The organism is Streptomyces sp. NPDC048604 (assembly GCF_043199435.1).
GTDB lineage: Bacteria > Actinomycetota > Actinomycetes > Streptomycetales > Streptomycetaceae > Streptomyces.
In genome coordinates, this window is record NZ_JBICVX010000005.1 from 126,470 (window position 1) to 238,710 (window position 112,241).

Genomic DNA, 112,241 nt, shown 5'->3' on the forward strand with positions numbered 1-112,241 from the left:
CCCACGCCGCGTACGAGAGCACCTTCGGCCACGCCTTCGTGATCAGCCTGGACGGCGTGCACCCGGCCGAGCGACTTGACGGAGTCCTGGCCGGCATCCGGTCACGACTCGGCAACGAAAAGGAGGAGGAGCGGGTGGTGGCGGCCGACGAGCTGCGCCGGCTGGCCCGCTCCCGGCTCACCCGTTCGGTCGCCTGACCGTGAGTTCGTCCGGAATGCGGGCGTTCCAGGGCGTGGTGATAGGCCGTACGTGCCTGTTTGATCACACCGACGGACCCCGCGCGGAGGAACCGACACCACGTCGCTACGATGACCGGGGCCGGTGGACCGTACCCGGCCGGGCCAGACCGACAGAGAAGCCGGCCGGGCCCTGATCCCCGCTCCCGGAGGGTTTTTCCGTGCCGGCTGGAACGCTGTACCGCGGCCGGGAAGGAATGTGGTCCTGGGTGGCTCATCGAGTCACCGGCGTCCTCATCTTCTTCTTCCTGTTCGTACACGTGCTGGACACCGCGCTCGTCCGCGTCTCCCCCGAGGCGTACGACGAGGTCGTCGCGACCTACAAGACGCCGATCGTCGCTCTGCTGGAGTACGGCCTCGTCGCCGCCATCCTCTTCCACGCGCTCAACGGCCTGCGTGTCATCGCCGTGGACTTCTGGTCCAAGGGCCCGCGCTACCAGAAGCAGATGCTCTGGACCGTCGTGGGCATCTGGGTCGTGCTGATGGCGGGCTCGCTGTACCCCGTCCTCGGCCACGCCGCACGTGAACTGTTCGGGAGCTGACGCCAGAAATGTCTGCTGACACCACCTCCGCGATCGGTCCCGTCGAGGGCGCAGCCCAGTACGACGTGGACAACCCGGCCCCGTACATCGAGGCCCCCCGCAAGCGCACCGGCAAGACCCCGCGCGTGACCCGCGGCAACTTCGAGATGGCCGCATGGCTCTTCATGCGTCTGTCCGGCGTGGTCCTCGTCGTCCTGGTCCTCGGCCACCTGCTGATCCAGCTCTTCCTGGACGGCGGCGTCTCCAAGATCGGCTTCGCCTTCGTGGCCGGCCGCTGGGCGTCCCCGTTCTGGCAGACCTGGGACCTGCTGATGCTCTGGCTCGCCATGCTGCACGGCTGCAACGGCCTCCGCACCGTCATCAACGACTACGCGGAGCGGGCCAACACGCGCCTGTGGCTCAAGGGCCTGCTGTACACCGCCACGGTGTTCACCATCCTTCTGGGCACGCTGGTGATCTTCACCTTCGACCCGAACATCCGCTAGGCACGGGGCTGAGGTAACCACGTCATGAAGTTCCACAAGTACGACACCGTCATCGTCGGCGCCGGCGGCGCCGGCATGCGCGCCGCCATCGAGGCGACGAAGCGCAGCCGCACCGCCGTGCTGACCAAGCTGTACCCGACCCGCTCCCACACGGGCGCCGCGCAGGGCGGCATGGCCGCCGCGCTGGCCAACGTGGAGGAGGACAACTGGGAGTGGCACACCTTCGACACGGTCAAGGGCGGTGACTACCTGGTCGACCAGGACGCCGCCGAGATCCTGGCGAAGGAGGCCATCGACGCCGTCCTCGACCTGGAGAAGATGGGTCTGCCGTTCAACCGGACCCCGAACGGCACCATCGACCAGCGCCGCTTCGGCGGCCACTCGCGCAACCACGGCGAGGCCCCGGTCCGCCGGTCCTGCTACGCCGCGGACCGCACCGGCCACATGATCCTCCAGACGCTGTACCAGAACTGCGTCAAGGAGGGCGTGGAGTTCTTCAACGAGTTCTACGTCCTGGACCAGCTGATCACCGAGGTCGACGGGGTCAAGCACTCCGCCGGCGTCGTCGCCTACGAGCTGGCCACCGGCGAGATCCACGTCTTCCAGGCGAAGGCCGTGATCTACGCGTCCGGCGGCACCGGCAAGTTCTTCAAGGTGACCTCCAACGCGCACACCCTGACCGGTGACGGCCAGGCCGCCTGCTACCGCCGCGGTCTGCCCCTGGAGGACATGGAGTTCTTCCAGTTCCACCCGACGGGCATCTGGCGCATGGGCATCCTGCTGACGGAGGGCGCCCGCGGTGAGGGCGGCATCCTCCGCAACAAGGACGGCGAGCGCTTCATGGAGAAGTACGCGCCGGTCATGAAGGACCTCGCGTCCCGTGACGTCGTCTCCCGCTCCATCTACACGGAGATCCGCGAGGGCCGCGGCTGCGGTCCCGAGGGCGACCACGTCTACCTGGACCTGACGCACCTCCCGCCGGAGCAGCTGGACGCCAAGCTCCCGGACATCACCGAGTTCGCGCGCACGTACCTCGGCATCGAGCCCTACACGGACCCGATCCCGATCCAGCCGACCGCGCACTACGCCATGGGCGGCATCCCGACCAACGTCGAGGGTGAGGTCCTCTCGGACAACACCACCGTCGTCCCGGGCCTGTACGCCGCCGGCGAGGTCGCCTGCGTCTCCGTGCACGGCGCCAACCGTCTCGGCACGAACTCGCTGCTCGACATCAACGTGTTCGGCAAGCGCTCCGGCATCGCCGCCGCCGAGTACTCCGCGAAGGCCGACTACGTCGAGCTGCCGGAGAACCCGGAGTCCCTCGTCGTCGAGACGATCGAGAAGCTGCGCAACTCCACGGGCAACGAGCGGGTCGCCGACATCCGCCGTGAGCTCCAGGAGACGATGGACGCCAACGTGATGGTGTTCCGCACGGAGCAGACCATCAAGACGGCCGTCGAGAAGATCGCCGAGCTGCGCGAGCGCTACGAGAACGTGTCCATCCAGGACAAGGGCAAGCGCTTCAACACCGATCTCCTGGAGGCCATCGAGCTGGGCAACCTGCTCGAACTGGCCGAGGTCATGGCCGTTTCGGCCCTGGCGCGCAAGGAGTCCCGCGGCGGCCACTACCGCGAGGACTACCCGAACCGCGACGACGTCAACTTCATGCGCCACACCATGGCGTACCGCGAGGTCGGCGAGGACGGCTCCGAGACCGTCCGTCTCGACTACAAGCCGGTCGTCCAGACCCGCTACCAGCCGATGGAGCGTAAGTACTGATGGCTACCCCCGTACTGGACAAGGTGGAGGCCGAGGCCAAGGCCTCCCCGTACATCACGGTCACCTTCCGGATCCGCCGCTTCAACCCCGAGATCTCGGACGCAGCGGTCTGGGAGGACTTCCAGATCGAGATCGACCCGAAGGAGCGCGTGCTCGACGGTCTCCACAAGATCAAGTGGGACCTGGACGGCACGCTGACCTTCCGCCGCTCCTGCGCGCACGGCATCTGCGGCTCGGACGCGATGCGGATCAACGGCAAGAACAGGCTCGCCTGCAAGACGCTGATCAAGGACATCAACCCCGAGAAGCCGATCACCGTCGAGGCCATCAAGGGCCTCACGGTGATGAAGGACCTCGTGGTCGACATGGAGCCGTTCTTCCAGGCGTACCGGGACGTCATGCCGTTCCTGGTCACCAAGGGCAACGAGCCGACCCGCGAGCGGCTGCAGACCGCCGAGGACCGCGAGCGCTTCGACGACACCACCAAGTGCATCCTGTGCGCCGCGTGCACCTCGTCCTGCCCGGTCTTCTGGAACGACGGCCAGTACTTCGGTCCGGCCGCGATCGTCAACGCGCACCGCTTCATCTTCGACTCGCGTGACGAGGCGGGCGAGCAGCGCCTGGAGATCCTGAACGACAAGGACGGCGTGTGGCGCTGCCGCACGACGTTCAACTGCACCGACGCCTGCCCGCGTGGCATCGAGGTCACCAAGGCGATCCAGGAAGTGAAGCGCGCGCTGATCACGCGTCGTTTCTGACCGGTCGTCACGGCGAAAGGCCCGTATCGGTACGCTTCGGCGTGCAGATGCGGGCCTTTTCGTGTGCGGAGAGCAGGGATCGATGAGCGAGCCGAACCCCTACCGGTCGGACCCCGGCTACCAGTGGGGGCCCGGGCAGCAGCCTGGCGCGCCCGGGTACGGCTATCCCGGGCCCGCCTACGGCTATCCGCAGTACGCGCCGGCGGTGGCGCCGACGCTGCAGATCGGCGACATCTCCGTGGTCGGCGACCAGATCGTCACGCCGTCCGGCACGATGCCGCTCAAGGGCGCGGTGTGGAACGCGATGGACCTGTCGCGGGTCGAGGAGAAGATCCCGCCGGTCGCGATCGTGCTCGCCGTGATCTTCTTCCTCGCCTGCCTGCTCGGGCTGCTGTTCCTGCTGATGAAGGAGCGGATCACCACCGGCTATGTGCAGGTGACGGTGACGAGCGGGGGCCGGCACCACTCGGTACTCATCCCGGCCACCACGCCCGACACCTTCTTCGGCGTCATGGGGCAGATCAACTACGCCCGGACGCTCAGCATCTGAGGCCCTTCACCCCAGCTGGCTGAGGATCGTCGGGTCGGTGATCGAGGTGTCGTCGGCGAGCAGCATCGCCTTGCTGAGGACGATCGCGAGCATGCCGTCGCCCTCGTAGGGCAGCGGCCTCGCCGCGTCCGCCGCCTTGGCTGTGGTCTTCGGCACGATGCAGAGGTAGCGGTCGTGCGGGGCGATCAGCACGTTGCCCGAGCCGAGATGGATCCGGTACGTGTGGCGCTCGCCGCGGACGTGCAGGAACCGGCCCTCGACCGTGCAGCGTTCGCCGATCGCGAGCCGGGGCACCAGGCGGGCGAGCAGCTCGCGGCGGGTCTCGGCGCTCTGCGAGAGCGCGCCGAAGCCGTACCGCTCCCAGTAGTCGCGGTGCCGGCCGCCGGGGCCGCCGTCCTGCCAGGTCGGGTCGTTGCCGACGCTGGCCACGCCGACGAACAGGTCGACGTCGCGCAGGACTTCGGAGAGCGCGAGCGCCGGCACCTGCTCCAGCGGCACCGGTTCCGAGGCGGTGGTGTAGCGGCCGCCGCCCGCGTGGGCCCAGTTGTGCCCGGCGTCGATCGGGTGGAAGCGGACCTGGTCGGTGGCGACCCGCGCGTACGCGTACGAGTCGGTGAGGTCGCCGTCCTGGTCGCCGCCGGCGCCCTCGACCCAGTACTCGGCGCGCAGACCCCACTCCGGCAGCTCGCGGTACAGCGGCGGGTACGAGTCGTCCACGGACAACCGCAGTTTCGCCGTCCAGCCGCGCTGGGCGGCCAGGGCGTTGAGCTGGTACTGGCGCAGGATGTGGCCGGCGAAGCGGTTGGAGTACGTGGCGGTGGCGCGCTCGGCGTCGGTGAGCGGGTAGACCTCGCGGTGGGCCTGCTTGAACGGCTGTGTCACGCCGAGCCGTTCGAGCCGCTCGCGGCAGGCGGCGATCTCCTCGGCGGGACGGCCGACGGGGTGCCAGAGGGTGATCGTGGCGGTGCGTCCCACGCACACCGGGTCGCCCTCCAGGGTGCGCAGGTCGGTCCCGTCGAAGAGGACCGGCGTCTCGCCCCCGACGGCCCAGACGAGCCGGCGGGCGAGCGTGCCGACCAGCGGGTGGTCGAACAGTCGCTCCCGCCAGGTCCAGAAGTTCCAGCTGCGCCGGGCCAGGAACTGCCGGTCGAGGCGGTCGCTCTGGGCGGCGAGCATCTTCTCGGCGTCCTTCACGGACGCCTTGAGCTCCTTCAGCGCCTCGGCGTGGTCCCGGCGGACCTCGGCGGGCACCGTGGCGACCTGCCGGCCCTTGGCGTTGGTCCAGGTCAGCCTCGCCTTCGTGCCCTGCACCTCGATCAGCCCGCGGGCTTCGCCGAGCCGGACCGCGCCGCGGCCGACCTCGGTGAGCCCGTAGGCGGGGACGGCCAGCTCCTCGATCTCGGCGCGGCCGACGCCGAGTTCGGCCGCCTTGGCGTCGAGGGCGGCGGTGAGCTGCTTGAGCGTGCCCTTGTACGTGACCTTGGTGGAGAGCCGGGCCAGTTCGGCCAGGGCGGCCTCGTGGCCGACGCGGGCGAGGGCGAACACGGCGGCGTTGGCGACCTTGGGGCTGTGCGGGCCGATGCCGGGGACCTTGCGCAGGGAGACCTCGACGAGCCGGCCCAGGGCGCGGACGGCGGCCGGGTCGGGCGGCAGCAGGGACACCAGCCAGGCGAGGCCCTTGAGCGCGTCGGCGTTGTGCGGGTCGTAGAGCCTGTTGTGGTCCGGCCAACCCTCTCGTACGTACAGCTCCACGGTGCGCGGCGCGCCGGCCAGACCGAGCCAGCGCACGGCCGCCTCCCGTACGGCCTCGGGGTCCTCGGCCAGGGCGAGCGCCGCCTTGTCCCAGGCGGCGGTGGGCCGGGCGCCGGTGGCGGTGAGCAGATGGGCGAGGAGCGCGGCGGGCGCGTCGGCCGTGGCCTGCTCGGCCCAGGCCTCGCCGGGGCTCAGCACCGGCCCGTCGACGCGTGTGACGAGCTTCGCGAGGCTCTTGTCGTTCAGGTACGCGGTCCGCAGGCAGCGCCGCAGCAGGGCGACGAACCCGCCGGGCAGCGCGCGGCCGGCGTCGAGCTCGCCGCGGGTGAGGGTGACGAGCTCGTGGACGTTGTAGTACTCCCACGCGGTCCGCAGCTCGTCGATGCGGCGCAGCCGCTCCACCGAGAGCTGGTCGCCGGGCAGACCGCCGCCCGCGATGCCGGCGAGGGTGAGCACCACCGCGCGGACGTTCTCCGCGTCGCCGCCCTGCTGATAGCGGGTGACCAGCGCCCCGGTCAGCCGGGTCCGCTCGTCCTCGGGCAGGCCGCGGACCAGGACCGGTATCCCGGCCTCCTCCCGGGGCCACCGGTTGCCGTTCAGCGTGCCGATCCGGACCAGGGCGTCGGCCAGTTCGCCCATGTTCCCGCGGGCCACGAGGTCCTGCACCGCCTCCATCGAGCGCATGGCGTCCCTCATCCCCCCACCAGCGGGACCAGCTTGAGGAACGTGACCTCGGTGTCCGGGCCGAGCTCCACGGTCTCGTCGAGGTCCTCGACCTGGCGGTCGCCGACCAGGACCAGGAAGCCGTTGCGGCCGAAGGCGTCGACCGCGCGGGCGAACTCGCGCTCGGCGTGGCCCGGAGCGGCCTCCTGCTCGACGCGGCGGCGGATGAGCTCGCGGAGCGCCAGGCGCTCCTCGGCGACGGCGAGGCCGCCGGCCTCGGTGCGCGCCCCGGACGTCGTCTCGTCGACGAAGGTGACCATTGCCATGCCCCGCAGCGTAGGAGGCCGCTCTGACAGCGCGCCGTGCGGGGCGGGCGGCTGCCGGGGGGCCGGGGCGGCTGCGGCGGGCCCGGTCCGGCTACTGCGGGCCCGGGCCCTCCTCGGCGAGCATGACGCGCCGGAGCAGGCCGTTGAGCAGGGTCAGCTCGTCCCGGTCGAGGACGCCGAGCAGCCGCCGCTCCTCGCGGCCGAGGACCTCCGTCACGCCGCGCCAGGTCTCGCGGCCGGCGTCGGCGAACTCCACGACGACCCGGTGCCGGTCGGCCCCGGAGCGGACGCGGCGGACCAGACCGCGCTTCTCCAGGGCGTCGAGCCGGCCGGCGACGGCGGCGGGCGCGAGGTCCAGCTCCCGGGCCAGCTCCGAGGGCGCGGCGCTGCCGCCCAGACCGGCGAGCCGGTGCAGGGTGTCGTACTCGTGGCGTTCCAGGCCGAAGTCGGCGAGGGACTGCTCGCGGACCCGGCGCAGGTGCACGGAGAGCTTCTTCATCCGGGTGACCGCCCCCTCGACGAGCGGGTCGAACCCGGGCAGCACGGGCTCCCAGTGCGCCACGTGGCCGTCGGTCCAGTCGCGCCGCTCCGGCTCCGCGGGCGGCCGCGCGGGCCGGTTCGGGGGCTCCGTCGGCTCCATGGGCCGATCGTACGGCCGCGGGGCCGCTGATGCGCTGTCAGAGCGGTCCCCTACCGTCGTACGCATGGTGGGGAGCACTGGCCTGGCGGACAGGCTGAACGAGGCGGTGGCGGCCGACCGGGCCGAGGACCGGGGGCGGCTCCACGCGCTCCTGAAGACGCTGGACACGGCGGAGCGGCGGGCGGCGGCGCTGCATCTGCACGCGGCCCTGTGCGCGCAGCCGCGGAGTGATCTTGCGCGGGCCCTGGCCGCGCTCGCGCAACAGCGGCTGGACTGGACGGTGGCCGAGTCCGACCTGCTGCTCGGACGGCTGCTGGGCAAGGACTCCCAGGTCGGGCCGTACGAGCTCGAAGTGGAGTTCGTGGCCCTCACGGAGCTCACGGTCGCGGCGGCCGAACAGGCCGGGGACTTCGACCTTGCCCGGATGCGGGCGCTGCACGGGCTGACCCGGGGCAGCGGTCCGATGGCCACGGAGGACCACGCGCCGCTGAGCCTGCGAATGGCGGCGCTGCTGGCCCGCGAGCCGGCCACCGGGGCGGACGGACTGCCCCGGCACGTGCTGAACGATCTCGACGACTACGGTCCGGCGATGCGGGCCGCCCACGCGGAGCTGCTGGCCGGGGAGGGTGTGGGCGACTTCCTCGCGCACTGCCTCCAGGTGACGCAGGCGCGGGCCACCAAGACCTGGCGCGGGCGGGCGGCGCAGCTGCTCGCCGGGACCGAGTCCGGTGCGGTGCTGGTGCGGCGGCTCCTCGAAGGGATGGCCGCACAGCCCGAACACCAGGTCTCCGACCTCGACCCCTGGGGCATGAACTGGTTCGGTCTGGCCGGCGAGACCAACACCTGCCTGGTGCGCGGGCTGATGTGGTCGGCGCTCGACCTGGACGCCGACTGGACCGCCCCGCTGATCGGCGAGCTCGCGCTCAACGCGGGCACGGGCGGGGGCGGTTCCGGCAAGTCCTGCCGCAGCCAGCCGCTGACCACCACCGCGGTCGCGGTCCTCGGCGAGTTCACCGGACCGCACGCCGAGCAGGCGGTCCGGGCGCTGAGCGGGCTCCGGCGGAAGGTCCGCAACCGGGTCGTGCTCAAGTCCCTCGCCACGGCCGTGGAGACCGTCTCCGCGCGGGCGGGGCTCACCCCGTCGATGCTGCGCGAGCGCGGGATCCCGGGGCACGGCCTTGACGCGCGCGGGATGCGGGAGGAGCCCCTCGGGGCGTACACGGCGGTGCTGTCCGCCGACGCTCCCGGCGTCGCCGCGCTGGCCTTCCTCGGACCGGCGGGCAAGCCGCTCAAGTCCGCGCCGAAGGCCGTGAAGGAAGAGCACGCCGAGACACTGCAGGCGCTGCGCAGGGACCTGAAGGAGCTGCGGACGCTGCTGGCGGGCGAGCGGGCCCGCCTGGAGGAGCATCTGGCCGCCGGCACGGCCTGGGCGGCGGAGGACTGGCAGCGGCTGTACGTGGACCACCCGGTCACGGCAGCGGTGGCGCGCGCGCTGCTGTGGGAGGTCGCGTCGCCCGGCGACGGCTGGACCGCCGGACTGCCGGAGCGGACCGGCGGCGGCTGGGCGCTGGCCGGCGCCGACGGCACCGCCCGCCCGGTCGGGCCCGGCTGTCGGCTGCGGCTGTGGCACCCGCTGCGGGCCGAGGCCGACGAGGTCGCCGAGTGGCGCGAGGAGCTGACCGCGCGGGAGCTGCGGCAGCCGTTCAAGCAGGTGTTCCGCGAGGTGTACCCGCTGACGCCGGCCGAGCGCGTGACGCGGACGTACTCCAACCGCTTCGCCGGCCATGTCCTGCGCTACCGCCAGGCGCGTTCGCTGATGACCGAGCGCGGCTGGCTCGGCGGACACCTGGGGTTCTTCGGCGACGCGCACGCCGCCGAGATGGTCAAGGAGCTGCCCCGGCCCGGGGAACTCCCGCTCTCCGAGGGCGTGTTCTGGCGGGCCCGGTTCCACGTCGAGCGGGTCGACGAGGGCGGCTCGACCGGCGACGGCGTCGCCGAACTGTGCTCGACCGACCAGGTGCGCTTCGAACGCCGGGCGGCCGCGGCCGGTCCGCGCGGCGCCTGGCAGCCGGCCCCGCTCGCCGAGGTCCCCGCGCTGGAGCTGTCCGAGGCGCTGCGGGACGTCGACCTGTTCACGGGCGTGGCGTCGATCGGCGCGGACCCGGAGTGGGAGGACCGCGGCGCGGACCGGGCGTACGGCACGTACTGGCGGTCGTACGCCTTCGGCGAGCTGACCGAGGCGGCCCGGATCCGCCGCGAGACCCTGGCCCGGCTGCTGCCGCGCACCCGGGTCGCGGACCGCGTCGAGCTGACCGACCGCTTCCTGCGGGTCCGCGGCGACCTGCGGACGTACCGGATCCACCTGGGCTCCGGGAACATCCTGATGGAACCGGACGACGCCTACCTGTGCATCGTCGCCGACCGGGGCCCGAAGGGCCGCGACGGCAGACTGTTCCTGCCGTTCGAGGAGGACGGCGGACTGCTGTCCGTCATCCTGTCGAAGACCTTCCTCCTGGCCGACGACACGAACATCACCGACCACACCATCACCGCCCAGCTACGGGCCCGGTGAGCCCGCAACGGCGGGGGGAGGGCCCGCAGCGGGCGGGCGGCTAGGCTCGGGGGCGTGACGGAAGAGAACGCCCCTGCCAAGGCCGCGCCCAAGAGCGAGCAGACCCGCGCGCTCATCCTGGAGACCGCGCTGCGGCTGTTCAGGGAGCGGGGCTACGACAAGACGACGATGCGGGCCATCGCCCAGGAGGCGGGCGTCTCCGTCGGCAACGCGTACTACTACTTCTCGTCCAAGGAACACCTGGTCCAGGGGTTCTACGACCGGATCGCCGAGGAGCACCAGGCCGCGGTCCGGGGCATTCTGGACGGCCCGGAGAAGGACCTCACGGCGCGGATCCGCGGGGTCCTGATCGCCTGGCTCGACATCGCCGAGCCGTATCACGAGTTCGCGGCGCAGTTCTTCAAGAACGCCGCCGACCCGGACAGCCCGCTCAGCCCCTTCTCCCCCGAGTCCGAGGGCCCCCGCGAGGCCGTCATCGACGTGCACCGCCGGGTGATCTCGGGGGCTGCGGTGAAGGTCGACCCCGAACTGGCCGAAGCCCTGCCGCAGTTGCTCTGGCTGCAGCAGATGGGGCTCGTCCTGTTCTGGGTCTACGACCGCTCGGAGAACGCCGCGAACAGCCGCCGCCTGGTCGAGCGCCTCGCCCCCGTCACCGCCCGCGCGATCTCCCTCTCCCGCTTCCGGATCCTGCGCCCGCTGGTCAAGGAGACCCACGACCTCCTCGCCGACTTCATGCCGACGGCCGCCGGCATGGCCGCCTCGGGCAAGCCGACCCGCTCGGCCCGCAAGAGCGGCCAGGGCCCGGACAGACCCTAGATCCAGCTCAGTTCCCACAGGCGCCAGACGCCCGTGCCGTCCGAGAGGTACTGGGAGCCGGTGACGGCCTGGGTGGACAGCACGTAGTCCTTCTTCTGCCACAGCGGGATCAGCGGGACGTCCTTCGCGACCTCCGACTGGATGGCCTTGAAGTCCGCGGCCGCGCGGGCGCGGTCGCCGTACTGCTGGGTGGAGGAGATCAGTTCGTCGATGCGGCGGCTGGAGAAGCCGTTGTGCAGGGTGTTGTCGGTGCCGACGAGCGGCGCGGTGAAGCTGTCGGAGTCCGGGAAGTCGGGCAGCCAGCCGACGGGGTACGCGTCGTAAGCGCCGGCCGCGTACGCCTTCTGGAACTCCTGCCACTCCGCCTGGACCACACTCACCTCGAAGAGCCCGCTCTGCTCCAGCTGGCGCTTCAACTCCGCGGCCTCGGCCGCGTACGTGGCGTCCTTGCGGAAGCCGAGGGTGAACTTCACGGGCGTCTCGACGTCCGCGTCCTTCAGCAGCTTCTCCGCCTTCTTCACGTCCGGCTTCGGGTACGCGTCGAAGAACGCCGTGTTGTGGCCGGTGAAGCCCTGCGGGACCAGGGAGTACAGCGGCTCGACCGTGCCGTGGTAGACGTCCGTGACGATCTTCGGCCGGTCGAGGACCGCCGCGACGGCCCGCCGGACCGCCTTGTCGGACATCGGCGAGTCCGGTCGCACGTTGAAGTTGAGGTTGCGGATCTCGGGGCTGGCGGCCTCGGTGAGCCGGATGTCGCCCTTGGAGTCGTCCAGCGTGGACACCGTCTTCGGCGGCAGCTGCCGGTGCGTGATGTCGACCTGCTTGTTCTTCCAGGCCTCGGCGAGCTGCTCCGACTCCTTGAAGTACTTGATCACGACCGGGCCGCCGGTGGTGGCGACCGCGCCCTTGTACTTCGGGTTCGGCTCCAGCACCGCCTTCACGCCGGGCTGGTACTCCTTCAGCACGTACGGCCCCGAACCCTCGACCCGCAGCCCCGCGCGCAGCGAGCGCACCGGGTACTGCGTGCGGTCCACGATCGAACCGGCGCCGGTCGCCAGCTTCTGCGGGAACGTGGCGTCCCGGCTGGAGAGGTTGAAGGTGACCGTCTGCCCCTCCGCGACCACCGACTTGAGGGTCGGGAACAGCGCCTGCGGGCCGACGTCCGTCTTGATGCCCAGCATCCGCTCGAAGGAGTACTTGACGTCCTCGCCGGTGATCTTCCGGCCGTTGGAGAACGTCAGGTCGTCCCGGAGGTCGCACTGGTACGTCTGGAGCTTCATGCCGATGAACTTGCAGCTGCGCGCCGCGTCCGGCACGGGCGTCGTGAAGTTCGGCTTGAAGGTCAGCAGCGACTGGTAGACGTTGCTGTACATCGCCCAGGAGCCGGCGTCGTAGGCCCCGGCCGGGTCCAGGGACGTCACCTCGTCGGTCGTGCCGACGGTGATCGGCGCCTTCTTCTCTTCGTCGGAGGGCAGCAGCTGCCATCCTCCGACACCGGCGACCACGAGGACGCCGCACGCTATGAGGATCCGCAGACGGACCGACTGCATTGTCGTGCTTCCTTCAGTATCGAGCCCACCCCTGTCGCGACGGGCCCCCTCGCCAGTGTCGCGATGCCGCTCATCCCATCACACCGGTTTCACAAGCGGAAGAGGAAACTTTCACCACACACGCATATGTCCGGGATATGAGAATCGAACGGGCGAACCGTACTGAACGGTCACTTGGCCGACAGGCCAGGTCAGGCCTGCTTCGAGGCCAGCTGCACGACCGTGATGTCCGAGGGCGCGCCCACCCGCACCGGCGGACCCCACGCGCCCGCACCGCGGGACACGTACAGCTGAGTGTCCCCGTACTGCTCCAGGCCGGCCAGCGTCGGGTTGGCGAGATCCGCGAGCAGATTGCCCGGCCAGAGCTGGCCGCCGTGGGTGTGACCCGACAGCTGGAGGTCGACCCCGTGCTTCACCGCGTCGTGGATGACGACCGGCTGGTGCGCCAGCAGCACCGCGGCCCGCGAGCGGTCCCGGTCGCCGAGCGCGCGGACGAAGTCCGGGCCCTGGCCCTCGTTCTCGCCGGCCACGTCGTCGACACCCGCCAGGTCGAAGCCGGGGATCTCGACGCGCGCGTTCCGCAGCGGCTGCAGGCCCAGTTCACGCACATGGTCCACCCAGGCGTCCGCGCCGGAGAAGTACTCGTGGTTGCCGGTGACGAAGAACGAACCGTGCCGGGCCCGGAGCTGCGCCAGCGGCTCGGCCGCCGGGCCGAGGTTCGCCACACTGCCGTCCACCAGGTCGCCGACCACGGCGATGAGATCGGGCTGCGTGGAGTTGATCGTGTCGACGATCCGCTGCGCGTGCGCGCGGCCGAGCGTCGGGCCGAGGTGGATGTCGGAGACGACCGCGATCCGGTACCCGTGGACCGCCCGCGGCAGCTTCGCCAGCGGCACGGTGACCCGCTTCACGCGCGGGCCGCGGAGCACCCCGTACGTGCCGTAGCCGACCGTCCCCACGGCCGCGGCGGCCGCGGCGCCGCCGACGACACGGGAGACGAAGAGCCGACGGGAGAAGTCCCCGGTCGCGCGGGCGCCGGACGACACCGGCGCACCGGACTCGCCGTCCCCGGCGGCGCCGCCCTCTGCACGCGCCTCCGCATCCGCGGCGGTACGCGCCTCCTCCGTACGCGTCTCCGGCACCGTCACCGGCACCGCCTCCGGCACGGGAGCCGGCGCCGGGACCTCGGCGGCCCGCTTCGCGAGCGCCCGCAGCAGCAGCGGCCGGACCAGCTCGCCGGCCAGCAGCGCCAGCGTCACGTACAGCAGCACCGCCAGCCACAGGAAGCCGGGCCAGGCGACCGTCTGCTGGAACCAGAACGGCGCGTCCGCGCGCCCCGAGACCATCGCCGCGACCGAGCCCAGCGGCAGCACGACCGCCGCCGCCGTCCCCACCCGCCGCATCCGCGAACCGGGCGCCGTGACGTCACGCACCAGGCGTCGCCACACATACCAGTGGACCCCGACGAGCAGGGCCACGACCACGATCATCACCAGCAGGACGAGCAGCACGACCCGGAACCCCTATCCCCGTTCGCGGCGCAAGGTGCGCACGCCACGCAACCCGATCACACCGATCACCGTCCCCAAGACAAAGGACGTGATGGCAAGCAGCAGATGAACCCAGAAGTACGCCGTCGGCCCGCCCGCGTCGTCGAAGGCGAGACCGCTCCCGTCGTTCCACAGGTTCTTGACGAAAGTGATCCAGATGAACCAGCTCCACACGCCGAACGCGAGCAGGAACCAGGAGGCGGACCGGCTGAGCTTCATGGCCCCAGTATCACCGGACGCCCCCGGCCGCCCGCGTCCGGGTGGACGGGCCCCGCAGAAAGCCCTGGTGGGGTACGGAATGGCGAGGTCCGCGTGTACGTTCTGGTCCGTGTCTGCTTCGAAGAAGGCCGCTCTGACGGTCACCACGGCCGCCGCCGTCGCCGCCCTGCTTCCGCTGCTCGCCGCCGGCCCCGCGCTCGCGGCACCGGGGCCGGACAAGAAGGAGGACAAACAGCCCAAGCCGCCCGCGGTGATGTCCACCGTCGGCGGGACGCAGCTCGGCCGGCCGGGGACGCAGGTGCAGCTGGGCGCCGGGGCGCCGGTGCTGCCGAAGGAGCTGAGCGCCCGGTCGTGGATCGTGGCGGACGCCGAGACCGGTGACGTGCTGGCCTCGCACAACGCGCACTGGCGGCTGGCCCCCGCGTCCACGCTGAAGATGCTGTTCGCGGACACCGTGCTGCCGAAGTTCCCGAAGACGCAGACGCATCTGGTGGATCCGAGGGAGCTGGCCGGCATCGGCTCGGGCTCCAGCCTGGTCGGCGTCAAGGAGAAGCAGAGCTACACCGTCCACGACCTGTGGATGGGCGTGTTCCTGCGCTCCGGCAACGACGCGGTGCACGTGCTGTCGGAGATGAACGGCGGCATCGGCAAGACCGTGCAGGACATGAACGCGCACGCCGCCGAACTGCAGGCGCTGGACACGCACGCGGTCTCGCCCGACGGCTACGACGCGCCGGGCCAGGTCTCGTCCGCGTACGACCTCACCCTGATCGCCCGCAGCGGCATGCAGAAGGCCGACTTCCGGGAGTACGCGGCGACCGTGCGGGCGAAGTTCCCCGGCGAGCAGAAGAAGGGCAAGAAGCGCGAGAGCTTCGAGATCCAGAACACCAACCGGCTGCTCACCGGCGACTTCGGCATCGCCCCGTACAAGGGCATCGCCGGCGTGAAGAACGGCAACACCACGCACGCCGGGGCGACGTTCACCGGTGTCGCCGAGCGCAACGGCAAGGTGCTGCTCGTGACGGTGATGAACCCCTCGTCGAAGGAGTCGCACGCCGTCTACAAGGAGACCCAGCGGCTGTTCGACTGGGGCTTCGCCGCCGCCGGCAAGGTGACCCCGGTCGGCGAGCTGGTGCCGCCGAAGTCGGCGCGCACCGACTCCTCCGCCTCGGGCACCGCGCCCGGCCCCGGCAAGAACAAGCCGGGCGGGGCGGTGAAGGCCTCCGCCGCCTCGGGCAGGTCCGGCGGCATCGCCACGGCCCTGGCCGTCGCAGGCGGCGCCGTGGTCCTCCTCGCCGGCGCAGCCTTCCTGGTCAACCGCCGCTGGCCCCTGCCCGACCTGGTACGTCGCCGTCCTCAGGGTCCGGGTCCGGACGTGAACCCGTAGCCGTCCAGGCGGCGCAGAACAGGAGGAGTTTCGCGGTGAAGTTGATCCACAGGAGCAGGGCGATCGGTACGCCGAAGGCGCCGTACATCGACTTCGCCGCGACGCCGCGCATATAGCCGCCGAGGAGCAGCTTCAGGGCCTCGAAGCCGATCGCGCCGATGAGGGCCGCGCCGATCAGGCGGCGGCGCGGCGGGCTGACGCCGGCGAAGACGCTGAGCACGTAGCAGAGGATGAGGACGTCGGCGAGGATCGCGACGAGGACCGCGGCGAGCTGGATGAGCACCCCGCCCGCGCCGGATTCGGAGAGGCCGATCCGGTCGGCGGTCCAGCCGACGGCGGTGGAGCCGAGCCAGGAGGCGGCGAGCGAGCCCGCGCCTACGAGTCCGAGGCCGAGCAGCACCACCGCGTCGATGCCCTTCTGGGCGAACGGGTTCCGGTCGTCCTCGTCGTCGAGGCCCCACACCGTGCGCAGGCAGTCCCGCATCTGGCCGACCCAGCTGATGCCGGCGACCAGCAGCACCGCGCCGGCGACCAGGCCGATGGTGCCGGCGTTGGCGACCAGTCCGCCGATGTCGAGCTGGTCGGAGATGCCGGGCACCTGGTCGGCGATCTTCTCCTCGATCCGGGCGAGCTGATCGTCGCTCAGCAGCGCCGCGCCGATCGCGGCGGCGACCGTGATCAGCGGGAAGAGCGCGAGAAAGCTGATGAAGGTGATCGCGGCGGCCAGCCGGGTCCAGTGCACCGCGTCGAGCGTCTGGTACGAGCGCCAGGCGTGGGTGCGCATGAGCCGGACGGCCACGGGGCCGATGACGGGGAGCTTGGTCAGCCAGTCCATGGGATACCGGTACCCCTCGATCCGCTTCTCGACCGTGCCGCCGCTCCGAAGACCGGCGTCCGGGTGCCCTCACGGCTCACAGGCCGGTGACCGCCATCGCGTACATCGCCGCCCACACCAGCCCGATCACCGCGAGCGGCCGGTCGCGCAGCACCACGTCCTCCGGCGCGCCCGCGGCCCCGCGGTCGGCGAAGACCGCGTACCGCAGCACGGCGAGGATGAAGGCGACCATGGAGAGCTGACGCCACGGCAGCAGCGTCCCGGCCGCGACGCCGCCGCTCTCCAGCGCCCACAGGCAGTAGCCGAGGACCGCCGCGCCGGCCGCGAGCTGCCAGACGAACCGCAGGTAGCCGGGGGTGTACCGGGTGAGCAGCGCGCGGGTGGCGCCCTGCGCGCCGGCCATCCGGACGGCCTCGGAGTACCGCTTGGCGGCGACCATGAACAGCGCGCCGAAGCCGGTGGTGATGAGGAACCAGCGGGAGAGCGGGATGCCGAGGGCCACCCCGCCGATCATGGCCCGCATCAGGAAGCCGGAGGCGACCACCGCGAGGTCGACGACCAGGACGTGCTTGAGCCGTACGCAGTACGCGAGCTGCATGACGAGGTACGTGACGAGCAGGGCCGCCGTCATCGGGTTGCACAGCGCCGCCGCGGTGAGCGCCGAGCCGAGTCCGAGCGCGGCGCCGGTCGTGTAGGCGAGGGGGACGGGGACGACGCCGGCGGCGACGGGGCGCCGCCGTTTGACGGGGTGGGCCCGGTCGGCGTCGGCGTCGCGGGCGTCGTTGACCAGGTAGACCGCGGCGGCGGCCGCGGTGAACAGGCCGAAGACCAGGGCCAGTCGGCCGGCCGCCTCCCAGGAGGCGAGCCGTCCGGCGGCGGCGGGCGCGGCGACGACGAGCACGTTCTTGACCCACTGGCGGGGCCGGGCGGTGCGCAGGAGGCCGGCCGGCACGGCGAGCAGGGACCGGCGGCGCGCCGGGGCGGACGGGGCGGGCGCCGGCCGGTCCAGGACGGCGGCGGTGCGTTCAGACACGGTCCGGCCCCCGCAGCCAGTCCCGCCCGAGGGCCGCGGTCGTCGCGCCGAGCAGCGCGCCCGCGGCCACGTCCGTCGGGTAGTGGACGCCGGCGACCAGGCGGGAGACGCACATCGCGGCCGCGGCGGTCACGGCCAGGCGGTGGCCGGCCGGGCGCAGGACGGTGAAGGCGACGGCGGCCGCGGCCGCCGAGGTGGCGTGCGAGCTGGGGAAGGAGTGCCGTCCGGCGGTGCGGACCAGCGGGGCGTACTGCGCGGGCCCGGGGCGGGGCCGGCGCACCACTCGCTTCACGCCGACGCTCGCCAGGTGCGCCGCGCCGATCAGCGCCGTGCCGCGCAGCCACGGGCCGCGCCGCTCGCGGTCGGCGGCCGCGCCGACGAGCCCGGCGGCCAGCCAGAGCGCCGCGTGCTCGCCGCCGAACGACAGCAGCCGGGCCGCCGCGGCGACCTCCGGGCGCCGGCCGCAGCCGCGGAGCGCGGCCAGCAGCCGCCGTTCCGCGCCGGCGCAGTCCCCGTATCGCATCCGCTCCGCCTCCCCGGTCGTCGTACGGCCGTTCGTCGTTCGGCCCGGGGCGACTCTGACGCGCGGGAGCGCGGAAGTTCACGGCAATCTTTCCTGACACTCCTTTAATCACCCATTTCGGCGAGCCCCGCGAGCCCCTTCGCAATCCCCGCATACAGCACAAGCAGGGCGATACGGTCACGACCATGACCGCGGAGACCGACTACCCCGACGTCGTGCCGATGACCGGCTGGGGCCGCACCGCCCCCACCCTCGCGTGCGTGGTCCGGCCCCGCTCGTACGAGGAGGCCGCCGCCTCCGTCCGCGCCTGCGGGCCGCGCGGCTCGATCGCCCGCGGCCTCGGCCGCGCCTACGGCGACGCCGCGCAGAACGCCGGCGGCACCGTCCTCGACATGACCGGCCTCGACCGCATCCGCTCCATCGACGCCGGCCGCGGGCTGGTGGAGTGCGACGCGGGCGTCAGCCTGCACCGGCTGATGGAGGTGCTGCTGCCGCTCGGCTGGTTCGTGCCCGTCACCCCCGGGACCCGGTACGTCACGGTCGGCGGGGCGATCGGCGCGGACATCCACGGCAAGAACCACCATGTCTCCGGCTCGTTCGCCCGCCACGTCCGCTCGCTGCGGCTGCTCACCGCCGACGGCACGGTCCGCACGCTCGCCCCCGGCACGGAGCTGTTCGACGCGACCGCCGGCGGCATGGGCCTGACCGGCGTGATCCTCTCCGCCGTGCTCGAACTGCTGCCGGTCGAGACCTCGCTGATGACCGTGGACACCGAGCGGGCCACCGACCTCGACGACCTGATGGCCCGGCTCACCGCCACCGACCACCACCACCGCTACTCGGTCGCCTGGATCGACCTGCTCGCGCGCGGCGCCGCGACCGGCCGGGCCGTCCTCACCCGGGGCGACCACGCGCCGTACGACACACTGCCGCTGCGCGCCCGGCGCACGGCCCGCGCCTTCCGGCCCCGCTCGCTGCCCGCCGCGCCCTCGTACGTGCCCGAGGGACTGCTCGGCCGGACGGCCGTCGGCCTGTTCAACGAGCTCTGGTACCGCAAGGCCCCGCGCCGCTCCGTGGGCCGGCTGCAGCGGCTGTCGGCCTTCTTCCACCCGCTGGACGGGGTGCCGCACTGGAACCGGATCTACGGCCGCGGCGGCTTCGTCCAGTACCAGTTCGTCGTCGGGCACGGGCAGGAGGACGCCCTGCGGCAGGTGGTGCGGCGGATCGCGCGCCGCGGCTGCCCCTCGTTCCTGGCGGTCCTCAAGCGCTTCGGCGAAGGCGATCCGGGCTGGCTGTCGTTCCCGATGCCCGGCTGGACGCTGGCCCTCGACATCCCCACCGGCCTCAGCGGGCTCGGCGCGTTCCTCGACGAGCTGGACGAGGTCGTCGCCGGCGCGGGCGGCCGGGTCTACCTGGCGAAGGACTCCCGGCTGCGGCCCGAGCTGCTGGCGACGATGTACCCCCGGCTCGCCGACTTCCGCGCACTGCGCGCCCGGCTCGACCCGCACGGTGTCTTCCGCTCGGACCTGTCCCGCAGGCTCGGCCTGTGACGGCCGAGACCGCCCCTGAAGGAGCGTGACCTCCATGAAGGACGCCTTCGGCGCCCCCCAGTCCCTGCTCGTCCTCGGCGGTACGTCCGAGATCGGGCTCGCCACCGCCCGTCGGCTCGTCGCCCGCCGCACCCGCACCGTCTGGCTGGCCGGCCGGCCCTCCGCCGCCCTCACGGCCGCCGCGGACTCGCTGCGCCGGATCGGCGCGCAGGTGCACACCGTCCCGTTCGACGCGCTGGACACCGAGTCCCACGAGGAACGGCTCGGGAAGCTGTTCGCCGAGGGCGACATCGACATGGTGCTGCTCGCCTTCGGCGTCCTCGGCGACCAGGCCCGCGACGAGGAGGACCCGGCCGCCGCGGTGCGCGTCGCGCAGACCAACTACATCGGCGCGGTCTCCGCCGGCCTGGTGTGCGCCCGGGCGCTGCAGGCGCAGGGGCACGGCTCGCTGGTGGTGCTCTCGTCGGTGGCGGGCGAGCGGGCCCGGCGGGCCAACTTCATCTACGGCTCGTCCAAGGCCGGACTCGACGCCTTCGCGCAGGGCCTCGGGGACGCGCTGCACGGCACCGGGGTGCAGGTGATGGTGGTCCGCCCCGGGTTCGTGCGGACGAAGATGACCCGCGGACTCGCCGAGGCGCCGCTGGCGACGAGCCCGGAGGCGGTCGCCACGGCGATCGAGCTGGGGCTGCGGCGACGGGCCGAGACGGTGTGGGTGCCGGGGACGCTGCGGGTGGTGATGGCCGCGCTGCGGCACCTGCCCCGCCCGCTCTTCCGCCGCCTGCCGGTGTGAGGCCCGGGGCCCAGGGACGTCGCCGGGGCCCAGGGACGCCGCCGGGCGCCTGCCTGGGGGCCCAGGCCCGGGGGCCTACGCCTGGGTCGGGGCCGGGGCGTCGACCGGGGTGCTCTGGGCCGGGATCTCCGGCAGCGTGGACCCGCCGAACTCGTACGCGCGCAGCTTGCGCCACACCGCGTCCGCGCCCTGCTCGTAGAGCGCGAAGGACCGGCAGGTCCAGGCCGCCTCGAAGCCGGCCAGCTCCTCGTAGGCGCGGTCCATCGCCTCGTCCGCGATGCCGTGCGCGACGGTGACGTGCGGGTGGTACGGGAACTGCAGCTCGCGCACCAGCGGCCCGGTCTCGTCGCGCAGCAGCTGCTGGAGCCGGGTGCACTCCGGCGCGCCCTCGGCCAGCGTGACGTACACGACCGGGGAGAGCGGGCGGAACGTTCCGGTGCCCGCGAGCCGCATCGGGAACGGCAGGCCGGCGGCGGCCACCCGGGCGAGGTGCGCCTCGATCTCCGGCAGCCGCTCGACGGCCGCCTCGGTCGGCGGGACGAGGGTGACGTGCGTGGGGATGCCGTGCGCGGCGGGATCCCCGAAGCCCGCGCGCCGCTCCTGGAGCAGGCTGCCGTAGGGCTCCGGGACCGCGATCGAAACGCCGAGCGTTACGGTCCCCACGTCGTTCTCCTCCGTCGAGTGATGGTTCGGGCGGGTGGTGCAGCGCCAGTGTGCGGCCTGCACCGCCCTCAAGGCCAGGGTCCTTGGACTCAGTGCTTGGCGGGCAGGAAGCCCACCCGCTCGTAGGTCTGCGCCAGGGTCTCCGCGGCGACCGCCCGGGCCTTCTCCGCGCCCTTGGCCAGGACAGAGTCCAGCGTCTCCGGGTCGTCCAGGTATTCCTGGGTCCGGGTCCGGAACGGAGTGACGAAGTCCACCATCACCTCGGCGAGGTCGGTCTTCAGCGCGCCGTACATCTTGCCCTCGTAGCTCGTCTCCAGGTCGGCGACGCTGGTGCCGGTGAGGGTGGACAGGATGGAGAGCAGGTTGGAGACGCCCGGCTTGTTCTCCATGTCGAAGCGGATCACGGTGTCGGTGTCGGTGACGGCGCTCTTGACCTTCTTCGCGGTGGTCTTCGGCTCGTCGAGCAGGTTGATCAGACCCTTCGGCGTGGACGCCGACTTGCTCATCTTGATCGACGGGTCCTGGAGGTCGTAGATCTTCCCGGTCTCCTTGAGGATGTACGGCGCCGGGATCGTGAACGTGTCCCCGAAGCGGCCGTTGAAGCGCTCCGCGAGGTCACGGGTCAGCTCGATGTGCTGGCGCTGGTCCTCGCCGACCGGGACCTGGTCGGCCTGGTAGAGGAGGATGTCGGCGACCTGGAGGATCGGGTACGTGAACAGGCCGACGGTGGCCCGGTCCGCGCCCTGCTTGGACGACTTGTCCTTGAACTGGGTCATCCGCGAGGCCTCGCCGAAGCCGGTGAGGCAGTTCATCACCCAGCCGAGCTGCGCGTGCTCGGGCACATGGCTCTGGACGAAGAGGGTGCAGCGCTCCGGGTCCAGGCCGGCGGCGAGGAGCTGGGCCACGGCCAGCCGGGTGTTGGCCCGCAGCTCGGCCGGGTCCTGCGGCACGGTGATCGCGTGCAGGTCGACGACCATGTAGAACGCGTCGTGGGTCTCCTGCAGGGCGACCCACTGACGGACCGCGCCGAGGTAGTTGCCGAGGTGGAACGAGCCTGCGGTGGGCTGGATTCCGGAGAGCACACGAGGACGAGGAGAGGCCATGCTCATCATTCTCTCAGGTGCCGTCGGCGTTCTTGACAAGCCCGGGACGGGCGGCTGCGCACCCGCCCCGGGCCGCCTGCCGCGTCAGACCGGGAGCCCCGGCGCCGGGTACGCGGCCATCAGCTCGGCGACCTCCGCGCGGATCGCCGCCAGCGCCTCCTCGTCGCCCTTCGCGGCCGCCGCGACGCCGCGGTCGATCCACTCGGCGACCTGCGCCATGTGCTCGACGCCCAGACCGCGGGAGGTCAGCGACGGGGTGCCGATGCGGACGCCGGACGGGTCGAAGGGCTTGCGCGGGTCGTACGGGACCGTGTTGTAGTTCACGACGATGCCCGCGCGGTCCAGCGCCTTCGCGGCCACCTTGCCCGGGACGTCCTTGGGGGTGAGGTCCATCAGGATCAGATGGTTGTCCGTGCCGCCGGACACCAGGTCGAAGCCGCGCGCGAGCAGCGCCTCGGCGAGCGCCTTCGCGTTGGCGACGACGGCCTCGGCGTACGTCCGGAAGGACGGCTGGGCGGCCTCCTTCAGGGCGACGGCGATCGCGGCCGTGGTCTGGTTGTGCGGTCCCCCCTGGAGGCCGGGGAAGACGGCCTTGTCGACGGCCTTGGCGTGCTCCTCGCGGCACATCAGCATCGCGCCGCGCGGACCGCGCAGGGTCTTGTGCGTGGTCGTGGAGATCACGTCCGCGTACGGCACGGGCGACGGGTGGGCGCCGCCCGCGATCAGGCCGGCGATGTGGGCGATGTCGGCGACCAGCACCGCGCCCGCCTCCTGGGCGATCTCGCCGAAGGCCGCGAAGTCGATGGTGCGGGGCAGCGCCGTGCCGCCGCAGAAGATGACCTTCGGGCGCTCCTTCATGGCCAGCTCGCGCACCTGGTCGAAGTCGATCAGCCCGTCGTCCTGGCGGACGCCGTACTGCACGCCGCGGAACCACTTGCCGGTGGCGGAGACGCCCCAGCCGTGGGTGAGGTGGCCGCCCATCGGCAGGGCCATGCCCATGACGGTGTCGCCGGGCTGGGCGAAGGCGAGGTAGACGGCCAGGTTGGCCGGGGAGCCGGAGTACGGCTGCACGTTGGCGTGGTCGACGCCGAAGACGCTCCGCGCGCGTTCGATCGCCAGGCTCTCCACCTGGTCGATGTTCTGCTGGCCCTCGTAGTACCGGCGGCCCGGGTAGCCCTCGCTGTACTTGTTCTGCAGGACGGTGCCGGACGCCTCGAGGACGGCCTGGGAGACGTAGTTCTCGCTGGGGATCAGGCGCAGCGTGTCGGCCTGGAGCTGCTCCTCGGCGTGGACCAGCGCGGCCAGCTCGGGATCGGCGGCGGTGAGGGCGGGGTGGCGGGGCTGCTCGGCGGTCATGGCGTGCCTCCGGGGTTCGGCGGATCCCGGGGCGCGGCTCGTACCTCGGGCTGCGCCGCACGGGACGGTCGTAGGTCCCGTGATGCCCAGGCGGGCGGCATCTCGTGTGGTTGCCGCGCACGGCTCCCCCGGGGTCGCTTCCCCGTGCGCCAGTCGCCGTGCGTGTTTCCAGACTAGCGGGCGCGTCGTCACCGAGGTTTCCCCGTCCATCATCCGAGCGACGATAGAAACAGGGCTCACACCCGCCCCTGGCCGCAGAACGAACGGAGACCCCGTGTCGAGAACGCAAGACGCGATCGCTTCCGCGGAGGCGCACAGCGCGCACAACTACCATCCGCTGCCCGTGGTCGTCGCCTCAGCCGAAGGCGCCTGGCTCACGGACGTCGAGGGGCGCCGCTACCTCGACATGCTGGCCGGCTACTCGGCGCTGAACTTCGGGCACGGCAACCGCCGGCTGCTCGACGCGGCCCGGGCGCAGCTGGAGCGGGTGACACTCACCTCGCGGGCGTTCCACCACGACCGGTTCGCCGAGTTCTGCGGGCAGCTCGCGGAGCTGTGCGGCAAGGACATGGTGCTGCCGATGAACACCGGCGCGGAGGCGGTCGAGACCGCCGTGAAGACCGCCCGGAAGTGGGGCTACGAGGTGAAGGGCGTGCCCGACGGGCACGCGAAGATCGTGGTCGCGGCCAACAACTTCCACGGCCGGACGACGACCATCGTCAGCTTCTCCACGGACCACGAGGCCCGCGACCACTACGGCCCGTACACGCCGGGCTTCGAGATCGTCCCGTACGGCGACCTGACGGCGATGGAGAACGCGGTCACCGCCCACACGGTCGCCGTGCTCCTGGAGCCGATCCAGGGCGAGGCCGGGGTGCTGGTGCCGCCGGCCGGCTATCTGCAGGGCGTCCGGGAGCTGACCCGGCGCAAGAACGTGCTGTTCATGGCGGACGAGATCCAGTCGGGTCTGGGCCGTACGGGCCGGACGTTCGCCTGCGAGCACGAGGGCGTCGTGCCGGACGTGTACATCCTCGGCAAGGCGCTGGGCGGCGGCGTGGTGCCGGTGTCGGCGGTGGTCGCGGACCGGGACGTGCTCGGGGTGTTCAGGCCCGGCGAGCACGGCTCGACCTTCGGCGGGAACCCGCTGGCCTGCGCGGTGGCCCTGGAGGTGATCGCGATGCTGCGCAGCGGCGAGTACCAGCAGCGCGCGGCGGAGCTGGGCGAGCATCTGCACGCCGAGCTGAACCTGCTGGTCGGCGGGGGCGCGGTGGAGGCCGTGCGGGGCCGCGGGCTGTGGGCGGGCGTGGACATCGCGCCGGCGCGCGGCACCGGCCGGGAGATCTCGGAGAAGCTGATGGAGCGCGGGGTCCTGGTGAAGGACACCCACGGCTCGACGATCCGGATCGCCCCGCCGCTGGTGATTTCCAAGGAGGACCTGGACTGGGGTCTGGAGCAGCTGCGGGCGGTCCTGTCGGACTGACGGCGGCGGCGCCGTGCCCGGGGCGTACGGCCCCGGGCACGGTGCTGTGCCGTGCTGTGCCGTCCTGTGCCGTGTCTAGAGGATCACGTGCGGCAGGAAGCGGGCGTAGCCGTCGGTGACCAGGCCCGCCGACTCGCGGATGCCGAGCCCGGCCGCCTCGTCCCGGACGACCCACGCGCCGAGCACCACCCGGTTGCCGTCGAAGTCCGGCAGCGGGGCCAACTGCTGGTAGCAGCAGGGTTCGTCGCGCAGGGCCGGGGACTCGCCCGCCTCGTGCAGGGTGACGCCGGCGCCCTCGCGGCCGAGCAGCGGCTTCGCCGCCCAGCCGGTGGTGGTGGCCAGCTCGCGCGGGCCGTCGACGTACGCGGGCAGCAGGTTCGGGTGGCCGGGGTACAGCTCCCAGAGGATCGCAAGGAGCGCCTTGTTGGAGAGCAGCATCTTCCAGGCCGGCTCGATCCAGCAGGTGGAGCCGGAGCCGCCGCCGTTGTCGAGGGTGTCCAGGACGTGCGGGCCGAAGCGGTCCGTGGTCAACCACTCCCACGGGTAGAGCTTGAAGCAGCTCCGAATAAACTTCAGCCGATCATCCACGAACCGCCCGGACAGCCGGTCCCAGCCGATCCGTTCGACGGACAGCGCCTCGGTGTCGAGCCCGGCCTGCTCGGCGGTCTCGCGCAGATACGCGACCGTCATCAGGTCCTCGCCGAGCTCGTCGCCGTCCGAGTGCACGAAGTGCACCGGGCCGGGCGGCAGCAGGTGCGCCTGCGCCTTCCAGGCGTCGACCAGGCGCTCGTGGAGCGAGTTCCACTGGTCGGCGCCGGGGAACAGCTCCTCCATCCAGAACCACTGGGGGCTGGCGGCCTCGACGAGGGAGGTCGGGGTGTCGGCGTTGTACTCCAGCAGCTTCGCCGGGCCGGTCCCGTCGTAGTGCAGGTCGAACCGGCCGTACAGGGACGGCAGTTCGGCCCGCCGCCGCCAGGACTCGGCGACCCGCTCGACAACCTGGGGGTCGGTGATGCCCAGATCGGCGAAACGGTCCTGCGCCACGATGTGCTCGGCCGCGGCGAGGCTCATGGCGTGCAGTTCCTCCACGACCTCCTCCAGCGCCTCGACCTCGGGCAGCGTGAACGAGTAGTACGCGCTCTCGTCCCAGTACGGCCGAAGCGATCCGTCCGGGTAGCGGGTCAGCGGGTAGACGACGCCCTGCTCCTCGACGATCTGCTGCCAGCCGGGGCGGGGTTCGATGGTGTGCCGTCGCATGACGTGACCGGTTCCGCTCAGCCGCCGCTGGAGCCGGAGCAGCCGAAGCCGCCGCTGGACACGGCGCTCTTGTTGGTGCTGCCGCCGCTCATCGTGCCGTCGCTGTCGACGCTGCCGCCGTAGTAGTAGGTGCCCCTGGTGGTGTGGCCGCCGCTGCTCTTGCACTCGTAGCTGGGCAGCTGCTTGCGGCTCACCGGGTCCATGCACCGCTTGTCCGGCTCGCTGGAGCAGGCGGTGATCGTCGCCGCGAGCACTCCCATCCCGCCGAGTATGACCGTGCTCGACCTCAGCTTGCGCATAACGCGTCCTCCCCGTTCGTCCTTCGTCGTGCCGCGCGCGGCCCTTGGGCCTTACTACGCGACCGCACAGTTTAGGACGCCCCTTCCTGGCCGTCAGGCGGCGGCCCCGGCGACTTCACGGCTCCTCCACGGCCGGTGCCGGTTCCCCGCGAATCGCCCGCGCCCCGGGCTCATTCTCCCGGCAGCACCCGGCACAGCGCCTCCAGCGCCCCCGGCCAGGCGCTGTCGGTCGGGGTGCCGTAGCCGACGACCAGGCCCTCCCGGGTGCGCGGCGCCGAGGGGTGGCGGAACGCGTCGATGCCGAGCACGGACAGGCCGTGCCAGGCCGCCGAGCGCAGCACCGCCTGCTCGGTCCCGAGCGGCAGCGGCAGCACCGCGTGCAGCCCGGCCGCGATACCGCTCACCTCCATGCCCGGCGCCCGCTCCGCCAGCGCCGCCACCAGCTGGTCGCGCCGCCGCCGGTAGCGCACCCGCATCGCCCGTACGTGCCGGTCGTACGCCCCGGACTCCAGGAGGTCCGCGAACGTCAGCTGGTCGAGCGCCCCGCAGAGCACGTCCACGTGCCCCTTCGCCGCCGCGACCTCGTCGACCAGCGCCGGCGGCAGCACCATCCACCCGAGCCGCAGCGCCGGCGCCAGCGACTTGCTCGCGGTGCCCAGATAGACCACCCGCTCCGGGTCCAGGCCCTGCAACGCGCCCACCTGCTGCCGGTCGTAGCGGAACTCCCCGTCGTAGTCGTCCTCCAGGACGAGCCCGCCGGTGGTCCGCGCCCAGTCGACCGCCGCCGCCCGCCGGTCCGGGGGCAGCGCCCCGCCGAGCGGGAACTGGTGCGCCGGGGTCATCAGCACCGCGCCGGCGCCCTTGAGCGCGGCCAACTCCTCGGTGCGGGTGCCCCGTTCGTCGCAGCCCAGGGGCGGCAGCCGCAGGCCGGCCCCGGCCAGCAGGTCCCGGTGCACGTCGAGCCCGTACGACTCGACCGCCACCTCCCGCACCCGGTGCGCCCGCAGCACCCGGCCCATCAGCATCAGGCCGTGCGCGAAACCGGAACAGATCACGATCCGCTCCGGGCTCGCGTACACGCCGCGGGCCCGCGCCAGGTACCCGGCGAGGGCGGTGCGCAGTTCGATCCGGCCGCGCGGATCGCCGTACCCGAAGGCCTCGTTGGGCGCGGCGGTCAGCGCCCGGCGGGCCGCCTTCAGCCACTCGGCGCGCGGGAACGACGCCAGGTCGGGCGTGCCGGGCTTGAGATCGTGCCGCGGCCCGCCCTGCGCCCGGCGCCGCGGCGCGCCGGAAGCCGCCGCGGCCGCCGGGCCTCGGCGGGGCTCGGCCCGCTGTGCGACCCGCGTGCCGGAGCCCTGACGGGCGGTCAGCCAGCCCTCGGCGACCAGGTCGGCGTAGGCGTCGGCGACGGTGTTCCGGGCGACCCCGAGGTCCGCCGCGAGCTGCCGCGAGGACGGCAGCCGGGTACCCGGCGTCAGCCGGCCGGAGCGCACCGCCTCGCGCAGCGCGTCCATCAGGCCGGTGCGCAGCCCGGCCGCACCGCCCAGGTCCAGGTGCAGGTCGGCCCCGAAAGTGGCCCACTCGTTCGCCATGAGAATGGACCATACCGCTGTGCCACAGGGCTCGTACGGTGAGAACCATGACGCACACGAACACCCCGGGCGCGGAGCCCGCCCCGTACGCCCACGAGCACACCCCCCGGCTCGACCTCGCCGCGCGGCACCCGGAGTTCTACCGGGCGATGCTGCGGCTGGAGGCGGCCGCCGCGAAGGACGTCGACCCCACGCTCTACCACCTGATCAAGATCCGGGCCTCGCAGGTCAACCACTGCGCCTTCTGCCTCGACATGCACGCCAAGGACGCGCTCGCGGAGGGCGAGTCGGTCGAGCGGATCGTGCAGCTGACCGCCTGGGAGGAGTCGCGGCACTTCTACACCGAGAAGGAGGCCGCCGCCCTCGAACTGACCGAGGCCGTCACCGTCCTCACCGACGGCTTCGTCCCGGACGACGTGTACGAGCGGGCGGCGAAGCACTTCGAGGAGGACGAGCTGGCCCGCGTGATCGCCGCGATCGTCGCCATCAACGCCTGGAACCGCATCGGCGTGACCACCCGCATGGTCCCCGGTCACTACACGCCGGGGGCGTACAAGAAGTGAGCGAGGCCGCACGGACACTGCGCGCGCTGCACCGGGACCGGGCGCCCGGCGACCCGCTGGTACTGCCCGGCCCGTGGGACGCGGCGAGCGCCCGCGCCTTCGAGGCGGCCGGGTTCCCCGCGCTGGCCACCCCCAGCGCCGGGATCGCCGCCTCGCTGGGGTACGAGGACGGCAGCACGCCCGCCGAGGAGATGTTCGCCCAGGTCGCGCGGATCGTCCGCGCGGTGTCCGTCCCGGTCACGGCGGACATGGAGGGCGGATACGGGCTGGCCCCGGAGGAACTCGTCGGGCGGGTCCTGGAGACCGGCGCGGTCGGCGTGAATCTGGAGGACTCCGACGGCCGCACCATGAACGACCCGCACGCGCACGCCGACTGGCTGGCGGCGGTGCGGGCGGCGGCCGGGGACGCGCTCTTCGTCAACGCGCGCGTCGACGTCTATCTGCGCGGTGTGCCCGAGCCCGCGGCCGCGGCCCTGGAGCGGGCCCTGCTGTACGCGGCGGCGGGCGCGGACGGGATCTACCCGATCGGCGCGCCGCCGCGGGACCTGCCGGGGCTGCGGGCCGGGCTCGGCGACGGGCCGCCGCTCAATCACTACGCCGGGCCGGGCGCCCCGCCTTTCGCGGAGCTGGGCCGGCTCGGCGCGGGCCGGATCACCTTCGGGCCCGGGCTGCTGCTGCGCACCCTCGGCCATGTCCGGGAACTGGCCGAGGAGTTGCGCGGGGCATGACCCGACGGGGTCAGGCGTCGTCGTCGGCGGGCTCGTCCGCGACGCGGAGCATGGCCACCCACAGCGGCGTCAGCCAGTGCAGCGCGACGGCGGCCAGCAGCAGCGGGACGAGGGCCCCGTCGGGCCGTACCCCGGCGAACTCGGTGACCACGACGGCGGCGATCGCCCCCACCGCCAGCAGCACGCCGGTGACGCGGTGGGCGATCGACCGCACCCGGTCCCGCTCCACGAGCTGCCGCTCGTCGAGCATCCGGCCGCGCAGCTCGAACAGCCCGCGGGTGGCCCCGTTGATCGCGCCGGTGGCCACCGCCCACGGCAGCAGCAGGACGAGGAGGGCGATCCCGCCCCAGAGTCCCTGCCAGAACACCCCGGCGGCGAGCCCGGCGAGCGTCAGCGCGATGTGCGCTCCGGCCACCGCCCGGCGGCGGGCCGCCGTGGCGTACAGGGGCTGGGCCCTGCGGTCGTTCATCACGGCGTACATGCGCCGGTCGTAGCGCGTGGCGTCGGTCATCACTGCTTCCTCCCGTAGACCTCTGCGGAGAGCGGCTGGAACGGCTCCAGGGAGAACAGCGCCTCCACCGGCAGCTCGAAGTAGGCGGCCACTTTCAGGGCCAGGTCGAGACTCGGGTTGTACTGGCCGCGCTCGATGTAGCCGATGGTCTGGTAGTGGACGCCCACTGCCTCGGCGAGTGCCTGCCGCGACACCTTCCGCTCGGCCCTGACGGCCGAGAGCCTGTTGTGCACCTGCTCGCTCATGTATAAGAAGTACTACATCCGAGAGTAGATCCACAACTCCTGCGGCCATGAAAAAACACCGCACCCCCGGCCGAAGTACCGGCCGGGGGTGCGGTGTTACGTCAGAGGCAGGCGCCTGCGGGTGGCGTGGCTCAGATGAGGCCCAGCCCGCGGACCGCGTCGCGCTCCTCGGTGAGCTCCTTCACCGAGGCGTCGATGCGGGCGCGGGAGAAGGCGTTGATGTCCAGGCCCTGGACGATCTCGTACTTGCCGTCCTTGCAGGTGACCGGGAAGGAGGAGATCAGGCCCTCCGGGACGCCGTAGGAGCCGTCCGACGGGATGCCCATGGAGGTCCAGTTGCCCTCGGCGGTGCCGTTGACCCAGGTGTGGACGTGGTCGATGGCGGCGTTCGCGGCCGAGGCGGCGGAGGACGCGCCACGGGCCTCGATGATCGCGGCGCCGCGCTTGGCGACGGTCGGGATGAAGTCGTCGGCCAGCCACGCCTCGTCGCCCACGACCTCGGCGGCGTTCTTGCCGGCGATCTCCGCGTGGAAGATGTCCGGGTACTGGGTGGCCGAGTGGTTGCCCCAGATGGTGAGGCGCTTGATGTCCTCGACCGAGGCGCCGGTCTTCTGGGCCAGCTGCGTCAGCGCGCGGTTGTGGTCCAGGCGGGTCATCGCGGTGAAGCGCTCGGCCGGGACGTCCGGGGCGGACTGCTGGGCGATCAGCGCGTTGGTGTTGGCCGGGTTGCCGACGACCAGGACCTTGATGTCGTCCGCGGCGTGGGCGTTGATGGCCTGGCCCTGCGGCTTGAAGATGCCGCCGTTGGCGGCGAGCAGGTCGCCGCGCTCCATGCCCTTGGTGCGCGGGCGGGCGCCCACGAGCAGGGCCACGTTGGCGCCCTCGAAGCCCTTGTTCGGGTCGTCGAAGATGTCGATGCCCTTGAGCAGCGGGAAGGCGCAGTCGTCGAGCTCCATGGCGGTGCCCTCGGCGGCCTTGACGCCCTGCGGGATCTCGAGGAGGCGCAGCTTGACCGGCACGTCCGCGCCGAGCAGGTGGCCCGAGGCGATGCGGAAGAGCAGCGCGTAGCCGATCTGACCGGCGGCGCCGGTCACGGTGACATTCACGGGAGTGCGGGTCATGGCGATCTCCGTAAGACAGCTGGCGGTGGGGGTCCCTGCCCCTGATCCTGGATGCCTCCCCTGATCGACGATCGATCACACGAGCGATCGGTGTCTCGACGTGAAGAGATATCCAGCGGTCAGGCTATCGGACCCCGGCGCGCTCAACCCCCCTCACCCTTGTGGTGCGGCTCACTGCCACCCGTCCGTGGCGGCCGCGCCGAGCGCCGGCGCGCACGGGACGCCGCGGCGTCACCCTCCGCCGAGATCGGCGAGGAGGACGACGGCGGTGACGACGAGCAGCGCGCCCACGACGCCGGCGAGGAGGACGAGGAGGTGATGACGGGCCGCGGGGGAGGCCGTCCGGGCCCGGGACGGCCCCGGACGGTTGGGCGCCGCCGTCGGCTCGCCGTACGGCGCCTCACCGGCCCGCTGCCACAGGGTCAGGAGCCGGCCGGTGTCCGCCCCGGCGGCCTCGGCGAGGGCGAGGACCGCGGCGCGGGGCGGGTGGGCCCGCCCGTCCACGTACCGCTCCCATGCGGCCCTGTCGTGGCCGGTGCGGTCCGCGACCGTGTCGAGGCTCAGCCCGCTGCGGTCCACGAGCCGGCCCAGCAGAGCGGTGAACTCCCTGATCCGCGGGTCCATGGGCGACAGGATGGCAGGCCGGCGCGGACGACGTACCGGAATGGTCACTTCCGTGCCACAGCGCGCTACAGACCTTGATCGGCCATTGGCGCGTACATGACCCTGGATCGCAGACGGCGCCCGTCCTCCCTCGGGGGAGAGGACGGGCGCCGTTCCGTGTGCGAGGCGCTCAGGTGATCGTCAGATGGAGGGCGTCCTCCAGGAACGGGATCTTCAGCCACGGGTCCGGCTGCACCATGAGCGCGAGCAGCACGATGAGCGTGCCCATGACCCCGTACGTGACCATGTCCGTGAACCGGGAGCGGACCGCCAGCATGCCGACGGACGGCAGGATCCGGCGTAGTACGGCCCCGGTGAGCAGGGCCACGCCGACCAGCATCGAGCCGACCCGGAACGACTGCGCGAACAGGTCCGTGCCGACGATCAGCAGCCCGAGCGCGGCGAGCCCCAGCACGGTCAGAAGCGGCCACTGCCGGGCGGGCGCCGACGCGTCGCCGGGGGCGGCACGGCCGCCGCCCTCGGGACGCGCGGTGTCCCTGGTGACGGACGGCGGCCGCCGCGAGCGGTGCGCGGCGGTGACGGGGGCATCGGCGTCGCCGGCGGCGGCCTCGGCCGCGTCCGGCTGTGCCTCCGCCGTGCGCTCGGCCGCCGGAGCCTTCCCGGCGTCGGTCGCCTCGGTCGCGTCGGTCGCCGCCGCCTCGGTCTCCGGCGCCTTCCCGGTCTCCGGCTCCGGATCCGTCGGCATCGGGGTCGCGCCCTTCATGTCAGTGCGCCGCGGCCGCGGCCGCGCGCTCCGCCGCCTCGACCACGTTCACGAGCAGCAGCGCCCGCGTCATCGGGCCGACGCCGCCCGGGTTCGGGGAGATCCAGCCGGCGACCTCGGACACGCCCGGGTCCACGTCGCCGACGATCTTGCCCTCGCCGTTGCGCGAGACGCCGACGTCCAGGACGGCCGCGCCCGGCTTCACGTCCTCCGGCTTGATCAGGTGCGGTACGCCCGCGGCGGCGACGATGATGTCCGCCCGGCGCAGGTGCGCGGCCAGGTCCTTCGTCCCGGTGTGGCACTGCGTCACGGTCGCGTTCTCCGAGCGGCGGGTGAGCAGCAGCGGCATCGGGCGGCCGATGGTGACGCCGCGGCCTACGACCACGACCTCGGCGCCGCGGATCTCCACGCCGTGCCGGCGCAGCAGCTGGATGATGCCGTTCGGGGTGCAGGGCAGCGGCGCCGGCTCGTTCAGGACGAGGCGGCCGAGGTTGGTCGGGTGCAGACCGTCGGCGTCCTTCTCCGGGTCCATGAGCTCCAGGACGCGGTTCTCGTCGATGCCCTTCGGGAGCGGCAGCTGCACGATGTAACCGGTGCAGGCCGGGTCCTCGTTGAGCTCGCGGACGACCGCCTCGATCTCCTCCTGGGTGGCGGTGGCGGGCAGTTCGCGCTGGATGGACGCGAGGCCGACCTCCGCGCAGTCGCGGTGCTTGCCGGCGACGTACTTCTGGCTGCCCGGATCGTCGCCGACCAGGATCGTGCCCAGGCCGGGGGTGAAACCCCGCTCCTTCAGGGCGGCCACCCGGGTGGCCAGCTCGGACTTGATCTCGGCCGCGGTGGCCTTGCCGTCGAGGATCTGCGCGCTCATGCCGCCATCCTCCCGGATGACCCCGCCGATGTACCAATCCGGACATCGGGAGGTGTCGGTCACGTCCGTAAAGACCGGGTTCGCGGTTGCACTCCTGCAACACATCTGCATTCCGGCTGGACAAACTTACACGGCACTTATGACGATGGGGTCCGAACAGTGCCGCGGGCACTGCCGGGGGGCACACCGCAACATCTTGACTTCTGCTGTTTCCTCCTGGCGGCCGCGTCGTCCCCTGCAACGGAGGAAAGACCCCACCATGAGCTTCGGCGACCCGAACAACCCCTACGGGAACCAGCCCCAGCAGGGCGGCCAGCCCGGCTACGGCTACCCGCAGCAGCCGCAGCAGCCGGGCGTGCCGCCCCAGCAGGGCTACGGCTACCCGCAGCAGCCGGCGCAGCCCTACGGCGCCGCCCCGCAGGCGCCGGGCACGCTGCAGGCCAACAACGGCTACATCAACGTCCCGGCCCTCGGCACGGTCCAGGTCGCCACGATGGGCGCGCGCTTCGGTGCGCGTCTGATCGACGGTGTGGCCATCTCCGTCGTCGTCTGGATCCTGATGGCGATCGGTCTCGCCGGCGTCGTCGGCATCGCCGAGACCACCCAGACCTGTGACCCGATGGCCGCGGACTACCAGACCTGCGTGAACGAGCAGGCCGAGGCGGCCGGCGGCATGATCGCCGCGGTCTTCGGCATGCTCGCGATCGTCGCCATCGCCACCATGCTGTACGAGTGGCTGATGATCGCGTTCGTCGGCGCCACGCTCGGCAAGATGGCCCTCGGCCTGCGCGTCATCAAGGAGAACACCGGTCAGAAGCCGGGTCTGGGCGGCGGCTTCATCCGCTGGATCATCCCGATCGTCGGTGCGTTCCTGTGCTACATCGGCGCGATCCTCGTCTTCATCTCGCCGTTCTTCGACAACTCCGGCAAGCTGCAGGGCTGGCACGACCGTGCCGCCGGCACGCTGGTCATCAAGAAGTAACACCGCGTCACGCGCGAAGGCCCGCCGGTCCGTTCGGACCGGCGGGCCTTCGCGCGTTCTGCGTTCGTTTATCGCCGGTTCCTACCCTGACGCCCACGCCTCGGGGAAGGGAAGCGCGCCATGCACAGCATCATCGTGGTGCCCGCACACGCCACGGGCCCGGCGGGCCAGCTGCGGCTGGCGCCCGGCGAGCGGCTCCACTTCGGCCGGGTCGCCCCCTCCTGCGGACGCCCGCACCTGGAGCTGGCGCACCCCGGGGTGTCCCGTACCGCGGGCGAGATCACGGCCACCGGGACGTACTGGTCGCTCAGCAACTTCAGCGGCGGCGCGACGTACGTGGTGGAGAACCCGGAGGGCGCGGGCGAGCACGTGAAGGTCGCGCCGGGGCGCGTCGAGGCGCCGATCCCCTTCGAGTTCGCGCGGGTCGTACTGCCCGCCGGCAGCGAGCTGCTCGACTTCTCCGTCTGGGCCCCGCGCCACGACTACGTCCAGGCGGAGGCGCCCGACTCCGGGGGCGAACCGACCGCGCCGGCCTTCCCGTTGGACCGGAGCAAGCGGTACTTCCTGGTCCTCGCCGCCCTGTGCGAGGCCCGGCTGCGCGGCGAGCCGCACGCGCCGCCGCCCACGGCCGAGGAGGTCTGCACCCGGCTGCGGCCGCTGTGGCCGGCCGTGAACCGGGCGGCGGTGCAGTGGAACATCGACTACCTGGCGGTGAAACTCCGCCTGAAGCCCGGCCCGGACGGCGCCGAGACCGGTCCGCGGCTCAACGGCAAGAAGGAGACCCTGGTGTCCCTGGCGCTCCGCTTCGACCTGGTCCGCGAGGACGACCTGACGGCGCTGGCGGCGCCCGGCGGGGCGCCGCGATGAGCGCGGAGGGGTACGCGGTCACCGTCCCCGAGGGCTACCGGGTCGGGCCCTGGACGGTCGGACGCCCGCTGGGCGCGGGCGCGTTCGGCAGCGTGTACGCGGCGGTCCGGCACGGCGGGTCCGACGGCCTGCCCCCGCGGGCGGCCCTGAAGTTCCTGCCGACCGGCACCCGCACCCCGCGCCAGCTGCGCCATCTGCGGGATCTGGCGGAGCGGGAGGTGGAGCTGCTCGGCCGGCTGCGTTCACCGCGGCTGATCCGGATGTACGAGGCGCTGACCGTCGACGACCCGGAGCACCCGGAGCTGGACGGCGCGACCGTGCTCGTCCTGGAGGAGGCGGAGGAGTCGCTGCAGTCGGCGCTGCCGCGGCTGTCCGCCGCGGACCGGGCGCGGGTGCTGGCGCAGGTCTGCGAGGGCCTGGCCCAACTCCACGGCGCGGGCTGGGTGCACGGCGACCTCAAGCCGGGGAACGTGCTGCTGATGGCGGACGGCTCGGCCCGCCTCGGCGACTTCAGCACGGCGAGCGAGCTGGACGGCACGCACGGGTACTCCCCCGCGTTCGCGACGGCCGACTACACGCCGCCCGAGCTGCTGTGGTCCGAGTTCGGCGAGCAGGGCACCCGGATCCGGCCCACGGCCGACCTGTGGGCCTTCGGCGTCCTCGCCCACGTCGTCCTCACCGGCGGCTTCCCGCTGCCCGGCGGCAGCCCGTCGGCCCGCCGCGACGCCGCCGTCCGCCACGCCCGCGGCGACGAGGAACTCCGCCTCTCCCCCGAACTCCCCGCGCCCTGGCACAACCTCGTCGCCTCCTGCCTCGCCGCCGGCCACGAGCAGCGTGCCCGCCGGGCGGGCAAGGACGCGACGGCGCTGCTGACCCGTGTCCGGGCGGCGGCGGCCGGCCGGCCCGCGCGCCGGTCCCGCCGCCCGCTGCTGGCCGCAGCGGGCGGCGTGCTGGCCCTGGCGGTGGCCGCCCTCGGCGTGACGCTGCTGCCGGAGGAACCGCCGCCCGCGGCCCCGAAGACCGCGGCCGGCTACGAGCGCTGCGCGTTCCGTTCGGTCTGCTTCTTCTCCGGACCGGACGGCGCGGGCGACCTCTGCTCCTGGGACGGCGACGACCCGGACTGGTTCGACGGCCGGACGGACTGCTCCTGGGCCGACAAGAAGAGCCCCCGCTCCGTCTTCAACAACGGCGGACCGGACCCCAACGGCTTCGTCCGGGTCGCCTACTTCGCGAAGGCGGGCCTCCAACAGCGCCTGGGCTGCGTGGAGAAGGGGCACCGCCGGAACCTCCCGGCGTCACCCCGGGTCCTCTCCCACACCTGGGCGAAGAGCTGTTGACGCGGCGACGCGTCAGGCGTAGATGGGACGCCCCAGCTTCATCGTCGGCTCGCCGGACGAGCACTCGCCGCCCCACTTGGCCGAGGTGAGCCCGGTGGTCGCCGGGAAGGTCACCCAGGAGCCGGGGGTCCAGCCGGAGGCGTTGGGGTCGTCGTAGTGGAGGCACCCCGTCACCTGACGGTAGTACGAGCCGTAGTTCACCCACCCCGAGTACCGGATGTGGTCCGCGCCCGTCTGCGGGTTGCCCTTGTTCACCAGCGACCGGACGCCGCTGACGCTCCCGGACCAGTCTCCGACGCGGTCCAGCCTGACCGATCCGGTCAGGCCCGTGCCGGAGTAGGCGCAGAACTCGCCTCGGTTGCAGACGCTGTCCGCGTTGGCCGCGTGCGCGGCGCCCGGCATCGCGAGCACCGCGCCCAGCGCCGCACCGGCGGCCAGCGCGGCCACGGCGCGGCGTCGTGTCGTGTTCCTCATGGTTCCCCCCTGGGGTCGTTCCCGTGTGGACAGGAACGACCGTAGGGAGGCTGCGGCCCGGGGCGTTACTGGGACGTGCGAGGGTGCCCAGGGCCGGCCGTGCGGCGGATCAGTGGAAGAAGTGACGCGTGCCGGTGAAGTACATCGTCGCGCCGGCCTTCTTCGCGGCCTCGATCACCAGCTCGTCGCGGACCGAGCCGCCGGGCTGGACGACCGCCTTCACGCCGGCGTCCAGGAGGATCTCCAGGCCGTCGGGGAAGGGGAAGAACGCGTCGGAGGCGGCGTACGCGTCGCGGGCGCGCTCCTCGCCGGCCCGCTCGACGGCGAGCTTCGCGGAGTCGACGCGGTTGACCTGGCCCATGCCGACGCCGACCGAGGCGCCGTCCTTGGCGAGCAGGATCGCGTTGGACTTGACCGCGCGGCACGCCTTCCAGGCGAAGGCCAGCTCGGCCAGCTCCGCCGGGGTCAGCGCCTCGCCGGTCGCGAGGGTCCAGTTCGCCGGGTCGTCGCCGTCCGCCTGGAGGCGGTCGGTGACCTGGAGCAGCGCGCCGCCGTCGACCGGCTTGACCTCGACCGGGTTCGCCGGGGCGCCGTCGGCCTTGAGCACGCGGATGTTCTTCTTCTTGGCCAGGACCTCCACCGCGCCGTCCTCGTAGCCGGGGGCCACGATGACCTCGGTGAAGATCTCGGCGACCTGCTCGGCCATCGCCACGGAGACCGGGCGGTTGACCGCGATCACGCCGCCGAACGCGGACAGCGGGTCGCAGGCGTGCGCCTTGCGGTGCGCCTCGGCGACGTCGTCGCCGATCGCGATGCCGCACGGGTTGGCGTGCTTGATGATCGCCACGCACGGCTCGGCGTGGTCGTACGCGGCCCGGCGCGCGGCGTCGGTGTCCGTGTAGTTGTTGTACGACATCTCCTTGCCGTGCAGCTGCTCCGCCTCGGCGAGGCCGCCGGTGCCGTCGACGTACAGCGCGGCGCCCTGGTGCGGGTTCTCGCCGTAGCGCAGGACGTTCTTGCGGGCGTACGTGGCGCCGAGGAAGTCGGGGAAGCCCGAGTCGTCGGCGGCGGCATAGTCGTCCGCGAACCAGGACGCGACGGCCACGTCGTACGCGGCGGTGTGCTGGAACGCCTCGGCCGCGAGCCGCTTACGGGCGGTGAGGTCGAAGCCTCCGGCGGCGACCGCGGTGAGGACGTCGGCGTACCGCTCCGGGCTGGTGACGATCGCGACCGACGGGTGGTTCTTGGCGGCGGCGCGGACCATCGACGGGCCGCCGATGTCGATCTGCTCGACGCACTCGTCCGGGGTCGCGCCGGAGGCGACGGTCTCGCGGAACGGGTACAGGTTCACGACCACCAGGTCGAACGGCTCCACGCCCAGCTCGGCGAGCTGCTCGCGGTGCGAGTCGAGGCGCAGGTCGGCGAGGATGCCGGCGTGCACCCGCGGGTGCAGGGTCTTGACGCGGCCGTCCAGGCACTCGGGGAAGCCGGTCAGCTCCTCGACCTTGGTGACCGGGACGCCGGCCGCGGCGATCTTCGAGGCGGTGGAGCCGGTGGAGACGAGCTCGACGCCGGCCTCGTGCAGCCCCTTGGCGAGCTCTTCCAGGCCCGTCTTGTCGTAGACACTGATCAACGCGCGACGGATGGGCTTATTCACCGACATGAACCTTTCGTCCCTCAATGCGGTAGCCGTTGCGGGCGAGACGCCCCACGACCTCGACGAGCAGCGAGCGCTCGACTTCCTTGATGCGCTCGTGGAGAGCGTCACCGCCGTCCAGGTGATCCTCGTCCCGGACCTCGACCACGCCCTGGGCGATGATCGGGCCGGTGTCGACGCCGTCGTCGACGAAGTGGACGGTGCACCCGGTGACCTTCGCGCCGTACGCGAGGGCGTCCCGCACGCCGTGCGCACCGGGAAAACTGGGGAGCAGCGCGGGGTGCGTGTTGACGACCCGGCCGCCGAAACGGGCGAGGAACTCCTTGCCGACGATCTTCATGAAACCGGCCGAGACGACGAGGTCCGGCTCGTACGCGGCCGTGGCCTCGGTCAGCGCACGGTCCCACTCCTCGCGGGTGGCGTGGTCCCTGACCCGGCAGACGAAGGTCGGCAGGCCGGCGCGCTCGGCGCGCTCCAGACCGGCGATGCCGTCGCGGCCGGCGCCCCCCGCGACGATCTCGGCGCCGTACCCCTCGGGGTCGGCGGCGACGGCGTCGAGCAGGGCCTGCAGATTGGTGCCGGACCCGGAGACCAGGACGACAAGGCGGGCGGCAGCCACTGGGTCACTCTTTCCGTGATGTTTGTGCGGTCGTACGAACGAATCGCACCCCTGGATACGGGGAACCCTACGAAGGGGCCGAACGTCAGCAACGATACCGGCACACCGGACGGCCCCCGGGGGACGGGGGCGTGGCCGGGGGGTAGCGTCTGGGGACGAGGGCCGGACGACACGCCCAGCGCCTCGCCGCGACGACAGAGGGAAGACGTTCACCACATGCCGGACCGCCGCCGTACGGAACGCCAGTCCACGGACGACAACAATCCGTTCGCGCCGCCGCCGGAGGGCGCGCCGGACCAGCCCTGGCAGCCGCGGCGACCGGAGGGCGCGGACGACGACGACGCCCCTTCCGGTGACGCCTCGGACTCCTCCGGCCGCTGGAGCAGCCGGCAGCCGGGCCGCTCCTCGGCCGGCTGGGGCCGGCGCCCGGAGGGCGGCCAGGGCGGCGGGCCGGAGGGCCCGCCGGAGGGCCCGGGCCTGCGCTGGGACCCGACGGACCCGGCGCAGCGGCGGGCCCGGTACGCGCTGCTCGCGGGCATGTGGGCGTTCTTCTTCGCGATCTTCAGCCTCTCCCAGCTGGCCCTGCTGCTCGGCGCGCTGGCCCTCTACTGGGGCATCAGCTCGCTGCGCGCCAAGCCGAAGCCCCCGGAGCTGGACGCCCCCCAGGCCGCCGCCACGGCCCAGGCCGCTCGCAAGCCGCAGCGCACGGCGGCGATCAGCGGCCTGGTGACGGCGGTGCTCGCCCTGCTGATCGTGGGCGCGGGCTTCGTCTTCCGCCTGGTCTACAGCGACTACTTCACCTGCGTCGAGGACGCCCTGACGGAGTCCGGCCGCCAGTCCTGCACCCAGCAGCTGCCGGAGCCGTGGCAGAAGCTCTTCGAGGAGAGCAACCGGATCTAGGGCCCGTCCGGCCCGTCGGCCGCCTCGCCCTTGGGCGGGGCGGGCTCGGGTGACGCCGGTTCGGGGGACGGCAGTTCGGTCGGTTGCGCAGGCTCGGGTGACGGGGCATTCAGTGACGCCGGCTCGGGTGACGCCGGCTCCGGTGCGGGTGCATCCGGTGACGGCGGTTCGGGGGACGGGGTCTCCCAGGTCGCCGGGAAGAGGTCGTAGGGCTCGAACGGCTCCTCGGCCAGGGGTTCCGGCTCCACGGCGGTGACGGCGGCCGAGGCCGGTACGGGGGCGGCGTTCCCGGCCGGCTCCGGCGACGCCGTCGGGTCCTCCGCCGCCGTCGCCTCCGCGCGGCGGAACCAGGCCCGTACGCCGAGGGCCACCGGGACGCCGAGGGCCGCGGTCCACAGGGCCGCCGCCGCGCCCGTCGCCCACCACACCGGGCCGAACGCGGCGAGCCGGGCCACGCCCAGCGGCCCGCCGGACGCCGCCGCGAGCAGCGCCGTCACCACCCCGCACAGGCCCGCGGCCTGCAGCGCCGTCCACGTCGTGGCCCGCGCCGTCCAGGTCGTCGCCACCCGTCCCGTACGCCGGCCCAGCGCCACGCCCGCCGCCAGCGGCACCGCCACCGAGAGCCAGTGCGCCCACATCGTGGGGCCCGGCTGCGGCAGCGCCGCGAGCAGCGGGAAGGTCGGGACGGCGGGGGCGCCCATGACGACGTACGGGCTCGCCACCGCGCCCGCGCCCAGCATCACGCCCGGCCCGAGGCCGTACGCCGCGCCCCACACCGCCGCGTCCGGGACCAGCACCACGATCAGCAGCGCCACCGCGAGCCGCCCGGACCACTCGCCCGCCAGGTGTGTGTACGCGTCGGCGACCGCCGCGGCGTGCCACACCAGCGAGACCGCGACCAGCACCGCGCCCCCGGCCAGCAGCGTCAGCAGTCCCACCGCCGCCGACCGCAGCGCCACCCCGGCCCGCGGCACCCGCCGGGCCAGCGGCGCGATCGTCCGGCCGCTCGCCGTCCACGCGCCCGCGCCCGCGGCGGCGAGCGTCACCCCGGGCAGCCAGAACGCCGCCGCGAGCGGGTCCGCGGGGAACGGGCCGCCCGCCGCGTACAGCACCACCGCCGCGCCCACCAGCAGATAACCGCCCGTCACCGCGCCCACCGCGCCCGCCGCCGCCAGCCTGGGCCGGCCGTCCTCCTGCTCCATCGCGTCCCGCGCCGCCCGGTGCGCCAGCCAGCCCGGCAGCGCCACGAGCAGCAGCGGCGCGATCCCGAGCGGCGCGGGCACGCCGGTGAGGGTGTCGGTGCGGACCAGGTCCACGCCGTGCGCGAGCAGCCACAGGCCCGCGGCCACGTGCAGCGCCCCGCCGGGGCCGCTGTCGGGGTACGGCGAACTGATCCACAGCACGGTGACCAGCACCGCGAGCGCGCCCAGGCCCAGCCCGGCGGCGACGCCGCCGCGCACGACGGCGCTGACGAGGACGGCGGAACGAGCGCCGCGGACAAGGGCGTCGGTCGCGGGCGCAGTGCCCTGCTCGGTGAGGTGGGTCACCCGCCCCATGCTGCCAACGACACGCGCTTTTGCGGCGTAACAGGCAATAGTCCGTTGTGTCGTTCAAGATACATTTATGTGTTTTTACGGCCAGTTCAGCGCTCCGGGAGGTCGTCGTCCATGAGCCAGGGCACCGCACCCTCCTCCTCCGGCTCCCTGCCCTCCCCCAAGGAACGCCGCAGGCTGCGCGAGGCGAAGGCGCTGACCGAGGACCAGGTCGCCGAAGCGGTGGGGGTCACCCGGGCGACCGTCCGCTCCTGGGAGACCGGCCGTTCGAGCCCGCGCGGGCGCAAGCGGGATGCGTACGTGAGGCTGCTCGGCGTGGAGGCGCCCGAGCCCCCGAAGCGCGCCCGGAAGACCCCCACGCGCCCGGCGACCCACCCCCGGACGTCCCCGCCCGCGGCCCAGCCCGAGGAGGCCGTCGTCCGCGCGCCCGAGCCCGTACGCGCCGAGACGGAGCCGGAGCCCGTACAGGCCGCCGCGCCCGCACCCGCGCCGGAGGTCGTAGCGGCGCTGGAGGCGGCCGCCGGGGCTCCTGAGGCTCCTCAGACCCCTGAGCGTCCCGCGGCTCCCCGGACGCCCGAGGAGCCGTCGCCCGTCCTCACCCCCGAGGGCGCGTTCGACGACCTCTACGTGTACGCCGCGCCCGGGCTCGTGCACCAGACGTACCTGCTCACCGGGCGCCGCCGGCTCTCCCGGGAGGCCGTGGAGCGCGCGTTCCACCACGCGTGGCAGCACTGGCCCCGGGTCGCCGTCGACCGGGACCCGGTCGGGTGGGTTCGGGCGGCTGCGTACGAGTACGCGCTCTCGCCCTGGCACCGGCTGCGCCGCGCCCACCGGCACCCCGACGCCCCGCCCACCGAGGCGGGCCGCCGGGCGATCCTGGAGGCCCTCCTTGAGCTGCCGCCGCCGTACCGCCGCACCGTGCTGCTGTACGACGGCCTCGGCCTGGACCTGCCCGAGACGGCCGCCGAGACCGAGGCGAGCACCCCGGCGGCGGCGAACCGCCTCATCTACGCCCGCGAGTCCATCGGCCGCAGGATCCCCGAACTGGCCGATCCGGACGTGCTGCACGAAACGCTGCGCACGCTGGTGGCGGAGGCGCCGACGGTCTCCCTCGCGCCCGCGCACTCGGTGCGCACCGGCAGCGAGCGCCACACGCGGCTGTTGACCCGCTCGACGTTCATCCTGACCGCCGCGGTGGTCGGCGCGACGGCGTTCACGCTGCACACCGCGCCCACCGAGTACCTGCCGGAGGTCGCCCCGGGCCAGGCCGTCGAGGGGGTGCCGCTGCGCGGCGGCCCGGAGCAGCTGAACGCGGAGGACGAGCAGCTGCGCGACGCGTTGCGCTCGCAGCCGCACCACGGCCCCGAGCGGCTGGTGCCGCTGAGCCACTGAGCCGTGAGCCGCTGAGCCGTGAGCCACTGAGCCGCTGACGCGCCGGGCATGCGCGTGGGCCCCGCCCCCGGAGTACCGGGAGCGGGGCCCACCTGTGCGGTCGGACCGTGGTGCGTCAGCCCGCGAGGATGGCGCGCGCCAGCTTGGCGGTCTCGGTCGGCGTCTTGCCGACCTTGACGCCGGCGGCCTCGAGGGCCTCCTTCTTCGCCTGCGCGGTGCCGGAGGAGCCGGAGACGATGGCGCCGGCGTGGCCCATGGTCTTGCCCTCGGGCGCGGTGAAGCCCGCGACGTAGCCGACGACCGGCTTGGTGACGTGCTTGGCGATGTAGTCCGCCGCACGCTCCTCGGCGTCGCCGCCGATCTCGCCGATCATGACGATCAGGTCGGTGTCGGGGTCCGCCTCGAACGCCTCCAGGGCGTCGATGTGCGTGGTGCCGATGACCGGGTCGCCACCGATGCCGACGGCGGAGGAGAAGCCGATGTCACGGAGCTCGTACATCATCTGGTACGTCAGCGTGCCGGACTTCGAGACCAGGCCGATGCGGCCCGGCTTCGTGATGTCGCCCGGGATGATGCCGGCGTTGGACTGGCCCGGGGTGATGAGACCGGGGCAGTTCGGGCCGATGATGCGGGTCTTGTTGCCCTTCGACTGCGCGTACGCCCAGAAGGCGGCGGAGTCGTGGACGGCGATGCCCTCGGTGATGACGACGGCGAGCGGGATCTCGGCGTCGATCGCCTCGACCACGGCGGCCTTGGCGAAGGCCGGCGGCACGAAGAGGACGGAGACGTTGGCGCCCGTCTTCTCCATCGCCTCGGCGACGGTGCCGAAGACCGGGACCTCGGTGCCGTCGAAGTCGACGGTCGTGCCGGCCTTGCGCGGGTTCACGCCGCCGACGATGTTGGTGCCGTCACCCAGCATGAGCTTGGTGTGCTTCATGCCCGTGGCACCGGTCATGCCCTGGACGATGACCTTGCTGTCCTTGGTGAGGAAGATAGCCATGGTGTGCTTGACCTCGTCCCTTTACTTCGCAGCCGCGAGCTCGGCGGCCTTGTCGGCCGCGCCGTCCATGGTGTCCACGCGCTGCACGAGCGGGTGGTTCGCGTCCGACAGGATCTTGCGACCCAGCTCCGCGTTGTTGCCGTCGAGGCGCACGACCAGCGGCTTGGTGACCTCGTCGCCACGGGAGGCGAGGAGCTCCAGGGCCTGCACGATGCCGTTGGCGACCTCGTCACAGGCGGTGATGCCGCCGAAGACGTTGACGAACACGGACTTGACGTCCGGGTCGCCCAGGATGATCTCCAGGCCGTTCGCCATGACCTCGGCGGACGCGCCGCCGCCGATGTCGAGGAAGTTGGCCGGCTTCACGCCGCCGTGGTTCTCACCGGCGTACGCGACGACGTCCAGGGTCGACATGACCAGGCCGGCGCCGTTGCCGATGATGCCGACCTCGCCGTCCAGCTTGACGTAGTTGAGGCCCTTGGCCTTGGCGGCAGCCTCGAGCGGGTTGGCTGCGTCCTTGTCCTCGAGCGCCTCGTGCTCCGGCTGGCGGAAGTCGGCGTTGGCGTCCAGGGACACCTTGCCGTCCAGGGCCAGGATGCGGCCGTCCTTGGTCTTCGCCAGCGGGTTGACCTCGACGAGGAGCGCGTCCTCGGCGACGAAGGTCTTCCACAGGGTCACCAGGGCCTCGGCGACACCCTCGGCCACGTCGGCCGGGAACTTCGCCTGGGCCACGATCTCGCGGGCCTTCTCGATGCTCACGCCGTCGACGGCGTTGACCGGGACCTTCGCGAGGGCCTCGGGGGTCTTCTCCGCGACCTCCTCGATGTCCATGCCGCCCTGCACCGACGCCATCGCGAGGAAGGTGCGGTTGGTGCGGTCGAGGAGGTACGAGACGTAGTACTCCGCCTCGATCTCCGGGGACAGCTCGGCGATCATCACCTTGTGGACCGTGTGGCCCTTGATGTCCATCCCCAGGATGTCCGTCGCGCGGGCGACGGCCTCGTCCGCGTCGGCCGCCAGCTTGACGCCGCCGGCCTTGCCGCGGCCGCCGACCTTCACCTGCGCCTTGACGACCGACTTGCCGCCGAGACGCTCAGTGGCCTCGCGCGCCGCCTCAGGCGTGTCGATCACTTCACCGGCCAGCACCGGTACACCGTGCTTGGCGAAGAGGTCCCTCGCCTGGTACTCGAACAGGTCCACGCGCGTCCGTCCCTTTTCTGATGATCGCGGTTCGTTGTCTGCGTGGGCGTGCCGCGAAGGGCAACGTGACTGCGCTGTCACAAGGGAGGCGTACACGGTGTCCGTGGACGCGGCATGTCCGTCTCGCAGGTTATCCCTGCCGGACCTGGGTCCCTAAATCGCAGATCACCTCTTGGCGGTGATACGGGTCACAGATCGTAGGGGCTACGGGGCGTTCCGTAGGGGCCCCTGCGGGCGGCCCGGAACCCCTTGCGGCAGGCGGGCAAGGCCCTTTGAGCGGCTCACGACGCGCCCGTCCGCGGGGTGAGGTGCGAGCGGGCCTGAATGTGATATGGGCCTCAGTGCGGCCGGAGAGGGCCGGGCGGGTGGTGACGGGAGCTGCGGATTCCGTCGTGCGGACGCTGCGGACGGGGCGGGGGGACTCCTGCCGTCGAGGGCGGGGCGACGCTGCCGCCGCGGGCGGGGCGCGTCTCCCGTCACCGAGGGGCCGCCCCGTCCGGAAGGGGCGGTGTCCGTTTCTCCAGGGCCGCGGCCATCACCTCCGGGAAGTGGTCGGGCGTGCACGCGAAGGCCGGCACGCCGAGCGCCGCGAGCGCGGCCGCGTGGTCGTGGTCGTACGCCGGCGTCCCCTCGTCGGAGAGGGCGAGCAGCGCGACGAACTGCACCCCGGCCGCCTTCATCGCCGCGACCCGCTTGAGCATCTCGTCGCGGATGCCGCCCTCGTAGAGGTCGCTGATCAGCACCACGACCGTGTCGGCGGGGCGGGTGATCCGGCCCTGGCAGTACGCCAGCGCCCGGTTGATGTCCGTGCCGCCGCCGAGCTGGGTGCCGAACAGCACGTCCACCGGATCGTCGAGGCGGTCCGTCAGGTCGACGACGGAGGTGTCGAAGACGACCAGCCGGGTGTCCAGCGAGCGCAGCGACGCGAGGACGGCCCCGAACACCGCCGCGTACACCACCGAGGCCGCCATGGAACCGGACTGGTCGACGCAGAGGACGACGTCCTTCTTCACCGAGCGCGCCGAACGGCCGTGCCCGACCAGCCGCTCGGGCACCACCGTGCCGTGCTCCGGCAGGTAGTGCTTGAGGTTGGCCCGGATCGTGCGGTTCCAGTCGATGTCGCCGTGCCGGGGCCGGCTGGTCCGCGCGGAGCGGTCGAGCGCGCCGGTGACGGTGGCGCGGGTGCGGGCGGCGAGCCGCCGCTCCAGGTCCGCGACGACCTTGCGGACGACGGCGCGGGCGGTGTCCCGGGTCGTCTCGGGCATCGCCTTGTTCAGCGACAGCAGCGTGCCGACGAGGTGCACGTCCGCCTCGACGGCCTCCAGCATCTCCGGCTCCAGGAGCAGCGTGGCGAGCCCGAGGCGGTCGATGGCGTCGCGCTGCATGACCTGCACGACCGGACTCGGGAAGTACCTGCGGATGTCCCCGAGCCAGCGGGCGACGGCCGGCGCGGACGCGGCGAGTCCGGCCGTCCGGCCCCGCGACGCGGCCGCCGGTCCGGGTGCCTGCCCGTAGAGCGCGCCGAGCGCGTCGTCCATCGCGGCGTCCCGCCCGGTCACCGGCTGCCCGGTCCCGTCGGCCTCGCCGCCGCCGAGCACGAGCCGCCACCGCCTCAGCCGTTCGTCGGCGACGGTCCTCTGGTCCGTCCTCTGTTCCGTTCCGCTCATCGCTCCACCCCCGTGGTCCCGGTCGTCTCCGTCCCGGTCGTCTCCGTCCCCAGCAGCAGCCGCAGCACCGGGAGGACGGCGTCCGCACGCGCGGCGTCGAGTGCGTCGGCGAAGCCGGGCACGCCGGCGCGGGCGCGGGCCGCGGCGGCCGAGGGGCCGCGGGCGACCAGCTCGCCGAGGGTGCGCCGGACGGCCGGCTCGTACGCGCAGAAGGTGCGCCGCAGCAGCGGCAGCACGTCCGTGAACGCGTCCGGCGGGATCCCGGCCAGCCAGGCGTCGACCAGGCCGAGGAGCCGCTCGTCGTGGACGAGCAGCATCCCGCCCCCGCTCGCGCCGCCGACGAAGCCCTCGACCCACGCGGCCGCGTCGGCCGGCGGGACGCCGGGCGACAGGGCGAGGCCCATCAGCCGTGCCGTCCCGTCCGCGTCGAGCCGCCCGTCGTCGAGGAGGAGCCGGGCGGCCCGGCCGCGGATCAGCCCGGCGACCGCGTCGCGGGTGGCGAGGCGGAGGAGCACCCCGGTCCAGCGCTCGGTCCGCGCGGCGTCGGCCGGGAGCAGGCCGAGCGCGGTGTGCACGGCGTCGAGGTGGCCGCGCAGCTCCCCGGCGGCGTCGTGGTCGAGCCCGGTGCAGGCGGGTGGCAGTCCGACGCAGATCCGCTCGGCGAGCCCGGCCGCCACGCCGGCGAGCGCGGCGGTGTCGGTGCCGCGGACGTCGCCGTATCTCAGGGCGCGGGCGAGTGCGGGCAGGGCCTGGGCGAGATGGCCGACGTCGGCGTCGAGCGCGGCCCGGTCGGCGAGGACCCGCATCACGACCGGCAGGGCGCCGGAGAGCCCGGCGAGCAGGCACCGCTCGGCGAGCATGGTGACGTCGGCGAGCGCGCCGGCGCCCGTGGCCCGGGCCTCGGCGCGGGCCTCCGCCGCGCCGTGGACGGTCGTGCCCCATACGCCGGCCTCGGCGACCCGGACATGCAGCTCCGGCTCCCAGCGCAGCCGCCAGGTCTCCCGGAACGTGCCGGTGCCGGTCCGCCCGGCGGCCGGCACGCCCCAGTCGACGCCGAGCAGCCGCAGCCGGTGCAGCAGACGGCTGCGGGCGGCGTCGTTGTCCTTGCGCAGGTCGAGCTCCAGCTCGCGCTCGCGCGCCTCGGGTCTGAGCCGCAGGCTGCGCTGCAGCCGGTCGAGGTCGCGTTGCAGCGGTACGGCGGGGGCGCCGGCCGGGACCTCGCCGAGCACGTCGCCGACGACGAGCCGGTCGCGGACGAGGGCGAGCGGCACGTCGGAGCCGTCGCAGAACACGGCCCGCACGGCGTCGGTGGTCTCGCCGAGCCCGGCGAGCGGGCGGCCGCGGAGGGCGGCCAGGGTGTCGGCGAGCCGGACGGCCTCGATGACGTCGGCGGGCGAGACCGGTCTGTCCTGCTCGCGGAGCAGCCCGGCGACCCGGGTCAGCCAGCGCTCGACGGGCCGGTCGGGGGCGGCGAACAGGTGCGCGTACCAGCCGGGCGAGTCGATTCCGGCCCCGTAGCCGGAGCGGCGGGCGAGCCGGCGGTGCGTCCAGGGCACCCAGGTCGTCTCGGTGCGCACCTTGGGCAGGCCCTTGAGCAGGGCCCGGTCGGCGGCGACGGTCGTCCGGCGGCGCAGGGCGGGCACATGCCAGGCGCCGCAGACGACGGCGACCCCGTCCTCGCCGAACTCCTTGCGCGCGGCGCGCAGTTCGAGCCGCATGTGCGCCTCGCGGGCGAGGTCGCGGCCGTGGCCGCCCGCGCCGTACGTCTCGCGCAGCACGCCCATGGCCTCGGCGACGGCGGCGAACGGGGCGCGCGGGTCGCCGTCGCCGCGGTGCTCGACGACGTCCTCCCACCAGCGCTCGGGGTCGTCGTGTCCGGCGGTGCGGGCGAGCACGGCGATCGGGTCGACGCGCAGCCCGGCCGCCGGATCGGGCCGGTGCAGTTCCTCCTCGTCGCCGTCGCCCCAGGTCGGGTCCGCGTTCAGAGCGAGGGTGGTGGCGGCGGGCAGATCGACGAACCGGACGGCCGCGCCGTGCTCCAGGGCCCACGTCAGGGCCACCCACTCCGGCGAGAACGCGGCCATCGGCCAGAACGAGGCCCGCCCCGGGTCGTCCACGGCGTGCGCGAGCAGGGCGACCGGCGGCCGCATCGCGGGGTCCGCGGCGAGCGGCAGCAGCGCGTTCCCCTCCGGCGGCCCCTCGATCAGCACCGCCGCCGGCCGCGCCACGTCCAGCGCCGCCCGCACCGCCCGCGCCGAGCCGGGCCCGTGGTGCCGCACGCCGAGCAGCAGCGGCCCGGGGGCGGCGGCCGTCATGCGCTCACCTCTCGGCAGGCCCGGTAGAAGTCCTTCCAGCCGTCCCGTTCGCGGACCACCGTCTCCAGATACTCCTGCCAGACGACCCGGTCGGCCGCCGGGTCGCGGACGACCGCGCCGAGGATGCCGGCGGCCACGTCGGCGGGGCGGAGCACGCCGTCGCCGAAGTGGGCGGCGAGGGCGAGACCGCCGGTGACGACGGAGATCGCCTCGGCCGTGGACAGCGTCCCCGAGGGGGACTTGAGCTTGGTGCGGCCGTCCGCGGTGACCCCGTCGCGCAGTTCGCGGAAGACCGTGACGACGCGCCGTATCTCGTCGACCCCGTCCGGCACGGCGGGCAGGTCGAGGGAGCGGCCGAGCTGGCTCACCCGCCGGGTGACGATGTCGACCTCCGCGTCGGCGGTGGCCGGCAGCGGCAGCACGACCGTGTTGAAACGGCGGCGCAGCGCGCTCGACAGCTCGTTGACCCCGCGGTCCCGGTCGTTGGCCGTGGCGATCAGGTTGAAGCCGTGGACCGCCTGCACCTCCTCCCCCAGTTCCGGGATCGGCAGCGTCTTCTCGGACAGGACCGTGATGAGCGTGTCCTGCACGTCCGCGGGGATGCGGGTGAGCTCCTCGACCCGCGCCGTCGCGCCCTCCGCCATGGCCCGCATGACGGGACTGGGAACCAGCGCCTCGCGGCTGGGTCCGTGGGCGAGCAGCTGCGCGTAGTTCCAGCCGTACCGGATGGCCTCCTCCGGTGTGCCGGCCGTGCCCTGGACGAGCAGCGTGGAGTCGCCGCTGACGGCCGCGGCGAGATGCTCGGAGAGCCAGGTCTTCGCGGTGCCGGGCACGCCGAGCAGCAGCAGCGCCCGGTCGGTGGCGAGCGTGCTGACGGCGACCTCGACGATCCGCCGCGGGCCCACGTACTTCGGTGTGATCACCGTCCCGTCCGGGAGCGTGCCGCCCAGGAGATAACGGGCGACGGCCCAGGGCGAGAGCCGCCAGCGGGCGGGGCGGGGCCGGTCGTCGGCCGCGGCCAGGGCGGCGAGTTCGGCGGCGAAGGCGTGCTCCGCGTGCGGGCGGAGCGCGTCGTTCTCAGAGACGGTCGTGGTTCCGGGCACGGTCATGGTTCCCCCTCCAGATCGTTCGACCCGACGTGCATCCACGGTGCACCACGCCACTGACAACCGGCGAGCGTCCGGCTGTCGTCGCAGGTCGGGGCGATTGTCAGTGGGGCCGCGTACGGTCGTTCCCATGAGTCGGACGGGGGTTCGCATGGGGGTGCGGTGGACGTCGGAGCAGGTGCTGGCACTGGCTTCTGACGAGACGTCACGCAGCGCGGGGGGCCGACTCGGTGTGGCCGGGCCGTGGTCCGCGACGGGTTGCTCCGGAGCGGTGGTGTGGGGGCGGTGCAAGGGCAGCGGCAGCACGCCGTACGGGACGGTCGTCGACCTGACCGGACCGGCGTTCGCCTGCGACTGCCCGAGCCCGGGGTCCCCGTGCAAGCACGCGCTGGGACTGCTGCTGCTCTGGGCGGCGGACGACGGGACGGTCGCGACGGGGGACGAGGGGGACGTGCCGGAGTGGGCGGAGCCGTGGCTCACGGCCCGCCGGGAGGGCGCCGCGGGGGGCGGCGCCGGCACGGGGGCGGGTGCGGCGGGCGGTGTCGGCGCGGGGGGCGCCGGCCCGCCCTCCGAACCGGCCGACCCGGAGGCGGCGCGGCGGCGCGCCGAGCGCCGGGCGGCCCGGATCACCGCGGGGGCGCGGGAGTTGGAGCAGCGGCTGGCGGATCTGGTGCGCGGCGGGCTCGCGTCCGCGGAGCAGGAGGGGTACGGCCTCTGGGAGGAGACCGCGGCCCGCATGGTGGACGCGCAGGCGCCCGGACTGGCGGCTCGGGTACGGGAGTTGGGGGCGATACCGGGCTCCGGCCCGGGGTGGCCGGTGCGGCTGCTCGAGGAGTGCGCGCTGACGCATCTGCTCGACCGGGCCTGGCTGTCGCTGGACCGGCTGCCGCCCGGGCTGGCGGCCACGGTGCGCACCCGCGTCGGGCTGACCGCGCCGGCGGACGGGCCTCCGGTGCGGGACCGGTGGCAGGTGCTCGCCCGGTACGACACGGCGGACGCGAAGCTGACGGCGCGCCGGATCTGGCTGTACGGCCGGGAGTCCGGCCGCACGGCCCTGCTGCTGTCGTTCGGCCCGCCGGGCCGGGCCCCCGGGCTCGACCTGCCGGCGGGCACGGTCCTGGACGCCACGCTGGCCGGGTATCCCGGGGGCGCGCAGGTCCGCGCGGACCTGCTGGAACAGCACGGCTCCCCGGTACCGGCGACCGGTCCGCCGGGGTGGGGGTCCCCCCGGACGGAGTCCGTGGGAAAAACGACGGCGGAGGCGATCGCCGCGTACGGCCGGGCCCTGCGGGAGGACCCCTGGCTGGACGCGGTCCCGGCGACGCTGGCGGCGGTGGTCCCGGTCGCGACGGGTACGGGCCGGCTGCTGCAGGACGGGGCGGGCGCCCTTCCGCTGAGCCCGGCGGCGCTGGCCCGCCCGGGTCTGTGGCGGCTGACCGCGCTGTCCGGAGGCGGTCCGGTGACCGTCTTCGGCGAGTGCGGCCACCAGGGCTTCACTCCCCTGGCCGCCTGGTCCCCGGACGACCCGACGGAGACGGTCGCGCTCGCGTGACGACCGGTGAACGGAGGAGCGGATGACCGACGAGTCGGGCGCATGGGAGGAGCTGGTCGCCTCGGCGCTGCTGGGCACCGGGCGCAGACCCGGCGGCCCGGCGGCCGAGGCGGTGCTGGACGCGGCGGCCGTGCACGCCGTGCGGCGGCGGGCGGGGCTGCGGGCCGGGCCGGCCGCGGAGCCGCCGGAGCCCGCGCCGCACGACGACCGGGCGCCGCTGCCGGAGGCGGCGCGGCAGCGGCTCGCGCAGTTGCTCGCCGGGCGGGCCGCGCCGGCGCCGGCCGGGGGGCGGCGGGGGGCCGCGCCCGATGTCGCCGAGCTGCTGCCGCAGTGGCTCGCGGCGGCCGGGCGGTACGGCTACCGGGCCCCGGCCTCCGCGCTGCCCGCGCTGCTCGACGCGGCCCGGGCCCGGACGGACCTGCGGCCCGCCGCGCTGGCCTTCGCCGGTCCGCGCGGGCTGTGGCTGGCCCGGCAGAACCCGGAGTGGCGGTTCGCGCTGCGCGGTGCGGCAGGGGGCGCGGCGCTGCCGCCGGCCGACGACCACGGGGCCGTACGGCGGCTGTGGGACGAGGGCCTGTTCGCGGAGCGGGTCGCACTGCTCGCCGCGGTGCGGGCCGCGGATCCGGCCGCGGGGCGGGAGCTGCTGGCCGCGACATGGGCGGCCGAGCGGGCGGAGGACCGGCTGATGTTCCTCGACTCGCTGCGGGCCGGGCTCTCGGACGCGGACGAGGAGTTCCTGGAGAGAGCGCTGACCGACCGCAGCCGCAACGTCCGCTCGACGGCGGCCGAGCTGCTGTCCGCGCTGCCCGCGTCGGCGCTGGCCGCGCGGATGGCGGACCGGGCGACGTCGTGCGTCGCGTTGGACCGTTCGGGTGACGGCGACGGCGGGTACGCGGGCATCGTCGTGGAGGCACCGCACGAGTGCGACGCGGCGATGCAGCGGGATGGGCTCGCCCCGACGCCGCCGCCGGGGCGGGGGGAGCGCTCGTGGTGGCTGGGCCAGCTGGTCGAGTACGCGCCGCTGTCCTGCTGGCAGGAGCGGCTCGGCGGGCGAACCCCGGCGCAGATCGTCGCCCTGCCCGTCGCGGACGACTGGCAGCCGGAGCTGCACGCGGCGTGGTCGCGGGCGGCGGTGCGGCAGCGGGACGGGGCCTGGTCCCGGGCACTGCTCGGCTCGCCGAGCACCTCGTCGCTGGCGGAGCGGGCGAAACTGCTGGCCACCCTGGAGGAGGACGAGCGGGCCGAGTGGGTCGCCGGCTTCGTGTCGGCGCACGGGCTGTCGGAGGCGTTCCAGCTGCTCGGGGTGTGCGCGGTGCCGTGGGCGGAGCCGCTGGGGCGGGCGGTGGTCGATGCGCTGGACATCGCGCGGGACGCCGGCAGCTACCCGTGGAGCTTCAGCGGGGTGATGGGCCTCGCGGAGCGCTGTCTGGATCCCGGTGCGGCGGATCGCCTGGAGGCCCTGACGACGCTGGTGGACGAGGGCGAGGACGCGGCGCCGGGCGCGGCGGGCTACTGGTCCGAGGCCTTCCAGCGCCTCGTCTCCACCCTCCGCCTGCGCGCCGCCCTGCACGAGGAACTCGTCCCTCACGCACGGTGACGACGTCCGTCGCCGCGTTGTGGGCCCCGCGGAAGGGCTGCCCGCAACGCGGTGGACGAGCGTGGCCCGCGCTGACGCGTCGGCCCGTGCTTACGCGTCGGCCCGTGCTTACGCGGCGACGCGGACGTTCGCGTTGACCCAGTCGACGATGGACGCCGTGGTCGCGCCCGGCGTGAAGATCTCCGCGACGCCCTTGTCCTTCAGCGGCGGGATGTCCGCGTCGGGGATGATGCCGCCGCCGAAGACCTTGATGTCCTCCGCGTCGCGCTCCTTCAGGAGCTCCAGGACCTTCACGAAGAGCGTGTTGTGCGCGCCCGACAGGATCGACAGGCCGATCGCGTCGGCGTCCTCCTGGATCGCCGTGTCGACGATCTGCTCCGGCGTCTGGTGCAGACCGGTGTAGATGACCTCCATACCGGCGTCGCGCAGCGCCCGCGCGATGACCTTGGCGCCGCGATCGTGGCCGTCGAGACCCGGCTTGGCGACCACGACGCGGATCGGACCGGTCACACCCATCACTGCCTCCACATGCGACCCCCGCGCCCGACGGGCCGGGGAGGTGAACGAACGTTATCCGCCAGCATCCCGCACCAGGCTGTTTCGCGGTGGGCGGCGAGGGGGAAATCACACCTGGGACATTGTTCGCTCTGCGCCGCACCCCGCGCATCGCGCCCGGGTCGGTCGCAAGGGAGCCGCATCGGGGACGCGTGCCGTGCACGCGCCCCCGGCCGCTCCCCCGCGCCCCGGTCGGGAGGTGTCGGCGATGGAGTTCACGGAAATCCGGCAGATCGGCCACTTCAGCCAGCTCGGCCTCGAGCGGCTCACCCGGCTGTCTCCCGTGCTCAAAGCCGGGGCGCTCGAGCTGGCCATCCTCACCGGGCATCTGCTCCTCTACCCCTCCGGGCTCGTCCCCGAGCGCGAGGCCCAGCCCTCCGACACCGGCCCCGACCCCGACGCCACCGCCGCCACCCTCGGCACGCCCCGCCGGCCCGTCGTCCTGCTGCACGGCTTCGTGGACAACCGTTCCGTCTTCGTCCTGCTCCGCCGCTCCCTCGCCCGCCACGGCTGGCGGCACGTCGCGGCGCTCAACTACTCCCCGCTGACCTGCGACCTCCGGACCGCCGCCGAGCTCCTCGGCCGGCACATCGAGGCGATCCGCGCCCGCACCGGCCACGACCAGGTGGACGTGGTCGGGCACAGCCTCGGCGGCCTCATCGCCCGCTACTACGTCCAGCGGCTCGGCGGCGACGCCCGGGTGCGCACCCTCGTCACCCTCGGCACCCCGCACTCCGGCACCGCGGTCGTCGCCCCGCTGGGCGACGCGCACCCGCTCATCCGCCAGATGCGGCCCGGCTCCGCCGTCCTCGCCGAGCTCGCCGGCGCCGCCCCGGGCTGCCGCACCCGGTTCGTCAGCTTCTGGAGCGAGCTGGACCGGATCATGGTCCCGGTGGAGACCGCCCGGCTGGACCACCCCGACCTCCAGGTGCACAACGTCCGGGTGAGTGGTGTCGGCCATCTCGCGCTCCCGGTCCATCCGACCGTCGCCGCCGGCATCCGGCAGGCGCTGGCCTCCGACGGCCTGACCGTCACGACCGAGGAGGAGGGGCCCCGCGACAGCGCGGTCTCCGTCGCCTGACGAGCCGTCACTGGGCGACTGTTCTTCGAACGTTCCTCGAACACAAGGCCAAGCCTCTGCCCGCTCAGCGCCAAAACGCGGCCGATTGCCCGTTTCCCCCGTTAGTAAAACCTGCCGAAGATTGTCGGCCCCGCGTACCGCCGGGTACAGTCGCGCCACTGCTTACCCCCGGGACACCCAGCGGTCACCCGTCCCGGACTGGTCCTGCTGCCGAGGCGAGAGAGAAGTTGGTGAACGACCAGCACCCCCACGCCGGGTACGTCGGAGACGACGCCCAGATGACCGGCAGCTTCGCCACCGACCCGCTGTTCGGCGCCCTTCCCGGCTACGACGCCGGGCAGAGCGGCCAGTACGACAGCACGCAGTGGACCGCCGCGGGACAGCAGTGGGACGCCTCCGCCTACGACGCCTACGTCGGACAGCAGCAGAGCGCGCAGCACTACGACACCACCGGCCAGTGGGACGCCTCCGCCTGGAACCAGGCCCAGGCCGCACAGCAGCAGACCGGCCAGTGGGACGCCACGCAGTACGCCTCGTACGACACCACCGGCCAGTGGACCGGGGCGACCCATTACGACACCGGCGCGTACGACGCCACCGCCTGGAACTACGCCACGCCCGAGACCGCGGCGCACGCCGAGGCGGTCGTCCCGGAGCAGTACACGCCCGAGCACGACACGGCCCCCGACTACGGCTACGCGTACACCGCCGCCTACGACGCCGCGCCCGAGGCCGTACAGCCCGAGGTCCCGGCCGAGCCGACCGCGCAGTTCGAGGTCCTCGACTACGGCCAGGACGGCGCGTACGGGCAGCAGGACGCCGCCTACGGCCAGGACACCGGCTACGGCCAGGACGCCGGCTACGGCCAGGACGCCGCGTACAGCCACGACGAGGCCTACGGCCAGGACACCGCCTACGGCCACGACGGCTCCTACCAGGCCGACGCCCCGTACGCCCCCGAGGCGGACGCCGACGACGCCGAGAACCTCCACTCCGCCGAGACCATGGTCGCGCTCCGCGTCGAACTCCCGGAAGCCCGCAGCGAGGGCCGCCCCGTGCGCCGCGCCGGCGGCAGCCGCGGCCGGCGCCGCACCCCGGCCAAGCGCTCCGCGCTCCTCACCGTCGCCGTGCCCTCCGCCTGCGTCATGGGCGTGGCCGGCATCGCCGCCGCCTCGGTCAGCGGGCTCACCGACAGCGCCGAGAAGCCGGACGACACCACGGCGCTCGCCGCCGCCGACCCGTCCTCGGTGAAGCAGGTCGCCGCGAACAGCCAACTCGACACGCAGCTCGCCGCGCTCAGCGCCGACGCCCGCGACTTCGGCGACCGCGCCAGCCGCACCCAGGAGCGCCTCGACCTGAAGGCGCGCCAGGACGCGGAGAAGAAGAAGCGCGAGGAGGAGGCGGCCCGCAAGGAGGCGCTGCGTCCCAAGTTCATGCTGCCGGTGAAGCTGCACCAGCTCAGCGCGCGCTACGGCCAGTCCGGCGTCAACTGGATGTCGATGCACACCGGCATCGACTTCCCGGTGCAGTACGGCACGCCCGTGATGGCCGCGACGGACGGCACCGTCCGCACCCAGTGGAACAGCGCCTACGGCAACATGGCCATCGTGACCGCCAAGGACGGCACGGAGACCTGGTACTGCCACCTCAGCTCCACCAAGATCCGCTCCGGCAAGGTCAAGGCCGGCGACGTGATCGCGTACTCGGGCAACTCGGGCAACTCCACCGGCCCGCACCTGCACTTCGAGGTCCGGCCGGGCGGCGGCTCCACCATCGACCCGCTCGCCTGGCTGATGAGCCACGGACTCAACCCGGTGGGCTGACCCCCGGGCACCGGAACACGGGAAAGGGCCCCGGCCGCCTCGCGGCCGGGGCCCTTTCCGTACCCGTACGGGCAAGCCGCTACAGCTTCTCCACCGGCGCGTACCGCAGCAGCAGCACCTTCGGCCGCTCGTCGCCGAAGTCGATCGTCGCCCGCGCGTCCGAGCCCCCGCCCGTCACGGCCGTGACCGTGCCGAGGCCGAACTGGTCGTGCGTCACCCGGTCGCCGACCTGGAGGGAGGGAGCCGACCTGTCCGTCGTCCGGCTGGTGGCGAAGCCCGACGGGCCGGAGCGGGCCCGGGACGAGGAGAGCGCGGACGCGATCCCGGCGGTCGGGCCGGCGGGCCTGGACATCGGGCCGCTCCGCTTCCACTCCAGGTACGTCGCCGGGATCTCCTCCAGGAACCGGGAGGCCGGGTTGTACGAGGGCTGGCCCCAGGCGCTGCGCATGGCCGACCGGGTCAGGTACAGCCGCTCTCGGGCGCGCGTGATGCCCACGTACGCGAGCCGGCGCTCCTCCTCCAGCTCCTTGGTCTGGCCGAGGGCGCGCATGTGCGGGAACACGCCGTCCTCCATGCCGGTGAGGAAGACCACCGGGAACTCCAGGCCCTTGGCGGTGTGCAGCGTCATCAGCGTGATGACGCCGGACCCCTCCTCGTCCTCGTCGGGGATCTGGTCGGAGTCGGCGACCAGCGCGACCTTTTCCAGGAACTCCGCGAGCGTGCCGGCGCCCTCGCCCTCCGGACCGCCGGGCTCCGCCCGCTCCTGCTCGAACTCCAGGGCCACGGCGGCGAGTTCCTGAAGGTTCTCGATCCGGGTCTCGTCCTGCGGGTCGGTGGAGGCCTGCAGCTCGGCGAGGTAGCCGGTGCGCTCCAGGACGGCCTCCAGGACCACCGCGGGGCCCGCGCCGGAGTCGGCGACGGTCCGCAGCTCCTCCATGAGCGTGTTGAACCGCTTGACCGCGTTGGCCGAGCGCGCGGCCATGCCGTACGCCTCGTCGACCCGCTGCAGCGCCTGCGGGAAGGTGATCTTCTCGCGCAGCGCGAGGGCGTCGATCATCGCCTCGGCGCGCTCGCCGATGCCGCGCTTGGGCACGTTGAGGATCCGGCGCAGCGGCACGTTGTCCTCGGGGTTGGCGAGGACCCGCAGGTAGGCCAGGATGTCCCGGACCTCCTTGCGCTCGTAGAAGCGCACGCCGCCGACGACCTTGTAGGGCAGGCCGACGCGGATGAAGATCTCCTCGAAGACACGGGACTGGGCGTTGGTGCGGTAGAAGACCGCGACGTCGCCCGCCTTCGCGTCGCCGGCGTCGGTGAGCCGGTCGATCTCGTCGGCGACGAACTGCGCCTCGTCGTGCTCGGTGTCGGCCACGTAGCCGGTGATCTGGGCGCCCGCGCCGGCGTTGGTCCACAGGTTCTTGGGGCGGCGGGACTCGTTGCGCTCGATGACCGCGTTCGCGGCGGACAGGATCGTCTGGGTGGAGCGGTAGTTCTGCTCCAGGAGGATCGTCGTCGCGTCCGGGTAGTCCTCCTCGAACCGGAGGATGTTGCGGATGGTCGCGCCGCGGAAGGCGTAGATGGACTGGTCGGCGTCGCCCACCACGCACAGCTCGGCCGGGGCCAGGTCCTCGTAGCCCTCGCCGACCAGCTCGCGCACCAGCGTGTACTGGGCGTGGTTGGTGTCCTGGTACTCGTCGACGAGTACGTGGCGGAAGCGGCGGCGGTAGTGCTCGGCGACGTCCGGGAACGCCTGGAGCAGGTGGACCGTCGTCATGATGATGTCGTCGAAGTCCAGCGCGTTGGCCTCGCGCAGCCGCGCCTGGTACATCCGGTAGGCCTCGGCGAGCGTCTTCTCGAACCCGTCGGCAGCCTGGTCGGCGAAGGTCTCCTCGTCGATCAGCTCGTTCTTGAGGTTGGAGATCTTGGCGCTGAAGGACTTCGGCGGGAACTTCTTCGGGTCCAGGTCCAGATCGCGGCAGACCAGCGCCATCAGGCGCTTGGAGTCGGCGGCGTCGTAGATCGAGAACGAGGACGTGAAGCCGAGCTTCTTGCTCTCGCGGCGCAGGATGCGCACGCACGCGCTGTGGAAGGTCATGACCCACATCGCGTGGGCGCGCGGGCCGACGAGCTGCTCGACGCGCTCCTTCATCTCGCCCGCGGCCTTGTTGGTGAACGTGATCGCCAGTATCTGGCCGGGGTGCACGTTCCGCGTGGCGAGCAGGTGCGCGATGCGGTGGGTGAGCACCCGCGTCTTGCCGGAGCCGGCGCCCGCGACGATGAGCAGCGGGGAGCCGGTGTGCACGACGGCGGCGCCCTGCTGCTCGTTCAGCCCGTCCAGGAGCGCGGCGGCGTCCACGACGGGCCGGTGGGCGCCGTTGCGGTAGTAGGCGTCCCGGTCGCCTCCGGGCGCGTCGAAGCGGTCGCCGAAGAGGTCGTGCGGGACCTCCTCGCCGGCCGGGGCGGCGTGCTCGTGGTCCTCGGGCGGGGGCGGGGGCTCCTCCGAGGAGTGGTTCTGGAGGCTCGCCAGGAAGCTGTCGTCAAAGAGGCTGCTCATCGCTTAACGAGTCTAGGCCGCCGCACCGACAGCTCGCCCCGCGTTCCGGACCACGGGGTCACGAGCGACATACGGAGCGTGAAACTCCGTATCAGGTCACGAAAATGTATCGGACATATCGCCCGTCAACCTTCCCAGGGGCACCGACGGTTGGCTAGCGTGCTCGCCCAGCAGACCGCGCCCCGGCTTTCTCCACCGGGGCTCCTCCGTTCCCCCACGGGAAGGAGATGCCGGCCTTGGCATCCCACCGCAAGCCGCGCAGCACCCGTCCGACCTCTCCGGCCGTCGGCGTCACGACAGCTGCGCTCGCCGGAGTCACCCTGCTGTCCGGGCAGAGCGCCGGCGCGGCCCCCGCGCCGCCGAAGCCGACGGTGGAGGAGGTGCAGAAGAAGGTCGACGACCTCTACCGGCAGGCGGGCACGGCGACGCAGGAGTACAACCGCTCCAAGGAGTCGACGGACACGCAGCGCCGCAAGGTCCAGACGATGCTCGACGAGGCCGCCAAGCGCGCGGAGGACATCAACGAGACCCGGCGGTCGCTCGGCACGTTCGCGGCTGCGCAGTACCGGACCGGCGCGGTCAGCCCCACCGCGGCGCTGATCTTCGCGGACAGCCCGCAGTCGTACTTCGACCAGAGCCAGCTGATGGACCGGATGACCGCGCGGCAGCGCAACGTCGTCACCGAGTACGAGTCCGAGCGCGCCGCGGCGGCGAAGCAGCGGGCCGAGGCGACGAAGAGCCTGCAGTCGCTCACCGAGTCCCAGAAGGCCCTGCGCACCAGCAAGAAGGCGGTCCAGGACAAACTGGCCGAGGCCCGGGACCTGCTGTCCCGGCTGACCGCCGAGGAGAAGGCCCGGCTCGCGGAGCTGGAGCGCAAGCGCGCGGCCGAGGCCCGCCGCAAGGCGGAGGAGCAGGCCCGCAAGGAGGCCGCCGAGGCGGAGCGCCGGCGGCAGGAGGAGGCGGCCCGGGAGCGGGAGGCCCAGCAGCCGACGACGCCGACTCCCACGCCGACCCCGACGCCGGATCCCCCGGCGAGCGGCGGCGGCACGTACGCGGCGAAGGCGGAGAAGGCGCTGGCCTTCGCCCGGTCCCAGATCGGCAAGCCGTACGTGTGGGGCGCCACCGGCCCCAGCTCGTACGACTGCTCCGGTCTGACGCAGGCGGCCTGGAAGGCCGCGGGCGTGGACCTGCCGCGCACCACCTGGGACCAGGTGAAGGTCGGCAGCCGCGTGGCGACGGAGAACCTGCTCCCCGGCGACCTGGTCTTCTTCTACGACGACATCAGCCACGTCGGCATCTACATCGGCGGCGGCAAGATGATCCACGCCCCGAAGCCGGGCGCGTTCGTCCGCGAGGAGTCCATCTACTACATGCCGATCTACGGCAGCGTCCGCCCGGCCTGAGACCGGGCGGTCATCTCCGGCGGAATCAGGTCCACACCGTCGCGATGCCGCATTCCCCCGGGGGCAACCCCCGGACCCCCGGCAGACTCAGGTCCACACCGTCGCGATGCCGCATTCCCCCGGGGGCAACCCCCGGCAGACTCAGGTCCACACCGTCGCGATGAAGATGTTCGCCGTCGTGAGCGCGCCCACGGCGGCGAACGGGCCCTTGCCCACCGACTCCTCGTCGCGCTTGACGTAGACCAGGCCGAGGATCACCACCAGCAGGGCCAGCTTGACGATGATCTTGACGTTGTTGACCGTCTGGTCGTCGGCCTGGTTCAGGCCGACCAGGATCACGCCGGTGACCAGCATGGTCAGGGCGCCGTGCAGCATGGCGGGGACGAAGCGCGCCGTGCCCGCGCCCATCGCCTTCATCTGGGTGAGGAAACCGCCCAGCAGGGAGGCGATGCCGATGATGTGCAGAGCCACGAACACGTTGATGAGTACGTCCATGCCCCGGAGCCTATCCGGGCATTTGCGGCGGCCCGAGGGCACCCGGAGAGAAAGCGTTCGGTCCCGGTCCGACATCCGACGCCAATTGCGGTCAACTCGCCGCTCCCCCGTGTCCGCCAGGTTTAGCGTCCTTCGCAGCCGGGAGCCGAGCAAGCGAACTCCCCCGCAGGGAAAGGATGTGACCCGCCCTCGTGGCAGCACACCGCAAGCCCAAGCAGCGCCCCCTCGGCGGCCCCGCCGCCCGCACCGCCGCCACGCTGGCCCTGGCCGGCGCGGCGACCGCGACCGCCCTGGACGGCGCCGCGCACGCCGCGCCCCGGCCGACGCCCGCCACGGTCAAGGCCGACGTCGACCGGCTCTACCAGGAGGCCGAGGAGGCCACGGAGCGGTACAACGGCGCGAAGGAGAAGGCCGACCAGGCCCGCAGCGCGCTCGACGGGCTGCGCGACGAGGCCGCCCGCCGGACCGCCCGGCTCAACAGCGCCCGTACGGCGCTCGGTTCGGCGGCGGCGGCGCAGTACCGCTCCGGCGGGCTCGACCCTGCGGTGCAGCTGGCGCTCAGCTCGAACCCGGACCAGTACCTGGAGCGGGCCGCGCTGGCCGAGCACGTCGGACAGCGGCAGGCCGTCGCCGTCGCGTCGGTGCAGCGGGAGCTCACCGAGATCGGCCGGCTGCGCGCGGAGTCGACCGGCAGGCTCGCCGACCTGAAGGGCCACGAGGCCGCGCTGGGCCGCCACAAGAGCACCGTCCGGACGAAGCTCGCCGCCGCCCGGTCCCTGCTTGACCGGCTCACCGCCGAGCAGCGCCGGGCGTACGAGGCCCAGGTCGCCGGCCGCACCGGCGCGGACGCGGGGACCCCCGCGGGCGACCGGGCCGACCGTTTCCAGCCGCGCGGCCCGGTGCAGGCCCCGAACGCGCGGGCCGGGCAGGCGGTGGCCTTCGCGTACGGGGCGCTCGGCAAGCCGTACGTCTGGGGCGCGACGGGCCCGAACGCGTACGACTGCTCCGGCCTCACCCAGGCCGCCTGGCGCTCCGCGGGCGTCTCGCTGCCGCGCACCACGTACAGCCAGATCAACGCCGGGCAGCGGGTCTCCCGCTCCCAACTCGCCCCGGGCGACCTGGTGTTCTTCTACTCCGGGATCAGCCATGTGGGGCTGTACATCGGCGGCGGCAAGATGATCCACGCGCCGCGGCCGGGCGCTCCGGTGCGGATCGCGCCGCTCGACGAGATGCCGTTCGCGGGGGCGACCCGCGTGAGCTGAGCCCGCGGAGGGCCGACGGAACGGGGCAACGGGGAACAGACAACGGGGAACGGGGATTGTTATGGATAGTGGCACTCACTACTATGGATAGTGCCACTCGCCAATCATGCGACGGAGAAGGTACGCCATGCCCACCCTCCCCTGGACCACCCCGAACCCGCCCCGCCCCGGCACCACGCACGCGTACGTCATGGCCTCCCGCTTCGAGGTGCGCTCGCTGAAGGACGTGCCGCGCTTCCTGCTCAAGTCCCTGGCCGCCTGGCGCCAGGTCCGCAGCGCGCCGGGCGCCCTCGGGGCCTCCCTGGTCGCCCGGCCGCTGGCCCGCACCTTCCTCACGCTCTCCGCCTGGGAGGACCGCGACGCCCTCTACGCCTACGCCCGCGCCGAACCGCACCGGAGCATCATGAGCGGGCTGCGCTCCACCATGCGCGACTCGACCTTCACCTTCTGGGAGGTCCCGGTCGAGCAGCTGCCGATCGGCTGGGACGACGCCCGCCGCCGCCTCGACGCGGCGCAGACCTCGAAGTGAACCGGCCCCGCCGTCAGACCAGACGGCGGGCCGTCGCCCAGCGGGTCAGCTCGTGCCGGTTCGAGAGCTGCAGCTTGCGCAGCACCGCCGAGACATGCGACTCGACGGTCTTCACCGAGATGAACAGCTGCTTGGCGATCTCCTTGTACGCATAACCGCGGGCGATCAGCCGCAGCACCTCGCGCTCCCGCTGGGTCAGCCGGTCCAGGTCCTCGTCCACCGGCGGCGCGTCCGTGGACGCGAAGGCGTCCAGGACGAAGCCGGCCAGGCGCGGCGAGAACACCGCGTCGCCCTCCTGCACCCGGAAGATCGAATCGACCAGGTCCGCGCCGGTGATCGTCTTGGTGACATAGCCGCGCGCCCCGCCGCGGATCACGCCGATCACGTCCTCGGCGGCATCCGAGACCGACAGCGCCAGGAAGCGCACCGGAGACTCGGCCGTCGTCATCAGGCTCGCGCAGCGCCGCAGCACCTCCACCCCGCCGCCGCCGGGCAGGTGCACGTCCAGAAGCACGACCTCGGGACGGGTCGCGGTGATCACGGTGACGGCCTGGTCGACGTCGGCGGCCTCGCCGACCACCTCGACACCCGTCTCCTCGGTGCGGCCGATCTCGGCCTGCACGCCGGCACGGAACATCCGGTGGTCGTCGACGAGCACGACCCGTACGCGACGCGCGTCCGTGCCCCCGGTGCTCTCCTCGGTCATCCGTCCGCCCTCTCCATCTCGAGTTCCACTTCGGTGCCCTCGCCCGGCGCCGACCGCACCCGGGCCGTACCGCCGTTGCGCTGCATCCGGCCGATGATCGATTCTCGTACGCCCATCCGGTCGGCGGGCACCGCCTCGGGGTCGAAGCCCGGCCCCCGGTCCCGTACCGAGACGAACACCGTGCGGCCCTCGACCTCGGCGTAGACCTGGACGGCCCCACCCTCGCCACCGTACTTCGCGGCGTTCACCATGGCCTCGCGCGCGGCCTGCATCTGTGCGGCGAGTTTCTCGTCCAGCGGGCAGTCGCCGACCACCACGACCTCCAGCGGCACGCCGTGCTTGTCCTCCACCTCGGCCGCGGCCTTCTTCACCGCCTCGGCGAGCGTCTCGGGGGTCTCGTCGTCCTCCTTGCCGGTGCCCTGCGGCTTGTACAGCCAGTTCCGCAGCTCGCGCTCCTGCGCGCGGGCCAGCCGGCGCACCTCGCCCGGGTCGTCCGCGTTGCGCTGGATCAGGGTGAGCGTGTGCAGCACGGAGTCGTGGACATGCGCGGCGACCTCGGCCCGCTCCTGCGCGCGGATGCGCATGGTCCGCTCCTCGGAGAGGTCCTGCGTCATCCGTATCAGCCAGGGGCCGGCGAGCAGCGCTATCCCGGCGAGGACCGCGATCGCGGCGGTGACGGCGGTGCCGAGCTGGGCGGCGGAGGCCCGTCCGACGACGAAGGCGGTCAGGCCCAGACCGACCAGGGCCACGCCGGCCAGGGCGCGGGCGAGCTGCAGGGTGCGCCGGCGGCCGCCGGTGGCGGTCCAGCTCGCGCGGCGGGCGTTGTCCGCCTGCCGCCAGACCAGGATCAGACCGAGGCCGATGAGCAGGGTCGGCCAGATGTACCGGTTGGCGCGGCCGCCGAGATCGACGTTGCCGACGAAGACGGCGGCCCCGATCGCCAGCGCGATCAGCGCGAAGACCTGCCCCTTGTCGGGCTTGCGCAGGCGTCTCCGGCCGTCCGGCGTGGTCTCGAACACCGACCGCGGCTCGGGGGCCCGGCCGCCGACGCCCAGCGGGACGACGATCCAGAACACCGCGTACAGCAGGGAGCCGAGCCCGTCGGCGAAGAACAGCGCCAGGAACACGAACCGCACCCAGATGACGGGCAGCCCGAGGTGTCCGGCGAGACCACGCGCGACACCGCCGAGCATCCGCCCCTCGGCGCTCCGGTAGAGCTTGCGCGGCGGCGGTTCTTCGGCGTCGGTGAGCCGGTCGCTCGGGCGATCGGCCGTGCGGGCGGAAACGGGCATGCACCGATCGTCACACGCCTCGGACCCTCCGGACATCAGGGTCGGCCCTGAGACCGCCCGGATCCCGGGCCGTACCGCGGGCCTACCCACAGCCGTACCGCGGGACTACACGGAGGGCGTTCGTCGCGGCGCAAAATCAGGGACGGTCCAGGGTCGATCCCGGTGCCGCCGGGCCGCGGCGGCCCGCACCATGGACCCATGACGCGTGCGAAGTCCCCCGACGAGGCGCCGCCCTCCTCCGCCCCGCCGGGCGACGCCGTGCCGGCCGGCGTGCCGCCGCTGCGCCGGACCCGGCGGCAGAAGGTCGTGGCGGGAGTCTGCGGCGGCCTCGGACGGTACTTCGACATGGACCCGGTGATCTTCCGGATCGCCGTCGGCGTGCTGTCCGCCGCCGGCGGCATCGGGCTGATCTTCTACGGCTTCGCCTGGCTGGCCCTGCCGCTGGACGGCGAGGACGAGAACGAGGCCCGCCGGCTGCTCTCCGGCCGGGTCGACGGGGCCTCGCTGAGCGCGGTCATGATGGCGCTGATCGGCAGCGGCCTGTTCCTGGTGATGAGCCGCAACGGCGGCACGCTCGCCTTCGCGATGATGCTGTCGATCGCGGTGAGCGGCGCGGCCGTCTGGTCGCAGCGCCGCCGCCAGGTCGCCGCCGGCGAGCCGGCCGCGCACGGCCGGGACGCGGCGGCGGCGCAGGCCGTCGCGCAGGCCGCGCCGCCGGAGACCAAGGCCCCGCCGCTCGCGGACGCGCCGTCGTGGTGGCGGGACCCCATCGTCAAGGACGGCTCCACCGGGCCGGTGCCGACGGGCTATCTGTGGGGCCCGGCGGGGACGGACCCGCAGGACGCGGCGCCGCCGGAGCCCCGTACGCCCTGGGGCGTACAGGCCTCCGCGCGGCCGGCCGCCCGCGGACCCCGGTCGATCGGCGGGCTGTTCTTCCTGCTCGCCCTGATCGCCGGCGGCCTCGGCACCGGTCTGTCCTGGGACACGCAGCCGCTCGGCGCCAGCGTCCAGATCGGCCTGGTCTGCGCCGTCGCCGTCCTGGGCGTCGGCATGGTCGTCAGCAGCTTCCTGGGCCGTACGGGCTTCGGCACCGTGTTCGTCACCGTCGTCGCCGCCTGTCTGCTCGCCGCGGCCGCCGCGCTCCCCGCCGACATCGGCACGCACTGGGTCCGCACCACCTGGCAGCCCGCCTCCGTCGCCGCCGTGCAGCCCGCGTACGAACTGGGCTCCGGCATCGGCACCCTGGACCTGTCCCGGCTCGCCGTCCCCGCCGGGACGACGCTGCGCACCTCGGCCGACGTGGGCGCGGGCAAGCTGAAGGTGATCGTGCCGCGGAACGTCACGGTCGACCTGGTCGCCGAGACCGGCCTCGCCGACGTGCAGCTGCCGGGCGACGGGCCCGACGACATCGACGTCCGCGGCGGCGACACCGCCCGCCATACGCTGACACCGCCGGCCGGCGTGCAGCCGGGCGGCACCCTGGAGCTCCGGGTGGACCTGGGGATCGGACAGCTGGAGGTCGACCGTGCTGCGTCATGAGTTCCGCCCCGGCCGGCTGCTCGCGGGCGTGACCGCGCTCGGCGTCGCCACGCTGTACGGCGGCGACGCCGCGGGGACGTGGAGCACGCCCTGGTACGCGGCGCTGCCGCTGACCTTCGGCGGGATGACGCTGGCCGGGCTCGCGGCCTGGGCGGCCTACGGCGTCCGGCGGCGCGGTGCGCGCAGATCGTCGAGCGACCAGTAGGGCGCCCCGGCGAGCAGCAGCGGCAGCCAGGCCATGAGGTACACGAGGTCGTTGCCGTAGTAGTACGGCTGGGTCTGCCAGCTGACCGTCAGCCACAGGCTCAGCGAGATCAGCGCCCCGCCGAGCGCGGCGATCCGCGCGAACAGTCCGGCCAGGGTGCCGAGGCCGACGGCGAGCTCGCCGAACGCGATCGCGTAGCCGAAGCCGGTCGGGCTCTTCAGGGCCAGGTCGACCAGGGCGGGGATCGCCGCGCCGTCGCGGACGCCGCGCATCATCTCGCCGATCGAGCCGGAGCCGGTGTCGGAGAGGAAGGCGGTGTCGGTGAGTTTGTCGAGCCCCGCGTAGACGAAGGTGACGCCGAGGAAGATCCGCAGCGGCAGCAGCGCGTATCGCGAGGCGGTATCCCTCCAGTCGCCGCGCCCCTGAAGACCTCCGTGGTACGTGTGTGTCATCGCCGGCCCGCCTCTCCCGCGCAGCTCTCCGCGCTCCCCATCCGTCCCCGGACGCCTCTCCGGATATACGTACGGGACACCCGAACGGTTCAACCGTCACCCATTCCGGGTTCCACAGTCCTCCGGCCGGGGCGCGCTGTCGACCGCTCAGTCCGCGACGTCGATCGCGACCCGCTCCGTCTCGACGCCCGCGGCCGTGACGACCGAGACCTCCACCCGGCCCGGCTCCACGTCCGCCGGCAGCGGGACGGTCAGCACCGAGTCGGTCGGGTTGGCGAAGCCGCCGGTCACCGGCACCAGCGGGACGTGCGCGTGGACCGGGCCGATGCGCACGACCAGCCGGGTCAGCGCCTCGGGTCCGGCCGCCCCGGGCGGTACGAAGCCGGCGCCGCGGATCTCGATGTCGTCCCCCACCCGGATCGGCGCGTCCAGGTCGCCCGCCTCGCGGGCCCGCACCACCGAGAGGATCACCGGCCGGCCGCCCTCCGCGCCCTTGCCGGCGAGGTACGCGGCGGTCGACACGGCCACCAGGACGGACAGCGACCACGGCAGCGCGGGCAGCCGGTCGGGCGCGGCGGCCAGTTCGGCCGCGGCGAACACCAGGGCGGCCGTGGAGACCAGCACGTACTGCACGTCCGTGAGGCAGGCCCGGCCGCCGTCGTCGCACAACAGGTCCGCGGCGCGCGGCCGGTCGGCGCGGACCTTCTGCAGCCGCCGCCCCAGGACCCGTACCAGCACCAGCCGGCGCACCGCGACCGCGGTCACCGAGCCGAGGGCGAACCCGGTGAGCAGGCCCGCGCCGCGGGCGAGCCCCAGGTCCACCGGCCCCGCCCCGGCCACCCGGCCAAGCGAGAGGAGCAGCACCGCGTACCCGGTGAACAGCAGCCAGGCCGCGGCGACCGCGCGGGAGGTGGAGAGCCGGTTGTCGTCGCCGACCAGCGCGGCGAGCAGCCCGCCGCGGGCACGGTGGGCGCGGGCCGCGGCGAGCAGCGCCGCGGCGGTGAGGACGGCGGCGAGCAGGGCGCAGGTGCGGGCGGCGGTCCAGCCGGGGCCGATCGCGGTGAACGCCAGGGCGAGCAGGAGCGCGACCAGTCCGCCGCCGACGGCGGCGAGGCTGCCGCGCCACACCCGGCCGGTCCACTCCTCGCCGGCGGCCCGGCCGCGCACCTCGACGGTGTGCGCGGACTGGGCGAGCGCGTCGGAGACCCACTGCCGGGAGGCGACCGGCGAGTGGGCGAGCGCGGCGGGCACGCCGTGACCGCCGGCGAGCTCGTCCCGGTGGGCCAGGAAGGCGGCGACGGCGCGCCGGTGGGCCTCCCGTCCGCCGTGCGCGCACGCCGCACGGTCCGCGCACTGCTCCGCCTCCTGCACCGCCACGGCGCACGCTCCCTGCTCGTCCGTGCGGTCAACTACCGCATGAGTACAGGGAATTGTGCCGCACGGAAGGAGTGCTTCCGGTGCCCCGCACGCCCCTCCTGAGAGTGATTCCGCACGTGATCGGATTGACGGAGGAGCCGCTTTTATCCGACCTGTCTACGACAGCAGTTCGGGCTCCGCACGGCTGATCCGACGCCACAGCGGCTGATAGCTGAACCACGCCACCAGATCGCTGCCGAGCTGCGCCCGGGAGGCGAGCGCGTCCTTGTGCCCGATCGGCACCGGCTTGCCCCCGGCCCGCGCGGCGAGCTGGATCTCGCAGGCCCGTTCCATCGCGATGAACCACCAGGCCGCCGCGTCGACGGAGTCCCCGACGGTGAGCAGCCCGTGGTTGCGCAGCACGATCGCCTTGTACGGGCCGAGGGCCGCGGCGATCGCCGGCCCCTCGTCCTCGTCGACGGCGGCGCCGGTGAACGCGTCGAAGAGTGCGTGGTCGCGGTAGAAGGCGCAGGACTCCTGGGTGATCGGCTCGATCAGCTCGCCTAGCGCGGCGAGGGCCCGGCCGTGCGTCGTGTGGGTGTGCGCGACGGCGACGACCTCGGGCCGGGCGCGGTGCACGGCGGCGTGCACCCAGAACGCAGCCTGGTTGACCCGCTGCCCGCCCTGGCGGACCCGGCCGTCCCCGTCGACGAGGAGCAGGTCGCTCGCCCGGATGCCGGCGAAGGGCTCGCCGAACGGGTTCACCCAGTAGCAGTCGTCGTACTCGGGGTCCCGGGCCGTGAGGTGTCCGGAGACCCCGTCCTCGTACCCGAGGCTGCCGAAGAGCCGGAGCGCGCCCGCGAGCCGCTGCTTTCGGTACGTCCGCTCCTCCTCGGCGGTCGCATGGACGGGGGGCGTCGCGAAGTGGAGCCGATCCGCGGGTATGGGGGCCGGTGTCTCGCTCATGGGCGGGAAGGTAACGCCGGGCGCTGGAACTGGCCAGAGAGATCGCACGCCGAAAGCGGCGGAGCCGCCGGCCCCTTCACCAGGGGACGGCGGCTCCGACACGTGGACCGGGTGGGGACTACTCCCACTCGATGGTGCCCGGCGGCTTGCTGGTCACGTCGAGGACGACGCGGTTGACGTCGGCGACCTCGTTGGTGATCCGGGTCGAGATGCGGGCCAGCACCTCGTACGGCAGGCGCGACCAGTCCGCCGTCATGGCGTCCTCGGAGGACACCGGACGGAGCACGATCGGGTGGCCGTAGGTGCGGCCGTCGCCCTGGACGCCCACGGAGCGGACGTCGGCGAGCAGCACGACCGGGCACTGCCAGATCTCGCGGTCGAGACCGGCCGCCGTCAGCTCCTCGCGGGCGATGGCGTCGGCGTCGCGCAGCAGGTCCAGGCGCTCCTTGGTGACCTCGCCGACGATGCGGATGCCGAGGCCGGGGCCGGGGAACGGCTGGCGCTGGACGATCTCCTCGGGCAGGCCGAGCTCCTGGCCCACCATGCGGACCTCGTCCTTGAACAGCTGGCGCAGCGGCTCGACGAGCTGGAACTCGATGTCGTCGGGGAGGCCGCCCACGTTGTGGTGGGACTTGATGTTGGCCGTGCCGGTGCCGCCGCCGGACTCGACGATGTCCGGGTAGAGCGTGCCCTGCACGAGGAACGCGACCTCGGGGCCCTCCTCCTGGAGGATCTCCAGCTGCGCCTGCTCGAACACGCGGATGAACTCGCGGCCGATGATCTTGCGCTTGGTCTCCGGGTCGGAGACGCCGGCCAGCGCGGTGAGGAACCGCTCCTGCGCGTCGACGACCTTCAGCTGGACGCCGGTGGCGGCCACGAAGTCCTTCTCGACCTGCTCGGTCTCGCCCTTGCGCATCAGACCGTGGTCGACGTACACGCAGGTGAGCTGCGAGCCGATGGCCTTCTGCACCAGCGCGGCGGCCACGGCGGAGTCGACGCCGCCGGACAGACCGCAGATGGCGCGCTTGTCGCCGACCTGGGCGCGGATCGCCGCGACCTGCTCGTCGATGACGTTGCCGGTGGTCCAGTTCGGCTCGATGCCGGCGCCGCGGTAGAGGAAGTGCTCCAGGATCTGCTGGCCGTGCGTGGAGTGCAGCACCTCGGGGTGGTACTGGACGCCGTACAGCTTCTTCTCGTCGTTCTCGAAGGCGGCGACCGGGACCACGTCGGTGGACGCGGTGACGGCGAAGCCCTCGGGGGCGGCGGAGCAGGCGTCGCCGTGCGACATCCACACCGACTGCTCGACCGGGGTGCCCTCGAAGAGGGTGGAGCCGGCCTTGGAGACGTGCAGCGGGGTCCGGCCGTACTCGCGGGCGCCGGTGTTGTCGACGGTGCCGCCGAGGGTCGTCGCCATCAGCTGGAAGCCGTAGCACATGCCGAAGACCGGGACGCCGGCCTCGAAGAGCTCGCGGTCGAGCCGCGGGGCGCCTTCCGCGTACACGGACGAGGGGCCGCCGGAGAGGATGATCGCCCTGGGGTTCTTGGCCAGCATCTCGGCCACCGGCATGGTGGACGGGACGATCTCGCTGTAGACCCGCGCCTCACGGACGCGACGGGCGATGAGCTGGGCGTACTGGGCGCCGAAATCGACAACGAGGACTACGTCCGGGTTGGAGACGGGCGCGGCAGCGGGGGACGCTGATGACACTACGGCGGCCTTCCGGCGGGAGTGGGAGGGTTCTCTATTTGTCGATTCTACCGGCGCGCCACGGGTCCCCTTTCGTCTCACCATCCGAACCGGCTTGCCCGGGGCCGGACGGAAGGGGCCATACTGTCCCCCATGCGCACGCTCACGACCTTCGTCTTTACCTATGGCAACCGGCCCACCGGCTGCCATGGTCGTGCTGCTTGAGCAACTGACAAGCGACTTCCCAGGCGCCCCGGGCCGACAAGGCCCGGGGCGCTCTGCGTTTCACCGGACCTCGCCGCCCCGGGGCAGCACCCGACACCACGAGGAGCCCCGCACCATGACCACGCAGACGCAGACGCCCCAGACGCAGACCCCCGTCGAGAAGACCGGCGCCCGCACCGACGAGGCGGCGACGCTGATCGGGGACGCCCGCGAGCGGATCGACGCGCTCGACGACCGGATCATCGGCCTGATCCAGGAACGGATGGCCGTCTCGGCCGTCATCCAGGAGGCCCGGATCTCCTCCGGCGGCCGCCGGGTGAACCTGGCCCGCGAGATGGAGGTCCTCGGCCACTACCGCGACGCGCTGGGCAAGCCGGGCACCGCGCTCGCGATGACGATGCTGGAGCTGTGCCGGGGCCGCATCTGACCGCACCCGCGGAGGGCCCCGGGAACGGGCGTACGGATCCGCTCTCACCCGTACGGCGCGTGACCGGCCCCGCGGCGGCTTCGTTGGTCCCGGTGTCCGTGCCAGCCAGGGGCGGGCCCGCTTCATCCACGCGTGGCTTCGCTGGGGCGCGTGACGCACTGCAGGTGCGTCGTGGGACCGCGCCCCGGTGCTCGTGACCGGACCGCAGGGGACAGCAGCCCGGTCACCAGAAAGGACGGTCGGCTCCGGGGACGCCCGGAGCCGACCGCATCCGCCCCTTCCTCCCGTCCCCCAGATGTTCCCTCCACAGGTCCCCCGCGCCGCCCTCCCCCCGGCGCCCCGCGAGGCCCCGGTCCGCACGAGTGACACGCGTCACACGCCGACCGGGGCTTTCGCGTACAACCAATCCCCCGGGTCACAGGTCATGCATGCGGAACCAACGGTCCCGCCCGCCGCCGCCACGCGGGTAGACCCCGAACTTCGTGCCGTGATCCCACGGCACGCCCGGACTGCTCCGAGGAACTGATGAAGCAGCTTCGCCGCGCCCTTGCCGTCGCCGCCGCGACGGCCGTGATCGCGCCCGCCGCCCTTCTGGCGGCCCCCGCCGCGTACGCGACGGATGGCGGCACCACGAACACCGCATCCGACACGCCCACGCAGCCGAACGACGACCCGGCGACGCCGGGCGACGACGCCGCGGACACCACTCCGGACCAGCCCGCCGACGCCCCGGCGGACGACAAGTCCCCCGCCACGCCCGACGCCGGCACGGACGCGGACGCCGACGCCGACGCCGGCAAGAACGGCCAGCAGCCCGGCGGCACGCCGGAGGGCGAGAAGGACGACAAGCCCGCCTCCGGCGAGGGCGAGAACAAGGACGAGACCGACCCGAAGCCCGACGAGGACGAAGAGTTCCCCGAGGTTCCGGTCTGCGAGAACAGCGACATCGAGCTGAACGTCGACGGCCTGCCCGGCAAGATCGCCGCGGGCAGCGGCTGGCACACCTTCAGCCTCAACGTCTACAACGCCTCCGAGAAGAGCGTCCGCGAGGTGCACTTCTTCGCCGGCGCCGCCGCCGACGCGATGGGCGAGAAGCTCTTCAAGACCAAGCAGGTCGAGCTCCAGGTCAAGAACGACGACGGCTGGGAGACCCTCGACCTCGACGGCGACTCCGTCGGTTACGTCGGCCAGTCCGACGAGATCGAGGCCGGTTACGAGGTCGAGATCCCGATGCGCCTGAACGTGAAGGCGAGCGCCCCCGTCGGCGCCGGCTTCACCCTGGGCGCGGGCCTCTACGTCGGCGAGAACGACTGCGTGGGCGAGGGCCAGGTCGCCTACAAGTTCCAGATCGTGAAGTCGGGCACGGACACCGAGGGCACCAAGCCGCAGGAAGGCGGCAAGGTCCCGGTTCCGGACACCGAGCCCGAGAACGACACCTCCCCGCAGCTGACCGGCACGCTCGCCGAGACCGGCTCCTCCGACGTGCTCCCCGTGATCGGGATCGCCGGCGGTGTGACCGTGCTCGCCGGTGCGGGTGTCGTGTTCGCGCTGCGTCGGCGCAGCAGCGGCGGTGCCGCCGCGTAAGGGCTGAGAAGCCCCCACAGACAGAAAGGCGCTGCGCTCGGAGGGGGGCGCAGCGCCTTTCTTGCGTTCTCAGTCGCGTGCTCGAAGGGTCAGGACTTCTTCTTCGGGACCGACGGCATGCCCAGGAACGGCAGCTTCAGCGCGCCGAACGCGTCCGCCGGCACGGCCGGGGCCTTCGGCTCGACCGGGGACAGCCGGACGTACGTCTCCGTCTGCGCCGGGCGCGGGTCCTCCTCGCCCTTGTTCGGCCAGAACGACATCGCCCGCTCCGCCTGCGCCGTGATCGTCAGCGACGGGTTCACGCCCAGGTTGGCGGAGACCGCCGCGCCGTCCACGACCGAGATGCCCGGGTGGCCGTACAGCCGGTGGTACGGGTCGATGACGCCGGACTCGGCGTCCCCGCCGATCGGGCAGCCGCCGAGGAAGTGCGCGGTCAGCGGGGTGCCCATCAGCTCGCCGACGTTGGAGCCGGCGAAGCCGTTGATCTCGTCGGCGAGCAGGCTCGCCGCCTGCGTGGCCGCCTCGATCTGCGTCGGGTTCGGCGCGCCGTGGCCCTGGCGGGCGGTGAGCAGGCCCTTTCCGATGCCGCCGGGCTTGCGGTACGTGGTCAGCGAGTTGTCCAGGGACTGCATGACCAGGCCGATGATGGTCCGCTCCGACCAGCGCCGGTTGGACATCGCGCGCACCGCGAGCGTCGGGTGCTTGACCATCTCCAGGAGCCAGCGACGCACCCGGTGCGCCCCGTACGGCACCTGGAGGATCGTCAGCGCGCCCATCGAGTTGGAGCCCTTGCCGTAGCGGACCGGCTCGATGTGGGTGTTGTCGTCCGGGTGGATCGAGGAGGTGATCGCGACGCCGCGGGTGAAGTCGGCCTTCTGGCCGTGCTTCTTGCGGTAGCGGCGGTCGCTGGTCTGCGAGCCGACGAGGCCCTCGGAGTTGGTGCGGGTCAGCTCGCCGAGCCGGCCGGAGATCCGGGGCAGCAGACCGGTGTCCTTCATGCGGTGCAGCAGCGTCTGCGTGCCGTACGTGCCGGCGGCGATCACGACCTTCGGCGCGGTGAAGGTGCGGCCCTTGCCCTTCTTGCGGTCGTCGGTGGGCAGGGTCTTGACCGCGTAGCCGCCGCGCGAGTCCTCGGTGACCGCGACGACCGAGGTCATCGGGTGGACGACCGCGCCCGCCTTCTCCGCGAGGTAGAGGTAGTTCTCGTTGAGGGTGTTCTTCGCGCCGTGCCGGCAGCCGGTCATGCACTCGCCGCACTCGGTGCAGGCCTTCCGGGACGGCCCCGCGCCGCCGAAGAACGGGTCGGCGACCTCGCCGCCCGGCTTCGCCTTGGCGTCGCCCGCGCCGTCCTTGCCGTCGCCGAAGAACACGCCCACCGGCGCCATGTGGAAGGTGTCGCCGATGCCCATGGCCTGCGCGGTCGCCTTGAGATGGACGTCCGAGGGGGTCATCGTCGGGTTGAGCCGTACGCCCAGCATGCGCTTGGCCTGGTCGTAGTACGGCTTCAGCTCCTCGCGCCAGTCGGTGATGTGCTTCCACTGCGGGTCGTCGAAGAACGGGGCCAGCGGCTCGTAGAGGGTGTTGGCGTAGTTCAGCGAGCCGCCGCCGACGCCCGCGCCGGCCAGCACCATCACGTTGCCGAGCAGGTGGATGCGCTGGATGCCGTACAGGCCGAGCGCCGGGGCCCACAGGAAGTTCTTCAGGTCCCAGGAGTTCCTGGGCAGTTCGGTGCGGGCGAAGCGGCGGCCGGCCTCCAGGACGCCGACCCGGTAGCCCTTCTCGGTGAGCCGGAGGGCCGTGACGGAGCCGCCGAAGCCGGAGCCCACGACGATCACGTCGTAGTCGTACGAGCCGTCCTCGTCGTGGTTCTGGACGTGGGGTACCGCGGTCATGGCTCTCCTCGAACGAAGGGACAGGTGGAACGGGCGGCCGGTCGTCGCCGCGGGGCCGTCAGCGCAGGCGCAGGGCCTTCATGGCCTTCAGCGACACGCTCATGAAGGCGGCGTACTTCTCGTCGTCCATGCCGAAGGACGGCGCGAGCGGCATCAGCCGCTGCTGGGCGACGGTCTGCGCCTCGGTGTACTTGAGGATGCCCTCGGAGCCGTGGCGGCGGCCGAGACCGGAGTCCTTCATGCCGCCCATCGGGGACTGCACGCTGCCGTAGGCCGGCGCGTAGCCCTCGTTGATGTTGACGGTGCCGGTGCGCAGCCGGGCGGCGACGGCGTGGCCGCGCCTGGAGTCCTTCGTCCAGACGGAGGAGTTGAGGCCGTACGGGGTGGCGTTGGCCAGCTCGATGACCTCGTCCTCGTCCTTGAAGCGGTAGATCGAGACGACCGGGCCGAAGGTCTCCTCGGAGCACACTGCCATCGGGGCGTCGACGCCGTCGAGGATGGTCGGCTCGAAGAACAGCGGGCCGATGTCCGGGCGGGCGACGCCGCCGGCGACGAGCGTGGCGCCCTTCGCGACCGCCTCCTCGACGTGCCGGGTGACGGTCTCCATCTGGCGCGTGCCGACGAGGGAGCCCATGTCGGCCCCGTACGCGAGGGAGTTGCCGAGCCGCATCGCCTTGGTGCGGGCGGCGAACCGGGCGACGAATTCGTCGGCGACCGACTCGTGGACGTAGAGCCGCTCGATGGAGATGCAGAGCTGGCCGGCGGAGGAGAAGCAGGCGCGGACGGCGCCGGCGGCGGCCTTCTCCACGTCGGCGTCGTTCAGGACCAGCATGGCGTTCTTGCCGCCGAGTTCCAGCGAGACGCCGACGAGGCGGGCCGCGGCGCCCTGGGCGACCTCGCGGCCGGTGCGGGTGGAGCCGGTGAAGGAGACGTAGTCGGCGTGCTCGACGACGGCCGGGCCGACGACCGGGCCCTCGCCGAGGACGACCTGGAAGACGGCGGCGGGCAGGCCGGCCTCGATCAGCAGGTCGCGGGCCCACAGGGCGGTCAGCGCGGTCTCGGTGTCCGGCTTCATGACGACGGCGTTGCCGGAGACGAAGGCGGGCAGCGCGTCGCCGACGGAGAGCTCGAGCGGGTAGTTCCAGGGCGCGATCTGGCCGACGACGCCACGCGGCTGGCGCAGTTCGGTGACCTTGGTGAGGGTCGGGACGACGCCGGTGTGCCGCTTGGCCTTGAGGTACGCGGCGGCGCGGCGGCCGTAGTGCCGGGCGGCGACGGCGACCGCCTGGATCTCCTCGTGGGCGTGCAGCCGGGCCTTGCCGGTCTCCAGCTGGATCAGGTCGAGGACCTCGGCCTGGCGGTCCAGGAGCAGGTCGTGGAAGCGGAGCAGGACGGCGGCGCGGCGGCGGACCGGGGTGGCCGCCCAGGCGGCCTGCGCGGCGCGGGCGCGGGCGAAGGCCTCGGCGACGTCCTCGGGGGTGGACTCGGGCAGGTCCGCCAGCTTCTCCCCGGTGTACGGGGTGTGGTTGGCGGTGCGGCCGGACCCGACGACGCCCTTGGTGAGCCGGGCCACGAGGTCCGGGGTCACGACGTCGGCGGCCGTGCGGGCGCCGGCCGGGGCGGGGGCGATCGGGTTGGTGCCGACGGAGACCGGAGCGGCGGGGGCCTCGGTCTCCTCGGTGGTGGTGGCGGCGGGGGCCTGCGAGTCCGTCATGAGGGCGAGGGTAGGCCCCGTTCCGCACTTTGGGTACCCGTCGGTAACACTTTTCGCCACCCGCCCGAAAACGCGCCAGCGATCACTGGCAAATAAGCCCTGATCAGGGGCTTAGCGCGGGTTCACTGCCCCTTGGAGGCCGCCGAGAAATCCTCGATCCGCAGTCCCTTCACAACCTCCGCATAGATCCCCGCACCATCCGCCGCGGCCTTCCCCTCCGCGGGCGTCTTCACCCGCAGATGCCAGTACGTCTTGCCCTCGCCCGGGATCAGCAGCTCGTGGTACCGGTACCGGACCGGGTCGTCGTCCGTCGACGAGTACGGCGTGTAGTCCACGACCAGCTCGGACGCCTTCCGGCCCTGGTGCTGCGCGCCCTTGACGGTGACCTCGGCGTCCTTCATCTCCAGGCCGTTCTTGCCGCCCTTCTCGTACTTGGCCTTGCGCGCCTGGGCGTCCGCCCCCACATCCTCCGTACCGGCCTCGGTACTCGCCTCCGCGCGCCAGAAGTCGATCTCGAAGACACCGCTGGGGTCGGCGTACCAGACGGCCCCGTACTGGTCGTCCTGGAGCCGCTTGTAGTCCTCCGGGACGGTCACCTCGGCCCGCAGCAACTCCCGCTCCGGGCGCACCTGCCAGCCCGCCGGCAGCTCGTCGCCCGCGAACGGGTCCAGGACCAGGAGCGTGGCCGCCAGGGCGACCGCCAGTACGCCGCCGAGGAACCCGTACCTGGCCCCGCGGCTCTCCGCGAGGACCGGCGGGAGCCAGCGGTTGCGGGGAGCCCGGGCGGGCACGGCGTGGGTCTGCGTGGGCACGGACACCGGTACGGGGCGGGCCACCGCCTCCAGGACCGCGCGGATCTCCGCCGGCGCCGGCCGCGCCGCCGGGTCCTTGCGCAGCAGCCGCATCACGAGGTCGCCGAACGCGCCCGCGGCCCGCGCCGGGGCCTGCGGCTCGGCGGAGAGCACCGCCTGCAGCGTCGCCGGGGTGTTCGTCCGCCGGAACGGCGACATGCCCTCCACCGCCGCGTACAGCACCACGCCCAGCGACCACAGGTCCGACTCCGGCCCCGGACGCTGCCCGAGCAGCCGCTCCGGCGCGACGAACTCCGGCGAGCCGATGAACGCCCCCGTCTCCGTCAGGCGCTGCTCGCCCTCGATCGTGGCGATGCCGAAATCGGTGAGGACCACCCGGTCGGCGCGGCCGAGCAGCACGTTGTCCGGCTTCACGTCCCGGTGCAGCACGCCGGCCTCGTGCGCGGCGGCCAGCGCGCCGAGCACGTCCAGACCGATCCGCGCGGCCTCCCGCGCGTCCAGGGTGCCCTCCTGGAGCCGGTCCGCCAGGGACTGGCCCCGGACCAGCTCCATCACGACCCACGGCCGGGCGTCCTCGACGACGACGTCGTGCACGGTGACCACGGACGGGTGGTCGATCCGGGCGGCCGCCCGGGCCTCGCGCTGCATCCGCAGATGGATGTTCTCGCGCTCCTGCTCGGACAGATGGTCCGGCACCCGCGGCTCCTTGACGGCGACCTCGCGGTCGACGACCTCGTCGCGGGCCCGCCACACCGTGCCCATGCCGCCGTGCCCGAGCCGGGCGAGCAGCCGGTACCGCCCGCCGACGATCCGGCCTGCGCCCGGCTCGGCCTGAGGCGGTGCGGGCTGGGCGGGTGCGGGCTGGGCGGGTGCGGGCTGCGCAGGTGCGGGCTGGGCGGGCGCCGCCTGAGGCGGCACCGGCTGCCCCATGGGCCTCGGCGGCTGAAGGCCGTAGCTGGTGGGCTCGTTCATGCGTCCCCCGAAGTCGTTCATGCCGCCATCCTGTCGAACCTCACTGCTGGTCACCCGGCGGTTGCCAGCTTTTCAGCATGTGATCGAACTGTCGGCGGGTGGTCTCCCAGTCCTCCGCCGGCGAGGCCACGTACAGCGCGTACTCCGTGCCGTCGTCGCCGTAGTAGAACTGGTCGATGGCATGACGCGGGCCCGGGTTGTTCTGCCGCTCGGTCCACGTGAACTCGAGCAGACAGGCGTACTGCTGGTCCCGGAAGACGTTCTGGTTCAGCCGCACCCGCTGGTAGTCGGCCCGCCGCTTCAGCTGCTTCTCCAGGTCCTTGGCGTGCAGCAGCGGCGTCTCGAAGTCGGGCGTCTTGTCGATGCTGATGCGCAGGATGTGGCGGTTGTTGTCGGGCGTGTAGTCGATCTGGCCCTGGTGGTTGATCTGCCGCTTCCAGCCCTTGGGCACGAGGATGCTGAAGCCCTCCGGGTCCTTCACGCGGTGCCAGTCCGCGGGGTCGAGGACGTCGTCGCCCTTGTCGGTGCTGGGCGTCCCCGACGGGCCGGGGCCGCGCACCTGGTTGCCGCCGTCCTTGCCGTCCGGCCCGTTCCCGTACGTCATCACGGCGAACACCGCGGCGCCGGCGACCAGTCCGGCGACGACCGCCGCCAGGACCGCCGTACGCCACCGGCCGCCGCCCGACGCCCGGGCGGACGACGCCGTGTCCGCGGAGTCGGCGGTGGGCGGCACGGGCTGCTGGAGGGTGACGACCGCGTCGAGCTGGGCGGACTCGACCCGCTGGGTCGGCACGAAGGCCTGCGCCGCCTTCGGCGTCCGTCCCTCCATAGCCTCCAGCAGCATCCGCTCGGCCGCGTCGGCCGCCGGCCGGCCCACCGGGTCCTTGCGCAGCAGCGCGGTGATGACCGGCGCGAGCGCACCCGCCTTCTCCGGGAACTCCGGTTCCTCCGTCACCACGGCCTGCATCGTGGTGATCGGCGAGTCGCGGCGGAACGGGCTCACGCCCTGCACGGCCGCGTACAGCGTCGCGCCCAGCGACCACAGGTCGGAGGAGGGTCCGGGCGCGCCGCCGCGGACCCGCTCGGGCGCCAGATAGTCGATGGAGCCGACGAGTTCGCCGGTCCGGGTGATCGTCGAGTCGCCCTCGATAGCGGCGATGCCGAAGTCGGTGAGCAGCACCCGGCCGTCGCGGGCCAGCAGCACGTTTCCGGGCTTCACGTCACGGTGCAGCACGCCGGCCGCGTGCGCGGCGCGCAGCGCGCCGAGGACGTGCAGCCCGATCCGGGCGGCCTCGCGGGCGTCGAGCGTGGACTCCTTCATCGCGTCGGCGAGCGAGGGCCCGTCGACGTACTGCATGACGATCCACGGACGGTCGTCGTGCTCCAGGACGTCGTGCACGGTGACCACGCCCGGGTGCGTGATCCGGGCGGCGGCGCGGGCCTCCTTCTGCGTCCGGGCGTGCAGCACGGCCCGGTCGGCCTCGGACACGAACCGTCCCGCCGTCAGCTCCTTCACCGCGACGGTGCGGTGCAGGACCTCATCGTGGGCACGCCAGACCTTGCCCATGCCGCCGCGCCCGATGGACTCGCTCAGCCGGTACCGACCGGCGAGCAGGAGCCCGGCGCCTGTGCTGTGAGAGTGTTCCACGTTCCCCCGCCCGTTCCTTCGGATGCCAGGTTACGGAGGGGGGTACGGGGCACGGAACCTCGGGGCGGGCATAGGAACCGCACTGTGACCGGAGACCGGTGTCCCGCCGGTTTCGGCGCCGGTGTCAGCGGGCGGCGCTGTAGGCCTTCACCGCCTGCTGGTAGACCTCGGAGACCTTGTCGCGCTGGGCGTCCGGGCCGATCACCTGGACGACGTGGTAACGGCCGTTCACGATCAGGGCGAGGTTGCGCACGTACAGGTCCCGGCCGTCATCGTCCTGCCAGGTGAACTGGCCCTCGGCCATGGCCTGCCGGCCCACGTCGATGCGACGCAGCCCGGTCGCGCCGGACCAGGAGGACTCCCGCCACGGCTGGAGCTCGCGCTCCTTGGTGCGCTGGTACGCCATCGGGTCCGAACCGCCTGCCTGCACGGTGTCCCGGCCGGGGACCACGAGCAGGGTGAAGTCCCCGCTGGTGAAGCGGATCTGGCCGTCGGCGTTCTTCCCCGAGCGCTTCCAGCCCTTGGCGACCGCGACCTGGAAACCCTCGGGGTCCTTGTGGAGCCGGTAGCCGGGGGCGAGGTCGGGGGCCGGGGACTGCTGGGGCGGGGGTGTGCGGGTCGGGGTCGGCGTGGGAGTCGGCGAGGGCTGCGGCGGCTGGGGCTGTTCGGACTGCTGCGGCTGCTGAGGACCGGGCGCGGCGGCGCCGCCCTCCTCGCCCTGTCCGGGCATGAAGAGGAAGGCGTACGCGACGGCCCCGCCGAGCAGCAACAGGACCAGGAGCAGCAGGACACGGCCGAGCGCCCGCGGGCTGCCGGACGTTCTGGGCGGCCTGGGGGCTCTGGGGGGGCGGGCGGCTCTGGGCTGCTTGGGCTGCTTGGGCTGCTTGGGGGCCTTGAGGGGCTTCGCGGCGTACTGCGGCAGCTCCTCGTGGAACTCCTGCTCGTCGGCGTGGACATGCGCGGCAGCGCGACGGGTCTCGCCGCTCTGTCCGTTGCTCTGTCTGCCGCCCCTGGCCTCCTTGGCCTCCTTGCCCTTCTTGTGCCGGCCCCGGCGCTTGCGGACCAGCTCGCCGCGGCGGCGCACGATGGGCAGCCGCGTCGGGTCGTCGGGCGGCAGCGGCACGGCCCCGGCGCCCGCCTCCGGCTCCGGCGCGGACCTGATGAGCGAGCGGAGCCAGCCGCGCAGCTCCTCGAAGTCGGGGCGCTCGGTGGGGTCCTGGCGCAGCAGGGACTCGACGACGGGACGGAGCGGACCGCACTCCTCGGCGAAGGCGGGCGGCTCCGCGCAGACGAGCTGGACCAGCTCGACCGCACTGTCCTCGGGGTACGGGGCGTGCCCCTGCACCGCGCGGTAGAGCAGCGCGCCGAGGGCCCAGAGGTCGGTGGCGGGGCCGATGGGCGGCGCGAGCTGCCAGTTCTCGTGGACGGGGCCGGCCTGCTCGGGGGCCCAGCGCTCGGTGACCGGGCCGACGAGGGCGATCCGGGCCTGGCGGGCCCGCTCGGCGGCGAGCGGGGTGGCGGGGCCGCGGTACGCGGGCGGGGGGCCGCCCGCGGCGACCACCTCCTCCCAACGGCCGGGCAGGCGTGCGGGGTCCGCGTCGGAGACGCGGGCGGGCAGGCCGCCGCCGGCCGGGACGGGCGGGGCGCCGTCGCGGGAGACGTGCGGCCCGTCGCTCCAGGTGCCGGCGAGCATGACGCGGCCGGGCCCGGGCCCGTACTCGTCGTCGCCGCCGCCGTCGTCGTCCTCGTCGTCGGCCGCGGCCTCGGCCCACCACTGCGGCTCGGGCGCGCCGTCCGCCGGCGCGGGCGGGCCCGGGGGCCGCCCGCCCGCGTCGGAGTCCGGCTGGGACTCCGGACGGGAGTCCGGCTCGGAGTTCGGCTGGGCGGGCAGCGCGGCCCGCGTCTCGGAGATGCGCGCGGCGGCACGCGCCCCGGCGCGGTACGCGGCGATCGCGCCGGCCCGGGCCGCCCGCACGTCCGCCGCCGAACTCGGCGGCCCCCCGGCCGGTTCGGCCCGCACGGGCTCCAGCTCGCTCCCCGTCTGCCGGGGCACGGGAAGGAGGGAGTCGGAACCGGAGACGGAGTCGGCGGCCGGCGCGTCGGGCGCGGGTGCGGGTGCGTACGGGGCGTAGGGGGACACGGGCGCGTACGGCGACCGGGCCGCGGGCAGGTCCCCGGCGTCGTACGCGGACGGGTCCTCGTACGGCTCGGCCTCGGACGGGTCCTCGTACTCCGGCCCGGCCTCGTACGGGGCCTCGGCCTCGGGCTCGTCGTCGTACTCCGGCTCCGTGCCGTGGTCCGCCGACGGGATCGGGGTGTAGCCGCAGAGGGCCTCCTCGGCGGCGCCGGCGGCAAGACCGGTGAGGACGACACGGCCGTCGTCGCAGATCAGGACCGTGCGCGTGGTGATGTTCCGGTGCGTCCAGCCGTGCGCGTGGAGTACGCGCAGGGCGGTGAGCAGATCGGAGGCGATCTCGGCGGCGCGGTACGGGTCGAGCGGACGCTCGGCGAGGAGTGCGGCGAGCGGACGGGCGGGGATCAGTTCGCTCACTATCCACAGCGAGCCGGCCTCGGCGAACACGTCGAAGACCTGGTCGAGCCGGGGGTGGTCGGGGATCTGCGCCGCGGCCTGCGCCGCCTCGATGGCCCGGCGGACCGCCGGGTCGTTGGGCCGCCGGGTGGCCCTCCCCTGCGCCTTGCGGGGCGCACCGCCATGGCCGTTTCCGGCGCCGTACGCGCGGCCGTCCGCGTCGAGGACCTCCGCGTCGACGACCTCGGGCAGCGGGACCTGGCGGACCAGCACCTCCTGGCCGCTGTACGTGTCGAACGCCCGGGTCTCGACGAGTTCGTACGCGTCGGAGGGCGGCAACGGCAGGCGGTAACGGTCGGCGAGCACCCTCCCCGCGTAGTCGTCCACGACGCCTCCCCAGCAGCGTGCTGTCCCCCGGCCCCGCAGTCAGTGCGAAACCGTCATTTCCGGTCGGGTTCCGTACAGTTCACGGCACGGCTCGGCTGCGTACGGTCCGCGGTTCTCCACGATACGTGGCGTGAGTCAGTCCTTGGGGCTGAATGTCGCGAACGCCGTCTCCCGCAGCGTGCGGCACTCGGGGCCGTTCCACTCACTCGCCTTGCAGCTGATCATGATCGAGTAGCCGTGCGAGTCGTCCACCTTGAAACCGCGGTTGAGGACGTGGACCCGCATGCCCTGCTGGTTGCGCTCGAACTCCCAGTCGGCGACGGTCGGGTACCCCTTGTACGCGACCTTCTTGATGCCGAGGTGCCGGTAGCCGCTGCTGCTCGCGGAGACCGCGGGGACCGCGGACGCCCAGGCCGCGGCAGCGTCGTCCTTGGGGCTGTCGTTGAAGTCCACCTGGACGCGCGGGAAGCCGCCGGAGGCGCTGAATATCGCGCCGGAGTTCTGGCCGGCTATGCCGGTCAGCTTGAAGCCGGCCGGCATGGCCATGGTGAAGTGGAAGCGGGCGTTGGTCACCTGCGTGTAGCCGGCGGGCAGCTGCGCGCCGCCCGCACCGGGAGCGGTGCTCGCCCCGCCGGACGGCGGGGTGCCGGACGGCTTGGCGTCGCCGCCGGTTTCGCCGGCGTCCTTCTCGCCGCCCTGGCTGCCGGGGTCGCTCGGTGACGTGCCGGTGCCGGTGCCGGGGGCGTCGGCGGCCGAACCGGACGAGGCGTTCTTGTCGCCTCCCCGGCCGGCGGCGCCCTTGGCCTTGTCGTCGTCGCCGTTGAACACGATGGCGAGGACCGTCGCGAGCACGGCGAGGGCCGCGACCAGGGCGATGATCACCAGCGTGCGGCGCGGGACGACGTCGGTCAGCGAGGCCCGGACCGGCGCGGCCCCCTCGGGCCGCTGACGCTTCTGTTGCTTCTGCTTCTGTTGGGCCGCGGCCGCCGCGTTCCGTACGGACTTCAGCGCGCCCCGCATCCGCTCGGCGGCGGCGTCGACGGGCTTGTCCGTACGCGGCTTCGCCGCCGGCTCGTCCGGCGGGACCGGGGGCAGCGGGACGACCCGCGTCTTCTCCGGCGACGGCTCGGCGGCCGCCGGGGCGGGCTCGGCGAGCACCCCCTCGAGCAGCGCGCGGGCGCCGGCGTCGTCGAGGCGCTGCGCCGGATCCTTGGCGAGCAGGCCGAAGATGACCTTCTCCAGCCCGGGGCCCGCGTTCTTCGGCGGGTCGACCGGCTCGGTCATCACCGCGGTGAGCGTGGCGATGGCGGAGCCCTTGTCGTACGGCGGGCTGCCCTCGACGCTCGCGTACAGCAGACCGCCCAGCGACCACAGGTCGGCCGCGGGGCCGGGCTTGTGGCCGCGGGCCCGCTCGGGCGAGATGTAGGAGGGCGCACCGACGAGCATGCCGGTGGAGGTGATCGAGGGGTCGCCCTCGACCTGGGCGATGCCGAAGTCGGTGAGGACGACCCGGCCGTCCTCGGCGATCAGCACGTTGGAGGGCTTCACGTCCCGGTGCAGGATGCCCTCGCGGTGCGCGGAGCGGAGCACGTCGAGGATGGCGAGGCCGACCTCGGCCGCACGGCGCGGGGTGAGCGTGCCGTCCTCACGGATGGCGTCGGCGAGGGACTTGCCCTCGACGAGTTCCATCACGATCCACGGGCGGTCGTCCTCGTCGACGACGTCGAAGACGGTCACCGCGCCGTTGTTGCGGACCCGGGCGATGGCCTTCGCCTCGCGCAAGGTGCGGGTGATGAGGCGGCGCTTCTCGTCCTCGTCGATGCTGTTGGGGAAGCGGAGTTCCTTCACGGCGACGGTCCGGCCGAGCGTCTCGTCGACGGCGCGCCAGACGGTGCCCATGCCGCCCCGGCCGAGCACCTTGCCCAGCCGGTACCGGCCCGCGAGCAGCCGTCCCTCGGCCGTCGGCGCCGGAGCCTTCCCGAACGCCGCGCCGGCCGACCGGGCGGCCTCGTCCTCGGCCTTCTGCTCGGCCTTCGCCCCGTCCTTCGCCGCGGACGCGTCCGCGGGCTCGTCACGGACGGGCTCGTCACGGACGGCCTCGTCCGGACGCTCCCCCTCACGCGCCGCAGGAACCACACCCCGGTTGTCGTCGGTTTCGGCACCCTCTGGCGCCGTGCTCCGCGACTGCTCCGCCTCCGACATGCGTCCCCTCTGCGATCCCTCGTCCTCGCCCGCGTCCACCGCGTCCCGCTTTGATGCGGTAACCCGCCCCGGAAGACAGCCCATTGTCCCTCACACCGGGACCGGTGCCGCTCCGGGGTCCGCACTCCGGAAGGATGGCCTCGGACGAAGGGAATCCCACCATGCCACCGGCCCGCACCCGACTCGCCGCGCTCCTGGTCGCGGCCGTCCTCGGGCTGGCCCCGGCGTCCCTCGCCGCGGAACCGACTCCTCCCCTCCTGGCCCGGTTCGTCACCGAGGGCGGCGCCCCCGCCGCAGCCGCGCTGGTCACCGCGCCGGGCGCACCGGACCGGTTCACGACGGCGGGCGCGCCCGCCGTCCGCCGGGACGAGCACTTCCGGGCCGGCAGCCTCACCAAGACCTTCCTGGCGACCGTGGTCCTGCAGCTCGTCGCCGAGGGCCGGTTGCGCCTGGACGAACCCGTCCGGGCCCGGCTCGGCGAACCGGTCCCCGGCCGCCCGCTCGACCCCCGCATCACGGTCCGCACCCTGCTCACGCACACCAGCGGCCTGTACGACTACGTCCGCGCCGGCGCCTCCCCTCCGCCCGTCACCCCGGCCGCGGCGCTGCGGACCGCTCTGGCCCACGCCCCGGGCCCGGTGGGCTCGTTCGCGTACTCCAACACCAACTACGTCCTGCTCGGTCTGCTCGTCGAGCGCGTCACGGGCCGCTCCTACGCAGCCGAGGCGCACCGCCGCATCCTCACCCCTCTCGCCCTGACCGGCACTTCCTTCCCCGGCGCCCGCCGCACCCTGCCCGCCCCGCACCGCCCGGGCGAACCCCCGGTCGACCCCAGCACCGCGGGGGCGGCGGGCGAGCTGGTGTCCACCCTCGACGATCTGAGCCGCTTCTACTCCGCCCTGCTCGGCGGCCGGCTGCTCCCGCCCGCCCAGCAACGCGAACTGCTCGACACCTCGGCCACCGGCAGCCGCTACGGCATGGCCGTCGAGCCCGTACGGCTCGCGTGCGGGGTCACCGTCTGGGGGCACAGCGGCCGGATCACCGGCAGCGCCGTCCGGGCGGCGGTCACCGCCGACGGCCGCCGCACCCTCGTCTTCCGGGTCACCACCGACCGCCCGGCCGACCGCGGACTCCAACGGGCCCTGCTGGACTCCACGTTCTGCCCCTGAACCCCGGTTCGCTCCCGCATCCCGGTTCGCCACGAGCCGCCCGGCGCGCCGGGCGCCCCGCTCAGATCGGCACGATGTCCGGCGCGCCCAGCCGTGCCGCGTCCGCCGTCAGGTCGTCCGGCTGGCGCTGCGACTCCCGTTCCGCCTCCACCCGCTTCTCGTAGTGTTCGACCTCCTTCTCGATCTGGTTCTTGTCCCAGCCCAGTACGGGCGCCATCAGCTCGGCGCACTCCCGTGCGCTGAGCGTCCCCCGGTCGAAGGTCTCGATCGAGATCCTGGTCCGGCGGGTCAGCACGTCGTCCAGGTGCCGCGCCCCCTCGTGCGAGGCGGCGTACACGATCTCCGCCCGCAGATAGTCGTCCGCCGCCGCCAGCGGTTCGCCGAGCCGCGGGTCGGCGGCGATCAGGTCGAGCAGTTCCTCCGTCAGCGAGCCGTAGCGGTTGAGCAGATGCTCGACCCGGACGACGTGCAGACCGTGCCGCGCGGCGATTCTGGCCCTCGCGTTCCACAGCGCCCGATAGCCCTCCGCGCCGAGCAGCGGCACGTCCTCGGTGACGCAGGCGGCGACCCGTGTGTCGAGGCCGTGCACCGCCTCGTCCACCGCGTCCTTCGCCATCACCCGGTACGTCGTGTACTTGCCGCCGGCGACCACCACGAGCCCGGGCACGGGGTGGGCGACGGTGTGCTCGCGCGAGAGCAGACTGGTGGCGTCCGACTCTCCGGCGAGCAGCGGCCGCAGCCCGGCGTACACGCCCTGGACGTCGTCCCGGCCCAGCGGCACCGCCAGCACGCTGTTGACGCGTTCGAGGAGATAGTCGATGTCGGCGCTGGAGGCCGCCGGATGGGCCTTGTCCAGGTCCCAGCCGGTGTCCGTGGTGCCGACGATCCAGTGCCGCCCCCAGGGGATCACGAACAGCACGGACTTCTCGGTCCGCAGGATCAGACCGGTATTCGAGTGGATCCGGTCCTTGGGCACCACCAGGTGGATGCCCTTCGACGCGCGTACATGGAACTGCCCCCGTTCTGCGATGAGCGCCTGGGTGTCGTCCGTCCACACCCCGGTCGCGTTGACGATCTGCCGGGCGCGGATCTCGTACTCCGCTCCCGCCTCCACGTCCTGCACCCGCGCGCCGACCACCCGCTCGCCCTCGCGCAGGAAGCCGACCACCCGGGCCCGGCTGGCGGCCTTCGCCCCGTAGCTCGCCGCGGTGCGCACCAGCGTGGCGACGAAGCGGGCGTCGTCCATCTGGGCGTCGTAGTACTGCAACGCACCCACCAGGGCGTCCTTCCTCAGGCAGGGTGCGACCTGCAGCGCGCGCCGGCGGCTGAGGTGACGATGCACCGGCAGGCCGCGGCCGTGCCCGGAGGAGACCGACATCGTGTCGTACAGCGCGATGCCGGAGCCCACGTAGAACCGCTCCCAGCCCTTGTGCTGCAGCGGGTAGAGGAACGGCACGGGCTTCACCAGGTGCGGCGCGAGCCGTTCGAGGAGCAGACCGCGCTCCTTCAACGCCTCACGCACCAGCGCGAAGTCGAGCATCTCCAGGTAGCGCAGCCCGCCGTGGATCAGCTTGCTCGACCGGCTGGACGTGCCCGACGCCCAGTCACGGGCCTCGACGATGCCGGTCGCCAGTCCGCGCGTGGCCGCGTCGAGCGCCGTGCCGGCGCCGACCACGCCGCCGCCCACCACCAGCACGTCCAGCTCGCGCTCGGCCATGTCCGCGAGCGCTTCGGCGCGCTCGGCCGGCCCCAGTGTCGCTGTCCTCACCGCTGCCTCCCGTCGTCCCCCGCGAGGTCGCCCGTGTGGTCGGGCTCACAGACGATTCTGTCCCGCCCCTCCGACTTCAGCCACCGCCCGTCACGTTCTGTGGATAACACTCGGAGACTTCGACCTCGCAATGCCGCATGTCGGTCATATTTACGCCTAGTCTGACATTGCACTCGCCCCGTTCTGTCCACAGGGCTTGCGCACCGCGTCCCCTCCGGCTACTGGGAAGGACGGCCCACCTCCATGCCCGCTGATCTCGCCGTCATCGGCCTCGGCCACCACGGACTCCCCCTCGCCCAGGCCGCCATCGCCGCCGGCATCGACACCATCGGCTTCGACACCGACCCGCGAGCCGTCGCCGAACTCGCCGCGGGCCGCCCGCCCGTCGACGGCTCGCTCACCGCCTCGGAGATCCGCCGGATGCTCTCGGGGGGCTTCCGGCCGACCACCCAGTCGGCCGAACTCGGCCGGGTCCGCACCGCCGTCATCTGCGCCCCCACGCCGCCCGGCGCCGACCACGCCCTCGACCTCACCGCCGTCACCGACGCCGCCCGCGCGCTGGCCGCCCGGCTCCGCCCGCACACCACCGTCCTGCTGGAGTCCCCCGTCCCGCCCGGCACCACCGAGGGGGTCCTGCGCGACCTGCTCGAAACCGGCTCCGGACTGCGCGCCGGCCGCGACTTCCACCTCGCGTACTCCCCCGACCGGCTCGACCCCGGCAGCCGCACCCGCGGCTACACCGGCACCCCCAAGGTCATCGGCGGGCTCACCCCCGCCTGCACCGAGTCCGCCGCCGCCTTCTACGGACGCCTCACCGACAAGGTCGTGCGCGCCCGCGGCCCGCGCGAGGCCGAGACCGTCAAGCTCCTGGAGACCAACTTCCGGCACGTCAACATCGCGCTGGTCAACGAGATGGCGGTGCTCTGCCACGAGATCGGCGTCGACCTGTGGGACGTCATCCGCTGCGCCGAGACCAAGCCGTTCGGCTTCCAGGCCTTCCGCCCCGGCCCCGGCGTCGGCGGCCACGGCGTCCCCGTCGACGCCCTCGGCGCGCACCGCCCGCTGCGCATGGTCGAGCTGGCGAGCCAGGTCAACGAGCGGATGCCGCAGTACGTCGTCCAGCGCTGCACCACGCTCCTCAACGAGCACGGCAAGTCCGCCCGCGGCGCCCGGATCCTGCTCCTCGGCGTCACGTACAAGCCCGACCTCGCCGACCGCCAGGCCACCCCCGCCACCGAGATCGCCCGCCGGCTGACGGACCTCGGCGCGGCGGTCAGCTTCCACGACCCGCACGTCCTCGACTGGCGGGTACGCGAACTGCCCGTCCCCCGCGCCGACTCCCTCTACGAGGCGGCCGCCGACGCCGATCTGACGGTCCTGCTGCAGCACCACCGCACGTACGACCTCCAGGGCCTGGCGGTGAAGGCCCAGCTCCTCCTCGACACCCGCGGCGCGACCCCGGCGGGCGCAGCGCACCGCCTCTGAGAACCCCCGCGACGGCTGTCGGAGCGGAGTGCTAGTCTCCGGCCCTCTTCCTCGCACACGCGTGCGCAACCGTCCCAGGGGGGATCCGCACCATGTCTCAGCCCGTTCCGCCGCCCGGCAACCCGTTCGCCGACGGCGCCGCGCCCGCCCCCGAGCCGTACCCGGCTCCGCCGGCCCCGGCCCGCTCCAACCTCGGCCTCGGCATCGCCGCGGCGCTGGTCGCCGCGCTCGTCGCCGGCATCGTCTACGGTGTCGTCGCCGGCGAGATCGAGCGGGAGATCGGCTGGGCCGCGATCGGCGTCGGCTTCCTCGCGGGCTTCGCGGCCGGCAAGGTGGGCGGCCCGAACCGGATCCTCCAGGCCGCCGCCGCCGTGTTCTCGCTCGGCGGTGTCTACCTCGGCCAGCTCGTCGCCATCGCGATGATCGCCGGCAAGGAGCTGAAGATCGGGTTCACGGAGATGTTCTTCCAGAACTTCGACCTGCTGATCGAGGTCTGGAGCGAGAGCAAGGACGTCATGACGTTCCTGTTCTTCGTGCTCGCCGGCGTCGGCGCGTTCGCCGGCGTCCGCAAGGCCGGCGCGTAACCCGCACCGGCTCGTACATGACGAAGCCCCGCACACAGGTTTGGGTGCGGGGCCTCTTCATGTAACGGACTGCTAGTGTCCGGACTTTGACGCTCGCACGCGCGTTCAAACGTTCCGGGGGGAATTCACAGGTGTCCCAGTACTTCCCGCACGTGCCTCGCCCCGAGCCCGAGCGGGACAGCGCGGTGCTCGGCATTCTGGCGGCGGTGATCGTCGCGTTGATCGGCGGGGTCGTGTACGGCGTGGTCGGCGGCACGATCCACTTCGAGATCGGCTGGGCCGCCTTCGGCGTCGGCTTCCTCACCGGATACGTGGCCGGCAAGGCGGGTGGCGCGAACCCGGTCCTCCAGGCGGCCGCCGCCGTGTTCTCGATCGGCGGCGTCTACCTCGGCGAACTCGTCATCGCCGCGCTCATCAGCAGCCAGGACCTGAACATCCCGCTCACCGAGATCTTCCTGAGTCACTCCGCCCTGGTGGACGAGACCTGGGACGTGATCTTCCGGGACATGTACACGGTTCTGTTCTTCGCCCTGGCCGCCGCCGGTGCCGTAGCGGGCGTCCGCAAGGGCGGCGCCCGCTAGGCACGTACGCGCAGTGCGTCAGCGGTCGTACGTCAGCGGCGGTGCTGCGAGTCCGCGACCGTGACCTCGACGCGCTGGAACTCCTTGAGCTCGCTGTAGCCCGTGGTCGCCATGGCCCGGCGCAGGGCGCCGAAGAAGTTCATCGAGCCGTCCGGCGTGTGCGAGGGGCCGGTCAGGACCTCCTCGGTGGTGCCCACGATGCCCAGGTCGACGAGCTTGCCGCGCGGCACGTCCTCGTGGACGGCCTCCATGCCCCAGTGCCGGCCCTTGCCGGGGGCGTCCGTGGCACGGGCCAGCGGGGAGCCCATCATCACGGCGTCCGCACCGCAGGCGATCGCCTTCGGCAGATCGCCCGACCAGCCCACGCCGCCGTCCGCGATGACGTGCACGTACCGGCCGCCGGACTCGTCCATGTAGTCGCGGCGGGCCGCGGCCACGTCGGCGACCGCGGTCGCCATCGGAACCTGGATGCCGAGCACGTTGCGGGTGGTGTGCGCCGCGCCGCCGCCGAAGCCGACGAGGACGCCCGCCGCGCCGGTGCGCATCAGGTGCAGGGCGGCGGTGTACGTGGCGCAGCCGCCGACGATGACCGGGACGTCCAGCTCGTAGATGAACTGCTTGAGGTTCAGCGGCTCGGCAGCGCCGGAGACGTGCTCGGCGGAGACGGTGGTGCCGCGGATCACGAAGATGTCCACGCCGGCGTCGACGACGGCCTTGGAGAACTGCGCGGTGCGCTGCGGGGAGAGCGCGGCGGCGGTGACCACGCCCGAGTCGCGCACCTCCTTGATGCGCTGCCCGATCAGCTCCTCCTTGATCGGAGCCGCGTAGATCTCCTGGAGGCGGCGGGTCGCCGTGGCCTCGTCCATCTCGGCGATCTCGTCCAGCAGCGGCTGCGGGTCCTCGTACCGGGTCCACAGGCCCTCGAGGTTCAGCACGCCGAGGCCGCCGAGCTCGCCGATCCGGATGGCGGTCTGCGGGGACACGACCGAGTCCATCGGGGCGGCCAGGAAGGGCAGCTCGAACCGGTAGGCGTCGATCTGCCAGGCGATCGAGACCTCCTTCGGGTCCCGGGTGCGCCGGCTCGGTACGACGGCGATGTCGTCGAACGCGTACGCCCTGCGGCCGCGCTTGCCGCGCCCGATCTCGATCTCAGTCACGATGTGTGGCCTTTCCCTCTACGTATGCGCCTACCAGTATCCCCGACACAGCCGCGAGGGGCGGTTCCGGCCACATCCCGGAACCGCCCCTCGCTCGCGTGCGCGTTACTTCCTGCTGTAGTTCGGCGCCTCGACCGTCATCTGGATGTCGTGCGGGTGGCTCTCCTTGAGGCCCGCGGACGTGATGCGCACGAACTTGCCGTTCGACTGGAGCTCCGGGACCGTACGGCCGCCGACGTAGAACATCGACTGGCGCAGACCGCCGGTGAGCTGGTGCACGACGGAGGCCAGCGGGCCGCGGTAGGCCACCTGGCCCTCGATGCCCTCGGGGATCAGCTGCTCGTCGGAGGCGACGCCCTCCTGGAAGTAGCGATCCTTCGAGAACGACTTGCGGTCGCCGCGGGACTGCATCGCGCCGAGCGAGCCCATGCCGCGGTACGACTTGAACTGCTTGCCGTTGATGAAGAGCAGCTCGCCCGGGGACTCCTCGCAGCCGGCGAGCAGGGAGCCGAGCATCACCGTGTCGGCTCCCGCGACCAGGGCCTTGGCGATGTCACCGGAGTACTGCAGACCGCCGTCGCCGATGACCGGGACGCCGGCCGCCTTGGCAGCGAGGGATGCCTCGTAGATGGCGCTGACCTGCGGGACACCGATGCCGGCGACGACGCGGGTGGTGCAGATGGAGCCGGGACCCACACCGACCTTGATGCCGTCGGCTCCGGCGTCGATCAGCGACTGGGCGCCGTCGCGGGTGGCGACATTGCCGCCGACGACGTCGACGGACGAGTTCGACTTGATCTTGGCGATCATGTCGCCGACCAGCCGGGAGTGGCCGTGCGCGGTGTCGACGACGATGAAGTCGACACCGGCCTCGATCAGGGCCTGGGCTCGCTCGAACGAGTCGCCGGCGACGCCGACGGCCGCGCCGACGAGCAGCCGGCCTTCCTTGTCCTTGGCGGCGTTCGGGTACTGCTCCGCCTTGACGAAGTCCTTGACGGTGATCAGGCCCTTGAGCAGGCCCGTCTCGTCGACCAGCGGCAGCTTCTCGATCTTGTGGCGGCGCAGCAGCTCCATGGCGTCGACGCCGGAGATGCCGACCTTGCCGGTGACCAGCGGCATCGGGGTCATGATCTCGCGCACGCGCTGGCTGCGGTCGGTCTCGAAGGCCATGTCGCGATTGGTGACAATGCCGAGCAGCTTGCCCGCCGGGTCGGTGACCGGCACGCCGCTGATCCGGAACTTGGCACAGATCGCGTCGGCCTCGGCGAGCGTGGCGTCCGGGTGCACCGTGATCGGGTCGCTGACCATGCCCGACTCGGACCGCTTCACCAGATCGACCTGGTTCGCCTGGTCCGCGATGGACAGATTGCGGTGCAGGACGCCGACACCGCCCTGGCGGGCCATGGCGATGGCCATCCGGGACTCGGTGACCTTGTCCATCGCCGCGGACAGCAGCGGGATGTTCACGCGCACGTTCTTCGACACGTACGAAGCGGTGTCGATGTCGTCGGGCGCCATGTCGGACGACCCCGGCAGCAGCAGCACATCGTCGTAGGTCAGCCCGAGTGTCGCGAATTTCTCGGGCACTCCGTCGACGTTGGCAGTCATGACACCTTCCCCAAATGGCCTTGATCGGTGCGGATGTCCATGCTAACGGGCTGGAGCGGTGTCTCATTCCACGAGCAAGATCAGCGGCAATGTTTGGACCTTCGTACGTATACGAAAGGGACGCCGTTGCCCAGCAACACTTACTGCTCGGCCAAGGCCCGCAGCCGGCTCAGGGCCCGGTGCTGGGCGACGCGGACGGCGCCCGGCGACATCCCGAGCATCTGCCCGGTCTCCTCGGCGGTCAGCCCGACCGCGACCCGCAGCACCAGCAGCTCCCGCTGGTTCTCCGGAAGGTTCGCGAGCAGCTTCTTGGCCCACTCCGCGTCGTCGCTGAGCAGCGCCCGCTCCTCCGGGCCGAGCGAGTCGTCGGGCCGCTCGGGCATCTCGTCGGAGGGCACGGCGGTGGAACCGGGGTGCCGCATGGCGGCCCGCTGCAGGTCGGCCACCTTGTGTCCGGCGATGGCGAAGACGAAGGCCTCGAAGGGCCGGCCGGTGTCCCGGTAGCGGGGCAGCGCCATGAGGACGGCGACGCAGACTTCCTGCGCGAGGTCCTCGACGAAGTGGCGGGCGTCGCCGGGCAGCCGGCTGAGCCGGGTGCGGCAGTAGCGCAGGGCGAGCGGGTGCACCCGGGCGAGCAGATCGTGGGTGGCCTGCTCGTCGCCCTCGACGGCACGGCGGACGAGTGCTCCGATCTCCCCCGGCCCGGCGGGCGTGGGCGACCCCACGGTCTCGTCGTCGCGCATCGGTCCATCGTGCCCCGGCGCGCGGCGGTTCGCGGCATCGCGTCCGTAGTTGTGCACCGAAGCGTTATGAGCAGGCGCGCCGGACGTCATCTCCGTCGCCCTCCCCTTCCGCTCGATCGACTCGTCCCCGAGGAACTCCACACCTCAAGGATGCGGCATCGCGCGGGGAAGTGACACAAGCCGTCCTCCACGGGAGGAGCCGGACGCTCCGCGGGAGGCTCCCCGGCGGGAGACGGACGCCCCTCGGGATGCTTCCCGGCAGGGGACGAACGCACTCCGCGAGGGGAGGGACGGGGAGACGGGGCCACCCCGTCCGCCCCGGGGCGGACGGGGATGCGCACGGCCATGTGTCTAGCGGACCAGGCCCCAGCGGAAGCCGAGCGCCACGGCGTGCGCCCGGTCCGAGGCACCCAGCTTCTTGAACAGCCGCCTGGCGTGGGTCTTGACCGTGTCCTCGGAGAGGAACAGCTCGCGGCCGATCTCCGCGTTGGACCGGCCGTGGCTCATGCCCTCCAGCACCTGGATCTCGCGCGCGGTGAGCGTGGGCGCGGCACCCATCTCGGCCGAACGGAGCCGGCGCGGGGCCAGCCGCCAGGTCGGGTCGGCGAGCGCCTGGGTGACGGTGGCCCGCAGCTCGGCGCGGGAGGCGTCCTTGTGCAGATAGCCGCGGGCGCCGGCGGCGACCGCGAGGGCGACGCCGTCGAGGTCCTCGGCGACCGTGAGCATGATGATGCGGGCGCCGGGGTCCGCGGAGAGCAGCCGGCGGACGGTCTCCACGCCGCCCAGTCCGGGCATGCGTACATCCATCAGAATCAGGTCCGAGCGGTCCGCGCCCCAGCGGCGGAGGACTTCCTCGCCGTTGGCCGCGGTGGTCACGCGCTCGACGCCGGGCACGGTCGCGACCGCGCGGCGGAGCGCCTCTCGGGCAAGCGGGGAGTCGTCGCAGACGAGGACGGAAGTCATTGCCGCCCTCCGCAGCTGATGCGCGTCACCTTGAGCCTCCAGGGCTGGTACGTATCGTCACCTGTGCGGTTGACGCTCTCGGACACCTGCCCGATCGCTTGTTCCTTCAACCGCTCCGCACTCTCAACGATGGTCACCCGAAAGAGTTACGGGTCGGACAGCGACGATCGGCACTCTACGTGAGGGAGCGTGCGCGGAGCAGAGCGACGCACGCCTGCCGTCCTTCGTTTGGAGCTATGCCCCATTCAGTCGGTTTTCTTCCCTTTTTGCGGTGTCTGTGGCTAGATTCGCAATGAGTCATATTTACATCTACTGCGACAGTAGTTGTACGGTCGTGGCGTGCCCGCGGAGCGGGCGTCCGACAGCAGGAGGGCCCGCAGCGGCCCGTAGTCCATCAGCCATCCACACCGCCCACCTATCCGTTCGACACGGTTTCAAGGGGACAAGCGCAATGGCAGATTTCTCCCGCCTTCCCGGACCCAACGCCGACCTGTGGGACTGGCAACTCCTCGCGGCCTGCCGCGGAGTGGACAGCTCTCTGTTCTTCCACCCCGAGGGAGAACGCGGCGCGGCACGGAGTGCGCGCGAGAACTCGGCGAAAGAGGTGTGCATGCGGTGCCCTGTCCGCGCGGAATGCGCGGCACACGCACTCGCCGTACGGGAGCCCTACGGCGTATGGGGCGGCCTCACCGAGGACGAACGCGAAGAACTCATGGGACGGGCACGGAACCGTCTCATCACGACAGCGGCGCCGGCGACGCCGGTCACGGCACGGGCGTCGGCCACCAGCTCGGCAGGTGCGGGGCGCGCCTGAAGGAACGTTTCACCTGACCTGACCCGCCGACCTCGCACCGGGGCCGGGCGATGGATCCGCTCGGCCCGCGGCACCGCACCGCACGCGGCCCGGGGGCGTGCGGCGCGGTACGTCGCGCTCCGCCGTACGGGTGAGGGCGCGGGCCCGCACGACTGTGGGCCGTTCGGGTCGGCGGATCGCGGTACGGGCCGGGTGTGTCGCGGTACGGGCTGGGCGCGCCGCCGTACGGGCCGGGCGGTATGGCTCAGCGGCTCCGCCTTGGGGCGGTGCGGCTCAGCGGCTCGCCGCGCGGGCCAGTTCGTCCAGCGTCGCCGCGACCGCCGGGACCTGGGCCAGGTCCGGCAGGGTGAGCGCCACGATCTCGCGCTCCACGGCCGGCTCCACGGCCACCGTCCTGGCGCCCTTGGGCCGTACGGACTCGATGGCCAGCTCCGGCAGCACGGCCACGCCCAGACCCGCGCCGACCAGGCCGACCACCGCCGGGTAGTCGTCGGTGGCGAAGTCGATGCGCGGCGTGAAGCCCGCGCGCTCGCAGACATCCACCAGTTGCCGGCGGCAGCGCGGACAGCCCGCGATCCAGGACTCGTCGGCGAGTTCGGCGATGCCCACGGACTCGGCCGCCGCCAGCCGGTGCCCCTCGGGGACCAGACCGACGAGCCGGTCGGCGAGCAGCGGGCGGACGACCAGGTCGTCCCACTCGGCCGCGGTCACGCCGTACCGGAAGGCCAGGGCGATGTCGCAGTCGCCCTCGCGCAGCATCTCCACCGAGCGCGGCGGCTCGGCCTCCACCAGGGAGACCCGGGTACCGGGATGAGCGGCGCGCAGCGCGGCGAGCGCGGTCGGGACCAGCGTGGAGCTGCCGCTGGGGAACGAGACCAGCCGGACCCGGCCGGCCCGCAGTCCAGCGATCGCGGCGACCTCCTCCTCGGCGGCGGTGAGCCCGGCGAGGATGCCGACGGCGTGCCGGACGAGCGCCTCGCCCGCCTGGGTGAGCCGCATCTCGCGGCCGGTGCGGACCAGCAGCGGGGTGCCGGCCGACGACTCCAGGGCCTTCATCTGCTGGCTCACCGCGGGCTGGGTGCAGCCCAGTTCGCGGGCGGCGGCGGAGAAGGAACCGGTCGCGGCGACGGCGCGCAGGACGCGGAGATGGCGGGCCTCGATCATCCTTCGAGCATAAGCGAGGCTTGGGCTCGACGGCCAATATCGAGATGAAGCTTTGAGGGTACTGGCCTAGGGTGCTGTCATGGAGCTTCTCAGTGTGAACGTCGGACAGGCCCGGCCCGTCGAGTACACCAACGCCCCCTCGGGCACGTCCGGCATCGACAAGCGGCCGGTCGAGGGTCCGGTACGGGTCGAGGCCCCGGGCCCGCGGGGCGTCGCGGGCGGCGGGGTGGCCGGGGACGCGGTGTGCGACCTGCGGTTCCACGGCGGCGACGACCGCGCCGCGTACGCCTTCGCGCGCGAGGACCTGGACCGGTGGGAGAAGGAACTGGGCCGGCCGCTGGCGAACGGCTCGTTCGGCGAGAACCTCACCACCCGCGGCCTGGACGTGAACGGCGCGCTGATCGGCGAGCGCTGGCGGATCGGCCCGGACCTGGTCCTCGAGGTCACCGGCGGCCGCATCCCGTGCCGTACGTTCGCAGGCTTCCTGGAGGAGAGCGGCTGGATGCCCCGCTTCACGGAGTCCGACGCCGGTCCCGGCGCGCTGCTGCGGGTGATCGAGCCGGGCGAGATCCGGGCGGGCGACGCGGTGGGCGTGGTGCACCGCCCCGACCACGACATCACCGTCGCGCTGCTGCACCGGGCCGTCACGACCGAGCGCACGCTGCTGCCGCGGACGCTGGTGGCGGCCGCGTGGATGGAGTCCGGGCTGCTGGAGACCGCGCGTACGTACACGGCCAAGTACGGCGCGTAGCAAGGACGGCGGCCAGGGCGGCGGGCGGGACGGGGAGCGCGGCGACGGGTGGGACGGCGGCGCGTGGGGGCCGTCGCCGGGGCACTAAGTTGCCGCGTATGACGACTGCATTGATTACGGGCGCGACGGCGGGCATCGGCGCGGCGTTCGCACGCCGGCTGGCCGCCGACGGCCACGACGTGGTGCTGGTGGCGCGCGATCTGACCCGGCTGCGCGAGCAGGCCACCGAGCTGCACGACCGGCACGGCATCGAGGCCGAGGTGCTCTCGGCGGACCTGGCGGAGGAGAAGGGCATCGCGGCCGTGGAGGCCCGGCTGTCCGACCCCAAGAACCCGGTGGACCTGCTGGTGAACAACGCGGGCTTCGGGAACAAGGGCCGGTTCCTCGAGGTCCCGATGGCCGACGAGTTGAAGATGCTCACGGTGCACTGCGAGGCGGTGCTGCGGCTGACCGCGGCGGCCGTGCCGGGGATGCGGACGCGGGGTCGCGGCGGCGTGGTCAACGTGGCGTCCGTGGCCGCGTTCGTGCCGCGCGGCACGTACGGCGCGTCGAAGGCGTGGGTCGTGCAGTTCACGCAGGGCGCGGCCCGGGACCTCGCGGGCAGCGGGGTGCGGCTGATGGCGCTCTGCCCGGGGTTCGTGCGGACCGAGTTCCACGAGCGGGCCGGGATGGGCACCGAGAACATCCCGGGCTGGATGTGGTTGGACGCCGACAAGCTGGTGACCGCGGCCCTCGCCGACCTGGCGCGCGGCAAGTCGCTGTCCATCCCGGACCCGCGGTACAAGGCGCTGATGGGCCTCGTGAAGCTGGCGCCGCGCGGCCTGCTCGGCGGGGTGTCCGCCAAGGCAGGCCGCTCGTACGGGCCGAACTGAGACCTGCTCTTTCACACGCTTTTGGCTAGTTCACGCCACTTCCTTCGTATGCACCGATATCGGGAACCGCCGTCGCCGACACGGCGTTTCCGAACCAGTCCCTTCCGCCGTTGTCCGCGATGAGCGTCCCCGCGGACAGGGCGGGGGATCCGGTCCCGAGCCGGAAGTCGGCGCGCAGCAGCGGGTCGGCCTCCACGCCGCCGGGGTTGGGCCGGGTCATGGGGACGCCGTGGAACAGGTTGTGGGAGAAGGAGAGGTCCGGGGTCGGGTTCTTGAAGGCGTAGCCGCCGGCAGGACCGGCGTTGACGAAGAGGTTGTTGCGGAAGGTCAGTTCGTGCCGGGTGGTGGCCGGGCTGCCGGCGTCGTCCTGCACCAGGTACGCCGGGACGCGGGTGCGGTTCACGAAGGTGTTGTTGTAGATCTGCGTGTTCAGGATGGGGCCCCAGCAGTTCTGCACGAGCCGTGCGCCGTCGTCGCGGCTGACGTTGTAACGGACCACGGTGTCGAGGGTCTTGGCGCCGCTGTACGGGCAGATGAGCAGGAAGCCGCCGGTGTTGTCGTGGCTGTAGTTGTACTGGAAGACGGTTCCCTTGGACGCGCCGTCGGCGTCGAAGGACATGCCGTCCTTGGTGTTGCCGCCGCCTGACACCTCGTTGTACTCGACGACGGTGTCGTCGGTGTTGAAGGTCCAGATGCCGGCGTTGGCGGCCTGGGAGCGGAGCTGGAAGCCGTCGAGCCGGTTGTGGTCGACGCGGGCGCCGCGGGTGGTGTCGAGCTTGATGCCGTCCCCGGCGATCGAGGTCAGCGTGTTGTGGTGGATGCGGACGTTCAGGCTGGGCGTCCAGGGACCGGGGTAGGCGTTGGGGTCCTGCTGGTTGCCGACGAGGTCGCGCTTGGAAAAGCGGGATTTGAAGTAGACGCCCTCGCGGTCGACTTCCCGGATGGTGTTGTGGTGGATGTCCAGGCCGTCGTACCAGCTGGGCACGGTGGTGCCCTCGACGGCGACGTGGATCGCGCTGGAGCCGGTGAGCGTCTTGTGGTCACCTCCGCGCACGTCATGGATGGTGAGGTGGTCGAGGGTGATGTTCTTCGCGGCGCCGTAGTCGGAGAGCCGGAGCCGGACGCCGTTGCGTTCGGTGCCGGGGGCGGCGGCGTTGGTGATCTCCAGGCGGGTCAGCCGCAGGTGCTGGGTGTTGGCGAGGAGTACGGCGTCGTGCGCGCCGGCGCCGTCGAGGACGGCCCGGCCGGGGGCGTCGCCGTAGTCGGCGACGGTGAAGACGTGGTCGGCGGAGCCGGCGCCGCGCGGCTGCAGGGTGCCCGTGCAGGTGGCGCCGCGCTTGAACAGGAGCCGGTCGCCGGGGCCGTAGGTGTGGGCGTTGGCCTCGGCGAGGGTGGTCCAGGGGCGGGTCGCGGAGCCGTCGGCGGGGGTCGTCGGGTCCGAGGTCGCGGAGCAGTCGACGTGGTGACGGTGGCCGGGGGCGGCGGCCTGGGCGGCCGGGGCGAGGGTGACCAGCGCGAGGGCGGCGGCGCTGGCGGCGGCCGTGGCGGCGGCGGTCAGGGCGCGGGTGGGGGTACGGCGGTGTCTCACAGATCCTCCGGGTCGAGAGCGAGCTGGGAAGTGGTGCCGTTCTGCCAGGTCACGTGGAGGGTGCGAGCGGTGACCCGGACGTGCGCGAGGGTGCTGACGGGGGCCGGGGAGGGTTCGGCGGTGAGGGAGGCGAGGGCGACGAAGAGGGTCTCGGAGCCGGTGGTCGTTCCGTGCAGGGCGGCGGTCCGGCTGTCCGGGCCCTGGAGGGTGGCGCCGGTGTCGAGGAGGACGGTCTCGGCGTCCTGCGGATAGCCGTGGACGGCGTGGAGTTGGGCGGTGGGGCCGCCGGGGGTGGTGGCCCAGCCGGTCTGGCGGACGGCGGTGCCTTCGGGGGCCCCGGTGACGAGATGGGCGCGGACCTCGGCGCGGCCGTGGGCGAGGGTCGCGGAGAGAACCTGGACTCCGGGGAGGGGGGTGTGGCGGGAGGCGGCCCAGCCGGGGCCGGCACCGAGCGGGACGGCGGGGCCGCGGCGGGTGACCTTGCCGTCGAGGAGCAGGGCGAAGTGGTTGTCGGGGGCCTCGGGAGAGGAGGTGGGGCCGGTGCGGGTGGAGTAGGCGTGGCGGGCGTAGCCGGGGTCGTCCTCGCCGGCCCGGTGGCTGCCGACGTGGTTGCTGCCGTGGTTGTGGAGGCGGACGAGGCCGTCGGCGGCGGTGGACTGGACGAGCAGTCCGGGCGCGGGAAGGGCGGTGACGGCGTCGGCGGTCTCGGCGGGCAGCGGCTGCTCGGGGTCGGTCCAGGCCGGGTGGCCGGCCGGGAGCAGCAGGCCGAGGAAGCCCTTGGAGGCCCAGTACGGGGAGCCGGGGCCGGAGTAGCTCTGCAGGACCGGCTCGTACGGGCCGTGCCAGCCGAGGGTGAGCAGTCCGCGTTCGTCGGTGGCGCCGCGGTCGAGGAAGTACCGGAGCGTGCCGGAGGCGAGGCGGCGGGTGGCGCCGGGGCTGAGCGGGGTGTGGCCGGTGAGGGCGCCGAGCCAGGGGGCGGCGGCCGCGGCGAAGCGGTACGTGAGGGAACGGCCGAAGGGAAGGGGGGCGCCGTCGGCGTCGAACAGGCGGGTGTACGCGTCGAGATGGGCGTGCAGGCGGGGGCCGTGGCGGTCGAGCAGGGCCCGGTCGCCGGCGAGGTGGGCGTGCAGGACGGGGTAGAAGTGCAGGGCCCAGGCGTTGTAGTGGTCGAAGGCCCGGTTGTCGCCGTCGGAGTACCAGCCCTCGCCGACGTACCACTGCTCGATGCGGTCCAGGGAGCGGTCGATCGTGGCGGCGGCGCGGTCGGTCTCGATGCCGGCGTCCTGGAGGAAGCCGGCGACGGTGAGGCCGAAGAGCCACCAGTTGTTGTCGACGGGGGACGGGTCGAGGGCGGGCAGCAGCCAGTCGGCGGTGCGCTGCCGGGTGCGGTCGTCGAGGGCGTCCCAGAGCCAGGGGCGGGTGAGCCGCAGGCCGAGGGCGACGGAGGCGGACTCGACGACGGCCTGGCGGACGTCGGCGGGCTGGGGCCAGGAGTCGGGGTCGGCGTCGTCGCCGGGCGCCTCGGTGCCGGCGGCGAGTCCGGCCGCGTACCGGGCGAGGTGGCCGTGCGGGTCGTCGCCGTGCGCGCCGGCGACGCGGAGGGCGGCGAGCAGGAAGGTGCGGGCGTAGCCCTCCAGGCCGTCGGAGCGGATGCCGGACCAGCTGGGGCGGGGTCCGGGCAGGTCGAGGAGTCCGTGCCGGGGGGAGGCGTAGGGGCGTACGGCCAGCAGGAGTTCGTCGGCCTCGGTCTCCCAGTGCGCTCGGGTCCATCCGGTGTACGGGCTGAGCTCACGGTTCTCGGGCGGCGTGGGCATGATGCTCCCTGAGGCGGACGTCGGCGTCGCCCGGAATCCTGAAGACGCTCCGATCGAACGTCAAGGGAATCGGAGCGAATGATCGAAACTCTCGCCGTTCGATCATTCTGAAACTAAGGTCGAAGCACCCGGGGCGTGCCCCCGGGACCCACCACCACCGCGAGGGGAGCCGTACCGTGCGCGAGAGTGCCGCCGAACGACACGACCGACTGCTGGCCCTGGTCCGCGAGCGCGGCACCGCCCGCGTCTCCGACCTGGCCGACCTGCTCGGGGTCTCGCCCGTCACCGCCCGCCGGGACGTCGAGGCGCTGGCCGCCCGGGGCCTGCTCGACCGGGTGCACGGCCAGGTCTCCTGGCCCCGCGGCCAGGGCGCGCCGGCCGGCTCCGGGGCCGCCGGACCCGCCGGGGGCCTGGTCCTCGGCCTGCTCGCGCCCTCCGCCACGTACTACTTCGCCGAGGTCATCCGGGGCGCCCACGAGGCGGCCGCGAAGGTCGGGGCCCGGCTGATCCTGCGGATCTCCGACTACCGGCCGGACGAGGACCGCGCCCGCACCGAGGGCCTGCTGGCCGCCGGGGCGCAGGGCGTGCTCGTCGCGCCGGGCTGGCGCGGACCGGAGGACCGGCTCGCGTACGGGGACTGGCTCGCCGAACTGCCCGTGCCCGCCGTCCTCCTGGAGCGCCGCGCCGACCCGGGCACCCCCCTCGACGGCCTGGACCGGGTGGTCTCCGACCACGGCCACGGGGTGCTGCTCGCCCTGCGCCACCTGCTCGGCCTCGGTCACGGCACGCCCGTCCTGGTGGCCCGCAGGGACAGTCCGACCGCGCTCGCGGTGCGCGCCGGCTACGCCGACGCGCTGGCCGCCCTCGGCCTGACCGCCCCGCTGCCGGTGATCGACTCCGTGTCCGCCGAGGCCGACCCGGAGGGCTTCGAGCGGGCGGTCGGCGCGCTGCGCGAGGCGGTCGGCTCGGGGCTGGCCACCGCGGCCCTGGTGCACAACGACGTGGACGCGATCCAGATGGTGCAGCGGCTCGCCGAGTCGGGCCTGCGGGTCCCGCGGGACCTGGCGGTCATCGCGTACGACGACGAGGTCGCCGCGCTCGCCGACATCCCGCTCACCGCGGTCGCCCCGCCCAAGCGCCAGGTCGGCCGGCACGCGGCGGAACTGCTGGTGGAACGGCTGACGGAGGGGCACACGTCCCCCGAGGAAGAGGCCGCGCGGCGGCATCTGAGCCTGTTGCCGCGGCTGCGGGTGCGCGCCTCGTGCGGGGCCCAGTCGCACTGACGCTTTCTGATCTTTTTTCGATCATTCAATCTTTCGCTCTTGACTTCGCTCACAAGCGCCCCCAGGATCGCGGCCACAACGTCCCCGCCGCCACGCCCTCAGGAGCCGCGCCGTGAGCCGCAGTTGGAGCAGAACGTCCCGAGTCATAGCAAGCGCCGCCACCGCCCTCGCCCTTCTCACGGCCTGCGGCGGGAGCAACGACGAAGCCGGCGGCGACGCCGCAGCCGACGGCAAGCCGGTCGCCATCACCTTCTGGGGCTGGGCCAAGGGGTCCAAGGAGGTCGTCGACGCGTTCAACGCATCCCAGCAGAAGATCAAGGTGAACTTCGAGGAGATCCCCTCCGGCAACGCCGGCGGCTACGCCAAGATCTCCAACGCCGTGAAGGCCGGCAACGCCCCCGACCTGGTCTCCATCGAGTACCCCTCGCTCCCCGAGTTCGTCAGCTCCGGCGCCCTGCAGGACATCGGCGACCGGTTCACCGAGAAGGACCGCGAGAAACTGCTGCCGCAGGCCGTCGAGCTCACCACCCTCGGCGGCAGGACCTGGGCCGTCCCCTTCGACGCCGCCCCTCAGGCCTTCTACTACCGCAAGGACCTGTTCACGAAGTACGGCGTCCAGGTCCCCACCACCTGGGACGCCTTCAAGTCCGCGGCGGAGAAGGTCAGGAAGGCCGACCCCAAGGCCCGTATCGCGACCTTCTTCCCGGACGACCCGACCACCTTCGAGGCCATGGCCTGGCAGGCCGGGGCCCAGTGGTTCAAGGCCGAGAACGACACCTGGAAGATCGACACCACCGACCCGGCCACCACGAAGACCGCCGCGTACTGGCAGGGCCTGCTCGACGCCGATCTGGTCCACAAGAACGCCTCGTTCAGCCCCGAGTGGACCGGTTCGCTGAAGAACGGCGGCACCATCGGCTACCTCGGCGCCTCCTGGGGCGCGGGCGTCCTCAAGGGCACCCTGCCCGAGCAGAGCGGCAAGTGGGCCGTCGCGCCCATGCCGACCTGGGACGGCAAGCCCGCCTCCGGCATGCTCGGCGGCTCCACGTTCGCCGTGACCAAGGACAGCAAAAAGAAGGACGCCGCCGTCGAGTTCGCGAAGTGGATGGCCACCACCGAGGCCGGTGTGAAGGCCCGGATCGCCTCCGGGACCTCCAGCGCCTTCCCCGCCGCCACCGCCCTGCGGCCCGTCGCCAAGCAGGTCTTCGACGCGGGCTACTACGGCGGCCAGGACATCTACGCCCTGTTCGAGCAGTCCGGCGCCTCCATCGGCCGGAACTGGGCCTGGGGTCCGACCACCGGCACCACCAACACCGCGATCAAGGACGTCCTCGGCAAGGTGACGAAGGGCGGCCCGACCGTCGCCGACGCCGTCAAGGCCGGCCACGACGCCACCGTCGCCGAGTTGAAGAAGCGCGGCCTGAAGGTCGAGGGCTGATCCCGTGAAGGCCCGCGCCCGCGCCGCCGCCCTGCTGCTGACCCCCTTCTTCGTGCTGTTCACCGCGGTGATGGCGGTGCCGATCGGCTACGCGGTCCGGCTCAGCCTCTTCACCGAGAAACAGTCCGGACTGGGCTTCGGCGGCACCGAGTCCGTGTTCAGCGGCCTCGACAACTACACCGCGGCGCTGGGTGACCGGGCCTTCCGCGAGGGCTTCGGCGTGCTGCTCGGCTACTGCCTGCTCTACATCCCGCTGCTGCTCGCCGGGGCCCTCGGCCTCGCCCTCCTGCTCGACTCGACCCTCGCCCGCGCCCGCCGCTTCTTCCAGCTCGCGCTCTTCCTGCCGCACGCCGTCCCCGGCATCATCGCCGCGCTGATCTGGGTGTACCTGTACACCCCGCAACTCAGCCCGGTCGTCCGGGCGATGGAGGCCGGCGGGCTCGGCTTCGACTTCTTCTCGCCCGAGGGAGCCCTCCCCTCCGTGGTCAACATCGCCCTGTGGGAGTGGCTCGGCTACAACATGGTGATCTTCTACGCGGCCCTCCAGGCCATCGACCGCTCCGTCCTCGAAGCGGCCACCGTCGACGGGGCCGGGGCCTGGCGCATCGCCTTCGGCATCAAACTCCCGCTGATCCGGGCCTCGCTGGTGATGGTCGCCCTGTTCACCGTGATCGGCTCGCTCCAGCTGTTCACCGAGCCGCTGATCCTCAACAAGGGCACCGGCTCGGCCGTCACCTCCACCTGGACGCCCAACATGTACGCGTACACCGCGGCCTTCGACCGCAACGACTACGGGCTCGCCGCCGCCGCGTCCGTGCTGCTCGCCCTCACCGCCGCGCTGCTCTCCTTCGGCGTCACCCGCCTCACCGGCCGCCGGAAGGAGCGCACCGCATGAGCCGCACAGCGCCGAAGGCATACCTGTCCAGGGCAGCCGTCAACGGCCTGCTGCTGCTCTCCGTCGGCTACATGCTCTTCCCGCTCGTCTGGCTGGTCACCGCCGCCACCAAGGACGCCGGCGGACTGCTCGCCGGCGACGCCTTCTCCTTCCAGGGCTTCGACCTCGGCGGCAACCTCGGCCGCCTCGCCGAGCAGAGCGACGGCGTCTACTTCCGCTGGTACCTCAACAGCCTGCTCTACGCGGGCGTCGGCGCCGCCGGCTGCGCGCTCGTCAGCGTCGCCGCCGGATACGCCTTCCACAGCTACGACTTCCGCGGCAAGGAGAAGCTCTTCGGCCTCGTCCTGCTGGGCGTGCTCGTGCCCGGCACCGCGCTCGCCCTGCCCACGTACCTGCTCGCCAGCGAGGCCGGCCTGGTCAACACCCCCTGGGCCGTGCTGATCCCCGTGCTCGTCAACCCGTTCGGCGTGTACCTCGCCCGGGTGTTCTGCGCCGGCTACATCCCCGACGAGGCCCTGGAGGCCGCCCGTATCGACGGGGCCGGCGAACTGCGCACCTTCTGGTCCATAGGTCTGCGCATGGTCATGCCCGGCTTCGTGACGATCTTCCTCTTCCAGTTCACCGCCATCTGGAACAACTTCTTCCTCCCCCTGGTGATGCTCTCGGACCAGAAGCTCTTCCCGCTGAGCCTCGGCCTGTACGCGTGGAACAGCAACGCCCACGCCGAACCCGGCTACTACCCCCTCGTCGTCACCGGATCCCTGCTCGCCGTGATCCCCCTCGTCGTCGCGTTCGTCGCCCTTCAGCGCCACTGGAAAGCCGGTCTGACCGCCGGCAGCGTCAAGTGAGGAGCCCGCGTCCCACCATGCACCAGGCCACTGACAACCGACCGGCCCTGCTCCTCGCCATGGGCCCCGGCGTCGCCGAACGCCTGCTCGACGACGCCCACCGGACCCGGCTCACCGCCCTCGCCCGCACCGACCCGCGCCTCGTCGCCCACGACCTCGCCGCCCCGGACCCCCGGGTCGCCGAGGCACTCCGCGAGGCCGAGATCCTGCTCACCTGCTGGGGAGCGCCCCCGCTCACCCCCGAGGTCCTCGACCGGGCGCCCCGCCTCCGGGCCGTCGTACACGCCGCCGGCTCCGTCAAGCACCATGTCACCGACGCCTGCTGGGAGCGCGGCCTCGCCGTCACCTCGGCCGCCGCCGCCAACGCCCTGCCGGTCGCCGAGTACACCCTCGCCGCGATCCTCCTCGCCGGGAAGCGGGCCCTGCCGACGGCCCGCCGGTACGCGCAGCTCCGCGCCCCGCACGACTGGCTCGCCGAGTCCGCCGCGTGGGGCAACTACCGCCGCACCGTCGGCCTCGTCGGCGCCTCCCGGATCGGGCGCCGGGTGATCGAGCTGCTGCGCCCCTTCGACTTCGAGGTCCTGCTCCACGACCCGTACGTCACCCCCGAGGAGGCCGCCGCCCTCGGCGTCGAGGTCACCGGCCTGGACGAGCTGTGCGCGCGCAGCTCCGTCGTCTCCGTCCACGCGCCCCAACTGCCCGCCACCCACCGGATGATCGACGCCCGCCGGCTCGCCCTGATTCCCGACGGCGGCACGCTGATCAACACCGCCCGCGGTTCGCTGGTGGACGAAGAGGCATTGATCTCCCACCTCACCCCCGGCCGGCTGCACGCCGTCCTCGACGTGACCGACCCCGAGGTCCCGCCGCCCGGCTCCCCGCTGTACGAACTCCCCAACGTGCTGCTCACCCCGCACATCGCCGGCTCGCTCGGCAACGAGCTGCACCGGATGGCCGACCGGGCGCTGGACGAGGTGGCCCGGTACGGCCGCGGGGAGCCGTTCGCGGAGGCGGTACGGCCGGGCGATCTGACCAGGTCGGCGTAATGTCCCCCGACGCCTAAAATGGAGGGGTTCCCACTGGTTTCGCCACGGGCTCGGCCGTTTCGGGAGGCGTCATGACTTTCGTACAGATCATCGACTGCAAGACCAGCCGGGTCGACGACCTGAACCGGCTCATGGACCAATGGGTCGAGCAGACCGAGGGGAAGCGCACCGCCACGCACAGCATCGTCGGCAAGGACCGCTCGGACGCCTCCCACGTCGTGGAGATCGTCGAGTTCCCCTCGTACGACGTGGCGATGCGCAACTCGCAGCTGCCCGAGACCGACCGGATCTTCCGCGAGATGGTCGCGCTCTGTGACGAGATGCCCACCTTCACGGACCTGGACGTGGTCCGGGACGAAGCGCTGTACAAGACCAACGCCCGGCGGCTCTTCGAGATGATCGCGAGCGACGAGGACACCGCGCTGCTCGACCAGGTCCTGGCCGAGGGGTACCACGACCACGACCCGACCAACGCGCAGGACGTGTACGGGATGGACGCCGTCCGGCGTGAGGTGGAGATGTGGCGGGGCGCCTTCGACTTCGCCTTCACCATCGACGACCAGATCGCCGAGGGCGACCGGGTCTGCACCCGCTGGACGTGGAACGCCACGCACACCGGCGACTTCATGGGAATCCAGCCCACCGGCATGCAGGTGAGCATGACCGGCACGACCATCCACCGCTGCCGCGAGGACGGCAAGCTCGTGGAGGGCTGGTGGCAGTACGACATGCTCGGCCTGATGGGCCAGCTCGGCGCGGTGGAGGCGTAGCCCGGACGCGCCGAGGCCCCCGCTCCCATCCCGGGAGCGGGGGCCTCGTTCGTGTCGCTACCTGCTACGGCCTCAGTGGGAGTGGCCGTGACCGTGGCCGTGGCCCGCGGCGGCCTCTTCCTCTTCCTTCTTCTCGACGACCAGGGTCTCGGTCGTGAGCAGCAGGGAGGCGATGGAGGCGGCGTTCTCCAGGGCGGAGCGGGTGACCTTCACCGGGTCGATGACGCCGGCCTTGACCAGGTCGCCGTACTCGCCGGTGGCGGCGTTGAAGCCGTTGCCCTTGTCGAGCTCGGCGACCTTCGAGGTGATGACGTAGCCCTCGAGGCCGGCGTTCTCGGCGATCCAGCGCAGCGGCTCGACGGCGGCGCGGCGGACGACCGCGACACCCGTGGCCTCGTCGCCGGTCTTGTCGAGGTTGCCCTCGAGGATCTTGACGGCGTGGACCAGAGCGGAACCGCCACCGGAGACGATGCCCTCCTCGACCGCGGCGCGGGTCGCGGAGATGGCGTCCTCCAGACGGTGCTTCTTCTCCTTCAGCTCCACCTCGGTGGCGGCGCCGACCTTGATCACGCACACGCCGCCGGCGAGCTTCGCGAGGCGCTCCTGGAGCTTCTCGCGGTCCCAGTCGGAGTCCGTGGTCTCGATCTCGGCCTTGATCTGGTTGACCCGGCCGACGACGTCCTCGGAGTTGCCGCCGCCGTCGACGATGGTGGTGTCGTCCTTGGTGATCGTCACGCGGCGGGCGGAGCCCAGCACGTCCAGACCGGCCTGGTCGAGCTTGAGGCCGACCTCCTCGGCGATGACGGTGGCACCGGTGAGGGTGGCCATGTCGCCGAGCATCGCCTTGCGGCGGTCGCCGAAGCCGGGGGCCTTGACGGCCACCGCGTTGAAGGTGCCGCGGATCTTGTTGACGACCAGGGTCGACAGGGCCTCGCCCTCGACGTCCTCGGCGATGATCAGCAGCGGCTTGGAGCCACCGGCCTGGATGATCTTCTCCAGGATCGGCAGGAGGTCCTGGATGGACGTGATCTTGCCCTGGTGGATCAGGATGTACGGGTCGTCGAGGACGGCCTCCATACGCTCCTGGTCGGTCACCATGTACGGGGACAGGTAGCCCTTGTCGAAGGCCATGCCCTCGGTGAAGTCCAGCTCCAGACCGAAGGTGTTGGACTCCTCGACGGTGATGACGCCGTCCTTGCCGACCTTGTCCATCGCCTCGGCGATGAGCTCGCCGACCTGCTGGTCCTGCGCGGAGAGCGCGGCGACGGCGGCGATGTCGGACTTGTCCTCGATCGGACGGGCGGTGGCGAGCAGCTCCTCGGAGACGGCCTTGACCGCGGCGTCGATGCCCTTCTTCAGGGCGGCCGGGGAGGCGCCGGCGGCGACGTTGCGCAGACCCTCGCGGACCAGCGCCTGGGCCAGCACGGTGGCGGTGGTGGTGCCATCGCCCGCGATGTCGTTGGTCTTGGTCGCCACCTCCTTCACCAGCTGCGCGCCGAGGTTCTCGTACGGGTCCTCGATCTCGACCTCGCGGGCGATCGTGACACCGTCGTTGGTGATGGTGGGGGCGCCGAACTTCTTGTCGATGACGACGTTGCGGCCCTTGGGGCCGATCGTCACCTTGACCGTGTCGGCAAGCTTGTTGACGCCGCGCTCAAGGGCGCGACGGGCGTCCTCGTCGAACTTCAGGATCTTCGCCATGGGAGCGGTTCAGCCCTCTCGGAAATCGTGGTGAAAAACGAACCACGCCCCTGGACGCCCGGTGCGGGGTCAGGGGCGCAGCTCTAAAGCATCTGGCTCAGTGCCTGGGTGCTCGGTGACTTACTTCTCGATGATCGCGAGCACGTCGCGAGCCGAGAGGACGAGGTACTCCTCGCCGTTGTACTTCACCTCGGTGCCGCCGTACTTGCTGTAAAGCACGACGTCGCCGACCTTCACGTCGAGCGGCAGGCGCTCGCCGTTCTCGAAGCGGCCCGGACCGACGGCGAGGACGGCGCCCTCCTGGGGCTTCTCCTTCGCGGTGTCCGGGATGACCAGGCCAGAGGCGGTGGTCTGCTCGGCGTCGAGCGGCTGGACCACGATGCGGTCCTCGAGCGGCTTGATGGCAACCTTGGAGCTGGTGGTCGTCACGATCCGACCTCCCCCTTCGGAGATCTCACGGGGTCTACTGTCTGAGGTGGCGACCAGGTGGATCCGTCGTCGCGGGTGCCGGACCTGCCCGTCGCTGTGTTGGCACTCTCACGTGGGGAGTGCCAGAGCCGAGACTATGACCGGGATTAGCACTCGGTCAAGCGGAGTGCCAATTCACGACGGCGTGCCGCGCCTGCGGGACGGTGTTCGCCGCCTGCACCGCGCTCCTGACCGTCTTCCTGCCCAGACGTTCGATCGGGTCCACCGCGTCCCCCGGGGCCGCGCACCCCGGCGCCGGGGCGGCGAAGAGCGCGCCGGCCGCCAGCAGTCCGGCGAGCAGCCGGCGGGCGCTCACACGTAGTCCTCGAGGCGGGCGACCGCGTAGCCCTTCTCGGTGACCGTCTTCATCACCTTGCGGATCATGTCCGGCATGGTGCCCTTCCAGTCCTTCTTGCCGCGGAAGTGCGTGAGGATGATGTCGCCGGGGTGCAGATCGCGGTCCCACTCGCGCCACTCCATCCGGTCCGG

General features: G+C 72.9%; 100 protein-coding genes and 1 riboswitch (2 of these 101 running past the window's edge). Of the genes, 43 read left to right on the forward strand and 57 right to left on the reverse strand.

The features are described from left to right. From ACGFMM_RS12285 to ACGFMM_RS12310, 6 genes are all read left to right on the forward strand, one after another. Positions 1-197, forward strand: partial view of a 2-oxo-4-hydroxy-4-carboxy-5-ureidoimidazoline decarboxylase gene (locus ACGFMM_RS12285; protein ID WP_393646290.1) — the 3' end only. The gene continues 298 nt to the left of window position 1, outside the view; only the last 197 of its 495 coding nucleotides appear in the window; its start codon lies beyond the left edge, outside the window; its stop codon occupies positions 195-197. A gap of 200 nt (positions 198-397) precedes the next feature. After that, positions 398-778 carry a succinate dehydrogenase, cytochrome b556 subunit gene (sdhC, locus tag ACGFMM_RS12290; RefSeq protein ID WP_015035721.1) on the forward strand — a complete coding sequence of 127 codons (381 nt, stop codon included), beginning with the start codon at positions 398-400 and terminating at the stop codon, positions 776-778. An 8-nt stretch (positions 779-786) separates the two neighbouring features. Then, positions 787-1,263 (forward strand): succinate dehydrogenase hydrophobic membrane anchor subunit, encoded by a 477-nt coding sequence (locus tag ACGFMM_RS12295; protein WP_393645746.1) that lies wholly within the window; start codon positions 787-789, stop codon positions 1,261-1,263. 24 nt (positions 1,264-1,287) lie between these two features. Continuing rightward, a complete protein-coding gene (gene sdhA / locus ACGFMM_RS12300; protein WP_393645748.1) occupies positions 1,288-3,042 on the forward strand; it encodes a succinate dehydrogenase flavoprotein subunit in 1,755 nt (584 codons plus the stop codon). Then, a complete protein-coding gene (locus tag ACGFMM_RS12305; RefSeq protein ID WP_393645750.1) occupies positions 3,042-3,800 on the forward strand; it encodes a succinate dehydrogenase iron-sulfur subunit in 759 nt (252 codons plus the stop codon). Before sdhA ends, ACGFMM_RS12305 begins: the two co-directional genes overlap by 1 nt. Positions 3,801-3,882: 82 nt before the next feature. Beyond that, complete coding sequence (locus tag ACGFMM_RS12310) at positions 3,883-4,350, forward strand: hypothetical protein (protein ID WP_393645752.1); 468 nt, start codon at positions 3,883-3,885, stop codon at positions 4,348-4,350. Between the two features lie 6 nt (positions 4,351-4,356). On the opposite strand, the gene ACGFMM_RS12315 is transcribed toward ACGFMM_RS12310, so the two are convergent. The 3 genes from ACGFMM_RS12315 to ACGFMM_RS12325 form a co-directional block, all read right to left on the reverse strand. Continuing rightward, complete coding sequence (locus ACGFMM_RS12315; RefSeq protein WP_393645754.1) at positions 4,357-6,786, reverse strand: DUF4132 domain-containing protein; 2,430 nt, start codon at positions 6,784-6,786, stop codon at positions 4,357-4,359. Positions 6,787-6,794: 8 nt separating this feature from the next. Continuing rightward, on the reverse strand, positions 6,795-7,091 hold the full coding sequence (locus tag ACGFMM_RS12320) for a hypothetical protein (protein WP_393645756.1): 297 nt from the start codon (positions 7,089-7,091) through the stop codon (positions 6,795-6,797). A 91-nt stretch (positions 7,092-7,182) separates the two neighbouring features. Then, complete coding sequence (locus ACGFMM_RS12325; RefSeq protein ID WP_393645758.1) at positions 7,183-7,731, reverse strand: MarR family winged helix-turn-helix transcriptional regulator; 549 nt, start codon at positions 7,729-7,731, stop codon at positions 7,183-7,185. 64 nt (positions 7,732-7,795) lie between these two features. Here ACGFMM_RS12325 and ACGFMM_RS12330 point away from each other — a divergent pair, with 64 nt between their 5' ends. Together ACGFMM_RS12330 and ACGFMM_RS12335 are read left to right on the forward strand one after the other, a co-directional pair. Beyond that, on the forward strand, positions 7,796-10,303 hold the full coding sequence (locus ACGFMM_RS12330; RefSeq protein WP_393645760.1) for a DUF4132 domain-containing protein: 2,508 nt from the start codon (positions 7,796-7,798) through the stop codon (positions 10,301-10,303). Between the two features lie 54 nt (positions 10,304-10,357). Beyond that, positions 10,358-11,119 (forward strand): TetR/AcrR family transcriptional regulator, encoded by a 762-nt coding sequence (locus ACGFMM_RS12335; RefSeq protein WP_393645762.1) that lies wholly within the window; start codon positions 10,358-10,360, stop codon positions 11,117-11,119. Here the strand turns inward: ACGFMM_RS12335 and ACGFMM_RS12340 are convergent. From ACGFMM_RS12340 to ACGFMM_RS12350, 3 genes are all read right to left on the reverse strand, one after another. Continuing rightward, positions 11,116-12,669, reverse strand: coding sequence for an ABC transporter substrate-binding protein (locus tag ACGFMM_RS12340; RefSeq protein ID WP_393645764.1), 1,554 nt, complete (start codon positions 12,667-12,669; stop codon positions 11,116-11,118). The two genes, ACGFMM_RS12335 and ACGFMM_RS12340, sit on opposite strands and share 4 nt — an antisense overlap. 191 nt (positions 12,670-12,860) lie before the next feature. Further along, positions 12,861-14,180 (reverse strand): metallophosphoesterase, encoded by a 1,320-nt coding sequence (locus tag ACGFMM_RS12345; protein ID WP_393645765.1) that lies wholly within the window; start codon positions 14,178-14,180, stop codon positions 12,861-12,863. 12 nt (positions 14,181-14,192) lie between these two features. Next, positions 14,193-14,438, reverse strand: a complete 246-nt coding sequence (locus ACGFMM_RS12350) for an SCO4848 family membrane protein (RefSeq protein WP_393645766.1) — start codon at positions 14,436-14,438, stop codon at positions 14,193-14,195. Between the two features lie 109 nt (positions 14,439-14,547). Here ACGFMM_RS12350 and ACGFMM_RS12355 point away from each other — a divergent pair, with 109 nt between their 5' ends. Beyond that, the gene (locus tag ACGFMM_RS12355; protein ID WP_393645767.1) at positions 14,548-15,825 is read left to right on the forward strand and encodes a D-alanyl-D-alanine carboxypeptidase family protein; all 1,278 of its coding nucleotides are present in this window, start codon (positions 14,548-14,550) and stop codon (positions 15,823-15,825) included. On the opposite strand, the gene ACGFMM_RS12360 is transcribed toward ACGFMM_RS12355, so the two are convergent. From ACGFMM_RS12360 to ACGFMM_RS12370, 3 genes are all read right to left on the reverse strand, one after another. Beyond that, entirely contained in the window at positions 15,752-16,660 is a 909-nt protein-coding gene (locus tag ACGFMM_RS12360) for a YihY/virulence factor BrkB family protein (protein WP_393645768.1), read from the reverse strand. The two genes, ACGFMM_RS12355 and ACGFMM_RS12360, sit on opposite strands and share 74 nt — an antisense overlap. Positions 16,661-16,736: 76 nt before the next feature. Next, positions 16,737-17,693 carry a decaprenyl-phosphate phosphoribosyltransferase gene (locus tag ACGFMM_RS12365; protein ID WP_393645769.1) on the reverse strand — a complete coding sequence of 319 codons (957 nt, stop codon included), beginning with the start codon at positions 17,691-17,693 and terminating at the stop codon, positions 16,737-16,739. After that, positions 17,686-18,216, reverse strand: a complete 531-nt coding sequence (locus tag ACGFMM_RS12370) for a phosphatase PAP2 family protein (RefSeq protein WP_393645770.1) — start codon at positions 18,214-18,216, stop codon at positions 17,686-17,688. Before ACGFMM_RS12370 ends, ACGFMM_RS12365 begins: the two co-directional genes overlap by 8 nt. Before the next feature lie 185 nt (positions 18,217-18,401). Between ACGFMM_RS12370 and ACGFMM_RS12375 the strand changes: the two genes are divergently transcribed. Together ACGFMM_RS12375 and ACGFMM_RS12380 are read left to right on the forward strand one after the other, a co-directional pair. Next, entirely contained in the window at positions 18,402-19,766 is a 1,365-nt protein-coding gene (locus tag ACGFMM_RS12375) for an FAD-binding protein (RefSeq protein WP_393645771.1), read from the forward strand. Positions 19,767-19,800: 34 nt separating this feature from the next. Continuing rightward, positions 19,801-20,556 (forward strand): decaprenylphospho-beta-D-erythro-pentofuranosid-2-ulose 2-reductase, encoded by a 756-nt coding sequence (locus tag ACGFMM_RS12380; protein ID WP_393646292.1) that lies wholly within the window; start codon positions 19,801-19,803, stop codon positions 20,554-20,556. 75 nt (positions 20,557-20,631) lie between these two features. On the opposite strand, the gene ACGFMM_RS12385 is transcribed toward ACGFMM_RS12380, so the two are convergent. From ACGFMM_RS12385 to glyA, 3 genes are all read right to left on the reverse strand, one after another. Continuing rightward, positions 20,632-21,219 (reverse strand): 2'-5' RNA ligase family protein, encoded by a 588-nt coding sequence (locus ACGFMM_RS12385; protein WP_393645772.1) that lies wholly within the window; start codon positions 21,217-21,219, stop codon positions 20,632-20,634. Positions 21,220-21,308: 89 nt separating this feature from the next. After that, the gene (trpS, locus tag ACGFMM_RS12390; RefSeq protein WP_393645773.1) at positions 21,309-22,322 is read right to left on the reverse strand and encodes a tryptophan--tRNA ligase; all 1,014 of its coding nucleotides are present in this window, start codon (positions 22,320-22,322) and stop codon (positions 21,309-21,311) included. 84 nt (positions 22,323-22,406) lie between these two features. After that, positions 22,407-23,678, reverse strand: a complete 1,272-nt coding sequence (gene glyA / locus ACGFMM_RS12395; protein WP_393645774.1) for a serine hydroxymethyltransferase — start codon at positions 23,676-23,678, stop codon at positions 22,407-22,409. Between the two features lie 77 nt (positions 23,679-23,755). Beyond that, a riboswitch (ZMP/ZTP riboswitch) is annotated at positions 23,756-23,845 on the reverse strand. Between the two features lie 107 nt (positions 23,846-23,952). Between glyA and rocD the strand changes: the two genes are divergently transcribed. Further along, positions 23,953-25,158 carry an ornithine--oxo-acid transaminase gene (rocD, locus tag ACGFMM_RS12400; RefSeq protein WP_393645775.1) on the forward strand — a complete coding sequence of 402 codons (1,206 nt, stop codon included), beginning with the start codon at positions 23,953-23,955 and terminating at the stop codon, positions 25,156-25,158. A gap of 75 nt (positions 25,159-25,233) precedes the next feature. Here the strand turns inward: rocD and ACGFMM_RS12405 are convergent, their stop codons facing one another. The 3 genes from ACGFMM_RS12405 to ACGFMM_RS12415 all read right to left on the reverse strand — a co-directional run bounded on the left by ACGFMM_RS12405 (position 25,234) and on the right by ACGFMM_RS12415 (position 28,306). Beyond that, the gene (locus tag ACGFMM_RS12405) at positions 25,234-26,415 is read right to left on the reverse strand and encodes a glutathionylspermidine synthase family protein (RefSeq protein ID WP_393645776.1); all 1,182 of its coding nucleotides are present in this window, start codon (positions 26,413-26,415) and stop codon (positions 25,234-25,236) included. Between the two features lie 17 nt (positions 26,416-26,432). After that, complete coding sequence (locus ACGFMM_RS12410) at positions 26,433-26,714, reverse strand: hypothetical protein (protein WP_393645777.1); 282 nt, start codon at positions 26,712-26,714, stop codon at positions 26,433-26,435. 170 nt (positions 26,715-26,884) lie between these two features. Next, a complete protein-coding gene (locus ACGFMM_RS12415; RefSeq protein ID WP_393645779.1) occupies positions 26,885-28,306 on the reverse strand; it encodes a PLP-dependent aminotransferase family protein in 1,422 nt (473 codons plus the stop codon). 47 nt (positions 28,307-28,353) lie between these two features. On the opposite strand from ACGFMM_RS12415, the gene ACGFMM_RS12420 reads away from it, so the two are divergent. Further along, on the forward strand, positions 28,354-28,869 hold the full coding sequence (locus tag ACGFMM_RS12420) for a carboxymuconolactone decarboxylase family protein (RefSeq protein WP_393645780.1): 516 nt from the start codon (positions 28,354-28,356) through the stop codon (positions 28,867-28,869). Beyond that, positions 28,866-29,597, forward strand: coding sequence for an isocitrate lyase/phosphoenolpyruvate mutase family protein (locus ACGFMM_RS12425; RefSeq protein WP_393645781.1), 732 nt, complete (start codon positions 28,866-28,868; stop codon positions 29,595-29,597). The genes ACGFMM_RS12420 and ACGFMM_RS12425 overlap by 4 nt, the downstream gene beginning before the upstream one ends. A 10-nt stretch (positions 29,598-29,607) precedes the next feature. Here the strand turns inward: ACGFMM_RS12425 and ACGFMM_RS12430 are convergent, their stop codons facing one another. The 6 genes from ACGFMM_RS12430 to ACGFMM_RS12455 form a co-directional block, all read right to left on the reverse strand. Further along, a complete protein-coding gene (locus tag ACGFMM_RS12430) occupies positions 29,608-30,108 on the reverse strand; it encodes a hypothetical protein (RefSeq protein WP_393645782.1) in 501 nt (166 codons plus the stop codon). Next, positions 30,108-30,353: a helix-turn-helix transcriptional regulator gene (locus tag ACGFMM_RS12435; RefSeq protein ID WP_393645783.1), complete on the reverse strand. Its 246-nt coding sequence runs from the start codon at positions 30,351-30,353 to the stop codon at positions 30,108-30,110. Before ACGFMM_RS12435 ends, ACGFMM_RS12430 begins: the two co-directional genes overlap by 1 nt. Positions 30,354-30,484: 131 nt before the next feature. After that, on the reverse strand, positions 30,485-31,474 hold the full coding sequence (locus ACGFMM_RS12440; protein ID WP_393645784.1) for a malate dehydrogenase: 990 nt from the start codon (positions 31,472-31,474) through the stop codon (positions 30,485-30,487). A gap of 231 nt (positions 31,475-31,705) precedes the next feature. Beyond that, positions 31,706-32,098, reverse strand: coding sequence for a helix-turn-helix domain-containing protein (locus tag ACGFMM_RS12445; RefSeq protein ID WP_393645785.1), 393 nt, complete (start codon positions 32,096-32,098; stop codon positions 31,706-31,708). Positions 32,099-32,267: 169 nt separating this feature from the next. Further along, positions 32,268-32,843, reverse strand: coding sequence for a DUF3017 domain-containing protein (locus ACGFMM_RS12450; protein ID WP_393645786.1), 576 nt, complete (start codon positions 32,841-32,843; stop codon positions 32,268-32,270). 19 nt (positions 32,844-32,862) lie between these two features. Next, the gene (locus ACGFMM_RS12455) at positions 32,863-33,729 is read right to left on the reverse strand and encodes a bifunctional methylenetetrahydrofolate dehydrogenase/methenyltetrahydrofolate cyclohydrolase (RefSeq protein ID WP_393645787.1); all 867 of its coding nucleotides are present in this window, start codon (positions 33,727-33,729) and stop codon (positions 32,863-32,865) included. Positions 33,730-33,988: 259 nt separating this feature from the next. Between ACGFMM_RS12455 and ACGFMM_RS12460 the strand changes: the two genes are divergently transcribed. From ACGFMM_RS12460 to ACGFMM_RS12470, 3 genes are all read left to right on the forward strand, one after another. Beyond that, entirely contained in the window at positions 33,989-34,711 is a 723-nt protein-coding gene (locus ACGFMM_RS12460) for an RDD family protein (protein WP_393645788.1), read from the forward strand. A 120-nt stretch (positions 34,712-34,831) separates the two neighbouring features. Continuing rightward, positions 34,832-35,578 (forward strand): FHA domain-containing protein, encoded by a 747-nt coding sequence (locus tag ACGFMM_RS12465; protein WP_393645789.1) that lies wholly within the window; start codon positions 34,832-34,834, stop codon positions 35,576-35,578. Beyond that, positions 35,575-36,915 (forward strand): serine/threonine-protein kinase, encoded by a 1,341-nt coding sequence (locus ACGFMM_RS12470; RefSeq protein WP_393645790.1) that lies wholly within the window; start codon positions 35,575-35,577, stop codon positions 36,913-36,915. The genes ACGFMM_RS12465 and ACGFMM_RS12470 overlap by 4 nt, the downstream gene beginning before the upstream one ends. Before the next feature lie 12 nt (positions 36,916-36,927). Here the strand turns inward: ACGFMM_RS12470 and ACGFMM_RS12475 are convergent, their stop codons facing one another. The 3 genes from ACGFMM_RS12475 to purN all read right to left on the reverse strand — a co-directional run bounded on the left by ACGFMM_RS12475 (position 36,928) and on the right by purN (position 39,665). Further along, on the reverse strand, positions 36,928-37,389 hold the full coding sequence (locus ACGFMM_RS12475; RefSeq protein WP_393645791.1) for a hypothetical protein: 462 nt from the start codon (positions 37,387-37,389) through the stop codon (positions 36,928-36,930). A gap of 109 nt (positions 37,390-37,498) precedes the next feature. Then, positions 37,499-39,052 (reverse strand): bifunctional phosphoribosylaminoimidazolecarboxamide formyltransferase/IMP cyclohydrolase, encoded by a 1,554-nt coding sequence (gene purH, locus ACGFMM_RS12480; RefSeq protein WP_393645792.1) that lies wholly within the window; start codon positions 39,050-39,052, stop codon positions 37,499-37,501. Further along, entirely contained in the window at positions 39,039-39,665 is a 627-nt protein-coding gene (purN, locus tag ACGFMM_RS12485) for a phosphoribosylglycinamide formyltransferase (RefSeq protein WP_393645793.1), read from the reverse strand. Before purN ends, purH begins: the two co-directional genes overlap by 14 nt. A gap of 216 nt (positions 39,666-39,881) precedes the next feature. Between purN and ACGFMM_RS12490 the strand changes: the two genes are divergently transcribed. Next, entirely contained in the window at positions 39,882-40,565 is a 684-nt protein-coding gene (locus ACGFMM_RS12490) for a hypothetical protein (RefSeq protein ID WP_393645794.1), read from the forward strand. Here ACGFMM_RS12490 and ACGFMM_RS12495 read toward each other — a convergent pair. After that, positions 40,562-42,121 carry a DUF6350 family protein gene (locus ACGFMM_RS12495; protein WP_393645795.1) on the reverse strand — a complete coding sequence of 520 codons (1,560 nt, stop codon included), beginning with the start codon at positions 42,119-42,121 and terminating at the stop codon, positions 40,562-40,564. The two genes, ACGFMM_RS12490 and ACGFMM_RS12495, sit on opposite strands and share 4 nt — an antisense overlap. Positions 42,122-42,232: 111 nt before the next feature. On the opposite strand from ACGFMM_RS12495, the gene ACGFMM_RS12500 reads away from it, so the two are divergent. Then, positions 42,233-43,510, forward strand: coding sequence for a sigma factor-like helix-turn-helix DNA-binding protein (locus ACGFMM_RS12500; RefSeq protein WP_393645797.1), 1,278 nt, complete (start codon positions 42,233-42,235; stop codon positions 43,508-43,510). 115 nt (positions 43,511-43,625) lie between these two features. On the opposite strand, the gene sucD is transcribed toward ACGFMM_RS12500, so the two are convergent. The 5 genes from sucD to ACGFMM_RS12525 form a co-directional block, all read right to left on the reverse strand. Further along, the gene (gene sucD, locus ACGFMM_RS12505) at positions 43,626-44,510 is read right to left on the reverse strand and encodes a succinate--CoA ligase subunit alpha (RefSeq protein ID WP_393645799.1); all 885 of its coding nucleotides are present in this window, start codon (positions 44,508-44,510) and stop codon (positions 43,626-43,628) included. A 21-nt stretch (positions 44,511-44,531) separates the two neighbouring features. After that, complete coding sequence (gene sucC, locus ACGFMM_RS12510; RefSeq protein ID WP_393645801.1) at positions 44,532-45,710, reverse strand: ADP-forming succinate--CoA ligase subunit beta; 1,179 nt, start codon at positions 45,708-45,710, stop codon at positions 44,532-44,534. Positions 45,711-46,186: 476 nt separating this feature from the next. After that, entirely contained in the window at positions 46,187-47,377 is a 1,191-nt protein-coding gene (locus tag ACGFMM_RS12515) for a VWA domain-containing protein (protein WP_393645802.1), read from the reverse strand. After that, positions 47,374-49,692 (reverse strand): DUF5682 family protein, encoded by a 2,319-nt coding sequence (locus tag ACGFMM_RS12520; RefSeq protein ID WP_393645804.1) that lies wholly within the window; start codon positions 49,690-49,692, stop codon positions 47,374-47,376. Before ACGFMM_RS12520 ends, ACGFMM_RS12515 begins: the two co-directional genes overlap by 4 nt. Beyond that, positions 49,689-50,801, reverse strand: coding sequence for an AAA family ATPase (locus tag ACGFMM_RS12525; RefSeq protein ID WP_393645805.1), 1,113 nt, complete (start codon positions 50,799-50,801; stop codon positions 49,689-49,691). Before ACGFMM_RS12525 ends, ACGFMM_RS12520 begins: the two co-directional genes overlap by 4 nt. A gap of 127 nt (positions 50,802-50,928) precedes the next feature. Between ACGFMM_RS12525 and ACGFMM_RS12530 the strand changes: the two genes are divergently transcribed. Together ACGFMM_RS12530 and ACGFMM_RS12535 are read left to right on the forward strand one after the other, a co-directional pair. Next, the gene (locus ACGFMM_RS12530) at positions 50,929-52,350 is read left to right on the forward strand and encodes an SWIM zinc finger family protein (protein WP_393645807.1); all 1,422 of its coding nucleotides are present in this window, start codon (positions 50,929-50,931) and stop codon (positions 52,348-52,350) included. Between the two features lie 22 nt (positions 52,351-52,372). Beyond that, on the forward strand, positions 52,373-53,947 hold the full coding sequence (locus ACGFMM_RS12535; RefSeq protein WP_393645808.1) for a DUF5691 domain-containing protein: 1,575 nt from the start codon (positions 52,373-52,375) through the stop codon (positions 53,945-53,947). A gap of 108 nt (positions 53,948-54,055) precedes the next feature. Here the strand turns inward: ACGFMM_RS12535 and ACGFMM_RS12540 are convergent, their stop codons facing one another. After that, positions 54,056-54,463 (reverse strand): cobalamin B12-binding domain-containing protein, encoded by a 408-nt coding sequence (locus ACGFMM_RS12540; protein WP_393645809.1) that lies wholly within the window; start codon positions 54,461-54,463, stop codon positions 54,056-54,058. Positions 54,464-54,710: 247 nt separating this feature from the next. Between ACGFMM_RS12540 and ACGFMM_RS12545 the strand changes: the two genes are divergently transcribed. Together ACGFMM_RS12545 and ACGFMM_RS12550 are read left to right on the forward strand one after the other, a co-directional pair. Further along, positions 54,711-55,583, forward strand: a complete 873-nt coding sequence (locus ACGFMM_RS12545; RefSeq protein WP_393645810.1) for an esterase/lipase family protein — start codon at positions 54,711-54,713, stop codon at positions 55,581-55,583. A gap of 230 nt (positions 55,584-55,813) precedes the next feature. Further along, on the forward strand, positions 55,814-57,406 hold the full coding sequence (locus ACGFMM_RS12550; protein WP_393645812.1) for a M23 family metallopeptidase: 1,593 nt from the start codon (positions 55,814-55,816) through the stop codon (positions 57,404-57,406). A 79-nt stretch (positions 57,407-57,485) separates the two neighbouring features. On the opposite strand, the gene pcrA is transcribed toward ACGFMM_RS12550, so the two are convergent. Beyond that, positions 57,486-59,957 (reverse strand): DNA helicase PcrA, encoded by a 2,472-nt coding sequence (pcrA, locus tag ACGFMM_RS12555; RefSeq protein WP_393645814.1) that lies wholly within the window; start codon positions 59,955-59,957, stop codon positions 57,486-57,488. 227 nt (positions 59,958-60,184) lie between these two features. Between pcrA and ACGFMM_RS12560 the strand changes: the two genes are divergently transcribed. Continuing rightward, on the forward strand, positions 60,185-61,360 hold the full coding sequence (locus ACGFMM_RS12560; RefSeq protein ID WP_393645815.1) for an NlpC/P60 family protein: 1,176 nt from the start codon (positions 60,185-60,187) through the stop codon (positions 61,358-61,360). A gap of 141 nt (positions 61,361-61,501) precedes the next feature. Here ACGFMM_RS12560 and ACGFMM_RS12565 read toward each other — a convergent pair whose 3' ends face one another. Then, the gene (locus ACGFMM_RS12565; protein WP_393645817.1) at positions 61,502-61,855 is read right to left on the reverse strand and encodes a hypothetical protein; all 354 of its coding nucleotides are present in this window, start codon (positions 61,853-61,855) and stop codon (positions 61,502-61,504) included. Between the two features lie 191 nt (positions 61,856-62,046). On the opposite strand from ACGFMM_RS12565, the gene ACGFMM_RS12570 reads away from it, so the two are divergent. Both ACGFMM_RS12570 and ACGFMM_RS12575 read left to right on the forward strand, forming a co-directional pair. Beyond that, complete coding sequence (locus tag ACGFMM_RS12570; RefSeq protein ID WP_393645818.1) at positions 62,047-63,117, forward strand: NlpC/P60 family protein; 1,071 nt, start codon at positions 62,047-62,049, stop codon at positions 63,115-63,117. A gap of 127 nt (positions 63,118-63,244) precedes the next feature. Then, on the forward strand, positions 63,245-63,646 hold the full coding sequence (locus ACGFMM_RS12575; RefSeq protein WP_393645819.1) for a DUF3291 domain-containing protein: 402 nt from the start codon (positions 63,245-63,247) through the stop codon (positions 63,644-63,646). Positions 63,647-63,659: 13 nt separating this feature from the next. On the opposite strand, the gene ACGFMM_RS12580 is transcribed toward ACGFMM_RS12575, so the two are convergent. Both ACGFMM_RS12580 and ACGFMM_RS12585 read right to left on the reverse strand, forming a co-directional pair. Then, complete coding sequence (locus ACGFMM_RS12580) at positions 63,660-64,352, reverse strand: LuxR C-terminal-related transcriptional regulator (protein WP_393645821.1); 693 nt, start codon at positions 64,350-64,352, stop codon at positions 63,660-63,662. Next, on the reverse strand, positions 64,349-65,644 hold the full coding sequence (locus ACGFMM_RS12585) for a PspC domain-containing protein (RefSeq protein ID WP_393645823.1): 1,296 nt from the start codon (positions 65,642-65,644) through the stop codon (positions 64,349-64,351). The genes ACGFMM_RS12580 and ACGFMM_RS12585 overlap by 4 nt, the downstream gene beginning before the upstream one ends. Positions 65,645-65,842: 198 nt before the next feature. Between ACGFMM_RS12585 and ACGFMM_RS12590 the strand changes: the two genes are divergently transcribed. Together ACGFMM_RS12590 and ACGFMM_RS12595 are read left to right on the forward strand one after the other, a co-directional pair. Next, the gene (locus ACGFMM_RS12590; RefSeq protein WP_393645825.1) at positions 65,843-67,183 is read left to right on the forward strand and encodes a PspC domain-containing protein; all 1,341 of its coding nucleotides are present in this window, start codon (positions 65,843-65,845) and stop codon (positions 67,181-67,183) included. Beyond that, positions 67,170-67,388: a hypothetical protein gene (locus ACGFMM_RS12595; RefSeq protein ID WP_393645826.1), complete on the forward strand. Its 219-nt coding sequence runs from the start codon at positions 67,170-67,172 to the stop codon at positions 67,386-67,388. Before ACGFMM_RS12590 ends, ACGFMM_RS12595 begins: the two co-directional genes overlap by 14 nt. Here the strand turns inward: ACGFMM_RS12595 and ACGFMM_RS12600 are convergent. The 4 genes from ACGFMM_RS12600 to guaA form a co-directional block, all read right to left on the reverse strand. After that, positions 67,340-67,840, reverse strand: a complete 501-nt coding sequence (locus tag ACGFMM_RS12600; protein WP_393645828.1) for a DoxX family protein — start codon at positions 67,838-67,840, stop codon at positions 67,340-67,342. The genes ACGFMM_RS12595 and ACGFMM_RS12600 overlap by 49 nt on opposite strands. 147 nt (positions 67,841-67,987) lie before the next feature. Then, positions 67,988-69,217 (reverse strand): hypothetical protein, encoded by a 1,230-nt coding sequence (locus ACGFMM_RS12605; RefSeq protein WP_393645830.1) that lies wholly within the window; start codon positions 69,215-69,217, stop codon positions 67,988-67,990. 156 nt (positions 69,218-69,373) lie between these two features. After that, positions 69,374-70,162: a class II aldolase/adducin family protein gene (locus ACGFMM_RS12610; RefSeq protein WP_393645831.1), complete on the reverse strand. Its 789-nt coding sequence runs from the start codon at positions 70,160-70,162 to the stop codon at positions 69,374-69,376. Between the two features lie 118 nt (positions 70,163-70,280). Continuing rightward, positions 70,281-71,870 (reverse strand): glutamine-hydrolyzing GMP synthase, encoded by a 1,590-nt coding sequence (gene guaA, locus ACGFMM_RS12615; RefSeq protein WP_393645833.1) that lies wholly within the window; start codon positions 71,868-71,870, stop codon positions 70,281-70,283. Positions 71,871-72,189: 319 nt separating this feature from the next. Between guaA and ACGFMM_RS12620 the strand changes: the two genes are divergently transcribed. After that, positions 72,190-72,501, forward strand: a complete 312-nt coding sequence (locus tag ACGFMM_RS12620) for a chorismate mutase (protein ID WP_393645835.1) — start codon at positions 72,190-72,192, stop codon at positions 72,499-72,501. A gap of 525 nt (positions 72,502-73,026) precedes the next feature. Next, the gene (locus tag ACGFMM_RS12625) at positions 73,027-74,085 is read left to right on the forward strand and encodes a hypothetical protein (protein WP_393645837.1); all 1,059 of its coding nucleotides are present in this window, start codon (positions 73,027-73,029) and stop codon (positions 74,083-74,085) included. A gap of 89 nt (positions 74,086-74,174) precedes the next feature. On the opposite strand, the gene ACGFMM_RS12630 is transcribed toward ACGFMM_RS12625, so the two are convergent. The 6 genes from ACGFMM_RS12630 to ACGFMM_RS12655 form a co-directional block, all read right to left on the reverse strand. After that, positions 74,175-75,977: a GMC oxidoreductase gene (locus ACGFMM_RS12630; protein ID WP_393645839.1), complete on the reverse strand. Its 1,803-nt coding sequence runs from the start codon at positions 75,975-75,977 to the stop codon at positions 74,175-74,177. Positions 75,978-76,035: 58 nt separating this feature from the next. After that, on the reverse strand, positions 76,036-77,691 hold the full coding sequence (locus ACGFMM_RS12635) for a succinic semialdehyde dehydrogenase (RefSeq protein ID WP_393645841.1): 1,656 nt from the start codon (positions 77,689-77,691) through the stop codon (positions 76,036-76,038). Positions 77,692-77,813: 122 nt separating this feature from the next. Next, positions 77,814-79,496: a serine/threonine-protein kinase gene (locus ACGFMM_RS12640; protein WP_393645842.1), complete on the reverse strand. Its 1,683-nt coding sequence runs from the start codon at positions 79,494-79,496 to the stop codon at positions 77,814-77,816. A gap of 19 nt (positions 79,497-79,515) precedes the next feature. Next, a complete protein-coding gene (locus ACGFMM_RS12645) occupies positions 79,516-81,123 on the reverse strand; it encodes a serine/threonine-protein kinase (RefSeq protein WP_393645844.1) in 1,608 nt (535 codons plus the stop codon). 124 nt (positions 81,124-81,247) lie between these two features. Then, complete coding sequence (locus ACGFMM_RS12650; RefSeq protein WP_393645846.1) at positions 81,248-84,040, reverse strand: protein kinase; 2,793 nt, start codon at positions 84,038-84,040, stop codon at positions 81,248-81,250. A 135-nt stretch (positions 84,041-84,175) separates the two neighbouring features. Beyond that, positions 84,176-86,242, reverse strand: a complete 2,067-nt coding sequence (locus ACGFMM_RS12655) for a serine/threonine-protein kinase (protein ID WP_393645847.1) — start codon at positions 86,240-86,242, stop codon at positions 84,176-84,178. Positions 86,243-86,403: 161 nt separating this feature from the next. Between ACGFMM_RS12655 and ACGFMM_RS12660 the strand changes: the two genes are divergently transcribed. Further along, a complete protein-coding gene (locus tag ACGFMM_RS12660) occupies positions 86,404-87,411 on the forward strand; it encodes a serine hydrolase domain-containing protein (RefSeq protein ID WP_393645849.1) in 1,008 nt (335 codons plus the stop codon). Between the two features lie 61 nt (positions 87,412-87,472). Here ACGFMM_RS12660 and ACGFMM_RS12665 read toward each other — a convergent pair whose 3' ends face one another. Continuing rightward, complete coding sequence (locus ACGFMM_RS12665) at positions 87,473-89,179, reverse strand: glycerol-3-phosphate dehydrogenase/oxidase (protein ID WP_393645851.1); 1,707 nt, start codon at positions 89,177-89,179, stop codon at positions 87,473-87,475. Between the two features lie 243 nt (positions 89,180-89,422). Between ACGFMM_RS12665 and ACGFMM_RS12670 the strand changes: the two genes are divergently transcribed. The 3 genes from ACGFMM_RS12670 (at position 89,423) to ACGFMM_RS12680 (ending at position 91,829) form a co-directional block, all read left to right on the forward strand. After that, positions 89,423-90,664, forward strand: a complete 1,242-nt coding sequence (locus ACGFMM_RS12670) for a nucleotide sugar dehydrogenase (protein ID WP_393645852.1) — start codon at positions 89,423-89,425, stop codon at positions 90,662-90,664. A 92-nt stretch (positions 90,665-90,756) separates the two neighbouring features. After that, positions 90,757-91,248 (forward strand): hypothetical protein, encoded by a 492-nt coding sequence (locus ACGFMM_RS12675; protein WP_393645853.1) that lies wholly within the window; start codon positions 90,757-90,759, stop codon positions 91,246-91,248. Between the two features lie 131 nt (positions 91,249-91,379). Further along, positions 91,380-91,829 carry a hypothetical protein gene (locus ACGFMM_RS12680; protein WP_393645855.1) on the forward strand — a complete coding sequence of 150 codons (450 nt, stop codon included), beginning with the start codon at positions 91,380-91,382 and terminating at the stop codon, positions 91,827-91,829. Positions 91,830-91,861: 32 nt separating this feature from the next. On the opposite strand, the gene ACGFMM_RS12685 is transcribed toward ACGFMM_RS12680, so the two are convergent. The 4 genes from ACGFMM_RS12685 to ACGFMM_RS12700 form a co-directional block, all read right to left on the reverse strand. Then, complete coding sequence (locus tag ACGFMM_RS12685) at positions 91,862-92,986, reverse strand: GuaB3 family IMP dehydrogenase-related protein (protein WP_393645856.1); 1,125 nt, start codon at positions 92,984-92,986, stop codon at positions 91,862-91,864. 105 nt (positions 92,987-93,091) lie between these two features. After that, on the reverse strand, positions 93,092-94,594 hold the full coding sequence (guaB, locus tag ACGFMM_RS12690; protein ID WP_393645858.1) for an IMP dehydrogenase: 1,503 nt from the start codon (positions 94,592-94,594) through the stop codon (positions 93,092-93,094). A 140-nt stretch (positions 94,595-94,734) separates the two neighbouring features. After that, entirely contained in the window at positions 94,735-95,337 is a 603-nt protein-coding gene (locus tag ACGFMM_RS12695) for a sigma-70 family RNA polymerase sigma factor (RefSeq protein ID WP_393645859.1), read from the reverse strand. 351 nt (positions 95,338-95,688) lie between these two features. Beyond that, entirely contained in the window at positions 95,689-96,300 is a 612-nt protein-coding gene (locus ACGFMM_RS12700) for a response regulator transcription factor (protein WP_003948568.1), read from the reverse strand. A gap of 451 nt (positions 96,301-96,751) precedes the next feature. Here ACGFMM_RS12700 and ACGFMM_RS12705 point away from each other — a divergent pair, with 451 nt between their 5' ends. Next, on the forward strand, positions 96,752-97,114 hold the full coding sequence (locus ACGFMM_RS12705) for a WhiB family transcriptional regulator (protein WP_393645861.1): 363 nt from the start codon (positions 96,752-96,754) through the stop codon (positions 97,112-97,114). Between the two features lie 273 nt (positions 97,115-97,387). Here the strand turns inward: ACGFMM_RS12705 and ACGFMM_RS12710 are convergent, their stop codons facing one another. Further along, positions 97,388-98,278, reverse strand: coding sequence for a LysR family transcriptional regulator (locus ACGFMM_RS12710; protein WP_393645863.1), 891 nt, complete (start codon positions 98,276-98,278; stop codon positions 97,388-97,390). 79 nt (positions 98,279-98,357) lie between these two features. On the opposite strand from ACGFMM_RS12710, the gene ACGFMM_RS12715 reads away from it, so the two are divergent. Both ACGFMM_RS12715 and ACGFMM_RS12720 read left to right on the forward strand, forming a co-directional pair. Continuing rightward, a complete protein-coding gene (locus tag ACGFMM_RS12715) occupies positions 98,358-99,029 on the forward strand; it encodes an MOSC domain-containing protein (RefSeq protein WP_393645865.1) in 672 nt (223 codons plus the stop codon). Positions 99,030-99,127: 98 nt separating this feature from the next. Then, positions 99,128-99,901 carry an SDR family NAD(P)-dependent oxidoreductase gene (locus ACGFMM_RS12720; protein ID WP_393645866.1) on the forward strand — a complete coding sequence of 258 codons (774 nt, stop codon included), beginning with the start codon at positions 99,128-99,130 and terminating at the stop codon, positions 99,899-99,901. Positions 99,902-99,926: 25 nt separating this feature from the next. Here ACGFMM_RS12720 and ACGFMM_RS12725 read toward each other — a convergent pair whose 3' ends face one another. Both ACGFMM_RS12725 and ACGFMM_RS12730 read right to left on the reverse strand, forming a co-directional pair. Then, a complete protein-coding gene (locus tag ACGFMM_RS12725; RefSeq protein WP_393645868.1) occupies positions 99,927-101,489 on the reverse strand; it encodes a right-handed parallel beta-helix repeat-containing protein in 1,563 nt (520 codons plus the stop codon). Continuing rightward, positions 101,486-103,303, reverse strand: coding sequence for a DUF2264 domain-containing protein (locus tag ACGFMM_RS12730; protein ID WP_393645870.1), 1,818 nt, complete (start codon positions 103,301-103,303; stop codon positions 101,486-101,488). Before ACGFMM_RS12730 ends, ACGFMM_RS12725 begins: the two co-directional genes overlap by 4 nt. Positions 103,304-103,479: 176 nt before the next feature. Here ACGFMM_RS12730 and ACGFMM_RS12735 point away from each other — a divergent pair, with 176 nt between their 5' ends. From ACGFMM_RS12735 to ACGFMM_RS12760, 6 genes are all read left to right on the forward strand, one after another. Next, positions 103,480-104,586, forward strand: a complete 1,107-nt coding sequence (locus tag ACGFMM_RS12735) for a substrate-binding domain-containing protein (RefSeq protein ID WP_393645871.1) — start codon at positions 103,480-103,482, stop codon at positions 104,584-104,586. A 112-nt stretch (positions 104,587-104,698) separates the two neighbouring features. Next, a complete protein-coding gene (locus ACGFMM_RS12740) occupies positions 104,699-106,024 on the forward strand; it encodes an ABC transporter substrate-binding protein (protein ID WP_393645873.1) in 1,326 nt (441 codons plus the stop codon). A 4-nt stretch (positions 106,025-106,028) separates the two neighbouring features. Continuing rightward, complete coding sequence (locus tag ACGFMM_RS12745; RefSeq protein ID WP_393645875.1) at positions 106,029-106,919, forward strand: carbohydrate ABC transporter permease; 891 nt, start codon at positions 106,029-106,031, stop codon at positions 106,917-106,919. Continuing rightward, positions 106,916-107,767, forward strand: coding sequence for a carbohydrate ABC transporter permease (locus ACGFMM_RS12750; protein WP_393645876.1), 852 nt, complete (start codon positions 106,916-106,918; stop codon positions 107,765-107,767). Before ACGFMM_RS12745 ends, ACGFMM_RS12750 begins: the two co-directional genes overlap by 4 nt. Before the next feature lie 17 nt (positions 107,768-107,784). Further along, positions 107,785-108,813, forward strand: coding sequence for a hydroxyacid dehydrogenase (locus ACGFMM_RS12755; protein ID WP_393645877.1), 1,029 nt, complete (start codon positions 107,785-107,787; stop codon positions 108,811-108,813). Positions 108,814-108,884: 71 nt separating this feature from the next. Then, positions 108,885-109,583 carry an ester cyclase gene (locus ACGFMM_RS12760; RefSeq protein WP_393645878.1) on the forward strand — a complete coding sequence of 233 codons (699 nt, stop codon included), beginning with the start codon at positions 108,885-108,887 and terminating at the stop codon, positions 109,581-109,583. Between the two features lie 72 nt (positions 109,584-109,655). On the opposite strand, the gene groL is transcribed toward ACGFMM_RS12760, so the two are convergent. The 4 genes from groL to ACGFMM_RS12780 all read right to left on the reverse strand — a co-directional run. Continuing rightward, a complete protein-coding gene (groL, locus tag ACGFMM_RS12765) occupies positions 109,656-111,284 on the reverse strand; it encodes a chaperonin GroEL (RefSeq protein ID WP_393645879.1) in 1,629 nt (542 codons plus the stop codon). A 120-nt stretch (positions 111,285-111,404) separates the two neighbouring features. Beyond that, the gene (gene groES / locus ACGFMM_RS12770; protein ID WP_020132158.1) at positions 111,405-111,713 is read right to left on the reverse strand and encodes a co-chaperone GroES; all 309 of its coding nucleotides are present in this window, start codon (positions 111,711-111,713) and stop codon (positions 111,405-111,407) included. A 157-nt stretch (positions 111,714-111,870) separates the two neighbouring features. After that, positions 111,871-112,068: a hypothetical protein gene (locus ACGFMM_RS12775; protein ID WP_393645881.1), complete on the reverse strand. Its 198-nt coding sequence runs from the start codon at positions 112,066-112,068 to the stop codon at positions 111,871-111,873. Then, positions 112,065-112,241: the final stretch of a polysaccharide deacetylase family protein gene (locus ACGFMM_RS12780; RefSeq protein WP_393645883.1), read on the reverse strand. It continues 792 nt past the right edge of the window; 177 of the gene's 969 nt are visible here — the last part of the coding sequence; its start codon lies beyond the right edge, outside the window; the stop codon is at positions 112,065-112,067. The genes ACGFMM_RS12775 and ACGFMM_RS12780 overlap by 4 nt, the downstream gene beginning before the upstream one ends.

Excerpts from the sequence above, each read along its gene's own strand:
- ACGFMM_RS12295 (WP_393645746.1), top strand. The coding sequence starts at position 787 with ATGTCTGCTGACACCACCTCCGCGATCGGTCCCGTCGAGGGCGCAGCC.
- sdhA (WP_393645748.1), top strand. The coding sequence starts at position 1,288 with ATGAAGTTCCACAAGTACGACACCGTCATCGTCGGCGCCGGCGGCGCC.
- ACGFMM_RS12305 (WP_393645750.1), top strand. The coding sequence starts at position 3,042 with ATGGCTACCCCCGTACTGGACAAGGTGGAGGCCGAGGCCAAGGCCTCC.
- ACGFMM_RS12310 (WP_393645752.1), top strand. The coding sequence starts at position 3,883 with ATGAGCGAGCCGAACCCCTACCGGTCGGACCCCGGCTACCAGTGGGGG.
- ACGFMM_RS12315 (WP_393645754.1), bottom strand. The coding sequence starts at position 6,786 with ATGCGCTCGATGGAGGCGGTGCAGGACCTCGTGGCCCGCGGGAACATG.
- ACGFMM_RS12320 (WP_393645756.1), bottom strand. The coding sequence starts at position 7,091 with ATGGCAATGGTCACCTTCGTCGACGAGACGACGTCCGGGGCGCGCACC.
- ACGFMM_RS12325 (WP_393645758.1), bottom strand. The coding sequence starts at position 7,731 with ATGGAGCCGACGGAGCCCCCGAACCGGCCCGCGCGGCCGCCCGCGGAG.
- ACGFMM_RS12330 (WP_393645760.1), top strand. The coding sequence starts at position 7,796 with ATGGTGGGGAGCACTGGCCTGGCGGACAGGCTGAACGAGGCGGTGGCG.
- ACGFMM_RS12340 (WP_393645764.1), bottom strand. The coding sequence starts at position 12,669 with ATGCAGTCGGTCCGTCTGCGGATCCTCATAGCGTGCGGCGTCCTCGTG.
- ACGFMM_RS12350 (WP_393645766.1), bottom strand. The coding sequence starts at position 14,438 with ATGAAGCTCAGCCGGTCCGCCTCCTGGTTCCTGCTCGCGTTCGGCGTG.
- ACGFMM_RS12360 (WP_393645768.1), bottom strand. The coding sequence starts at position 16,660 with ATGGACTGGCTGACCAAGCTCCCCGTCATCGGCCCCGTGGCCGTCCGG.
- ACGFMM_RS12370 (WP_393645770.1), bottom strand. The coding sequence starts at position 18,216 with ATGCGATACGGGGACTGCGCCGGCGCGGAACGGCGGCTGCTGGCCGCG.
- ACGFMM_RS12375 (WP_393645771.1), top strand. The coding sequence starts at position 18,402 with ATGACCGCGGAGACCGACTACCCCGACGTCGTGCCGATGACCGGCTGG.
- ACGFMM_RS12380 (WP_393646292.1), top strand. The coding sequence starts at position 19,801 with ATGAAGGACGCCTTCGGCGCCCCCCAGTCCCTGCTCGTCCTCGGCGGT.
- trpS (WP_393645773.1), bottom strand. The coding sequence starts at position 22,322 with ATGGCCTCTCCTCGTCCTCGTGTGCTCTCCGGAATCCAGCCCACCGCA.
- glyA (WP_393645774.1), bottom strand. The coding sequence starts at position 23,678 with ATGACCGCCGAGCAGCCCCGCCACCCCGCCCTCACCGCCGCCGATCCC.
- ACGFMM_RS12405 (WP_393645776.1), bottom strand. The coding sequence starts at position 26,415 with ATGCGACGGCACACCATCGAACCCCGCCCCGGCTGGCAGCAGATCGTC.
- ACGFMM_RS12410 (WP_393645777.1), bottom strand. The coding sequence starts at position 26,714 with ATGCGCAAGCTGAGGTCGAGCACGGTCATACTCGGCGGGATGGGAGTG.
- ACGFMM_RS12415 (WP_393645779.1), bottom strand. The coding sequence starts at position 28,306 with ATGGCGAACGAGTGGGCCACTTTCGGGGCCGACCTGCACCTGGACCTG.
- ACGFMM_RS12420 (WP_393645780.1), top strand. The coding sequence starts at position 28,354 with ATGACGCACACGAACACCCCGGGCGCGGAGCCCGCCCCGTACGCCCAC.
- ACGFMM_RS12430 (WP_393645782.1), bottom strand. The coding sequence starts at position 30,108 with ATGACCGACGCCACGCGCTACGACCGGCGCATGTACGCCGTGATGAAC.
- ACGFMM_RS12435 (WP_393645783.1), bottom strand. The coding sequence starts at position 30,353 with ATGAGCGAGCAGGTGCACAACAGGCTCTCGGCCGTCAGGGCCGAGCGG.
- ACGFMM_RS12440 (WP_393645784.1), bottom strand. The coding sequence starts at position 31,474 with ATGACCCGCACTCCCGTGAATGTCACCGTGACCGGCGCCGCCGGTCAG.
- ACGFMM_RS12445 (WP_393645785.1), bottom strand. The coding sequence starts at position 32,098 with ATGGACCCGCGGATCAGGGAGTTCACCGCTCTGCTGGGCCGGCTCGTG.
- ACGFMM_RS12450 (WP_393645786.1), bottom strand. The coding sequence starts at position 32,843 with ATGCCGACGGATCCGGAGCCGGAGACCGGGAAGGCGCCGGAGACCGAG.
- ACGFMM_RS12455 (WP_393645787.1), bottom strand. The coding sequence starts at position 33,729 with ATGAGCGCGCAGATCCTCGACGGCAAGGCCACCGCGGCCGAGATCAAG.
- ACGFMM_RS12460 (WP_393645788.1), top strand. The coding sequence starts at position 33,989 with ATGAGCTTCGGCGACCCGAACAACCCCTACGGGAACCAGCCCCAGCAG.
- ACGFMM_RS12465 (WP_393645789.1), top strand. The coding sequence starts at position 34,832 with ATGCACAGCATCATCGTGGTGCCCGCACACGCCACGGGCCCGGCGGGC.
- ACGFMM_RS12470 (WP_393645790.1), top strand. The coding sequence starts at position 35,575 with ATGAGCGCGGAGGGGTACGCGGTCACCGTCCCCGAGGGCTACCGGGTC.
- ACGFMM_RS12475 (WP_393645791.1), bottom strand. The coding sequence starts at position 37,389 with ATGAGGAACACGACACGACGCCGCGCCGTGGCCGCGCTGGCCGCCGGT.
- purH (WP_393645792.1), bottom strand. The coding sequence starts at position 39,052 with ATGTCGGTGAATAAGCCCATCCGTCGCGCGTTGATCAGTGTCTACGAC.
- ACGFMM_RS12490 (WP_393645794.1), top strand. The coding sequence starts at position 39,882 with ATGCCGGACCGCCGCCGTACGGAACGCCAGTCCACGGACGACAACAAT.
- ACGFMM_RS12495 (WP_393645795.1), bottom strand. The coding sequence starts at position 42,121 with ATGGGGCGGGTGACCCACCTCACCGAGCAGGGCACTGCGCCCGCGACC.
- ACGFMM_RS12500 (WP_393645797.1), top strand. The coding sequence starts at position 42,233 with ATGAGCCAGGGCACCGCACCCTCCTCCTCCGGCTCCCTGCCCTCCCCC.
- sucD (WP_393645799.1), bottom strand. The coding sequence starts at position 44,510 with ATGGCTATCTTCCTCACCAAGGACAGCAAGGTCATCGTCCAGGGCATG.
- ACGFMM_RS12515 (WP_393645802.1), bottom strand. The coding sequence starts at position 47,377 with ATGAGCGGAACGGAACAGAGGACGGACCAGAGGACCGTCGCCGACGAA.
- ACGFMM_RS12520 (WP_393645804.1), bottom strand. The coding sequence starts at position 49,692 with ATGACGGCCGCCGCCCCCGGGCCGCTGCTGCTCGGCGTGCGGCACCAC.
- ACGFMM_RS12525 (WP_393645805.1), bottom strand. The coding sequence starts at position 50,801 with ATGACCGTGCCCGGAACCACGACCGTCTCTGAGAACGACGCGCTCCGC.
- ACGFMM_RS12530 (WP_393645807.1), top strand. The coding sequence starts at position 50,929 with ATGAGTCGGACGGGGGTTCGCATGGGGGTGCGGTGGACGTCGGAGCAG.
- ACGFMM_RS12535 (WP_393645808.1), top strand. The coding sequence starts at position 52,373 with ATGACCGACGAGTCGGGCGCATGGGAGGAGCTGGTCGCCTCGGCGCTG.
- ACGFMM_RS12540 (WP_393645809.1), bottom strand. The coding sequence starts at position 54,463 with ATGGGTGTGACCGGTCCGATCCGCGTCGTGGTCGCCAAGCCGGGTCTC.
- ACGFMM_RS12545 (WP_393645810.1), top strand. The coding sequence starts at position 54,711 with ATGGAGTTCACGGAAATCCGGCAGATCGGCCACTTCAGCCAGCTCGGC.
- pcrA (WP_393645814.1), bottom strand. The coding sequence starts at position 59,957 with ATGAGCAGCCTCTTTGACGACAGCTTCCTGGCGAGCCTCCAGAACCAC.
- ACGFMM_RS12560 (WP_393645815.1), top strand. The coding sequence starts at position 60,185 with ATGCCGGCCTTGGCATCCCACCGCAAGCCGCGCAGCACCCGTCCGACC.
- ACGFMM_RS12565 (WP_393645817.1), bottom strand. The coding sequence starts at position 61,855 with ATGGACGTACTCATCAACGTGTTCGTGGCTCTGCACATCATCGGCATC.
- ACGFMM_RS12575 (WP_393645819.1), top strand. The coding sequence starts at position 63,245 with ATGCCCACCCTCCCCTGGACCACCCCGAACCCGCCCCGCCCCGGCACC.
- ACGFMM_RS12580 (WP_393645821.1), bottom strand. The coding sequence starts at position 64,352 with ATGACCGAGGAGAGCACCGGGGGCACGGACGCGCGTCGCGTACGGGTC.
- ACGFMM_RS12585 (WP_393645823.1), bottom strand. The coding sequence starts at position 65,644 with ATGCCCGTTTCCGCCCGCACGGCCGATCGCCCGAGCGACCGGCTCACC.
- ACGFMM_RS12590 (WP_393645825.1), top strand. The coding sequence starts at position 65,843 with ATGACGCGTGCGAAGTCCCCCGACGAGGCGCCGCCCTCCTCCGCCCCG.
- ACGFMM_RS12600 (WP_393645828.1), bottom strand. The coding sequence starts at position 67,840 with ATGACACACACGTACCACGGAGGTCTTCAGGGGCGCGGCGACTGGAGG.
- ACGFMM_RS12610 (WP_393645831.1), bottom strand. The coding sequence starts at position 70,162 with ATGAGCGAGACACCGGCCCCCATACCCGCGGATCGGCTCCACTTCGCG.
- ACGFMM_RS12620 (WP_393645835.1), top strand. The coding sequence starts at position 72,190 with ATGACCACGCAGACGCAGACGCCCCAGACGCAGACCCCCGTCGAGAAG.
- ACGFMM_RS12625 (WP_393645837.1), top strand. The coding sequence starts at position 73,027 with ATGAAGCAGCTTCGCCGCGCCCTTGCCGTCGCCGCCGCGACGGCCGTG.
- ACGFMM_RS12630 (WP_393645839.1), bottom strand. The coding sequence starts at position 75,977 with ATGACCGCGGTACCCCACGTCCAGAACCACGACGAGGACGGCTCGTAC.
- ACGFMM_RS12635 (WP_393645841.1), bottom strand. The coding sequence starts at position 77,691 with ATGACGGACTCGCAGGCCCCCGCCGCCACCACCACCGAGGAGACCGAG.
- ACGFMM_RS12640 (WP_393645842.1), bottom strand. The coding sequence starts at position 79,496 with ATGAACGACTTCGGGGGACGCATGAACGAGCCCACCAGCTACGGCCTT.
- ACGFMM_RS12655 (WP_393645847.1), bottom strand. The coding sequence starts at position 86,242 with ATGTCGGAGGCGGAGCAGTCGCGGAGCACGGCGCCAGAGGGTGCCGAA.
- ACGFMM_RS12660 (WP_393645849.1), top strand. The coding sequence starts at position 86,404 with ATGCCACCGGCCCGCACCCGACTCGCCGCGCTCCTGGTCGCGGCCGTC.
- ACGFMM_RS12670 (WP_393645852.1), top strand. The coding sequence starts at position 89,423 with ATGCCCGCTGATCTCGCCGTCATCGGCCTCGGCCACCACGGACTCCCC.
- ACGFMM_RS12675 (WP_393645853.1), top strand. The coding sequence starts at position 90,757 with ATGTCTCAGCCCGTTCCGCCGCCCGGCAACCCGTTCGCCGACGGCGCC.
- guaB (WP_393645858.1), bottom strand. The coding sequence starts at position 94,594 with ATGACTGCCAACGTCGACGGAGTGCCCGAGAAATTCGCGACACTCGGG.
- ACGFMM_RS12695 (WP_393645859.1), bottom strand. The coding sequence starts at position 95,337 with ATGCGCGACGACGAGACCGTGGGGTCGCCCACGCCCGCCGGGCCGGGG.
- ACGFMM_RS12700 (WP_003948568.1), bottom strand. The coding sequence starts at position 96,300 with ATGACTTCCGTCCTCGTCTGCGACGACTCCCCGCTTGCCCGAGAGGCG.
- ACGFMM_RS12705 (WP_393645861.1), top strand. The coding sequence starts at position 96,752 with ATGGCAGATTTCTCCCGCCTTCCCGGACCCAACGCCGACCTGTGGGAC.
- ACGFMM_RS12710 (WP_393645863.1), bottom strand. The coding sequence starts at position 98,278 with ATGATCGAGGCCCGCCATCTCCGCGTCCTGCGCGCCGTCGCCGCGACC.
- ACGFMM_RS12715 (WP_393645865.1), top strand. The coding sequence starts at position 98,358 with ATGGAGCTTCTCAGTGTGAACGTCGGACAGGCCCGGCCCGTCGAGTAC.
- ACGFMM_RS12720 (WP_393645866.1), top strand. The coding sequence starts at position 99,128 with ATGACGACTGCATTGATTACGGGCGCGACGGCGGGCATCGGCGCGGCG.
- ACGFMM_RS12730 (WP_393645870.1), bottom strand. The coding sequence starts at position 103,303 with ATGCCCACGCCGCCCGAGAACCGTGAGCTCAGCCCGTACACCGGATGG.
- ACGFMM_RS12750 (WP_393645876.1), top strand. The coding sequence starts at position 106,916 with ATGAGCCGCACAGCGCCGAAGGCATACCTGTCCAGGGCAGCCGTCAAC.
- ACGFMM_RS12755 (WP_393645877.1), top strand. The coding sequence starts at position 107,785 with ATGCACCAGGCCACTGACAACCGACCGGCCCTGCTCCTCGCCATGGGC.
- ACGFMM_RS12760 (WP_393645878.1), top strand. The coding sequence starts at position 108,885 with ATGACTTTCGTACAGATCATCGACTGCAAGACCAGCCGGGTCGACGAC.
- groL (WP_393645879.1), bottom strand. The coding sequence starts at position 111,284 with ATGGCGAAGATCCTGAAGTTCGACGAGGACGCCCGTCGCGCCCTTGAG.